The sequence below is a fragment of the Lactobacillus sp. VURO6/B1 (VP7) genome, assembly GCF_058139575.1.
This window is the reverse complement of the sequence record NZ_JBVOWJ010000004.1, coordinates 1-115,343: the sequence shown is the minus strand read 5'-3', so window position 1 is coordinate 115,343 and position 115,343 is coordinate 1. Positions and strand designations below refer to the sequence as shown.

The window sequence follows — 115,343 nt, the reverse complement described above, 5'->3', positions numbered from 1 at the left end:
ATTTGATTAATAATTTCCTTCCCGGAACTGTAGCTAAAGTAGTATGCAAGCCATTACTGTCGGCAGCAATGTCATTCATGATATCGATTTCGCTGACGCTTGCATCACTATAAGCATTTTTTAGCTGAGTCCAATTTGTTACTTGTCTAACAGCACCAGTAGTGGCATCCCTCTTGGCATCTTTATCGACTAATGCGGGAGTCTGAGAATCAGTTTTTTCTGTACTATTTGTTTTTGAATTATCCTGATCTGTTGCACCATCAGCTTTAGCTGGATCCTTTGTAGCACTTTGATCCTGATCTGTTGCACCATCTGCTTTAGCTGGATCCTTTGTAGCACTTTTATCCTGATCAGGAGTCTTTGCACTGTTATCAGCGACAGTTTCCTTGTCTTTTTGATCATCAGTCTTGGAATCAGTAGTTTTAGCTGTAGAATCCTTTGTAGTAGACGTTGTATTCTCAGTATCCGTACTCTTTAAAAAAGAACTCAGACCGGAAAATGTACTTAAATTAGTATCTTGCTTCTTCGGACTTGCTTGCTTATTTGCGTTTGCAGTATCTGCTTTGTCTGCAGTCTGATCAGATTCAGTTTGGGACTTATTCGTTTCAGAACTAATTTCTTCCTTTGCAGGATCAATAGTGTCAGCCTTGGCAGTCTGGCTATTCAGGCCAAAGAATGTAAAACCAAGCAAAACAGAAGCAGCACCAATTGTCAATTTTCTAATTGAGAAGTGGTCCTGCTTTGCCTGCATTTCCATTTTACGAATTCTTTCCTTATTGTTGTTTTTACCTAACATAAATTAATCCTTTCTCAAAAATCATATTTACAGCAATATTCTAGTTCCAGGCATTTTTATTGTCAATATAGTATTGGACATTTACTTGTTGCAAATAACTTATATTTAAAAAATAAACTATTTAATTTATAAAATAACGTTTTTTATTAAAAAATACATTCACATCATAATTAATTGGGATATAAAATAACATTAATAAGTTTAAAAAAAACAATAATCTTTTAAATATTTATGTATATAAGAAATATTTCCAATAATTAATCTTTTCATATATTTTTATATACTATACAGTAGTTAAAACACTATTTACTATATATGAATATTTTTATAAACCTTATACTAACTTGATTTGTGGGATTAATTTTAATATTTGAAAAAATACTATATAAAAGAATAGTTATATACTATTAGTTTTAAAAAACTACAAAAAAGCGCAAAAAAAAGTGCCGGAAAATGTTATTTCTAACATTTTCCGACACTTTATTTAAGCTATTTCAATTTAAAAGTTAGCTTTTTTAACAAAACGTCCTTTTGAAATAATGAAATATCTCTTGCCGTTTATCTTGACTGAATTACCATAAGTCTTAACTGACTTACGTTTCTTCAATACTTTCTTGTTTGCACGATGACCATATTGGTTGTAAACATAGGCATTGTGCTTTAACTTCAACTTCTTGGCATCGATATTGCCGGCTGCAATAAACATACCATCTGGAAGTTCGTAGCAAACCTTACCGTTGACTGTCTTCTTACCAACAGTTCCAACTTGAGAACCTGCTTGGAAGATCAACTTGTTAGCACGGTTACCATTCTTATCATAGAGGTAAGCATTGTGCATCAAAGTCTTTTCAACAGTAACTTGAGGCTTTTCAGCAACTGCACTAGTTGGAACTACTTCAGCCTTTGCAGTACTTACAGCTACAACACCTTTAGCAAAGTTAGCAGCTTTAACAAAGCGATTCTTGCCAATGATGAAGTACTTCTTGCCACGAATCTTGACAGCTGCACCAAAGGTCTTAATTAGTTTGCCCTTCTTGTATACACCAGTCTTCTTTACCCGTTTGCCAAATTGATTGTAAATATATGCATTATGCTTCAGCTTACGAGTTGAATGATCAATGTTACCAGCAGCAACGTAGTAGACCTTGTTCTTAGCACCTTTATCAACAAGGACGTAGTAGTCTTTACCATTAATGGTCTTAGTACCATAAGTAGTTAGGACTGAACCAGCTCCAAGAGTTATCTTGTTAGCACGTTTACCAGTTTCATCATAGAGGTAAGCATTGTGCATCAAAGTTACATCTGAAGAGTGGCTCATATCAACTTTCGTACCATCATCCTTATTCGTGTCAGAAGTATTGTCTGCAGTTGGATTCTTTGCTGGTATTACTGGTTGAATTGGAGTAGCTATTCCACCACCATTATTGTTGTTATCACCATGCAGAATCTTATCGATTGTAGATGTGTCAGAACAATCTTGATGGATTTGGTGGATACCATTACCACGAATATTATCAATATCAGTTACATTGTCAGCTTTATCGATCTTATCCTTGGCATCTTTAGCGTCCTTATCAATCTGCTCATTAATCTTATTCTTATCAGCATCAGTGTAATCAGTGCCATCCTCATGCTTTAGATGGTTAACTTTATCTTTAGCAATATCAACTGCATCATCAATTGCGCCTTTAGAAATTTCCTTATCAGCGTTGGTCTTATCAGAGTTGATACCATTTTGTGATGAACTATGAACATGCTTGTTCTTTTCATAAGCATCATCAGTCTTAGGCGTCTTGCTGTCATCACCAAACTCATTGTGAATCGTATCTACCGCATCACTATGGTTCTGGGAAATTTCGCTGTTAGCGTGAGAAACATTCGGATCACCTTCGGCTTCAGCATCATTAATTACAACATTAATATCATTATGAGCATCATTTTTAATCTGATCAATCTTATCTTTGTTAGATGCGGCCGTACCATTAGAAGAATCGATCTGGTTGATCTTGTCCTTGGTGTCTTCAACAACCTTATCAACATCACCCTTTAGACGATCCTTGGTATTGTCATCCAACTTATCATTATTATCAATATCAGTCTTAGCTTTATTAGCTTCGTTCTTAACTTCTTGAAGAGCATTCAACTTATTAAGAGAAGTCATACCCTTATCGTAAGCTGAACTTGCATCCTTAATGTTCTCAGCTTTATTAATTGCTGCAATAGCATTATTAATATCGTCGAGGTAGTCTTTGTAATCAGGATCAGCCTTTTGACCAGAGGTTAATTTATTTAGACCAGCTTGTAAACCAGCTACACCGTCCGTACCGGTCAAAGCATTCTTTTGTTCATCAGCGAACCAATCACTAGGTTTAGTCCAAATAGCATCGATTGCTTTACCAATCTCGTCCTTATTAGTTGGAACATCCTTAATGTCAGTCTTACCATCAATATCAGACTTTTCATCGCTAAAGGCCTTATCAATTGCATCAGTAGCCCTTTGCTTTTGATCCGCAGTTAACTGTGAGCCCTTAATAATGTCATGCGCTTGAGCACGTTTATCATTAAGTATGGTTTCAGCAGTTGTCTTAGCACCTGCAAGTTTAGCCTGATCAACGATATCTTTGATTCCAGTTACTTTATTACCATTTTCATCTAAGCCATCAACAGTATTTTGAATAATTGTATTTGCTTCAGATGTTACCTGTTCAGGAGTCTTATCTTTACCATTTTCATCTTTGTCAGGTATATTAATGATCTGGTCCTTAGCTTGTTCAACGAGCTTGTCGACTTTATCCTTCAAAGGCTTTTGATCAGCAGCAGACATACCTGAGTTTTCGATGGCATTGATCTCTTCTTGATGTTTCTGCTCAAGTCTAGCAATCGCGTCATTCTTAGCCTTAACAATATCGGCTTTTTGTTGAGCAAGTTTCTTAACTTTATCAATTCCAGCTTCACCAAAGTCAACTGTTTCGCTACTTTCAGCAACACCTTTTTCAGCTTTATCAACCTTATCCTTAGCTTTGTCAAAGTCATCTTGGCTTGCGCCTTCTGCTAAAGCAATATCATTGATTTTAGAAATAGCCTTATTCTTGGCAGCTTCAACTTGCGCCTTAAGTTCTGCGATAGTGTCAGCTGGTAGACCAGCCTTATTCTTATCGGTTTGAGCAAAACCATCAATTGTCTTTTCAGCATCAGCAGCATACTGGTTGATAGCAGCAATCTGTTTGTTCTTTTCTGCAAGGAGCTTAGTTGGTAATTTAGCTAATTCAACAGCGTGTTCGGCATCCTTTTCAATTTTATCTAAATCATCGTCAGCAGATGCTTGATAAATATTGCTGATTCCATTTTGAACTGCATTGTCGATATCAGTTTCACCTTGTGCAAGTTCGTTTTCATCAAGGACATCATTACCATTTTCATCTGTCTTAAGTTTGTTAAGGTCATCCTTAGCTTTATTAGCAGCATCCTTCAAAGTCTTGATGTGGTCAACCTTATTGCCGTAATTATCAGTCAGACCGGTAATAGCGTTGACACCGTCTTGCGCAGCATTTTCAATTGCTTCTATTGGATTTTTAGCATCATTTTGAGCATTTTGAATGTTCTTAGCTGCTTTAGCACGCTCTTTTTCGATTGCGTCCTTCATTTGTTTAGCAAGATCTTTATCATTCTTGCCTAGTTCGTCAGCTTTTCCATTAGCCACGTTAACTGCATCTGTTAGCTTGCCCAAAGCCTTGTTAACGGCTTCCGTCTTTTCTACATCTGAAGTGATTTGGCTTAAAGCATTATTACCATCATTTTGGGCTTTGTTAATAGTAGTTGAATCTCCAGCTTGGGAAATAGCTCCTTTGGCTTTATCAACAGCCTCTGTTACCTTATCCTTAAGAGCTTTGGCTTGATCGTGATTTAACTTACCATCTTTTTCATCTTTATCTATACGATCGTTGATCTTATCGGCAGCAGTCTGAATTTTGTCTTTAGCAGTTTGCTTATCTTTAGCTATCTGTGCTGTATCAGTACCATCACCATTATCACCTTGATGATTGATTTCTTTATTGATATCATCTTTACCATTTTGTTGAGCATTGTTGATATCGTCAGGCGTTTCGGCATGATCAATCTTGTCTTTAGCCTTGTCACGATCATTGTTGATATTAATGATGATTTTGTCTTTATCGTCTTTACTAATGGTATTGTCTTTATTAACTTGATCAATGGCATTATCGGCAGTCTTGTCAACATCTGCTTTAGCAACATTCTTAGCAACTTGGAATTTCGCATCTGACAGGGCTTTATCAATCTTGTCCTTGCCAAGGCCTTTTTCAGTTTCGATATCTGTTTCAGCAGCACCTTCAATTCTGATATGTGCTCTATCGTGAGCAGCTTGAGCCTGATCTTTAAATTGCTTCTTTTGATCAGCAGTCAGGTCAGTCAGCTTGTCAATAGCAGAATCGATATCAGCAAGTTCTTGGGCAAGTTCAGCATTAGCCTTATTCTTTTTAGCCCAAAGAGCGTCATCAGCACTTGCATCACCAGTACCAGAATCTTTAATGTTTTTAATACTGTTAAGAGCATTATCTTTAATTTGAAGTACTGTCGAACTAGTAGTAGCGGCATTAATATCTGCAATTCCCAGTTTAGCAACGTCATCGACACCGTCTTTGTCTCTCTTGTTGGTCAACTTATCCTTAGCGGCTTGTGCGGCATCCTTGACAGTTTGAACAGCGACAACCTTAGTCATTGCTACGTTAGCTGTATCACCTGCAGTATTGATAGAATTGATGGCATCATTAGTTAAGCCACTAATAGTGTCTTTATCGAAGGCTTTATCAATTGCGGCCTCAGCTTGTTCAGCAAGTGCTGGAATATCTTTGACAGCCTTATCGTATGCAGCCTGAGCTTGCTTCTTTTCCTCGTCAGTTAAAGCGTCATATGCATCCTTTAAGTTCTGTAAAGCTGTCTTTTGAGCACCATCAATTTTAGACTTGGCTTCGTTCTTGGCCTTATCCATATCAGCTTTATTAGCCTTAGCTTCAGCTTGTAAGATGCCAGTTTCACCGTCTTTTTCAGCTTTATTAGCATCTTCAACTGTAAGTTGCTTACCAACTAATGCTTCAGCATCATCACGAGCTTTTTGAATATTGGTAGTGGCTGCACCCTTGTCAGCATCTGACATAGTTGAGCTGTTAATCCGGTTAATTGCTTGTTGAGCATAGTCATTTAACTTTTGCTTATCATCTGATATTGTCTTATCTAAGCCCTTTGCTTTGCCCAGGATATTCTCCATATTGGTAATCCCGGCATCACTTTGAGAATTAATCTTAGCAACAGTATTAGAAGTTGGGTCTTTAACCTTCTTGACAGCATCGTTATACGCATTTTGCAGGTCAGTCTTAATACCAGCTTTACCAGCGGTACTGATATTGGTTAAACCGTCAACAGCTGCATTATCTGTATTGAATTCATGTTGTAAATCAGTTAGAGCTTTGTCTCTAGCAGATTGCAAGTCAGCATTATTTCTAATGTCGTTTAAGTCTTCAATACCTGCATTGTGAGCTGAGTTAACGGTATTCTTATCAGCAGCGCTAACAGCTTGCTTAGCATTATTTAAGGTAGAAGAAATCTGGTCAAAGTAGTTATTCTTTTCAGTGTTAGACAAGTTAGGATCTGCTTGAATATGGTCATGCAGTGCTTGAGCTTGATCTTCCAAATCTGCGATCGCGTTATTCTTAGCTTTTGCTAAGTCGACTTTGTCTTGATCTTGAGAAACGCTGTCAGCAACTGCCTTCATAGCATTGATACCAGTGTTCTTGTCAGTAACAACGTCTGCTGGAGTATGGTCATTAGATACAGCAGTTATCGCAGTTGTATAGGCATTGTCAATATCATCAAGGTCTTTTACCCAGTCATCATCAGAAAGTGTCCCATTCTTATGAGCATCATTAACAATTCCCTTGTCAGTATCCTTTTCAGCATTCAATTCTGCAATTGCTTGTGCTTTAGCAGCTGTAACTTGGCCTAAAACAAGATCACCATTAATGTTGCTTTCACCGTCTTTTTCAGCAGTATCCATAGCATCTTTGTTACTTGCTGAGTTGATGGCATTAGTTGCTGAAGCAGCATGCTTATCAATCAAATCTTTGTAGTATTGCTTGTTACTTGGGCTGAGGTACTTGTCAGGAATCTTATCAATAGTATCCTTAGCGTTTGTAGCTGCATCTTGCAATGCTTTAAGTTGAGAGCTCTTCTCCTTGTTAAGACCTGCTAAATCTTTGCTTGCAGCAGTGGCCTTAACACTATTAATCTTGTCAATTGCTGCCTGTTTATCAGCTGTGATCTTAGCAGGGTCAGTATCTTTATTGACATTGTCAACACCCTCAGTGGCATCGGCTTTAATAGTGTTAATTAATGAATTTCTATCTCCATCAGATAAGTTAGGATATTTGGCTTTATCATTAATTTCTTTAATAGCATTATCTCTTGCTTGATTAATGGCGTTGATAGCATCGTTCTTGTTACCAAGTGAGGATTTATTTATTAGTAAGTTGTTTAAAGCGTCGATACCATCTTTAGTGGCAGTATTGACATCTTCAAGAGTGTTAGTCTTAGGATCATCAATCTGGTCCTCGTAGCCAGTCTTGTTGCTATTAGCTAATAAATCCTTAGCTGCTTGCTTAGCATTTTCAATATCATTAGCAGTCAAGCCCTTAACTTTTTCAAGTTTACTTTCAACATCTTTTTCAGCTTGATCAAGTTGCTTCTTAGCAGATTCCTTGTAGGCTGCTAAAATAGCTTTCTTACCGTTAGTAATATCACTACCAATGTCACTGGCTGCGGTGTGACCAGCTATAGCATCTTCAGCCTTCTTAGCAGCAGCATCAATACCAGCATCTGTGTCAACACCGAGGTTGCTCTTAGCTTCATCTGCATAATCTTGAACTTGCTTCTTAGCAGATTCCTTGAAACTATTCCCAACATTTGTCTTACCTTTACTTAAGTTGCCAGTAACCATTGCAACGGAACTTGACTGACCAATTAAAGTATTGGCGTTATTAACAGCTTGATCAATATTATCGTCTGATTCTACGCCAAGTGCACCTTTATCGGTCTTAGCCATATTAGTAAGCTGGGCCTTAGCCGCTGTCTTATAGTTGTTTAGGACGTTGGTCTGACCTGTAGTCATATCATTCTTGATATCATTAAAATCAGTGTGACCTTTCATAGCAGCTTCAGCATCACTAACTGCCTGATCAATGTTTGTGTCGGACTCAACTCCAAGACCATCTTTGGCAGCTTTAGCATCTTTTTGAACTTTAGCTTTAGCTGAAGCCTTTAGTTTGCCTAATATATCATCCTTAGCATTATTTTCAGCCGTAGCTATGTCAGTAGCATGTTCAATATTATCCAGTTCTTTCTTTAAAGCTGGATCAATAACTGAATCAGGTGAAGGAATATCTAAAGCAGTCTTGCCCTTTTCAGTATAACCAGCAACTTCGGCTTTTGCTGCTTCCTTATTAATCTTGTCATTAACTGCTTTTTGGATTCTTGTAATGTCATCAGTAGTGTTAGCAGGATTATAAATTGAATTCTTATCATTCGAAGGATTTGCTAAAGCGGCATTTTTAGCTGTGTTAATGGCATCAATGTATGGCGCCTGTTCATTTTCAGATAAGCCTGAGTTCTTCACACGAATAATTGCCTCTTGTGCAGCTTCACTAATGGTTTTCTCTGCAGTTGTTTGAGTAGTTTTAATAGCATTAGCCTTATCTGAAGCCGCTTTTGCTTTTTCATAAGCTTGCTTAAGTGCATCTAAAGCATTATTTTTACGATCGTTAACTGTCTTGATCGCCTTAACATCATTTGCATAAATAGAAGTTCCATTTTGTCCGGGATTATCGATTGCTGCTTTAGCAGCTGCTATAGCACCATTCAAATCTCTTTCTTGATCATGTGTTAAGTTAAGATGTTCATCAGTAATTTTATCTAACTCATCTTGAATTTCTTGTGCAGCAGTTTCCTGAGCAGCTACAAACACATCTTTAATTATTGGACGATCTTTAGCCAACGGGTTATATTGAACGAAGTTAGCATCAGGATATAATGCAATCTTATAACCCTTCGTTAGATGATCTGTTTCATCCTTTGGAATGGTTAGTTCAAAAGTACCATCCGAATTAACTTTTGCAGAAAATTCATGCTCTAAAGGCTTTAAAGACTTATTCTTAGGGTCTTTAAAAGTATCATTTGTATCTGCATATGGGTCATCTTTTTTAGGATTCCAAGTTTCCGGTTTCCAAACCGTTTCTTTTCCGTTTGGATCTGTTATGACTGCCTGAACGTGAGCTTTAGTACCACCAGGAAGGAGCAAACTAAATATTCTATCACTAGTTTCTCCATCTACATTTTCTTTGTAATGTAGTACATGACCACTAATTGTACTGGTACCATCAGAATTATATGTTACATGAACCGTATTAGGATCTATATCCAAGAAACCACTTGGGTTGGCTGGGCCAAAGGCAATGTCATTGTAACCTGGATAGTCTGAATTAGAGAAAGCTGTTTTAATGACTTCTTTGAAAATATCATCATAAGTACTACCATTTATAAGCCATGTTTTTATCTTCTTTTGAACATCGGGGTATCTACTTAATATGTATTGAATATCAGCATAATTTGGAATGGCATTACCGTTTTCGTCTTTTCCAGTAAGTAGCTTGTTTACTGTTTTTAGATCTAAAGTTCTCTTTCCATTCAGAAGTTCAAGGGCAAGAACGTTCATGTCAACGCCTGTTTGAGTTTTACCCTTGTTTTGAACTTGCAAAACATGGAAAGGAGGTAACGTAAGTTTCACATCAGGATGTGATTCATCAGGAGTTAAAACCTGACGAACGTTGGTAATAGTAATCTGACTTTTACCTACAATACTTGTGTTATCTGAATGATTTAAATGACAATCCAAGATTAATGATGTAGGGTTATTAACAATTAAGTTTCCCGGTGCATCTACTAAAATAATATCTTTTGTACCGGCACCTGTTTTGGCGCCAACAGTTTTATCATCAGTTAATTTAATATTGAACGCACCGTTTTCAACATCTGCGTTACCTTTAATATAAACAAGCGTACCTGAATAATTACCCATATCATTCCCAACAACATTTAATTGAGAATTGGGATTAATAGTGAACGAACCTCCATCATAAATTAGGTATCTATTACCACTATAATTAGCTATATCACCATTGGTTTTGACATTAACTATACCTTGATAATCCGTACCTTTTGAATCAGTGCCACTATTAATATTGAACGAAGAAGAATTACTGTCATTGATGTAAATACCTGTAGCCTGCTTATTATCATAAACACCAGTGTATGCAGAATTACCTGAGTTATCAATGCCAACATTGATATTCAGTGTTCCTTTAACATCAACTGTATTACTACTGCCTCTCATAACAACTGCGAAAATTGTACCAGTATTTTCAGCATTATTCGTTGAAGTGTATTTGCTCTCATCATAATTTCCCGCAGGGTTAAGAGTTACATTTGCATTTGGCTCGACAGTAACCGTATTATTTGAACCAGCCATTTCTATGACATTTCCACCAAATGTAGTTCCTGTGAAAGTACAGCCACTTTCAAAATCAATACTGTTATTAGAGCCAGTGAATTCAAAAAGCTGTTGTCTATTGTCCGCATAAGCGCTGTTTGTTCCATCATGTCTTACATATGGAACGTAGATTGTTTCCGCAATAACATTGTCTTTTATGTGGATTCTTGCACCAGATGTACTATGAACCAATTGTGTTCCGTGATATTCAACATTCTTAAATGTTACATCACAACCTTTTGTATAGTTGTCAGTTCTGATAACACCATAATCATCACCACTATACAAATTCAAATTTTCATAGGTCAAATCCAATGCTTCACTACTAGAAGCTCTTACACACGGATCATATCCATTGAAATCTATTTTTCTACGCTCATCCCCATATGATTTTACCAAGAGCTTTCTGCCGTATATATATTGATATGAACTATTACTAGATCTATTGTCAGCGTAAATGTCTTGCATAATATCAATCTCAGATATACGTTTAGTCTCATCAGGCTGATTTACATTCTTAAAACATTCATCATTTTTAAAAGCATTGAGAAACTGATTCCAATTATATGCGTGTGCTACGCCATTTACCACAGTTGCATAATCACCAGTCTTATCATCAAGAATCGTATCATCAAGGGCGAATTTCTTAGCTTCATTAGTTTTTGAATCTTGAGTAGTATCAGTATCCTTAGCTGAATTAGTAGTATCGCCAGTCACATCAGCCGGCAACTTACTACTATCAGAATTTTGATCATCTGAATCAGTTATGTCAGTTGGGGTTTTATCAGTAGTGGTATCTTGTTTGCCTTCATCTGAACCTGTTGCAGGAGTAGTTGCACTATTATTTGAATCAGCTGTAGTGGCTTCCTGCTTATCTTTATCTGCAGTGTCCTTATCAGCTTTATCTATAGTAGTATCAGCCTTATCCTTAGCTGTAGTATCTTTCACCTCACTAGTCTTTGAGTCTTTTAAGAATGAACTCAAGCCTGAAAAAGTTGACAAGTCAGTACCTGTCTTCTTTTTAGAAACTGTGGCTTCAGCCTTAGTTGCATCTTTAGTACTTGTTTCCTTAGTTTCAGTAGTAGAGTTATCCTTATTCGACTCCTCGCTTACTTGTTGTGCAGGTTCAACAGTGTCGGCTTTTACGCTTTGGCTATTCAAGCCAAAGAAGGTGAAACCTAACAAAACAGAAGCAGCACCAATACTCAATTTACGTATTGAGAAATGATCCTGCTTGTCCTGCATCTCCATCTTTCTTAATCTTTCATTGTAATTATTTTTACCTAGCATATTTATCCTTCCTAAAAAGTATGTATGATTAGTATGTTCGAATACTATTTTAGGATTGAAAATAGCTATTGTCAATATAATATCTAAGTCAAATATAGTATTTATAAATAACCATACTATAAAAATTGATAAAATTTAAAAATTAAAAAACGTTATAAACATTAAATATTTTATTAAGCTGTGACCTTTTATGTAAAAAATAACATTATAAGGAACATAAAAATTGACATTTACTTCCTTTTCTGAAGCAAATAATTAGTATAAATAATTTAGTGAAATTAATAACTATGTTTTTTTGAATAAACAAAAATGCCAAAAAGCACTTTGCAACAACCGCAATTTCTTTTATTCAAATGGGGTCTGGAAAATAATAAAATAATTTTCTTTTCCTAACTGGGAAAAACATTAAAAACGCTTGAGTCTGATAACAAATTCAGTTTTTTGACTTGAAAAATTTGTAATAAAAAACTTGCTTTTGTAACATATTTGTACAATTTTTCACGCCTATAACAAATAGTTAGTAAAAGAGTATCATCAAATAAATACCTACAATTTTTGAAAAATTAAAAAATTATTTTGCTGAAACAGATATTTAGTTTTCTATCTTGACAAAAGTTATGATGCTTAGTACTATAATAATTGATCTGAGTCGATCGAATAGCTTAATTGTATAAGGTTGACCGGTCAAACATAAGACATGCGAGATAGTAAATAACTTTCGAATCGGAAGACTATCTTTTGCGATAGGATCCACATTCGTTGCGATACATCTCATTTTTTGAACACTGCGGGTTCAACAAGCATTGTTTTGCTATGTTTCGATGACTCGGATTTCTTGAGAATATTAGGAAACGGTCTGCGGACCGTTTTTTGTTTGGAGATTTTATGGCTATAAAAGTTGTTATCACTATATATCTTGCAATATTACTTTTGACTGCCTTTTATTTATGGCATAATCGCCACAGTCATTTTTTAATCTATGATAGTAAAAACATTTCTAACTTCAGTTCTATAATGTCCTGGACTGCGATTATCTTGGGTTTAGAAACTTTATTGGGTCTAGTTTTAGTATTTCAGGCAAATAAGTACCTTAATTTAATTACCCTGGCTCTCAGCAGCATCACGATTTTAATTTTTAGTCTTTTACTTAATCAAAAGGGTGATTAATTGCACTAAAATTTGGTAAAATAATGGTAAGAGAGGTGTTTTAAATGATGAAACAATATCACCGTATTCAAGTCGCAGTTGACGGCTCCAAGGAAGCCGACTTAGCTTTTAAGAAGGCTATCTCTGCTGCTAAACGGAATGATGCTGCATTGGAAATTCTGCATGTCATTGATACCAGATCTTTCCAAAATGTTTCTAGCTTTGATTCAGAGATGGTTGAGCAAGTATCAAACGATGCTAAGGAAAAATTGCAGAATTACTACAAGCAAGCTACGGAAGCTGGCGTCAAGGAAGTTCACTACTCAATTGAATTTGGAGCTCCCAAGGCAATCATTGCCCACCAGTTTCCTAAAAAGCACCAAGTTGATTTAATTGTGTTAGGAGCTACTGGTCTGAACGCTGTTGAGCGCATATTAATCGGCAGCGTAACAGAATATGTTACCAGAACTGCTGATTGTGACGTCTTAGTCTGTCGTTCAAACGAAAACTTAACCAAGTAAAAAAGAGCATTTCATTTTTGACGTGAAATGCTCTTTTTGTTTGTTATTAAATTTTTAGAAATCGCCTGCTTGGCTGAACATGTAGTCTTTATTATGAAACTTCATGGACAAAATCATCCCAATACCAATCATATTTCCAATTAGGGCTGAACCACCTTGAGAAATAAACGGCAACGGAATACCTGTGAGCGGCAAGAGATCAATACTCATGCCTATGTTTTCAAACACATGGAAAAGTATCATCATAATTACACCGGTTGAAACGTAAGAATAAAATGCGTTCTTAGTATCAAATGTAATGCGTACCATCTGCACTATCAAGTATAAGTAAAGCAAAATGACGGCTACACTACCAACAAAACCGAATGATTCACCAATTACTGAATAAACCATGTCAGAGCCCCGCACTGGTACGTAAACACTCAGCTTGCCAAAGCCATTGCCAAAAATTTGTCCAGAACCAATCGACTGCATACTTTGCCACAATTGATAGGCAGCTTTGGAAGTATCAGTAGATGGATTCAGCCAAGACATAATACGTCTGAACTGGTATGGCTGGAAAAAGTGACTTAAAATTGATTGTCCTCCGGGCGTGGTAACCATGTAAATGACCACAACTCCCAAGACAAAAACTGCCGCAAACATTGGTGCAATTATCTTCCAGGAAATACCGGAAACCAGCACCACGCCACCAACAATTGCAATGAAGACCAGCATCGTACCGAAGTCATTTTGCAGTTTTAACAGTATGGCAATCGGTAACAGCCAAGCTAGCATTTTACCGATTAAAATCCAGTCATTTTTGATAGTATGAGCAAACTTATCGTTATGTTCACGCACGACCCGCGCCAGCATTAATATAAAGGCTGGTTTCATGACTTCAGATGGCTGAAAAGAAATTGGCCCGAGCTTAAACCAGCTTTTGGCACCGGCATCTGCAGCAATACTACGATTATAAAAGAACAAAACCGCAATCAAGAGCAAGATGCCAAGTCCATAAACATACGGCGCGATGCGGAAAAGTTGCTCAGCATCAAACTGAATTACAAACACAACGATGGCCACCGAAATAATATACCAAAGTCCCTGCATTGCCACAGCTTTAACCGGGCTACCCATGTGACTGGGATCGTCAACCGCCGCAAAATAAATGGAATAAAGGCCCACTGCTGCCAGCAGCAACACAGGGACAACAATATTCCAAGCAATGCGATCAAAAAGACTAGATTTATTTTGTACTTTGACCATTAATTATCACAACCTATTATTTTTCATGTAAAGCAAAGTATGAAAGCAAATCGTTAATGCTGCTTTCTAAGCTTTTGGCATACAAGATGCTATTGGTTTTGCCAGTTGTAGCCCGGTAACGACCAGCAATTTTTTCAATCACTCCAATAGATTTTTTCTGAGGAATTACTACTTCCCAGGTAGGGTTTTCTTTACCCTTTACTTCATTAATTTCAACGTTAATATTTTCAGGTTTTTTTGACATAAATTCTCCTACTTTATATTTGGATGAAACTTTTTCGCTATGATTTCATCTTCATATCGTTCTGGATGAGGATTGCGAAAAATTGTAAATTTATCTGGTACCGGATCAACTCCACCGCGTACAAAAGGATTGCAACGCAATATCCGGCAAATTCCCATTATTAGTCCTAAAAATGGCCCAAATTTGGTCAGTGCATCAACCATATAAGTTGAGCAGGTCGGATAATAACGGCAAGACTTTGGCAAAGCCGGAGAAATAAATCTCTGGTAGATTCTAACTAAATAAATCAGTATTTTTCGCAACTCGAGCCTCCAAAAATTAGTGGCGCTGATGCTTTTCAATATTCTTGAGCAAAATCCCAGTACCAAGTGCTACAGCTTCAAGTGGATGATCGGCTGTAAGTACCGGCACTTTAAGGTAATATGAAATCAGCTTGTCAATATTTTTCAAAAGTGCCCCGCCACCAGTCAGCATAATGCCACGATCAATGATATCCGCCGAAAGCTCAGGTGGTGTTTTTTCCAAAACTTCTTTAGTAGACGCGATAATAGTCATCAAGCCATCGTGAAGTGCTTCCTGAATTTCAGGCGCAGTCACAGTGGCCTGCTTCGGCAAGCCATCAACCACATCACGACCGCGAACAGTGATTGTTTCATCCTTATCTGGTTCAAAAGCACTACCAATTTCAATTTTAATTTGTTCAGCGGTCCGAGAACCAATCAGCAAGTTATGCTTATTTTTGATATAAGAAACAACAGCCTGATTCATATGATCACCAGCATAGCGCAGTGATTGACTGGTAACAATTTCACCCATTGATAAAACAGCAATATCAGTAGTACCACCACCAATATCGATTACAATGTTGCCTTGAGGTTTAAAAATATCAAGACCAGCACCGACAGCAGCAACTTTAGGCTCAAAATCAAGGTAGACTTTCCCACCACCAGATTTTTCAGCAGCCTGAATAATCGCTTTCTGTTCAATTGATGTTACTCCTGTAGGAGCACAAATCAAAATATTTGGCTTGGACATAAAGCCCTTGACGTTCAGCTTTTCAATAAAGTAGGACAGCATCGCTTCAGTGATGTCGAAGTCAGCAATAACACCATTTTTTAAAGGACGAATTACGCGGATATTGCCCGGAGTTCTTCCTACCATCTTGTATGCTTCAGTTCCGACAGCTACTACTTTATTTGTACTTGTATTAACGGCAACAACTGAGGGCTCATTTAAGACAATTCCCTTGCCGGAAACATTAATGAGCACGTTTGCTGTTCCTAAATCTATTCCTATATCTCTTGCCACGATAATCCTCCATCATATTCAATGTATATTTTACCATAAAGATTTCAAGTTTGTTTGCGACTTTATCCGCTTTACCAAGTCTTAAAAGAAATTACTTAATTGCAAAGAAGTATCAATTAATGTGATTAAAAAATTACCAACAAGAAAACCTAGAGCAATCGCAGCAAAAATCAGCAGCAGTTGTGCTTCAAAGACCCTGTTTTTACGAATTATTTTTTCAATGCGGACACTTTTCATAATCTGAAAGGACAAGCCGATCGTAATTAAATAAATTACTATACTAATTAAGGCATGGACGCCAAGTTGAAACATATTCTTTCTCACTTTTCTTAAGTCACAATAAAAGCGGACGCACAAAGCAGTGCATCCGCTTAAAACTTTAATTCTAATTGTCTGAATTGTAAACACTTATTCGATTGATGGCTCTTCTGAGTGCAACCTGTGCCCTCTCAAGTGATCGCTGGTCATGAGCAGCTTGAGCCTTTTTCAGTGCATTTTGCGCACGTTCTCTAGCTGCCTTAGCCCGAGATACATCAATATTGCCAGCTCGTTCAGCACTGTCAGCAATTATTGTAGCTACGTTATTGGAAAATTCAAAGTAGCCACCGCTAACAGCAATGTGATTGACAACATTATTCATTTCACGGCTTCTTTTAACCTTAATCTCACCTATCGCCAGTGGAGTTAAAATCGGCAAGTGATTATACATCACTGAACGTTGACCATCAATTGCCCGCATTTCCACAATACTGGAATGATGAGAAAAAATCAGTCCATCTGGAGTTACAACATTTACCATAAAAAGTTTTTCTGGATCTGCCATTTGACATCACCTTACTTTTCTAATAATGCTTTAGCTTCTGGATCACTAGGAGTTACACCCATTTGCTCAGCCTTCTTTAAAACATCTTCAATTCGGCCTACACTACGGAATGCATCTTCAGGAAGATCATCTAAGTGACCATCCAAAATCATCTTAAAGCCTTTAATTGTTTCCTTAATTGGAACATAAGAACCAGGCACACCAGTAAATTGCTCTGCCACAAAGAAGTTTTGTGATAAGAAAAACTGTACTTTACGAGCACGGCTAACAATCACCTTTTCCTCGTCGGATAACTCATCCATTCCCAAAACTGAAATGATATCTTGCAATTCATGGTAACGTTGCAAAATATGCTGTACGCCTGTAGCCACTTCATAATGTTCTTGACCGACAATTTCTGGGTCCAAAGCACTGGAAGTTGACTGCAACGGATCAACAGCCGGATAAATTCCTTGCTCAACTAGGCTACGTTCCAAGTTGGTAGTAGCGTCAAGGTGGGCAAAAGTAGTAGCTGGAGCTGGGTCAGTATAGTCATCGGCCGGCACATAAACCGCCTGAATCGAAGTAATAGAACCCTTCTTAGTTGAAGTAATTCTTTCCTGCAATTGTCCCATTTCAGTAGCTAAAGTTGGCTGATAACCAACGGCACTAGGCATACGTCCTAACAGAGCGGAAACCTCGGAACCTGCCTGAGTAAACCGGAAAATGTTATCAATAAAGAGCAACACGTCTTGGCCTTCAACGTCTCTGAAGTATTCAGCCAAAGTTAAACCAGTCAGAGCTACACGCATTCTGGCACCAGGCGGCTCATTCATTTGACCAAAGACCATGGCTGTTTTGCTTAAAACGCCAGATGCTTTCATTTCAAAGTAAAGGTCATTACCTTCACGTGTTCTTTCACCAACACCGGTAAAGACTGAGATACCACCATGTTCTTGGGCAATGTTGTGAATCAGTTCCTGAATAATCGTGGTCTTACCGACCCCGGCACCTCCGAACAATCCAACTTTTCCGCCTCGAACATAAGGTTCAAGCAAATCAATAACTTTAATACCAGTTTCAAGAATTTCCTGACTAGTAGTTAGTTCATCATATTTAGGAGCATTCTTATGAATACTGTCACGAGCATGATCTTTGTCAAATTTAGGGCCATTATCGATAGGTTCCCCTAAAACGTTAAAGACGCGGCCTAAAGTGTCATCACCAACAGGTACAGAAATAGGTCCACCTGTGTCTTCAACTTTCATGCCCCGTCTAAGACCATTGGTAGATTCCATGGCAATTGTTCTTAAAACGCCATCGCCAAGTTCCAAGGTAACTTCAAGAACAACAGATTCATCGTCCGACTTAACGACGCGCAAAGCATTGTCAATATCAGGCAGATTTTTGTCAAGCGGAAATCTGACATCGACAACTGGGCCGATTACTTGAACAACTTCACCTTCACTCAAAACATCTACCTCCTTTTCTTAATTATTTCAAAGCATTAGCACCACTGACAATTTCAGTAATTTCAGTAGTGATTTCTGCTTGTCTTGCACGGTTTAATTTAGTAGTTAAACTCGAAACCAAATCATCAACGTTGTCCGTAGCACTCTGCATTGCTGTCATTGAACTGGCATGTTCTGCAGTTTTTGCATCCAGAATAGCTCCGTATATTGTAGAACGGGCATATTGAGGAATTAGTGTCGTTAAAACGGCATTAACATCAGGTTCGATATCGTATTCTAAGTCTTTATGAGCTTCAGCTTCTTTGACACCAATATCAATGTCAACGATCGGCAGCATTTTTTCAACCCGAAATGCAGATGATAACGAGTTAATGTGGTGGGTGTAACAAACATACAGCTCATCATAAACTCCGTTTAAATACATTTTGATCGCAGTTGAAACAATAGGCAAAACTTCATCGAATGTTGGTACATCGCTAATGCTATCATTTTCATACACGACATTGAGATTGTTTTTCTTGAAAAAGTCTGCACCAACCGAACCAACGGCTAAGACTTTAACGTCTTTATGTTCAACTTTTGAATCCTCAAACAGACCCATCATGTTTTTAATGACGGCACTGTTATATGATCCGACTAGACCACGATCACCGGTAATAACCAAATAACCGGTAGAATTGATCTTTTTACGTGCCTGAACCATATCAGAAACAATCCCTAAACCAAAGACATTTTCATAATCAATCTTGCCAATGCTGTCTTCGTCAATTGCTACATGCTCTTTACGCAAGTGATTGACTACCTCTGCACTCATCAAACGTGATAAAGTTTGTCGCACATGATCATTATAAATCGTGTAACCTTTATCCCGTTTTTCTGTTTGGTTTAATTTCGATGCCGAAACCATTCTCATGGCTTCGGTAATTTTACCAGTTTGCTTAACTGAAGCTATTTTTTTCTTCAACGCAAGTAAAGATGCAGGCATATAACTACCTCCTATTTATTACTTGGTGAAAAACTATCCGCAAATTTAGAAATTGCTTCCTGCAATTTCTTTTCATCTGGCAGGTCACCAGTCTTACGAATATGTTCTAGTAAATCTGCGTGATTAGTATCGAAGTTGTCGTATAACTCTTTTTCAAACTTGGCTATATCATCAACTGGAACAGAATCAAGATAGCCATGAGTTAAAGCGTAAAGAATGACAACTTGCTTTTCAACCGCAATTGGCGTATGTAAAGGCTGTTTCAAAACTTCAACAACTCTTCGTCCACGATTCAGCTTGGCTTGGGTTGCCTGATCCAAATCACTGCCAAATTGAGCAAAGCTTTCAAGTTCATGATAAGCTGCCAAGTCCGTACGAAGCGTACCAGCAACTTTCTTCATAGCCTTAATTTGAGCACTACCACCAACACGAGAAACTGAATTACCAGCATCAATAGCCGGACGAGTACCAGCGAAGAACAAATCACTTTGCAGGAAAATTTGTCCGTCAGTAATTGAAATTACGTTAGTTGGAATATATGCCGAAATATCTCCCGCTTCAGTTTGAATAAACGGAATAGCAGTCATTGAGCCACCACCAAGTTTATCACTCAATTTTGCACTACGTTCTAGTAAACGAGAATGCAGATAGAAGACATCACCAGGATAAGCTTCACGACCAGGCGGACGACGGAGAAGCAAAGAAAGTTCACGGTAAGCAACGGCTTGTTTTGACAGGTCATCGAAGACCACCAAGACATCCTTGCCATTGTACATGAATTCCTCGCCCATAGCCGTTCCGGCATATGGTGCTATATACAGCATCGGTGCCGGTTCACTTGGACCGGCTTCAACTACAATTGTATAATCCATTGCGCCAAAGCGCTTTAACGTTTCTACTTGTGATCTGACAGTTGATTCCTTTTGACCAATAAAGACATAAATACAAATAACATCTTGTCCTTTTTGACTCAAAATTGTATCAATTGCCAAACTTGTTTTACCAGTCTTACGGTCACCAATAATTAACTCACGTTGACCTCGACCGATTGGCACCAAAGCATCAATGGCTTTGATACCCGTTTGCAGCGGCTGATTAACTGACTGGCGTTCCATAACACCCGGTGCCGAAGACTCGATTGGACGAGTCTTTGACGTTTTAATTTCGCCAAGTCCATCAACTGGCTGACCTAATGGGTTTACAACGCGACCAATTAGTGCATCTCCAACCGGCACACGCATAATTTCACCGGTTCTTTTGACTTGGTCACCTTCACGAATATCATCAAAATTGCCCAAAATAATGATACCAACATCATTTGATTCAAGGTTTTGTGCAATACCATAAGAACCATTGTCAAATTCCAATAGCTCGTTGGCCAAAACATTGTTCAATCCGTGAGCCCGGGCGATACCATCACCTATGTATGTAACAACTCCAACTTCATTAATGTCGAGCTTATCATCATAGTGTTCAAGCTGCTGCTTGATTAAAGAGCTAATCTCTTCTGCTTTTATGCTCAATGGTTTCACCTCTTTTAATTTTTATTAACTAACTGAGCACGAATCTTTTTCAGTTTGTTTTTGACTGACCCATCGATCACGCAATCGCCAACTTTTAAAATTACACCGCCAATAATACTTTGGTCAACCACATTAGTGAGAATGACTTTTTGCAAATTATATTTTTGGGCGTAACCAACACCTAATTTTTGCAATTGTTCTTGATCTAGCGGCACTGCTGAAACAGCAACGCCGGTTTCGATCTTTTGACTTTGATTATATAAGTCATTGAAACATTTTATAATATCAGGCAATTCCAAAAAATGATCATAGTCTAACAATAAATTCAAAAAATTCTGAACCTCTTTAGTCAGACCCTGCTCAATCGCAGAAAGCGACTTTGCTTTTTCAGCACTGTTAAAAATTGGATCGCTAAAAGCTTGCAAAATTTGCGGATATTCTGAGATGGCTTGTGCCAGTTCCTGCAAATCTGCATGAACTGAAGCCAAGGCATCCATATCTTCTGCATAATCAAATAGTGCAGTACCATAGCGTGCAGCAATTTCTGCTTTACTTAAGGCCATTATTTATTCAGCCCCTTAATAAATTGATCGACCAAATCTTTTTGGTCATCAGCAGATAAATTCTTAGAAATCACTTTTTCCGCAATCGTTACAGAAATATCTGCAACTTGTGCACGAGCTTCATCTAAGGCATCAGCTTTTGCCTGAGCAGCATCAGCTTTTGCTTTTTCATGAATAGAAGCCGCATTATCATTTGCTTCTGCCACAATTTGCGTACTGGTTTTCTCAGCATTCGCCTTTGCATCAGTAAGAATTTGCGTTGCTTCTTGTCTTGAGTTCTTCAAGGCAGCTTCACGCTCATTAGCCAAAACTTCGGCCTTTTTGCGATTGTCTGCAGCCGAATCAAGATCACTGATTACCTTTTGGCGTCTTTTTTCCATCATGTCGGAGACAGGGCCCCAAGCATAATGCTTAACCAAAAGAAGCAAAATTGCGAAAACAATTAAATACCAGATGGTATTTCCCAGGTAAATATGACCTGCTGAGGCCGCAAATAAAATTTGAAATGTCATTTACTGCCCTTCTCTCTTTTACCTAAATTATTTTAAATAAAATTAAACGAAGAGAATCAGGAAAGCAACAACAATCGCCAAAATAGGAACGGCTTCAATCAAACCAACACCGATGAACATTGTTGATCTCAAGTTACCAGCGCTTTCTGGTTGACGGGCCATGCTCTCAACGGTCTTAGTGATAACTTTACCATTACCCCAAGAAGCTGCTAAAGCAGCAATACCAGCTACGATAGCTGCTGAGATATATTTAAAAGCTTGTGACATATTTAAACCTCCAATAAATTATTCTTTTGTAACCTTTTTTCCAACATAAACCATGGATAAGGTTACGAAAACATATGCCTGGATAGAGCCAATGAAGACAGAGAATCCTTGCCATATCATAGCAAGCGGTGCTGCTAAAACCAAAGTGACAACACCAAAGCTAGGAGCAAAGCTGTTACCTATTAAAGTTAGCAACACTTCACCTGCATAGATATTACCATATAAACGCAAAGATAATGTCAAGAAGTTAGTGACCTCTTCAATCATATTAATGGGAAACAGGAAACTAACAGGTTCGGCATAATTGCGCCAATAGCCACCAGTACCGAATTTTTGCATTCCAAATGTAAATGAAAGAAGCAAGGTCATCATTGCAAACGACATTGTCGTCACCGGGTCTGCAGTAGGAGATTTAACAAAGATGTTATCTCCCGCTTTAACCTCTAGGAAGAGGCCTAACTGGTTCATAAACCAAATATAGATGAATAGAACAAAAGCATACAAGGAAAGGTGCTTTCTAGCATCGACATCACTGACATTGTCTTTAACAATACCATCAGTGAAGTCTATGAGGTATTCCATGATATTTTGCTTTTTATTCGGCTTCATCTCAACTTTGCGCGATAGCCAGATGCAGACAAACAATACTACAGCTGCCATTAACGTTGAGCCTATGATCCCAGACAGATCAAATGTTAAACCCAGAAATTTAAAAACAAATGATTGCTCCAATTCTTCGTGACCTCCCTTCTCGTGTCCAAATTATCGAACACTCATACAATATTAACACCATTCAATAATTTTGTGAAAAATGTAAGCGAATTTTGCGACTATTTTACCTAAAAACAGTTATTTAGTACCAAATAGCCTGTCGCCGGCATCCCCCAGACCTGGTGTAATATAGCCGTTTGGCAGCAATTTTTCATCTTCTGCAGCAGCATAAATATCAACGTCTGGATTTTCTTCTTGAATAGCTTTGACGCCTTCAGGAGCAGCTACTAGTACAGCTAGTTTGATAACTTTGACGCCACGCTTTTTAAGCGCACCAATCGCCATATTAGCAGAACCACCAGTAGCAAGCATTGGATCTACAACCAAACATTCACGTTCGGCAACATCTTTTGGCATTTTACAGAAGTATTCATGTGGCGTAAGGGTTTCTTCATCCCGGTACATGCCAATTACTCCAACTTTAGCCGAAGGAATCATTTCCATAACACCATTAAGCATACCAATACCGGCACGTAAAATTGGCACAATCGTCATCTTTTTGCCGGCAATCTCTTTTTGGGTGGTCTTGCCAATTGGTGTTTCAATTTCAACATCTTTGAGCGGCAAATCTCTGGTAATTTCATAAGTCATCAGTCCCCCGATTTCACCGACTATCCGCCGAAACTCGTTGGAACTTGTTTCCTTACGCCTAATAATTGTTAACTTGTGTTGAATTAACGGATGATTCAAAACCGTAAATTTGCCCATCTTTTTCCTCCTATAAACATAATTACGTTTACGAGTATTTTAATAAAAAAAACAAAGGGTTTAAAGTCCTTTGCTAGTAAATTTTTATTTTGTCTGATAATGGTGGCCTGCAGCTGCCTTATTAAGCCGATTCATGTAGGCTAAGGTGTCCTCGCTGCCGTTAAATCCCTGCACAAAAATTTGTTTAATTTCGGGCTTATCGTCAAAATAACGCAAGCCTCCGAATAAATTATGATCGGCATCCGCTAAATTTTGACCTAGATTAAATTTATTAACTGCTGGCAACTTGATTTTTTTAAGCACAGTGGCTAAAGCCATCACTCCTGTCGCACTCGTCAATTCTATATTGGCAAAATCCTGCGGATCATCAACTACGACTACGGGAGCACTGGGAGCATAATGGCGGTATTTCATCCCTGGAGCTTTTGGCACATCTTTATCGGAAACTTTGCCGCTGTTAATTAAAACTTTTTCACCCAGGGCATTACCCAACTCTTCTGGTGTAATTGCACCCGGACGTAAAACCACTGGAGTAGCAACAGAAAGGTCTATAATGGTCGATTCTAATCCCACCTCAGTTGGTCCGCCGTCAATAATTCCCGCAATTTTACCCTTTAAATCATGATAAACATGCTGGGCTGTAGTCGGACTAGGCTTAGTTGATGTGTTTGCGGAAGGACCCACAATAGGATAGCCTAATTTACTGATTAATTCATGGGTCAGTTTATCATTAGGACAGCGAAAAGCGACAGTGTCAAGACCACCAGTGACAGCTTTAGGCAAACTGTTTGGCTTAACATAAAGTAAAAGAGTCAGAGGACCTGGCCAAAATTTTTTAATTAATTTTTGAGCACGTTCTGGCACTTCTTTAGCATATTTAGACATCATTTGAGCATCAGAAACGGTCACAATTAACGGATTGTCACTGGGACGACCTTTTGCTGCATAAACATTTTTAACGGCTTGCTCATTTGTAGCAAGCGCACCTAAGCCATAAACGGTTTCAGTGGGAAAAGCAACTAACTCCCCTTCAGCAAGCAACTTTACTGCATCATCTATTTGATCCTGTGAAAAAATTTTTGTTTCCATCATTTATTCCACTTTCCCTTAACCATACGCGGTTTTCCGGCTAAATCTTTTCTAAATTCTATGGTAAAGTCAGGCAGTTCTTGAGCAAATAACTCTGCCAGCTGGTCTTTTTCACTAAAACCAAACTCTAAGAAAAATTCGCCGCCACTATTTAAATGATCGCGTACCTGTTTAACAAATTTCTGATAAAATTCAATGCCATTTTTACCACCAAAGAGTGCTTCTTTTGGTTCATTTGCCAGAACATTTTGGTCCATCACGTCTTTTTCTGTTTCCTTAATATAGGGAGGATTAGAAATTATTTTATCGAATTTTTCCAGTCCGATTAAGATATTGGCTTTACGGACTGTCACATCCACTTTATGAATCAAAAAGTTTTCTTCACTTGTTCTTAAGGCAGCATCAGTGACATCAGAAGCATATAAATCAAGGTCTGTAATTTGCTTTTTGGCAGCTTCTTTAGCTAGAGCTACGGTAATGCAGCCAGAACCAGTGCCCAAATCAAGTACTTTGTCGCCACTAGCTAGATCCTGCAGAGCCCATTCAACCAATTCCTCTGTTTCAAAACGGGGAATTAAAACGCCGCGCTGCACTAAAATCTTGTAGCCAAAAAACCAGGAATAACCCAAAATATACTGAGGCGATATCCCTTTAGCCAACTGGCGCACATCTTTTTGTGCCTGTTTAACCTGCTGCGGTGTTAGCTCCATATCTTGTTTTAACTGAAACTCACTTGGACTCAGCTGCAGTCTTTCAGCTAGTAAAAAAGCAATATCTTCCGGTCTTTGTTCAGGTGCAGTCTCAGCAGCCCAGATTCTCAGACTCTTTAAAGTGTCAATCTTAGACATTTTGTTCAGCCAGCTCCTCTAGTTGCTTAGTTTGGTTATACAAAATCAAAGCATCAATGATTTCATCAAGTTCACCGTTCATTACCCGGTCAAGTTTATTAAGCGTCAAGCCGATACGATGATCAGTCACACGGTTTTGCGGGTAGTTATAAGTTCTGATACGCTCTGACCTGTCACCAGTCCCGACAGCGTTTTTACGTTTAGCATCATATTGATCCCGATTTTGGCTTTCATAATAATCATAGACACGAGATTTTAAAATTTGCATCGCTTTTTCCCGGTTTTGCTGCTGACTACGTTGATCCTGCATTGCGACAACGATCCCTGTCGGCAAGTGCGTCATACGCACAGCACTCGATGTTTTGTTAATATGCTGACCACCGGCACCACTAGAACGGTAGACATCAACTCTAATATCTTTGGGATCTAAATCAAGGTCAACCTGCTCATATTCAGGCATGACGGCAACAGTTGCCGTTGAAGTATGAACACGGCCCTGAGATTCAGTTACCGGAACACGCTGCACGCGATGAGCGCCATTTTCATATTTAAGTTTTGAATAAACCTTGTTGCCAGTAATCATAATGGCAACCCGTTTGTAACCGCCAACTTCGGTTGGTTCACTGTCGACAATAGAAACTTGCCAGTTTTGTCTTTCTGCATATTTTTCATACATTCTGAGCAAATCACCGGCAAATAAGGAAGCTTCGTCCCCACCAGCTGCTCCCCTGATTTCCATAATGATATCCTTGTCATCATTAGGATCCTTTGGCAGCATTAAAATCTTGATTTCATCTTCCAGTTTATCAATATCCTGCTCTAAATCTTCATTTTCTTCTTTGGCCATTTCTACCAAATCAGAATCATTTTCATTAGCAATAATATCCTTGTTATCAGAAATCTCTTTTTTATCAGCCTTATATTTGCGGTATTTTTCAACTACATCTCGCAAATCTGCTTCTTCTTTAGAAACCTCCATGTACCTTTTAGTATCATTGATAACTTCTGGGTCAGCCATCATTTCTTGTAATTCATCATAATGAGCAACAAGACTTTCAAGCTGTGCCATAATCTTATCCATGTTGTTCTAATCCCTTCCTATCTTTCTTGCTCCGGGTGAAAATAATGAAACCGACAAACCGGGTAATAACTTTCATCCCCGCCAATTTGAACCTGTTCACCTTCATAAACCGGTTTACCATTGTGTATCCGCTGATTCATTGTAGCCTTTCTACCGCAGTAGTGGCAAATCGTTTTGATCTCTTTTATTTTATCAGCAAAAATCAATAAATTCTTGGTTCCTTCAAATAAATTATTTTGAAAGTCGTTTTTTAAGCCGAAAGTCATTACCGGAATACCCAAATCGTCCACTATTTGTGCGCATTCTACGACATGATGACGCTCCAAAAACTGAGCTTCATCAACAAACACGCAGGCAATCGCGCCATCTCCACGTGCTTTTTCCTGCTCATTCAACTTTTTTATATAAGCAAAAATATCAAAATCATGGTCAATTGGAACTGCATTTCTGTGAAGTCCAATTCTTGAGGCCACAGTTCCTACTCCACTGCGATCATCAATCTTACTGGTTAACAATGCAATTTTACGACCTTGAGCTTCATAGTTATGAGCATCCTTTAGTATCTCTAAAGTTTTGCCACTGCTCATCGTGCCATACTCAAAAAATAATTGTGCCATTTTTGCTCCTTTGTTTCATTTAAATTCACCTAACTCATCTAGTATAATGTAAAAATAAAATATGTGTAGTTAAATGGTTAAAAACTCGTTTTCAGTTTATGGCTATGCTATAGTTGATAATGATTTTAAAGCGAGGGAAGAAAATGAGTTTTAAGTCTGTAATAGCAAAAAGCGCGGGTAAATCAAGTTACTGGTTTTTACATAATGTTTTAAAAGGCGGTACCAGTTTTCCCGGCAAGTTGGCAATGGAACTGGATCCTGAAATTTTAAAAACACTGGCTGAAGGATATGAAACTGTTATTGTTACCGGTACAAACGGCAAAACCATGACTACAGCTTTAATTGTTGCTGCACTAAGAGAAAAATACGGCGACGTTTTGACCAATCCATCGGGTTCCAACATGCAACAAGGAATCGTGACCGCTTTTTTGGCACATAAAAAGAAAAAGTCTTCGAGACCAATTGCAGTGTTAGAAGTTGACGAAGCAAATGTCAAAATGGTGACGGAACTGCTTCATCCCAGCGTTTTTGTTTTAACCAATATTTTTCGTGACCAAATGGATCGCTACGGTGAAATCTACACTACATACGATAAAATTGTTGAAGGAATCAAACTGGCACCCAACGCTATTATTATTGCCAATGGTGATGCCAGTATCTTTTCTTCAGTCGACTTACCTAATCCTAAAATTTTTTATGGCTTCAAACTGCCTAGCGATGAGCCGCAAAATGACAGCAAGGCTCCTGTCAACACGGATGGCATCTTATGCCCTAAGTGCGATCATATCTTACATTATCATGAACGTATTTATGCCAACTTGGGAGATTTCTTCTGTCCTAACTGCAATTATCACAGACCCGAACTAACCTATTCTGTTAACAAAATTATTGAGCAGTCACCAAATAAACTCAAATTTCAAATGGGCAAAAAAGACTACAGCATCAACATTGGCGGAACTTACAATATTTATAATGCTCTAGCTGCTTATTCTGTGGCACGCTATTTTGACCTGAGTGAAGAAGAAATTGCTCAGGCTTTTGCAAAAAACAAGCGGATTTTTGGCAGACAAGAATTAATTAAATATGAAGGAAAAGAGATTGACCTGATCTTAGTTAAAAATCCGGTTGGTCTAGATGAGGTGCTGCACATGCTTAACACCGAAAAAGATGATTATTCTTTGGTAGCCTTGCTTAATGCCAACCACGCTGACGGAATCGACACTTCCTGGATTTGGGATGGTCAGTTTGAAGATCTCAACCATAAGCAAATCAAAAAAATTCTGGTTGGTGGAGAGCGCTGGCACGACATGGGCTTTCGTCTGGAAGTTGCCGGTTTTGATCCGGGTAGAATGGTTACCTGCACCGACAATGAGGAAGTAATTGCCAATATTGCTAATTTACCAACGAAAAAGGTTTACATTTTGTCTACCTATACTGCTATGCTCTCTTTACGCAAGACTATGGCTGAGAAAAAGATGATTAAGGCTGGGATGTAAAAAGTAGCAATAATATAAATTGAAAACCCGCAAAGTGTGTAATGAAGCATTTTGCGGGTTATTTTTATTTTGTATTTTGTGCTAAGTTAAAGATCTTGACGTTGTTTTCTTGTGCTATTTTTTCATTAAAGTTGTGAGCCACTTCAATAACTATTGAAGGCAGTTGGTAAATTAAGCGGTGTACTTCATCAGCATTTTGATGATCCAGGCTAGAGGTAATTTCATCTAGTAAAAAGATCTTCTTATGACGCAGAAGTCCTCTGGCAACAGCCAGTCTCTGTGCTTGTCCACCGGAAAGATTGCTGCCTTGTTCTTTAATTTCAAAATCCAGTGCCTTGCTCCCTAATTCTTTGTCTAAACCTACCTTTTTCAGAGAAGCAACTAATTCTTCGTCTGTGAAATTTTGCAAAAGAGAAAGATTTTCCCGAATCGTTCCTGCAAATAACCAGATATTCTGTGAAATAAACACAAAATCTGAATATTTCAATTTGTGCCCGCCAAATTTTACATCACCCATTTCAATTGGAATGTATCCTGCTATTGCATTTAGCAAAGTCGATTTGCCAATACCTGAGGGTCCAGTAATAATCATTTTGTCGTTTTCATTTAGGCTTAAAGACAGGTTTTTAAAAATTTCTCGACCGCCACGTTTAACCGACAGGTTTTCAACAACCAGTTTATTGTCAGCGACTGGCTGAGCAATTTTTTGATCTGTTTTTGTTTCAGTCCAAGAAATCTTTCTAATTCCTTCTGTACTTTGAATTTGAGTTTCAAAATTAGTTAGCTGCCGAAAGCCACCAACCACGTGATCCGCAGTAAGAGTCAAGGTAAGAATCGTACTTACTGTGACCCCTAAGATGCTGTTTTTGGCCATCCAAAGTCCTATGAAAATCGGAGTTAAAGTTATTAATATGGCAAATAACCAGGAAATAAATTGCAGAACATATTGGAAAGCATTCAATTGGTAATATCTATGTTCCTCATCGTGCAAAGAATGATCAAATTTCTGCATAAATAGTTTTTTAACGCCAAAATTCGTAATTTCAAAACGCCCTGCAAATAAGTCACGCGTAATCGCTAAAAAATTGGAATTAGAATGGCTCCACATGTCTGTCTTAATTTTCATCTTTTCTTTACCCATATAACTGGGAAGAAGCGACATGAAGGAAAGAGCCAAATAAATCAGACCTAAAACTGGATTAGTCATTAATACTACAACTGTAGAAGATATGACTGTCATCAAACTTTGAAAAAGCAATAAAAGCGGTTCAAAATACTTTTCTTCTATCTGTTTGGAAATACTAGTCATGTTGTTCAAAACTTCAGATGAATCCAAGTTAGGATTGTTAAATGAACTGGCAAAATTTGCCCTAAAATAAATGCCTTTTATCTTTTCATTTAAAGTCTGAATTGCTTTTTGCATTAACAGGCTAAATAAGAAAAGAGAAACATAAACGGTTAAATATGATAAAACTGCGACTATGCCAAATACGATCAAACTGTGACCATCTTTGACGTTAAGCCTGGGAATATAACCTAAAATATAACCATTTAATACTCCTTCAAAAGAACTGGTAACACCAAAGATAATTAAACAAAGCATCATCCAGGGATTAAGATTGCTCAAAACCCATTTTAGTGTGACATTTACCTCTTTTTTGTTCATGCTTTTACCTCATCTTAGCTTAAGTTATTTAGTTTTTAATTATAGCAAGATTAAAAACAAATGACTATCAGATGTGAGTATGAGTTCGATTTTTTCAGCTAAGTGGTTAATAACTATTGTATGTGAAAAATTAAAATTAGTTAATAAATTCTTCGTTCCTCAAAATTTACTAGTGCAGTTTTTAATTGTATAGCTAAATGTCCTCTGATTGATATATGGTAAAACTACTAAGCCATAAACCGTGTAATTTTATTGAACCAACTTAATCTATATGTCACTCTATGTTTTTTCTTTCGAACAAGCTAAAGTTTGTTCAATTGTCATACTCTTAATTCCTTACCCTGCTAAAATTGTAAATAATTTCTCAGCAAATCACTTAAAACGCTTTGACTCATATTAGTAAATATACTAATATGCAGTCATAGTAATAAGAGATTGGATGGGTTTGTTTACTAAAAACATAAGTAATTCAATTTGGAAACACTACTATGACAATGTTAGAAAGAATTAAAGAATATACTAAAAAGAGACATTTTACTCTTACCAAGATTAACGAAATGATCGAAATTGGAACAAATTCCATATATGCGTTGAAAATAAGTATACCCAGTGTAAACAAGTTAAAAAAGTTGCTAATGTTCTACATACTTCCACTGACTACTTATTAGGAAATACTGATTAACCGACATCTGCTTCTAAGGATAAGGATCGTGGTTTGAAAGACTTAAACCATGACCAAGTATCCTCTTACCGAAGTTGTATTTTCTAAGAATAGAAATTCTCAGTCAATTATGACATAAAGATTTCTAGTGAATCTAACTTTTTCTTGGCATGAAATTTGCCATATTTTGCCATATAATGAATGGTGAATACAATAGTAAAGTTGCTCAATATTGTAGCGATCTACTGACTTCAAAAGAACGTAAAACGGATTTATATTCTCTTGAACTGGTTTACGACTAAGCAAGCCATCAACTAGGTACTTTAAAAAGTGAGGGTTTTATGGAACAATACGGCATCCCTTACTAGGTGTTTGATATTACGGTGAAGATGTATGAGAGAAGATCAATATCTTCTTTTTTAATATCAATGTAATCGTTATTTTAATTTGAAAAATAAGGAGTATTTTATGAATCATTCAGTCAATTTTAAAAACCCTAACACAGGAGAAATCAAAAAAATAGGTCGAGGACCTAATTGGGCGGCTTTATTATTTAACATTTTTTACTTAATTTATAAAAAAGACTGGAAATGGTTTGTGATTTTTTTTCTTATCGATTCATTAATAATTTTCACGCCATGGAATAGTGCGTTTTTTTTAACTAATGTAATACTCTGCGTTTTTTACAACAAAATCGAGTATAAAGAACTTAAAGCTCAAGGATGGATCATAGTCGATAACGAATCTAAAGAAGAGGTAGCATCTAGTCAGCAAAAAGAAGTTACAAAATCTCTATCTAAAAAAATAGTTGAGAAACCCAACAGCAATCCTTCTCATAAAGAAAAGAAGTCTAATTACAAAAAACTGCTCTCAAAAAGTATTTCATTTTTTGATTTTTTTCATATTAAAGAATTAAAAAATGATTTAGAAGTCGCAAAAACAGAAAATTTTAGTTTAAAAAAAGATTTAGAAGAATTAAAAATAAAGAATAATAGTTTAAAAAAGAAAGCTGATTTAAAATTAAGCATCAGCCAAATGAAACCTAAAGAACTAGATAATCTTATTGAAAAAAAGACATGTGAAATAAATAATCTTGATAAAATACTGCTAAACAAGAAAAATGAAAAAAATGATCTTACAACCAAGATAGGTTCACTAAATGACAAAATTACTGAACTAAATAGCCAAATTGTAGATCTATCAGATGAAATACTTTATGAAAATTATGGACTTTATAAACCTCGCTATGAATTTTCAAACTCAAGTACATATAAGGGCAAGCTATCTGAAGTTCGTTCTGATCAAAAAGATATGATTCGAAATAATATAGCTGGTGAAATTTTTAGACCCATGACCTTGGATGGCTCTATAGCTAAAGGTAGATCTTTGCAAAAGAAAAATATTAAACAGCTGGTTAGGTCATTTAATGGGGAATCTGAAGCTGCAATCAATAAAGTGACTAAAGCAAATATTGAAACTATAGAAAAGAAAATAAACACCTCATTTACCCAATTAAACAAATTAAATGAACCTAACGGAGTTCGGTTAACTACAAATTATCTTGATAGCAAATTAGATGAAGCACACATTGCAATTGAATATGAATTAAAGAAAGAAGAAGAAAAAGAAAAATTACGTGAGCAAAGAGAAAGAGAAAGAGAAGAAAGAAAACTGCAAAGAGAAATTGCATCTGAACGTGCTAAATATGAAAAAGATGAAACGCATTATTCTCAAGCAAAAGAACGTGTAGTCGATAAACTAAGGAATACTAAAGAGACAGCTGAAATTTTAGCTCTCAAACGTGAATTGAAGGAATTGCAAGAAAAGCTTAATGACGTTCGCGAGCGAAAAGAGAAATTAAACGATAGAGCATCAAATCCTACAGCTGGATATGTTTATATAATTTCTAACATCGGCTCCTTTGGTAAAGATATTTATAAGATTGGCGTGACTCGAAGATTGGATCCTATGGAAAGAATTAAAGAACTTGGAAGTGCTTCGGTACCCTTTAATTTTGATGTTAATGCAATAGTATTTAGCGATAATGCATTTAAATTAGAAGCTGAGTTACACAAGCGATTTGATGCTGAACGAGTAAATAGAGTTAACAAGCGAAAAGAATATTTTAAAATTTCAATGGATAAAATTAAGAAAATGCTTGCTGAACATAAGGAGTTGACCTTTAATTTTAACGAATATCCTGATGCTTATGAGTACCGTGACACTCTATATATTGAGAAGCATGAAAAAATTAAACAAGATAAATAGATTTATGTCCACATAGTCACATGCTTAGGAGGTAATAATGAATTAACGGTCCATTGTCAAGAGCTGCGCACTTAATTCTTTTAATTTGCGATTAAAGTTCTATAAGCATCTGATAGAGTACTCCTATGTTATCTCGTTGATTACCGCTTTAAGATTATTCCTCAAAGTTTGCGTGTTTAATACATTTGACTCCTAACATTTTCTTTAACATAAATGACTTTTTTGATTTCCTGAGGATCTTTGGGTTCAGGAGTTGGAATTATTCCAATCAGTGATTTGATAGTTTCACCAGTAAATGGAAGGATCACAGTCGCATATAAAACAGGTCATGCCTTTGGAATTACCACCCCTCTTAGCAATGAATATCTAATTCACATTGGCATAAATACTGTTAACCTTAAAGGAAAGCACTTCAAAGTTCTTACTAAAGAAGGACAAGAAGTCAAAAAAGGTGATCCTCTAGTTCAAGTTGATTTTGAAGCTATCAAAAAAGAGGGCTATGATCCAACAGTAATGGTCATTGCTTTAGACAAAAAGATTGATCAATTAACCTTCTTTTCTAAAGATAATGTCACAATTGACAATGAAATTTTCAAAATCAATTAAAATGTAATTTAACGAACACAGAAAAAGCATAATTCCTAGAAGTGAATTATGCTTTTTGATTATCTTAAAAGTTTGCTTTCTTAACAAATCTATTTTTATCTACAATGTAATATTTCTTATTCTTAATTATGACGGGATCACCATATGTTTTTACAGTTGAACCTTTTTTCAAAACTTTCTTATTCTTGCGATCACCATACTGATTATAAAGGTAGGCATTATACTTTAATTTACGGACAACAGGATCAACATTACCGGCAGCAATGTAATATTTTATGTTGCTATTGTCCTTATCAATATCATTTAGAACGTAAAAATCGCGTCCGCTGATAGTCGTTTTACCACAGGTCATTAGTTTCGAACCAATTTTTAAAACAATTTGGTTTGCACGAGTACCAGTATTGTCATAAAGATAAGCATTGTGCATCAACACTACAGTCTTTTCGCTGCTTGAACCGTTATTATTGTTTTCCTCTTTGTCCTTATTTTCCACTGGATTTGTCGGTTCAACCGGAACGGGATTAGGAGCAGGATAATTATTGTCGGTATCATCTGGTGGTGTTACAAGTTTTTTCCAAGTATAAGCACCCGGCTTGAGAGATCCATCTTGACTTTTTTGAATTAATTCAGCAGTAGTTAGTTGAGGCTCGTTATTATTATTGGTTAATCGCCATTTGTTGATAAAATTTTCTTTATTTGGTGTTTTTTCAGGATTTGGTTGCCCCAAAGCCACATCGGTACTTAATTTTGTTTTTGAGCCTAAAACTAAAGTAGTTATACCTGGTGCGTATTGGTATACTATCTTGCCGTTCACAATAGCCCCCACTGGTAGAGTCAAATCATTTGCCAGCATATTTTTCATATTGGGACTTTGGGTAGCATCAAACGAACTCAAATCCAAGTAGTTGAGGCTGATCAAATAACTAAGCATATCTGCCATGTCAGTCACTTTTTCAGTATTGAAATTACTTAAATCAAGTTCAGTTAAATTATAATCACCATGAAACATATTTTTCATTGAAGTTACAGAACTGGTATTAAGATTTTTGACTCCATCAATTTTAGTAAGATTTGCACAGCCATTAAACAAAAAAGTCATATCTTTGACATTTTTTGCATTGGAAGCAAAATTACCGCCAATATTTTATGATCCGTCATCACCATCTATGAACATATCCGTAAACATGTAACTCATATCAGTAACTGCAGAAGTGTCCCAGCTTGATAAACCAAGAGACTTAATTTTACTGGCATAAAACATCCCTTTCATGCTAGTCACTTCTGAAGTATCAATGTTACTTAGACCACTAATCTCTGTGAGATTTATTAAACGCTCATCCTTTACAAATCGAAACCAATAGCCAAAGTCGCCTACTAGTTTTAAATGTTGGTCAAATTGGATTTTCTTTACGTTTTTTAATATATCTGGGTTCGCAAATGCGCCCGCGCCATTATCTGCACCCTTAATTGTACCGGCACCCACTTTTAATGTGTTATTTGAAGGATCATAACTCCATTCAGGACCGTCAGCACCCCATTTGCCAGACTTGACAACGGTTGATTCATCTTGAGTTTGTACAGAATTTTTTTGTTTCTGAGAATCATCATCTACTCTCGTATCCAGTTCTTGATAACCAATTTTAGTAGATCCAAATGTGCTTTTATTGCCGGCTGACTGCATTTTAATTGCAAGAGTTTGGTTTGCACTTCCCGCTAAATCATTAGCTTTGACAACATTATTGTTAGCATAAAGAAAAATACTTAAGCCTGCAAAAGCCATACTGCAACTGATAAAAATTTTCTTGTATTTGCTTGTAATCATATTTATATTCAATTTTAAATATATCACAAGAACTATAAAAAGCACTGAATCTGCTTAATTATGCATTTAACCAAACAACATATAGATATTCACAATATTATATAACCTTAAAAACTATAAAAAATAGTTACTATAAACTTAAATATTAACTGTAGTTATAAAAGTAGTATTGTTTTTTATTTAATATTTATAATTTGCTTATTCATAAGTTAAGTTTTTAGAAACATATCATTTCTATGTTGACTAAAATACTATGACAACTGGAATTTAAGCATTAAAACATCTTCAATTTAGCTTTAAATAATATTAGTAAATATTATTTACGGCATAAAAAAGGTACGATAAAATTAAAGTATACTTGATTAGAAATTAATTATAAATTTAAAAACTGTCACTAATTTTTTGCGATCAGGTATTTCTGTCCACCACGCCAATGACAACAAACCTACGGCAATATAGCTTGAGGAGGAAGTAATGATTAAATTTAAGAAGGCCTTTTCGATTGGCGCCACAATTTTAGCGGCACTGACAATTGCAGGCTGTTCTAACAATAAGACTACTAGTAAGGGAAGTGCTAATAAATCTGTTAAAACCACTCACCAGCAAAAGAAACCTAAGCCAAAAGTCGCAGACTATCCCAATATTAAAGACGCGGAAGCTGACCTCAGTAAAGGTAAAAATTTAAAAGGCAAAACGGTACAATTCAAAATTAAAAAATTTGAACCTCAAAGTTCCTTTGGTTACAACATGGAAACCGGCAAACATCTTAATTTTGTTAGTCCAGAAAATCCCAACGCTAAAAAGGGAGATACTGTTTTTCTAAAAATCAAAAAAGTAAAATCGGTACTTGGGTCCTTTGTCATCACATATTCTGATCTATCTAAAGTAAATTAATGATTACAATCAAAGCTTCGTAAAATTTTAAAGACCTGAAAAATATAGGAGGAAGTAATAAAAAAGCGTAAGAATGTTTTGTCAATAGCTGCTATTTGCTTAGCCTGCTAAGCTTAAAATTCTCAGTGCTTTAACAGTAGATCGCTCAACGAACAGCATTGTCCGGAAAAACAATGTCTCTGTCAATACGGTGCAAGAAGTGCTAGATTCATGCTGACATAAATTTTGTAGCAGCTATGATTATTTGCTGGAACATTAGTCCTTTGACGAGTTTAAAGGCATTGACCGCACCTTGCATTTTATTTGTCTTGATGCCGACAAGCACGAGGTGGTGCAGATTCTTCGAACACGCTATAAAAAAGCAATTATTGCCTACTTCAAAAAGTTTGCGCCAGCGGCTTTGCAAGGCGTCAAAACAGTTTCTCTGGACCTAAATTTTCACTATCAGGACATTGTGCGAGCATGTTTCCCCAACTCTCTGCGCGTGCCGGTCATGAAGAAATTCAAAAGGACCAGCAGAGAATACAAACTGCTTAAATCACCATGGAAACTGTATCTCAAGAAGTACCAGGCACTCGACAAAATTCATCCGCATTACAATTGGCATTACAAAGGCTTTTTGACACACGGTCAGGTAGTTAACGAAGGTATCGCTTGCAGCGCGGAGCTCACTAATGCCAACAACCTGCTGCAATCATTTTATGATGCTTTGGCTGCCAAAAATCCGTAGGCAATTAAAAAAGTCATTCATGCTAAAGAAGATGTTAGCTGGCAATGCATCAAACATTGTTACCTTTTAAGCATAATATAAAAGCAGTAATCAACGGGATAACATCGAATTATTCCAACAGTTGCTTAGAAGGCTTCAATCGCAAGATTAAACAAATTGAGCGCAAAGCTTTTGACTACGCCAATTTCCACAACCTCCTAGCCAGGAATATATTGGCAAAACTACTTTTATTAATTACTTTACTATATGTCAACAATTGTTCTGAATATTCATTAAAATATTATGTCTATTAATGTATAATTGTTTTTGAGGTGAGAAAAATGGGTAAAAAACCAAATGCAAAGGAAAATACTGAAAAAAATGCTAAACAGATTAAAGAACAAGATAAAGAAGAAAATACAGATACAGATGTTGAACAAGAAGCCTGGGATTTTGTTGATCTTGTATTTACAGGTAAAAATTGTACATCCGAACAGAACGCTAATCTAGGGGAACTTGCTAACAAACTTAAAAATAATAAAATCGCTTTCCAGTACATTGATCTAGATATTAAAAATCTTATTTATAGCGTTGCTATTGGTAATGATAAAAAATTAAATAAAATATTTAATAAATGCTATGATGCACTTGAAACACTTGATACACTTGACAAACTATATCCACAACACAAACAAGATCTAGAGCAAGATATTGAAAAGAACTTACCTCTTTACTTAAAAAAATTAAAAGGTTATACAGATCATGAAATTAAAGACCTTTATAAAAACGTAGTTACTTCATATAAATGGTATTATGGTATTATAACTAACAAAGGGGATTGGACTAATGTTAAGGAACGACTCGATGACATGGATCGAAAAATCGAAGATAATAGAATTAAGGCAGAAAACAATATTAAAAAAGACATTTACCCAGATTTTATTACAATTCTAGGCATCTTCACTGCTATTACTTTTGCCATTTTTGGCGGGATGAACTTACTTAGCAACTTATTCCAAAATATGAAAAGTACACATACTTCATTAGGTCAAGCTCTGATTCTTGCTGCAATTTTTAGCATATGTTTGTGGTGGATTATTGAGTTACTGTTTAATTGGATTTCTAAAATTACAGAAAAAGAAGAAATGAACATTAGTAAGTATAAATATACTGCACTTACCATCTTATTAGGTTTATTAATTTTTGGGGTTGTGCTATTTTGCATTTAAAAAAATATTTTACATATAATAAAAAGCATTTTTCGGTAAATAGATAATAATTTTACACTTTGAGATAGCTTTTAAATTTGAAACAAATTTGAAAATTTTATTTTAGTTAAACACTAATAGATTAATCTACTTACTGATCAATTTAAAAATATTAAAGTTTTAGCCTATTTAAGCTAATTCATAAAACTAAAGAAAAAAGCTAGATGAATCATATTCATCTAGCTTTTCTTAACGCTCTGATGGACAAATGATGGGCATTTAGCTACCACCACGATTGCCGTTGAGCTGTTTTTATTGGGATATCCGGGCTCGAACCGAAACATGCAGGAACCAGAAACCTGTGCCTTACCATTTGGCTATATCCCAGTGTTAAATCACCCGCACGAGAATTGAACTCGTAACTCCACCTTGAGAGGGTGGCGTCTTAACCATTTGACCAGCGGGCAAAATCAACAGTAATTATTATGCTTGAAGTGACAATTATTGTCAAGTACTTTCAGTCCAAAAACTAAATTTAACTAATGAGTATTTTTAACACAAAGAAAAACTTCCAGAATGCTATTCAATCTGAAAGTTTTTTATTATTGATCATATTTTTTACCAACTACACTTTTTTGCAGTTTTCTTCAACTACTTTGTGCAAATGAACAATTAGGTATATTTTCTCCTGTTTAGTAATTCTCAAGTTAATTTTTTTCCTAATAAACTCATCGAAAGCATTAATAATTTCAACTTCCTTAGGCATTTTTGCAGCCAGGTCTTGGTAAAGCCCCTCTTGATCTTCATCTGAAAACAGTTTGTTTTCATAAACTCTTTCACAAAAATAATTTAGATGAGTCAAAAAACGTGAATAAGTGAAAGTATTTTGGTCAATCTTGCCTCCGATAATCCTTTGAGCTATTTTTTCGAGACTACTTACCAAATCAGCTATTTCCCTGTTTTTCTGTTGGTCACCAACGTCAACTTCCGCATCCACAAAATGTAAACCAATGCCTGTTGCTTCGCTATTTGGTAACGAAACATGCATTTTTTTATTAATCAAATTAACTGCAAATAATCCTATCTGATATTCATTTCTATGGTGAAGTAAGACGTCAGAATAGTTGAAATTTTCACCAATATTTCCCTCTTTAACTCGCTTTACCACAAAAGAAATATGATCAGCTAACGATAAATAAAGGTAATCTTTAACTTTGATTTGATATTTTCTGGCGGCAAAATCTATTATCTCCCTAACCATATTTAGATAAGTTTCGTCTATTGCACCGGCTAGCTGAATAAAGTTTTTTAGCATTTTATTATCGGTTAAGACAAAAATCTTTTGAATTTCCTCTTTTTTAACAGGATAACCAATTGCTTTATGGTAGCCTAGACCCTTGCCCATTAGGATACACTCTGCACCTGATTTATCTAATGCCAAAATAAGCGAATTATTCAAAACTTTTAGCACTTTCATCAGCTCACCACCTAGTTGCATACAATTGCTTAGTTGACCAACCCATTATTTGCAATAACTTTTTGGTACCAGTAAAAACTGTCCTTGGGGATTCGACGTAAATCTTTTAAATCACTATCAGTTCTATTGACGTAAATAAAACCATAACGTTTTTTAAATCCTTGATGTGAACTTAACAGATCCATAACCGACCAAGGACAATAGCCAATTAGTTTTACCCCATCCTGAATTGCATCATAACAAGCCTTGATATGATCTGCAAGATATTTTATACGGTATTGATCATGAATCTTGCCATCCTTTGCCATAGTGTCTGGAGTACCTAAACCATTTTCGGTAATAATCATTGGCAAACGAAACTGACGATAATATTCATTTAGGACAATTCTCAACCCCATAGGATCGATTTGAGCACCATATTTCGTTGCGGACAAGTTAGTATTTTTTTCGATCTTAAAATAACCATAGAGATCAAAATCCACATCATTTTTCCTTGTACCAAATGGGTGCCTGGCATCACTCGGTAAGTAACTGGCAACGAGAGTACGATAATAATTGACTGCTATGAAGTCAGGCCGAGCATCGCGCAATACTTGTTCATCTTGATCTTGCATTGATGGCAAAATGCCCACTCTTTTAAGGTAATTGCTATAGTACCCTGGATATTGTCCGTAACAATACATTTCCAGGGCATAATTAGTCTTAAAATTATCATTCATTTTAGCAGCCCAAACATCTAGTGGCTTGGTAGATGCTGGATAAGTCATGGTGGATGATATTGCAGGTCCTATTTTACCGTTTGGCACCATCTTATGACAATCTTTCATAACGTAGGCACTTGCTACAAACATATTGTAATCCATTTGAGCTCTGACACGTTCTTTATTCTTAGCTTCAACATGATACATGTTTAAGCGCTCGTCTACACGAACCATTAGGTTTTGTTCATTGATCACCTGCCAGTGCTTGACCCTGTCACCAAATTCCTTAAGACATATTTGGGCGTATCTTCTAAAAGCCGAAATGCAAGACCTGTTTTCCCAGCCGTTGTATTTTTCTACCAGGGCTAGGGGCAAATCAAAATGATATAGAGTTACAAACGGCTCAATCCCATTTGCAATCAGGCAATCAATCACTTTATTGTAAAAGTCGATCCCCTTTTGGTTAACCTGACCATCACCGTCCGGAATAATTCTCGACCAGGCAATGGAGAAACGGTATACTTTAAGACCTAATTCTTTCATAAGAGAAATATCTTCTCGATAATGATGATAAAAATCACTGGCCACTTTTGTATCAGCTTGTTCAGGACCAGCATGAACAAAAGAATTATAATCTGCTACTGATTCTCCCTTACCATCTTCGTTCCAGCCGCCTTCAATTTGAAAGGCTGATGAGGACGCACCCCATAAAAAGTCTGAGTCAAATTTTTCCATATTTTACTCCTCTATTTAATCATTTTTTAGACTTAGATATTATGAATTTGATAACAAGTATAACAACTGGTCGTTATTAGTGACGTTATCCTTGTTCGTCGAACCAATGGCTGCATAGTTTTTCGAATTAGTCACTACAACGGTCGTGGTTAAGTCATAACCTGCCTGCTCAATCTTTTGCATGTCAAATGAAACTAGCAGTTGCCCCTTCTTGACATGATCTCCATCTTGAACGTGTTTTTCAAAATACTTTCCATTTAGTTTAACAGTGTCGATGCCAATATGGATCATCATTTCAATTCCGCTGTCTAATATTAAACCAATTGCATGTAAAGTCGGATATATCATGCTGACTGTGGCATCTGCAGGAGCTAAAATTTTTCCTGAAGCAGGTTGAACTGCAATACCTTTACCCAAAACTCCGGATGCAAAAACTTCATCTGAAACCTGAGTTAGAGGTATCGTTTTACCTTCAACAGGAGAATTTACAGATAAGTCACAGTCATCTGCAACTAAATCTTCATCAATGGTTTTAGCAGGATTTTCTTCCTGATTATCCTCAATCTGGTCAGTTTTTGAACTATTTTTTTCTGCAGGAGCTGCATCACTAGGTAAATCATTAAAACCTAATATAACTGTTAAAATGCAGGCGCCACCAAAGGAAATTAAACAACCCAAAATGTAACAAACGAAAGCCTTAGTCCCAGCAGAAGCATAAACAGGAATAGTTAAAACACCTTGATTGGCGAAAGCATTTCCGTAAGAGCCACCCCAGCCCATCAAAGCGCCACCTAAAGCACCACTAATTACCGCATAAACCATGGGCTTTTTCAAACGCAAGTTAGCACCATAAATAGCTGGCTCGGTAATACCAAACAATGCTGTCACTGTGGCTGAAGCTGCAACAGTTTTCAGATTTTTATTTTTAGTTTTGAGAAAAACTCCCAAAGCAGCACCAGCTTGTGAAAAGTTTGCTGCACCAGCAAAGGCAAGCAGGTTTTGCCGTCCCGTTTTAGCAACATCGTTTATACCAATCGGAATGATTGCTCTGTGAGCACCAAAAATAACAAGTACACACCAAATACCACCTACAAAGGCACCTAATAAAATCGGACTCAAATTCATGATATAGTGATATGCCCAGTTAACAGCGTTACCAATATAAATACCAATTGGGCCGAAAATCATTAAAGTTGCCGGTACCATAATAAGTAAAGACAAAGTTGGTACCATGATAATTTTGAGCACATCCGGCATTATTTTTTTAACAAATTTTTCAACGTAGGCCAGTACAAAAACAGCTATGATGATGGGAACAACCGAGGAAACATAATTTGCCTTGGTAATTCCGATCCCAAACAAAGTTACTGCTTTATTTCCGGTCATCAACTCTACCAAAGTGGGATAGCATAGCGTTGCCCCCAGAGTCATAGCTATGTATTCATTGGTTTTAAAAACTTTTGCAGCTGATCTAGCCAAAATTACTGGCATAAAATAAAATAGAGCGTCTGAAGCGGCATTCAAAATAATATAAGTATTAAATGTCTTTATATCAACGTGATAGACATTCAAGCCAATTAATGCTGCAACAGCCAGGATACCCTTTAACATTCCCGAAGCAGCAATGGCCGGAATAGTTGGCGTAAAAATAGCAGTTACAACATTTAAAATCTTTGTACCAATACCAACTTTTTTGTCTTGCTCATAATTTTCGGTCTCAGTAGTTCCGAGCAGAGGCATGATTTCATCATAGATTGCTTCAACTTTATTACCTAAAACAACTTGAAATTGACCGCTGGCCTCTACGACCTGAATCACTCCCTCTATACTGGAAACTTTATCTGTACTAGCTTTACTTTCATCTTTTAAAACAAATCTCAATCTGGTAAAACAATGAGTTAAACCAGAGACATTTTCTTTTCCACCTACACCATCTAAGATTCGTAGCGCGATTTTATGATTATCCATAATTTTCCTCTTTTATTTCAATAAAAAAGACCAAACATACGTAAATAAAACCGTTAATCTCGGTTATTAATTACATACATTTGATCTTGCCTGCATTACCAGTAACACGTCAAATAAAAGTTCTTCTATTTTACAAACTTAAATCTAACATTAGAATTCCATTTATGCAAGCGATTACATCAAATTTACCATTAAATCTGTTTTTTAACATTTAAAATTTCATTTGCACTTATTTGCAAAAATAAATCAATGAATTGTATATAATAGAGTAAGAAACTTTGAACAAAGGATAGTTTATATGATTGACTACTCAAACACCCAAAATTTAATTGAATCAATGGTTACGGAACGCATTGTACCGGGCGTTAACTATGCTTTTTTTAAAAATGACCAAGTTTTCACTTCAACTGTCGGCTTTGCAAGTACCTATCCGACAGTTACGCAACTTAGCCCTTTTGCTATTTATGATTTAGCCAGTCTGACCAAAGTACTTATTACTGAAAATATTTTGCTTAAATTATATCAAGAGGGACAGCTCAATTTTACTGAACCACTGCACGACTTTATTCCTGAATTTAAAGATGAACGTGTCCGCCTTTTTCATCTGCTTACCCATACCAGTGGAATCCGTGGCTGGATTGAAAAGCGCGATCAGTTATCTCGCGACGAATTAATCAATGCCATCATTCATTTACCTGTCACAGACGAATTTGAACACAAAATGCGCTATGCCGATACGAATTTTATCTTGTTGGGTTTGGTTGTTAAAAAAATATTTGAGCAACCAGTTCAAGAAGTTGGTCAAAAATTAATAATTGAGCCTTCTGGTTTGGAAAATACGACATTCAATCCCCCTAAGGACTTATGTGTGCCCACCGCTGTTTACCAAGGAAAAGTTTTACAAGGCGAACCGCACGATCCTAAAGCACGCCAGCTTGGCAGTGATTGCGGTTCAGCAGGACTCTTCTCCACAATGAATGACTTGGTTAAATTAAGTAAAGGATACTTGGGTCTAGATAAGCACATCCTGCCCTTCAGTCAAGAACTTGTCGCAATGTTATTCGATAATAAAAATCCGGTGGGTGTCAAGCCACGCTCATGGGGCTGGGACTTGCGCTTTGACCCTCAGTTGCATTATCCCATAATTCTGCATACTGGCTTCACTGGTGTTCTTATGCTTCTTGACCGTGTAAAAAAGTCGGGTCTAATTCTTTTAACCAATCGTATTCACCCTACTGGTCATAATCAGGTCTTTCTAACTATGAGAGAAAGAATTATTCAGAGCTTTTTAAAAGAAAATGACGAGTAAAAAGAGTCTGGGAAAAAGCGCTCTTTGAAGTTAAATCAAAAAATTTTACAATATAAAAAGACCGACAAATCAACGTTTTATTAACGTGATTTGTCAGCCTTTTCAGTTAGGTTAGATTTTTTTCTCAGACTCTTTCTAACACTTTTTACGATTTGGCCAAAAATGGTAGACAAGGTCAACTACTGCTTGGGCCAGCATACCGCCTGCCATCCAGTACATCCCCATCATCATATTACCAGTAAAAGTAAAATAAGCGGTAATAGCGTAAACAACTACCCACAAAATTTTGAAAAACAAATTATCACACATCATTTGTAAAAAAACTCCCTTCAATTCAATTCAAATTATACCTTGTTTTAGACAAAAATTGGGGCTTTTTTTAGTTATTTAATCACTTAAAAGCCGTTTTGCTAAAATTATTTACAATTATTGTTATTATATAAAAATGTTTACATCCGTAAGCGTTAATAAACTTTTTTGAAAATAATTTTTTTGATAAAAGCATTTTAATGCTTTTTATTCGTTATGTAATTTAATTGCTTTTCAAACTGAAAAAAAGGACTTTAATTTCATCATTTTAAAGTCCTTTTATTGTTATTAAAAATAATTAGATTGCTGTAGCTCTCTTTGACGCGATTTAAATATTGTTTTAAAAAGCTCCTTATCAAATTATAATCTATTTCTACTCATCAATTTCTATTTTAGTCACATTTTTACCATTTGTAGCAATTACTTTTTGATAAAAGTAAAAACTATCCTTAGGATATCTCTTCATATCAAGCACTGAGTGATTATTTCTGTTGACATAAACCAACCCGTAGCGCTTGTCCATCCCATCGTTAACACTTAACAAATCTAAAAATGACCATGGATTAAAAGAAATAACATTAACTCCGTCTTTAATAGCTTCACGTAGTTCAAAAATGTGCCCATTGAGATACTTGATCCGTTTTGGGTCATGCACCTGACCGTTTTCAAGTTGATCACGTTCAGGCCAGCCACATTCGGTAATAATAATGGGAATATTGGGATAACGATCATTGACTTTTTGCAGAGCAAAACGCAGACCAACAGGGTCATAAGAAAAGTCCCATTCTGAATTCATCAGACGGTCATCTGTTACTTTTTCCACATTGGAAATGACACCGGCAAGCATCTTGGGGCTTTCTTCATTGCTCAACCTAAATACTGACGTTGAGTACCAATTTAATCCCAAAAAATTAGCGCGACCGTTTTTTAAAATATCTGCATCCCCTTCATGGTAATTAAGAGTGATTTTGCTGTCTTCCAGGTAACGTAAATAATAGCTAGGCAGTTCTCCCCTAAGAGCCACATCCATATCAATAAATGAGATTAAGTCTTCCATGTTCTTACTTTTGAGAGCATTTTTAGAAGTATGATCATAAGGAAAATTAGTCATATAAGAAACAGCTGGCCCAATCATTGAGTTAGGAAACAGATCGTGACAAAGTCGATATACTTTTGCCTGAGCTAAAAACATATTGTAATTAGAATTTTCACCCTTTTCCCTTAAACGGCGCAAATCCTCATCTTTAATACCATTCATCTCAGGGACATTTGCTAGCAGAGATTGTTCATTAATGGTTAACCAATATTTAACTCTATCTCCAAATTCATTAAAGAGCGTTTTGGCATAATTATAAAAATCACTAATGGCCTTGCGACTAGCCCAACCACCATACTGCTTCACTAAAGAAACGGGGCAATCAAAATGAAACATTGTTACAATGGGCTCAATTTGATTTTTGACTAGTAAATTGATCAGTTTATTATAAAAAGCAATTCCTTCTTGATTAGGTTCTTCATCATTGCCGTGAGGAAAAATCCGCGACCATGAGATTGAAAAACGATAACTTTTCAATCCCAATTTTGCCATTAAAGCGACGTCTTCTTCAACATGATGATAATGATCAACAGAAACTGAAGTATCCAAAAATTTACTTTTTTTAGATCTCAAATCAGCAACCGATTCGCCCTTGCCGTCTTCATTTGCGGCGCCTTCAACCTGGAAAGCCGAAGTACTGGCTCCCCAGAGAAAATTTTTAGGAAAATCATCTTGAAGATGAAATTGATTGTCCATATTTACTTATTCTCCTCTTCAAATGCCTGCTTATCTGCAACCCTAAAGAATGGCAGATAAATCACAAACATCAGTAAAAAGTTAATTAACCAAACTACTGCCCCTTGCCAACCCATAATCATTGTATCAGCAATTATTTTCGGCATTGTCCATGGCATTCCCATTCCTAAGCTGGGATTGTAATTGGTAATAAAACCGATCTTTACGGCTAACAAACCGATACAACCGGAAACAAAGGTTGATAAAACAAAGGGTACAAACATCAGTGGGTTTAAAACAATTGGCATCCCAAAGATAATAGGTTCATTTATATTGAATAGATTTGGCAAAGCAGAAACCTTAAAGAATTCCTTGTACCGCTTGGACTTACTCAAAAATAAGCCCATTATAACTAAACTAAGAGTAGCACCTGCTGCGTCATTATTTGAAAATGCAAAAACTACCAGATTACTCAAGTATGGAATAGTCTTCCCAGCTTGAAAAGCGGGTGTACTGCTAACCATCATTGAGATAACTAATGGTATAACCACAGATTCGATAGCAGCTGGATGAATTCCAAATGTAAATAAAACATTGGACAGAGCAAAAATCAGGATTAAAGTTAATGGTGAACCACCGATGTGCATTAACGGTGCAGTTATTAGTTTATTAACAAAATCGAAAACATTCTTGAATTGAGAAAAATCAAAAATTGCTCTAATGATAAATACTGTAATAAATATAATTATACCAATTATCAGTGGCTCAATTGACGAACTGACCATACTAGGGACTGAATCTGGCAATTTAATAGTCAGTTTCTTATTTTTGCTTAATTTAACGTAAAATACACCGATTAAAATTGACAAAATAATTGCCACAATTATGCCTTCGCTACCCATATAGGTCATTTGAAAAGCATTAACAGGCTTTTTACCGGGAACAGTTTGCGGCATTAGCACGAAAAAGCTGGCCAAGCCGAATAAACCAGCAACAATTCCGTTTTGCTTGCAGCTTTTGGCATAATTATAAGCAATGGTAAAAGCTATAAAAACAGCCAAAATGTTCATCGTACCATTAACAATAGCAGACATTGACGGGGTTATTCCCACCTTGGCAAACCAATCTGCAACAGGTTTGATTGGAAAACTGGCAAATATTGAGAACACCGAAGCACCAATAGTAACTGGTAATGTCATTACCATGCCGGAAGATATACTTTGCAGGACCTTATTTTGTCCTAATTTATTTGAAAACGGGACCAGATATTTTTCCAGCCATTTTTGAAAATTTTTCATTTTCTACGCTCCTATCCTATTAATTCGCTTTCATTTCTTAAAGTATATGTTCATTGAAATAAGCGAACAATATGCAAAAGCTAGACAATTTATGTTGATTTCACAGATTTTAGCAAAAAAAGAAGGCAAAAAAAGAGGGCATCATCTGGTATTAGAACGGTATTTTGCTGGAGAAATGCCAAAGTAATGTCTGAATATTTTATAAAAATAGGACGCATTTTCATATCCTACTCTGTTAGCAATCTTTTCGATTGGTGCCTTAGTGTAAGTCAAGTATTCTGCAGCTATGTTTATTCTTTGTAACTGAACTAATTTAATAAAGGACAATCCCGTTTCACTCTTTAAGTAATCTGATAAATAATTTGGATTAAAGCCAAAATGCTGTGCCATTTGTTCCAATGTGATATCAGAATAATTTTTTTCAATATAAAGTAACAAAGAAAGCAAATTATTGTTTTTCTTTTTCGAGTCAGTTACTTGAGCCTCACGATAATAAGTTTTTCTGATTAGCAAGGAAAACATAGTCAGCATTTCTAATTTAATGATCTGATCAGACTGAATTTTGTCATCATAATATTCGTCAATGATATCGTAAATAATAGCAATAATTTTGGAATCATGGTCAATTTCAAACAGACTATATCGCCCTTCACCATGATCTTCGTCTGATAATAAAGAAAAAAGTAAGTTAGAAATTGAAATACCCTTACCCTTTGATTGCAAAAAATTAAGTTCATTTAGAGAAAAAGCAGAAGTGCGTAATTCAATATTTAAAACCACACCATTCTTACCAATTGGTTCTACTTTGTGCGGAGTTTTGATACCGATAAAAATCATGTTATCCTGATTAACTTTAATACGCTCATGCTCAGTTACTACAACACAATTACCTACCAAAGGAATGTTGATTTCTACGTAATCATGGATATGAAATGGTATATATGATTTTACAGGCTGAACAGAAATTGTAATTGAACTACTGTTTAATACAAAGTTATCAGAATAGGTATTGAAGAATTCATAAACAGGTTCACTATTGATATGACCAGCAACTTTTAATTTAAACTCATTTGACTTAAAATCTTGCAACATCGTGTTCCAATCACGAAAGCTATTATTTTGACGTAACATTTGTATTATTTTTTCGTGCATTTTAATACCTTTAATTTATGAAAGAAATTCTGTGAAATAAACAGTTTTATTATGTAATTTAACAATAGTTTGCTTTTTTACATTAAGTTAAAATGAAGAACAAAGCAAGACTTTTCAAAATTTGGGAGGAAAATATGACTGATTTAACTCAAAGTCCATACAACTTATCTATTACAGAGATTAATTTTGTGAAAAATAAAGTAACTAATATGTCACTTGCTGCTAAAATCGGACAGCTTTTCTTTGTAATTGGTGAGGATGAAGATAACACTGACTTAACAGAGTTTGTTAAAAAATATCAACCAGGTGGTATTATGTACCGTCCCGATAAAGCCCGCAAATTGCAACGTGAAATAACAGTTTCGCAGAAAGCAAGCCAAACTCCCCTTTTTGTTGCTGCCAACTTGGAAGCTGGCGGGAATGGATTATTAAGCGAAGGAACATGGTTCGGCAGACCTTTGCAAATTGCTGCTACCGATGACGAAAAGAATGCATATAATTTGGGTTATGTATCGGGCTATGAGGCTAAACAAGTCGGTGGCAACATGGCTTTTGCACCAATTGTAGATCTTGATTTAAACTTTCGTAACCCCATCATGAATGTGCGCACATTCGGCAGCAATAAAGAGCGTGTGATTAGAATGTCAGATGCACAAATCAAAGGTTTTAATGCTAATCATATTATTCCAGTAGCAAAGCACTTCCCTGGTGATGGCGTTGATGAGCGAGACCAGCATCTTTTGAGTTCAATTAACTCGTTATCCGCTGACAAATGGATGGAATCATACGGACAAATCTATCGTCACTTAATTCAAAATGGTTTACCAGCTGTCATGATTGCTCACATTATGCAACCGGCTTGGGAACGACATTTGCAACCAGGTATTGAAAATAAGGATTTACGCCCTGCCTCTACTTCCAAACTATTAGCTGATAAACTTTTACGGACTGTTTTGCATTTTAACGGTCTCACCATTACTGATGCCACGCCAATGATTGGGTACAATGCAATTTTGCGACGTTCAGAAGCATTACCAGCCACCATTAATGCAGGTATCGACATGATCTTATTCAACAAGGATATCGATGAAGACTATCAATTTGTGACTGATGCAGTCAAAAGTGGCAAGATTTCAATGACGCGACTCGACGAAGCTGTTACCAGAATAATTGCCACTAAAGTTGCACAAGGCGTGATGGACACGGAAAATAATCTTTGTGAACCAGCATCGCAAGAAATTGATTTAAAATTGGCAGAACATGAAAAATTGGCTGCTAAAGTAGCACAAGAATCTGTTACTTTAGTTAAAGACCGCGACAAACTGCTACCGATTACACCAGAAAAATATCCCCGTGTTCGTTTAGTTGTTTTAGGTGATACAGACGATGGTGGCTTTAAAGAAGGCGGTAAGGTAACCGCAAAATTTAAGGAAAAACTTGAAGGAAAAGGATTTAAAGTTACAGTTTTTGATCGGAAAAATCTAGATTTTAAAGAAGTTTTCGCAGGTGGAGTGCAATATGAAAAGGATCAATTTGACCTGGCATTTTATGTTGCTAACGTTGAAACGGCAAGCAATCAAACGACAACTAGACTTGATTGGATTCATCTAATGGCAGCGGACGCTCCCTGGTTTATGAAGGACATCCCTACTGTTTTTGTTTCCACCTGCAATCCCTACCACCTTTTCGATATTCCAATGATTTCAACTTATATTAACGCTTATACAGGCAATGAGGTCACAATTGATGCTCTTCTGGAAAAAATGATGGGACAGGACAAATTTATCGGGCAAAGCCCTGTAGATCCATTCTGTGGCCATTTTGAGACTCACTTATAAGGAGGCAGATCAATGTTAAAAATTAAAGACATTTTAGTCAATCATTATACTGAACCTCTTGGTTATGACTTAGAAAATCATTTAAGAATAGAATTCAGCGCTGAAGCCGATCATGATTCAAGCAATATGCAAAAAAGAATAACAATTGATGTAAATGAACCAATTTTCGACAGTCAGTGGCAACAATATGATAACAATTATTTTGACTTCGAACTGAAGATTAAACCACGGACAAGATATGACGTCACTGTTTGGTTAAAAAACGATGATACCCAAACAAGTGCAAATACTTTCTTTGAAACTGGTAAGATGAATGAACCTTTCACTGCAGAATGGATTGGTAATCAAGATAAAAACATTCAAAATACTCTTTTAAAGAAAGAATTTGTTTTAAGCAAAAAGGTAGTAAAAGCTCGCCTTTATATTAGCGGTTTAGGGGTTTACGAGGCCTATTTGAACAAGCAAAAAATCGGAGATGAGTTTCTTGCCCCTGGTGTCACTGCCTATGACAAACTAGTACAGATTCAAACTTATGATGTAACTAAAAAGCTGAAGGAAAAATCTCGGCAAGAGCTTTTGATTTCCCTTGGAGATAGTTGGTACAAAGGTAACTTTGGCTTTGATGGTGGTAAAGATTGCATCTATGGCGACCAACAAATGGCTATCGCTGAACTGCATATCGATTATGATGATGGCAGCAGTCAAGTGATAAACACAGACTCTTCTTGGAAAACTACTGCTGGAAAAATTACCAAATCAGCCATTTATTATGGTGAAGACTTTGACACTACCAAGAAAATAATTGATTGGCAACCGGCAATTATATTGCAGCATTCTAAAGATATATTGCATGACCGTCTAAGCCTGCCATTAAAAGTAAAGGAATATTTGCCTGTTAAAGAAATTATTCACACTCCTAAAGGTGAAACAGTTCTTGATTTCGGTCAAAACCAAGCTGGCTGGCCCGAATTTTACAATCACGAATCAGCTGGCAAGGAAATTGACTTACAAATGGGAGAAATCCTTCAAGACGGCAATTTTTACCGGGATAATCTGCGGGAGGCTCGTGCTGCCTTTCACTATGTTTCAAATGGTGAAAAAGAATGGGTTAGACCACATTTCACTTACTATGGTTACCGTTATGTCAAAGTTTCCGGTAATTCTCACCCATTAAGAAAAAAAGATTTCAGAGCAGCGGTAATTTATTCTGATCTTGAAATTACTGGCGGTATCAAAACAACTAATGCCAAAGTTAATCGCCTGCTTCAAAACGTTTTATGGAGTCAAAAAAGCAATTTCTTTGATGTTCCAACAGACTGTCCCCAACGAGACGAGCGTTTAGGCTGGTCCGGGGATGCTGCCATTTTTGCCAGCACTGCCATTTTAAATATGAATGCTTACCCTTTTTTCAAAAAATATGCTAAAGATATGAAAATTGAACAGGCTGCACATAAGGGTATGCTAACAATGTATGCTCCTGCAATGGGCAATAATAGTGGTGGTGCGGCAATTTGGGGAGATGCCGCGACTGTTATCCCGTGGACTGCCTATCAAGCAACAGCTGATCCGGCTATCTTAAGACAAAATTACTTTAGTATGAAGTCCTGGGTAAATTGGATCAGTCAAGCAACCACTACCAAGAACCTTTGGACTGGTTGCTTTCAATTTGGTGACTGGCTGTCTTTAGACGGTGAAAACCCGGCCATGCCAAATGGTAAAACTAACGAAGATTATATTGCCTCAATTTATTATGCCTATTCCAGTTGGATTGTTGCTCAAGCAGCTCGCATTTTAGGTAATACCTCTGATGCAAAGAAATATGAACAACAAGCTCAAGCCATTAGAGAAGCTGTTAGAGATGAATTTATTACTAAAAATGGCCGTCTAGCAATTGATACACAAACTGCATATGCCCTAGCCCTTCATTTTAATCTGGTACCAAAAGAACAGAAAAAACGTGTTGTTAAGGATCTCGTTCAGAGGCTAAAAAAGGATCACAACCATTTGCAAACTGGTTTTATTGGAACGCCTTTTATTTGTCAGGTTTTATCTGAAAATGGCGAACATAAATTAGCGACACAAATTTTTCTAAACGAAGATTTTCCAAGCTGGCTCTATGAAGTTAATTTAGGTGCTACTACTATTTGGGAACGCTGGAACTCAGTCTTGCCAGATGGCTCAATGAATCCCGAAGGAATGAACTCGCTGAACCATTATTCAATCGGTGCAATCATGCAGTGGGTCTATCAACAAGTTTTGGGCTTAAGGAAACAGAGTAATGGCTACCAAGAAGTGCTTTTTGCGCCTCAATTTGATTATCGCTTTAAAAATATTTCAGGTCACTTCCACAGTTCATACGGTGATCTCAAAATGGCTTACCAACTTGAAACTGATGCCCAACACACTATCAAGATCAACCTTAGCATTCCTTTGGGTCAAAAAGTAACCGTAAAATTACCTAGAGTGAAGGATAAAGTAGAAATTAATGGCAAGCGGGCAACTTTGCCATTGGAATTAACTAATGGTGACTTTACAATCTCTTATGTACCTGAAACCAGCTATATCGAATACTACAATATTAATATGCCCGTAAAAGAACTAATGAGCGATGCGGAACTTGTTAAACAGCTAAGACCAATCAATACTGTTTTTGACTTTTTGCAAGATCCCGATAATCTCAAAAAATTTGGTGAAAATTCTATGGTAGAATTGAATAGTCTGTTGCCATTTATTAATATTTCAGACGAAGATTTTAACCAAATTAAGAAAATACTTGATACTACGCCAGTAACAAGTGAAAGGAAGTTTTTAAATGAAAGGCGTTCTCTTTGATCTAGATGGAGTCATTGCAGATACATCCGTATACCATTTCCAAGCTTGGAGAAAATTAATCAAAAATCATTTTAACCGCGAATTGCCGGATGAACTTGAAAAGCAAACAAAAGGTGTAAGTCGAACAGATTCTTTAAATGCAATCTTAAAATTTTTAAATATTTCCGTTTCACAAGAACAATTTAATGAAATGACCACTGAAAAAAATAATATTTTCCGCAATTTGTTGGCCAGTTTAACTCCTGCAAATATCTTACCTGGAATTAGTGAATTAATTTCATCCCTAAAGAAAAACAACGTTAAACTATCTTTGGCTTCTGCTAGCTTAAATGGTCCATTCATACTAGAAAAATTACAACTGACAAAGGCATTTGATGCAATTGCAGATCCAAGTAAAGTTGCCGCTGGTAAGCCAGCACCCGACATCTTTATTGCTGCAGCTGAAGCAATTAATCTCAAGCCACGAGATTGCGTGGGTATTGAAGATTCAATTGCAGGTATCGCTGCTATCAACAAGTCAGGTGCTTTATCGGTTGGCGTTGGCTCTAAAACGGATCTAAAAGATGCCAATGTACTTTTTGCTAAAACAGCAGCATTAAATTATGACCAAATCGAAACTGCCTGGGAAAAATTTAATTTAAATTAGTAACCTGTTTACAAATAAAAACTCGTGAATAAAACAAAATTTGTTTTTCACGAGTTTTTTGATGCTTAAAATAAATTGGTGTAAATAAGGATTGGTTTTTTATGACAGATTTAAGTAATTACATTTATTCACCTAGATAGGCAAAGGCTACCTTTTCATCATAAACATGAAAGACCTTTTCAAAGAGAAAACGGCAAACCATTGCTACTACAACTGGGAATACTATCCAGACAATTAGCGCCATTACAATATTAATACTTGCTTTGCCAGCATCTAGGGAAGCAAGAGGCCCTACCAAGCCAACAAGACCGAAGCCTGCAGAAGCTGGCGTGCCACTAACGTGAAATAAAGCTACCGGAATAGCGGAAAGCGCTGCTGTAATTAATGTTGGTAAAACAATAATTGGATGCCTGAAAAGATTGGGCATCATCATTTTCATTGCCCCTAATGCAATTGCAATAGTAACTCCTGATTTATTAGTTCGCCAAGAATGAACGACCAATACCAGCGTCGTTGCCGCGACTCCCATTGCTGCTGCACCTGCAGAGATACCATTTAATTGGATAGCCATTCCAATTGCCACAGTTGATATTGGTGAAATGATTAGAATTGCAAACATACAGGAAATTAAAATACACATTAATATTGGCTGTAAATTAGTAAAGGAATTAATTACCGACCCGAGCCATGTAGTAATTTTGCTTACATACGGCAAAATCAGCATGCCAATCCAACCTGCTCCTCCACCAACAACGATCGGTGCGGCAACAATTTTGACAGAGCCAAAATGTTGACCGACTAATAATAAAAGTCCCACAGCTAAACCTGCTGTAATCATGGTATTAATAAGATCGCCTGTCCCTGCTGAAACAAATACTCCTTGAGCTTTAGTAGCAGGGTTCACAATTTGTGGTACGAATTTTGTAACACCAGAGCCAACATAAGCAGCGGCTCCTACAATGGCAACGTCCAGTGGAACCATTTTAAATTGAATGGCAATTAAGGCCCCAATTAGCAAAGGCGTAGCACACTGAAAAATCAATAATGCTTGATTAATAGATGCCGTCACCGGATTTTGACCAAATAACTTTAAAATCGCACTGACAACTGCATTTGGAATCAAGCCTACGATAATTCCAGTTGCAGTCCCAGCTAAAATGTTGTTAAGAAAAGTTTTTACTGTTAGTTTGTTAGTTTTGGTTGTATCAGCCATATTTGTACTCCTTTAATATAATAGTGCTTAGGTATACATTGTCGGCAAAATGATTTGTGACAAAATCGAAATATGCTGATTGCTAATTCGCCTCATTGCTTTTTCCTCCTTAAAATTAATTATTAAGTATTTTATCATCTTATTTAAAAAAGTACACAAAAAAGTTAAAAATAATTTATTTTTTTATTTAAATATCATTTAAAACTCGCACTTATCACCGCATAAAAAGTCTAATCTCAATATTGTGAGATTAGACTTTTTTTACTATTTAAACTGATTTAATTTGAACTATACCATCAACTACCGCAAAAGATATGCCATAACATGTATTTTTCTGGATTCGACAGCTCAATACAACACCAGCAATTTCAAAAATAGCAATAGTATCGTCAATCAATAAAGAAATATCATATTCTTTATTAGAAACCAAGTTAACTTGCCTGGACAAACCAATATTTAACATTTGGTACCATCTTAAATTTGGTGTTCGTCTAACACTTAGTTGCTGTTTATTGAGATCAATATTGAATTCATAGCCCTCTTTGGTATCAGAATTTTCAAAGAATATCAAGGAGAAACTTTTGGTGCCAGGTTCATACACAATTTTATTTTTCAGTAAATAATGTTTTTTAGGCTGATTACCTTGAAGTTGAGTTTCTGTCCTTTTATATTTTGATTTTATTTTTTGAGATTCAAAACTATATCTTTCTGAAACAGTATTAATTAAAGTGTCTGGAATTGACGTTTTTAATGATCCATCATTATTCTGAGTAATTTTTAAAGGTAAAAAGGTACCACCCCATAAATAATTATTTTCGTCCTTTCCAGCTTCTTTAGAAGGTACCCAACCAAAAAGATATCTATTTTTTTCATCACTAGCAGTCCTTGCGGCATAATAAGCCCTGCCATTAAAGGTATCTTGTTTAGGAAATAGCCAAGGCCCCATAATATTTTTACTCATTGCATAATGAGTAGTCTTATTAAGATCGTATTCAGAATAGACCAAGTACCACCAATCTTTTATTTTAAAAATTTGTGGCATCTCAATCATGGTATATAAATTTGGTGCCCAAAAATCTCCTTTAAAAGTCCAGTCCTGACTATTTTTTGATGTGTAATAAACCAATCTTCCTGTTTTTGCTTTTAAATCAGAAACCAAACGTGTGCCTAATATTAAAATGTATTCTTGATTATCAGGGTTCCAGACAATACTAGGATCTCGCCAATTATTTGAATCATAACCAGTTTGTGGCGAAAGTTCTTTAGCAAGTCCCTCTTTGCACCAATGTATTCCGTCTTTGCTTGCAGCTTTCATTAAAACTTGTGATGAACAATTTTTATTTACAAAATTACGATTATACCCGGTATAAAAAGCTCTTATATTGTTCTTTTGTTCAAACACACTGCCAGCATAAACAAATTGGTCATGATCTTCTTCGGAGCCTTTTTTTAAAACTTCACCATATTCTTTATAATGAACAAAATCGCTCGTTGTAACTAATTCCCATCCAAAAGGTTCACCAAAGGGCACGGGGTTTCTAGTATCTTTTTGAAAGTATAAATAAAATAATTTGTCATGCCTGTTATAAAATGGCATACAATCACCAAAAAAGCAGTTTTTAGGTCTATATAAATATTTTTCCATGTCAGTCCTTTCAAAAATTAAAGAATTTTCAAAGCACTTAGTGCAAATGACAAAATAACCATTAGTACAATGATCTTATTTGCACTTACCTTTTTTCTAATCAACCAAAAAGTAATTAAAGTAACCGTTAAAGGTATGATTCCAAGCATAATTTGATCTAAAATCTTCTGAAGATCAAAACTCATGCTACCCATTTTAAATTTTAAAATAGTTTTCAGAGTAACAGTGCTAAAAGTCATTGCACCAACCATTATCATACCTAAAATACCAGCCGCTTTAGTAATGATTTTCATATAACCATTTTTATATGCTTTTTGTATAAAATCTCCGCCTAATTCATAACCGTACTTTAAGCCATAATATCTTGCAATGAAATTTGGAATATTATAGATAACCAAAAATAAAATAGGTCCAAGAATATTCCCTGCTTTTGCTAAACTAATACCAATTCCGGCAGCGATTACTCTAATTGTTCCCCAAAATAGAGAATCACCAATTCCGGAAAGTGGTCCCATCAGACTTGCCTTCACGGCATTAATTGAACTAGGATCAAAATCGGCTATATTTTTGTTCTGCTCTTCCATACTTGAAGCAATTCCCATAGGGAAGGGTGCTAAAGCAGGTGTAATATTAAAATATGCTAATCCCCTTTTTAAGGCTGAAATTCTTGCAGGCTTGTCTTCAGGCTTAGGATATAGTTTTCTTATAAATGGCAAAATCATATATAAGGCTCCGACACCAGCACCGTTAATATAGTTCCATGTGCCCTGGAGTAGAAAAGAACGCCAAAATATTTTTCTAAAAGTTGTTTTATCCATTATTTCAGCTTTAGTTGTTTTATCAGTCATTGAAAAAATCCTCCTCAAGTGAATTATTTGTGCTATTTTCTGATACTGTTTTTGCCTTCGGAGATTTCATATTTTTGACTTCCAAAATATTCTTATCTATTGATGCAAGAATAAACGCTAATATGATTCCTATTAAGGCAACTGCTATAATAGGTAACTTTAAATAGCTTGAAAGTACAAATCCTAGAAGTAAATACAACATATTTCCTTTTTCATAAATCATATTTAACAGTAACGCAATACCTAATGCTGGAAGCATTTGTCCCAAAACTGTAAGCCCATTCATAACTACAGGGGGAATGGCTTTTACTAAAGCCGATATTGAACCCGAACCCAAGTAAATTCCTAAAAAACCAATAAGTGCATAAACAAGCGGTCCTCCAAATATGCTTAGGTAATGCAACCTTTCAATTGATTTACTCTTATCCTCCTCGGCATACTTTTCAAAAGTACTAAGTAAAAGACCACGGATAAAAATAACTAATTGATTGACAAAAACGGCTAAAAGGCTAATTGGAACTGCAAGAGAAAGTGCAACAGCAACTCCTTGATGGTTTAAAATTGCAAATGCTGTCCCAAATATAGAACCTGTCATAGAATCAGAAGGCATTGCACCACCAATGCCACTGATCCCAAGAAAAATCACTTCTAGTGAGGCTCCCATAATAATACCCGTTTTTAAATCGCCTAAAGCTAGTCCAACAAGCATTGACATAACAAGTGGACGTCTAATCATTGGATCGGACATGCCACAATCGGAAAAATTTCCCACAAACATTATTAACGCTACCCATAAAGCCGGTACTAACATTTTTTTACCTCCTCTTTATAACAAACTTGATAATTGCACATCTGGATCTGTAGGTACTGGTTGGACGTTTATCTTTATATTTGTCTCTAGAAGCTTTTTCAAGTCTTTTTCATCATCAGGTGTAATGAAAATATTTTTACTTAACTGCTTTTTGCCCTTCATATCTTCTGATCCGACTCTTCCGTAATTGCCCAAATTAATCATTGGAATATTGGAAACTTTTTTGGCAATTTTTAACGCGTCCTTTGGTTTATTGACAACTACCAAAATCTTCAATTTATCTGATTTAGGATTATTTAATAATTGAATCGCCTTGTCTACACTAACAAAAAACGGCTTAATTCCTTCTGGTACAGACATTTTTAATGCCATAATCTGTACTTTATTATCCAAAATTTCATCATTGGCAACAACAATGCGGTTCACGTTCAAATATCGACTCCAAACCACTGCCACTTGGCCATGAATTAATCTGTCATCAACTCTTAATAGACTAATCAAAAAAATCATCCTCCTCGTTTTCTTCTTCTAATTCAATTCTCTTTATGGTATTTTTCCCGGCATTAATCGCATTCTTAAGGCATGAATCAATAGGTTCTTTACTTAAAAGAAGATTCAATACCAACATTGAATTCATTCCTGAAACCAGATAAATATTATTTTGGGTCAAAAAACTCATTAACAATGTATTCACGCTGCCACCTGGAAAATCTGAAACCAACACGATCTCATCTTTTTTATCACTATCAAATATAATCTTTTCAATTCTTTCTTTTAAAACTGCTGGACTCTCCCCTTCTTTCATGCAAAACGCATACAAATTATTCTGCTTTCCGCTAATCATTTCCACTGAATTTTTTATTCCTTCTGCCAAACTACCATGACTAGCTAAAACGAATTTTCTCATTCTTTTTTTCACCTCCAAGTTGTCACTAATTACTGAGCAAATATCATGCCAACTTATAATAAATACTGTTATAACCAGGTTTTTAAAAATTAAAACGAAAAAGGAAGAGCATTTTTGAGCACTTCCTTAAGCACATATTTTATTCACTGTTTGTTTTAAATAATTCATAAATAAGAGACAATTCATAATTGTTTATTTTTAAGTTATACTTTTGTTCAATATTGTGAAAGATCTTCTCTGCAACATGGTAGAAGTCTTTCTCTTCCTTGCTTTTTTCTTGAGTATCTTTGCCTTCTTGGTTAATAGTTTGATTAAGCATTAACCGTTCCAGCATCAAAGCTAGATGCATGTATAAGCTCAATTTAAACTTATTCGTCAAGGTTACATGATAATAGTTTTCAAACTTTGCTACAATTTCTTGAATTTCAGGTATAACTACATCAGGATTTAGAAAGCGTAGCCTTCCTTTAATACCACCAATAGTGAAGAATTTAAGCAGTTCGCCAGTTAATTTATCAATATTTTTTTTAGTTTCCCCCATCTCTTTTAACAATTGCCGTAGTCTTTTATCCCCATCTTCGTCCATTATGTCATATAAGTTAAGTACATCTAATTCTTTTTGATGATCAACATTATTTGTTGTCAATATGAAATTAGTATTCTTAAAATATGACAAATCATGTCTTTGAAGTGTTGATTTTAGCTCATGATAATCCATAGTAATAATTTCAACGTCTGTCTGCAAAACTTTTTGCAAAATCCTTTTTATTTCCTCCGCAAGTCCTTCACCAGACATACAAGAAACAATAATATTTGCTTTTTGTGAAATTCCTTCAAAATATTTCACACTCATTGTGTTCGGATAAGTTTCAGCTTTTTCTGCAATTTTTTTGAAACTTTTATTTTGCTGGATTTGCAAACCTAAATCGAGAGCAATTTCCGTAGTTAAATTATTGATTACTAGTAAATCATTATTTAATAACTCCTTTACTTCTTTATATAAATTACTTAAGGATCCCATATCAAACAATAAAATTGTCCCATCATATTTTCGTCCTTGTTTTCTAATATAAAGCTCAATTTTTTGGGCAATTTCGTGATTAGATACATTAAGTGGCATATCAAATGCTTCAAATATATAGTTGCCACACAATTCATTTACGATTGCACAAATGTCAGAAGCAACATTACCACCATGGCAAACCATAATTGCCAAAAGGTTTTGAGATTCAATTTTCCCAGCAATTTCATCAAAAACTGTATATAAAAAGATAGGTATAAACCAGTCAGTATTAATATCTATTTTGAAACAGCCGCTGATTTGTTTACACAAATAAACCGTTCGTGGATAATGCTTACTTATTAGAGTTAATAAATTAGATATATCAGGCAAATCAGGACATTCCTGAATTACAGATAAAACTTTAGCCGCTTCACTTATTTTTTGGCCATTAAGGTATTTGCGTATTCCATATTTTTTACCAATTTCTTTAGCAGCAGTTGCTAACTGTTGAATGAGAAATTTTTCAAAATTTTGGTCATATATTAATAAGAAAGTATTCTTTTTAATGTCATGTACAAACTGGTTTAAAACAAGATTTTGCTCAGAAATTTCTCTATTTTTATTTTCATTGTCATACAAAGTGCTTAGTAATGTGCTTAAATATTTTTGTAAGTTTTTCTTTGCTAAATTTACTAATAGGCCTTGAGAATTTGGCTTAATAACAAGCCAATCACAATTAGACTCACTTAAATTTTTATTATTAGGAATCTTAATGGTCTTCATATCAGAAGAATTAAAATTTTCAGCACACAACAATTTAATTTTATTTGCTAATGAACCTATGTTGCCCTTCTGCTTTTGATTAACTAAAACTTGGATAGTATTACGCGAAATTTTTATTGCCCTACATATTCTGTTTGATTCGTGTTTAAAAAAGAATTCAATTAGCTGATATTTTTCAATAAGTGGTCTTTCAGAAAATCCAGGTAAAGTAATTTTAAGGGGAACTCTTCTTAAAAATGTATTTAATAGTTTATCTTCTAACTTTTCCGTTGTTGCAAAAATAAAACGAACATTAACTTGCTTAAAATGTTTATTTTCGCCTAACGGATAAAACTTACCAGAATCCAGTAAAACAAATAACTTTTCTTGACTTTCTCTGGGTAATCGATGCACCTCATCCAAAAACAAATAGCCATTATCTGCTTGATCAACCAATCCGGTTTTATCAAAGTCTGCACCCGTAAAAGCACCTTTCTTATAGCCAAAAAGGACAGATGATAAAAGTTCTGGATTATTAGCATAATCCGCACAATTCAAAACAACAAAATGTGCACCTTTATTAATGACTCCTTCTTGTTGCGCATATTTAAAAATTAATGATGCCAAATAGCTTTTTCCAGAACCAGATGGTCCAGTAATAATTAAAGGAAAACCATTAGGAGGGTAGTTAACAGATGCTTTACATTGACTAACAATATTTTTCAAGCTATCATTTGCCCCAATCAATTGCGCAAAAGCGTCTTGCCTTTTAGATATCAGTTGCCAATAAACAGGTTTGGTACCCTTTTTAAACAGTAGTCCTTCATGATATAGTTGTGCTAAATATGAACTAGTTACACCTCGAGAAAGGTTCATTGCTTTTGCAACCTCTTTTGTGGTTACCGCTGATTTATCATTTAATAGTTGTTTCAACTTTTCAAATACACGATACTTTGCTTTTTTCAAAAAATCATTTCTTTCTTGTGTAAGCCATTACTTTATCTGTATTTAAACACTTTTTCGCTTTTTGACCAATAAGTTTTAATAACGAAAAAATGCGGTGGAGCTTGAAATTACTAATTCTCAAGCTTTTCCGCATTTATCTTATTTTTTCTATAACATTTCTACCAAGTTAATGATAAATTCACCATAATTTTGAGAATTTATTAGTTTAACCACATTATCAATATTAGTAATAATATCAGACAATTCATCAAATACGCTGCGAAATAATTGCTTATTATTGGGATCAATTGCTAAAGCTATTACCAAATAAACCCTATTATTATCACTCCACTCAATTCCTTTGGGATTAATAACAATAAAACCACGACTTTTTCTAGCAGTCATATTCAAAGAATGTGGTATTGCTACTTTATCAAAAGCAGTAGAAGACAAGTTTTCACGTTGTTTAAGCAACTTTTTAAAGTCTTTTTCAACTATCCCTTGTTCAAAGAACTTATCATTTACAATTTCAAAAACTTGATCTATATTTTTTATTTTTTTGCTCTTAATAAAGTTATCACTATTAAAAAATTTTAACAGCTCTTCTTGAAAATGATCCCTCTTGATTTGGCGCCTTCTCGATGTGATTGCAACTTGTAGAGTTTGAATATCATTTGACAATAAAAACTGTGAAATATTGACCGTACTAATTTTAGAATCAACATAATTTGAACCAACAGAAATCAATAAGTCTATAACATTAGGAGTATTCCTAATATTTGCAGGATCGTGAATTATTTTTTTAATATCAATCTCAGCAGAGAACTTTTTCTGCAATCTTTTTAATAATACAAGAGAATTGTCATAATATTCAGGCATTATTATCACAACTGAAATTTTTTGCTTGTCGGTTATTTGTTCAGCCATTGCATTTCCAATATGCATAGCTATATAGCCAATTTCACTATCAGTAAGCGTAATTTTAGCTTTTTCAGATATTCTATTGGCCATAATAACTGCGCACTCATAAATTGTTGGTGAAGAATATTTAATATTAGTAGCAAGAGGGTTATGTTCAATATTTTTTGTTCTTGAACGCATAATTAATCTGTCTAAATGAAGAGCAAACCTTTTTTTAAAGGAATAAGTATCAAGATTAATTTCATAAATTTGCCAAACATAGGAAATTAAATCAGCAACTAGTTTTTGTGTTTCTTTTGAAACTATATTTTTAGTTGTTTTTTCATTACCTAAATCAGTTTCAATTACAAGAGCAAGTTCTTGGCAATCAGCATTTGTCAATAGTAGATGTAAATCGTCAACAATACTGTTAACCAAATCCATACCAAATTCCTGCTTTTTAACTGAACCTGAAGAATTATTATTTTTTATTCTATGACCATTGCTACAACGATCAATTGCAATGGCAAAATGAAGTATCAGATTATTTAATTCAAACGTGTTTAGATAAATGTTTTGATTATGAAAGATTTTCAATATCGATTTCTCTAATTGATGAATATTTATTTGAGGAAAGTTCTTTTGAATAATATTTCTATTCATAAATACTCCAGAAGTTTCCTCATAAATGAGCGAGCTAAGCAAACTTCTTTTTTGACGTTCATTCCCATCTAAACTCCAAAAATCGCCTTTTCTAATCAATTTGATTCCAAATCTTTTTAATTCACGATCCGCATGTTTTAAATTCTGTAAAATTGTTGATTCACTGACAAAAAGATTATTTGCTAAATCATACAAATTTATTGGCGAAGAACTATTAACTAGCAGGTTTATTATATAATTTACCCTTTCTTCATTATTGTCGGGTAATTTATGAACTTTAAATTTAGTTTTATCTTGTTTTTTCTCTAAACTAGATTGTTCAATGCGATAACCTTTAACACTTGATGATATCAAAATTCCTTGATCTCTAAATTGTTGAACATAGTTTTTTATTGTTCTTTTTGATAGTTCTAATTGAATGGCTAATTCTTGAGAAGTATGCCATCCAGGAAAGTTTTGTAAATATGACAATAATTTATTTTTCTTTGACATGTCGTATTTGCTTTTTCATTTTTATATTTCCTTACCATTTGAGGCAATAACTTGTTTATACCAAAAATAACTATCTTTTAAGTAACGTTTTTTACTTCCCTGACCATTATCATCAATATCTACATAAACAAAGCCATAACGTTTTGACATTTGTTGAGAAGAACACGAAACGATATCAATCGGTCCCCAAGCGCAATAAGCTATTACCTCTGCTCCATCATGTATTGCTCTTCCTACTTGTTCAATATGCATACTCAGATAGTCCGAACGATAAGGATCATGTATTTTTTTGTCATCTTCTAATTTGTCATATGCACCTAAGCCATTTTCAGCTATAATAATAGGTTTTTGATAGCGATCATAATATTGAGATAAAGTATTATATAGCCCTTGAGGATCAATAGCCCAGCCCCAATTACTTTGTTTCAGATTCGGGTTTTGCAGATTATCTGCTGGCTGCATTTTATTCTTCGTGGAATCAACTATACGAGAGTAATAATATGAAATACCTAAAAAGTCCATATGATTTTCGTTAATTAACTTCAATTCATTTTGCGTAATATCAAGTTCAATTTCTCTGCTCTTAAAATAATTTAGGGCGAATTGGGGATATTTACCTCTAAACTGAACATCTGTCACAAAATATTGCATACGATTTTGCTGCATTGCAAGGATAACATCGTCCGGCTTACTACTTGCAGGATAAACAGTACCATCAGCAACCATTGTTCCAATGTGTATATTAGGATTATTCAAGGAACGTGCATATTTTTTTATTTCTGCTGCTGCCACAATTTGATTATGCATTGCTTGATAAAGAGCTTGTTCCTGATTTGGATATTGATCGCTTGCTACACCAACTGAAAGCCAAGGTTCTATCTGAACCATATTAATTTGATTAACTACAATCCAATATTTTACACGATCGCCAAACCAATCTAATAAAACTTTGCCAAATTTTACAAAAAGCGGAATAACCTTCTTATTTGGCCAGCCCCCATATTTAAGTGTAATATTTACAGGAGTTTCATAATGATTCATGGTGATAATTGGTTCAATTCCTAATTGCACCATACAATCGATCATATCTGAGTAGTGCCTTAGTGCCTTTTCATTAGGTTTTTCATCGTCTCCATTAGGAAAAATTCTTGACCAATCTAGAGAAGTTCTAAAAGTTGAAAAACCTGCATCAGCTAAAAGCTGTAAATCTTCTTTATAAGTACGATAAAAGTCAATACCAAAACGTTTAGGAAAATAATTTTCAGTATCTTGACTGTTTTTCTTAACTTCTTTTAACGTCATCCCTTCTGACTCCGCAGCTTGCAACTCTTCATTTGATAATCCTTGAAGATAGGGTTGCACATCTGAGGAATTTAATCCTTTTCCATCTGCCTGAAAAGCACCATCTGCTTGACTCGCAGCTTGAGCACCTCCCCACAAAAAATTATTAGGGAAGAATGGAAAATTATTTTTTCTCATTTTGACCACCTCCACATTTACAATTACGCTTTTCAAATAAATTTATTAAATGCTTTACCAAATTATATTCACTATTAATTGTCATCAATGTATCTTGAGCATGGGTAAATAATACAGAATATTCTATAGGTTTACCTTCAGCTTCTTCCTGAATTTTCTTGGTTTGCAGACGATGAGCTATTATTAATTTTTCATTTGCTTTCTTCATATTCATTTTTGCATTGTCATATTTATAATCTGCGACATCATCAAGGGCTTTACTAATGAAATCGCGGGCATCGCCAGCGTTTAGAATAATGTTCATTGTGTTTTTGATGTTTTCTTCACTAAACTGTTTACTATCTTCCACCTCTAAGCCTCACTTCCAATTTCTTGTTTAACCAAATTCCTGTCATAAACTTTGAAAAATGGATAATAAATTAAACCGCCAACGACAAAGAGAAGTAATAATAAAATTATTGAACTGATTGCGGGACTGACGATCCAAGTGACAAAAGGAAATGGGATATACCACATTTGCATTAACGAATGGGGTATTGGAGAAAGTCCTGCTTTAAACCATAAAGCAGTGATTAAGGGAAGGGCAAAGCCATTAATCCACAACGGAATCATTAAATAAGGATTCCAAACTATTGTGCCAAACACAACTGGTTCATTGATATTAAAAATAGTTGGCAAAACGCTGGCTTTGCCAAGAGCTTTTAGACGATTTGATTTCGCTAAAAATAACATCATTAATACTAGTGGCATGGTACAACCAATACCACCAATCCAAGGAAAACTATAAATAAGTTCACTGGTAAAGATATGTGTAACTGCATGTCCAGAACTAAATGCTTTAGCATTAGCGGCTATACCAGCAAGCATTACAGGCTGATCAATTGCAGCTAACACCCATCCTGAAATACCCATTGAATAGATAAAGCACGTGAAAAAAAGAAATAAGGAGAAACCCCACCAAGTATCTAGTGAAGTAGTTAAAGGGGCAAAAATATTAACAATTAATTGATAAAAATTAAAATGTAATATATTTGTTAGTAACCATCCTGTTGCAATCACGACCGTGATTGGCAACATGGAATCAAACCATGCGGTCACAAAGTCTGGCATCGAGGTATCATCACTAAAAAAACTAAATTTACCAAACAGTTCCATAATTAAAGAAACGTAAATTCCTTCAATTAAAGCTACAAACATGCCTCCTGCACCCAGTTCGGAAAATTGATATGATATCATACTGCCTGTTTTATCCCATGACGGGTTAGCTAACATCAAAAAAAGTGCAACTGAAGATAAGCCCGCAATTATTCTTTGCTTATTAATCTTTTTAAATTCCATAAAATTAAACGGTACTAAAAAAGCAACGAAGATTGAAGTTAAGCCAAAAGTAAAACTATTGATTGGTGACAAGTCTGGCCACCATTTCCAAAAATTAGTTGGAATATTTAATAGAGTTATCAGTGAACCAACAAAAATAAATGGCAGCACTTCCAATATTGAATTTTTAATTGTCACAATCCACTGATTATTTGCAATTTTTTGCGCTCTGGGAGCAAACTTATCATTTAAAAAATTCATGAAACTATTCATTTTTAAGACTCCTTTCTTATCCTACTGTTCTAATTCTTTTTCCAAATGTTCTATTGCACCCTTACCATCTAGGATTGAATAGTAATCTGGCTTCATCAAAATAACTTTTACATTCTCAGGTACCCTACTTTTTATTGCATTAAATTCAGCTTTCAAGTGAGGTCCAACCATTAATGCATCAATATCGTTAGCATAATCAGATAATTCTGCTTCACTCCTAGCTTGAATTTTAATGTCTAAACCAGCTTTTTTCGCGGCTTTGCGCATATTTGCGGCCATAAAACCAGAAGATGCACCTGAACCACAAATCAATAAAACTTTCTTACTCATAACGTTTTTCCTTTCTAAACAACATTTTCTACACCTCTATCATGACAAATTTTTGAAAATGCTTAAATTAAAGATTTGCACTAGAGAGGTGAAAAAAAGAGTCTGGGGAAAACAGTGCTCTTTGAAGTTAAATTAAAAAATTTCACAATTTAAAAAGGCTGACAAATCAACGTTTTATTGACGTGATTTGTCAGCCTTTTTAGTTAGGTTAGAGTTTTTTCCCAGACTCTTTCGATATTTATTTTTGATTTTATTTCAATTTCTTCTCAAGTCTGAATAAGTTTAAATAACTGAGCAAAATTATCACACTGACAAAAGTCAAAAATAAGAATGCTTCCTGACTCCCCTGGGCTGTAAGTGCTGCGTAATTACCAGGTCTTTTTTGCCAAGATGAAATAATAGCTGCCATTACTGTAGTTCCCATTGATCCAGCATACTGTTGACCCGTTTGAAAGACTGCAGTCGCATCGGTATGCAATTCTTCTGGTTGCAATTTTGAGGCTTCAGCCATAGTGTTATTAAACGCCATCTGGCGACCAATAATCATAATGCCATAAAAAACACCGACCATTAGCGTACTAATTTTCAAACTAAACAAAGAAAAAAGCAAACAAGCCGTTAAGCAGAATACTGTTCCAGTAAGTAGGGGCAATGGTGCACCCTTTTTATCATAAATATGACCAAACCAAGGGTTTAAAATGCCACTGATAATACAACCGGGAAGTAAAACCAAGCCACCGATTAAAGAACTGGCATGATTAACAATTTGCACATAATTAGGTACCGCAAAGCTGGTGCCAATATTGATAAACTGTAATAAGAGATAGGAAATCATGGCAAAAATAAAGGGTTTATTTTTGAAAATACTCAAGTTTATCAGTTTCTTTTTACTTGAGCGTGACAATTTTATAAACGTATATACTAAAATTGTCACGATAATCATGCTGAACCAAAAACCAAGATCTGTAAAACCATTGCTGATGCGGTTAAAACCCAAGTTGAAAATTACCATTGCACTGGCTATAACAATGTAACTTAACCAGTCAAAACTAGGATGCTTTTTCTCATGATATTGTTCTACAACAAATAAACCTAAAATCATAATAACCACAGCAATTACTGCTACAATTTCAAAAATTAATGGCCAGCCAAAATAGTAAACAACCGTGCCACCAAATGTGGGGCCTAGAGATGGTGCAAGGATAATGACTAAGCCTGTTAGTCCCATATAAAAACCCCATTTTTCTTGCGGCATTAGTTCTACAACCATATTAAACATTAATGGTATTGACAATCCTGCTCCAATTGAAGAAATTATCCGACCTGCAAGTAAGATCCAGAAATTAAAGGCAAAAGCAGCTACAATTGAACCGGCAATGAATGCAATTGCAGCAGTTAAAAACAGTTGTCTTGCTGAAAAACGGTCGTTTAAATACGAGCTTGCAACCATAATCACAGAAATTGTTAGTAAATACCCTGTTGTCGTCCACTGGACTAATCCTAAACCAATGTGAAATTGTTTCATCAATGTGGGAAAAGTAACGTTTAAACTTGTTTCTGTCAAAATGGAAACAAAAGCCATTAAAGCACAACTGATAATTGCCAAAACCCGCTTGGGTGTTTCTTTCTTTTCTGCCATAAAATTAAATCTCCTTAATAAAAAAGGCTAAAAGCCAAAAACTTTTACCCTTTCCATAATGGTTAATATGAATAAATACAATGTACAGGATGATATGTCTTTTTCTAATATAAACATATCTCATGTAAAGTAAGCACATATTTATCTTAATCTTATTTTAAAATAGTTTCAATAATTAAAAATTATTTTTCCTGCTTAAATCTATTTGCTAGGTCATCGTGTAATTCTTCGTAACCTGGTTTATTAAGTAAACCAAACATGTTCCGTTTATATTCTTCAACACCAGGTTGGTTAAACGGATTAATGCCATTAACGTAGCCAGAAACAGCAATTGCCAGTTCGAAGAAGTAAATTAAGTAACCTAAAGTGTGTTCTGTTTGATCAGGAATATTAACTGTCATAACAGGAACACCACCATCAGTATGAGCAAGAACAACGCCTTCATAGGCACGCTCGTTTACAAAGTTTAAGCTTTTGCCAGATAAGAAATTTAACTGGTCTAAATTACGATCATCAGAAGGAATTTTGACATCATTTGCCGGATTTTCAACTCTAATAACTGTTTCAAAAAGATTTCTGCGGCCTTCTTGAATATATTGGCCCAAAGAGTGCAAGTCAGTCGTAAAGTTGGCACTTGCCGGCCAAATACCTTTATTATCCTTTCCTTCTGACTCTCCCATTAGTTGTTTGCACCATTCACTAAACATTCTTAAAGTTGGTTCATAGTTTTCAACAATTTCAGTGGTATAACCTTTGCGATAAAGAATATTACGCAAAGCAGCGTATTGATAAGGGGTCGCGTTATTTAAATCCGTATTGGTATACTCTGCTCTGGCATCAGCAGCACCTTTCATTAACTGGTCAATATCGGCTCCAGAAACTGCAATTGGCAACAAACCAACAGCTGACAAAACGCTGTAGCGACCACCAATATCATCCGGCACAACAAATTCTTCATAACCTTCGGCATCTGCTTCAGTTTTTAAAGCGCCTTTAGCACGATCTGTTGTAGCAAAAATTCTATTCTTAGCCTCATCTGCGCCATACTTTTCAATTAATTTATCTTTAAAAATACGAAAAGCAACGGCTGGTTCAGTAGTAGTACCAGATTTAGAAATAACATTAACACTAAAGTCCTTTTCACCAAGCCATTCAATCAAATCATGTAAATACGAACCAGATAATGAGTTGCCACAGAATACAACAGTAGGATATTTTTCTTTACCCCTGCCATAGAAGGCTCCATTTAAAAACTCAATAGCTGCTTGAGCGCCTAAATATGAACCGCCAATACCAATACAAACTAAAACTTCAGAGTCACTTTGAATCTTTTGGGCTGCTTTTTTGATTCTGGCAAATTCCTCTTTGTCATAATTAACTGGCAAATCAACCCAACCCAGAAAATCATTGCCTGCACCTGAACCATCTCTAAGTTCCTTGTCGGCAACGTTAACTAAAGCTTGCATCTCGCCTAGTTCATTATCATGAACAAATGGTGTTAGTTTTGTGCCATCAAATTTAATTAAACTCATAAACACGCTCTCCTTACTGAATTAAATATTTATTTCACAAGAATATTTTAGCAATCTTAATTTACAAATACCAGTGCTTTTAGTTAGTTTTACGCGTCTTTCTCCTGATTATCATTACAAGCCAGTAGCAGAAATATCCAATTACCGTTCCACAACTGTTAAAGAACACATCATCAATATCGGTCACGCCAGTTTCCAGTAAAAACTGCATCCCTTCAATAAATACTGAAAAAATGATGCCGGCCAAAACAACACGCCAGAAAGTTTGTTTTTTTGAAAAAACAAAGGGTGACAAAAAGCCAAATGGAATAAAGCACAAGATATTGCCTAAAGAATTGTATACAAAGTCTAGCCTGCTCGGAGCATGATACATTTTCCAAGTTTCCCTTAAGAAGACAAAATTTATTTCGTTTAAAGGCCTGTGCAGATTAAGCGTCAGGTTCCAGGGAAAATAAGTATTACGAAAAGTAGTTAACATCAGTACTAAAATTAAATAAAAAGCAAATAACCATACTGACGCCTCGGACTTAATTGTACGCCGACTTCTAATAGTCATTAGCCAGATTAAGCGTATTACCATAAAAAACAGAAAATAAAAGATAGTTTTATCAAGTGCTAGTACAATTAGCTTAATCAAAGCAAAATGATTAATTTTAGTAGCATAAAGTTGCGAAAGCAGGTTATATAGTGGTCCTAAAAATATCATTCTGATTCAATTCCTAAAATATAGTTCATTTAAATTATACTCAAGTTTCCGCAATTAATTATTAAAAAAGGTCTAACAAAACGGAAAAGATTGTCTAAAAGCACAGAAACTTTTAAAATAGTCTGATAAGGGAGAGTTCATATTGAATAAAAAAAATCTGACCAACTTCATTCAGACTCGCATAGGCTTTTTCTGCCTTCTGCTTGTGTTATTTGCGCTCAAATACATTTTTGCAGCCTATCATGATTTCAATTTGGGTATTTCAGATCCTTATCAACATATTATCATGTGGCTAAGCCCTGTTGGTAGTGCAATTTTACTCATGAGCATTGGATTATATTTTTCCAAGCCTCTTGTTTCATATTGTGCAATGATCCTGCTTGATGTAGCAAATTCTGGACTGTTATTTGCTAATGTTCTTTACTATCGCCAATTTTCCGATTTTATTACGGTGAAGACCATTACTAATGCTGGTAAAGTTGCCCCTGGCTTAGGAAAAAGCGCAGTCGCATTGCTTCAACCTTCTGACTTATTATTGTGGCTTGACCTTATCATCATAATCATATTACTGCTTGCTCATAAAATCAGAATTGATCAAAAATCCTTTGGCCTTCTTACACCATTTGCTGTTACATCAGTTGGCGCTCTGATTTTAGTGCTGAATGTCTTTTTGGCTGAATCTTCTAGGCCACGATTGTTAGGTACCACTTTTGATCGTTCATACATTGTTAAATATCTTGGTATTGATACCTACACAGTTTATGACGCCGTAAAAAATGAACAAACTGAGCAGGTAAATAAGAATGCCAATACAGCTGATTTAAATAAAATTTTAGCTTATACCAAAAAAAATAAATTACCAGTAAATACAGAATATTTTGGTAAAGAAAAAGGTAAAAATGTAATAATAATCCATTTGGAAAGCTTTCAGCAGTTTTTAATTGATTTAAAAATTAATGGTAAGGAAGTTACGCCCTATCTCAATTCACTTTATCACAACAAACATACATTAAGTTTTGCCAATTTTTACCACCAAGTAGGCATTGGCCGCACCAGTGATGCAGAAAACATGCTGGAAACCAGCACTTATGGTATTTCTGACGGGTCTTTGTTCACTGCCATGGGCAGCTCAAATACTTTTCAGGCTGCACCGCAAATTTTGCGTCAACATGGCAACTACACTTCTGCTGTATTTCATGGCAATGTCGGCACATTTTGGAACCGTGATGATGTTTATAAAAACATGGGCTATAACTATTTCTTTGATCAAAATTATTTTAGTCATGATAAAAATGATCATATTGGCTATGGCATCAAAGATAAAATTATGTTTGCTGAAAGCATCAAATATTTAGAAAGGATGCAGCAGCCTTTTTATACTAAATTTATTACCGTCACAAACCATACTCCCTTTGACATGGATGAAGAAGATTTGGATCCGAGTTTTAAAACTAGTGATACATCAGACAAATCAATTAACAATTATTTTGAAACTGCTCATTATCTGGATCAATCTATCCGCGAATTTTTCAAGTACCTGAAGAAATCGGGTTTGATTAAAAATACTATGGTTGTGATCTATGGAGATCATTATGGATTAACTAATTCTGAAAATGAAACCTTGGCACCAATTGTAGGTGAAAGCTCTGATACTTGGAATGCCTATAATAATGTCCAAATGCAGCGTGTACCTTTTATGATACATGCTCCGAATTTAAAGGGAAAAATCAAACAGGAAGTTTCAGGTGAAATAGATGTATTGCCGACTTTGCTCCATCTTCTGGGAATTTCAAATCGTAACTATATTCAATTTGGCAGTGATCTGCTAGCTCCAAAATATCGCCCCTGGCTTACTTTTAGGAACGGCACTATTGTTAGTCAGAAATACGTTATTATTGGCGGCAAAGGCTTAAAGGGCGTTGTTTACGACCGCAAAAGCGGCAAGCAGATCATTAATTTTACTGAACAAGAAAAATATGAAATTACAAAACTGGCAAAAGAAGGCAAAAAGTCACTTAAATACTCCGACTTATTAAATAATCATAATTTATTGCGTTTTTACACTCCTAGTGGTTTTAAACCCGTTGACCCCACACAGTTTGACTATTTAACCAATTATATACAAATAGAAGACCTCCGGCAGCAATTAAAAAATAAATCCACTGCACTTATAAGCAAACAGCGCAAATCTACTACCAGATTATACAAAACGGATGCTACAGAACTTAAAGGTCGTGAAGAAGAAATTACAACAATTCCAGAATCTGTTTCTGGCAATCATTTAACTGAAAAGCAGACTAAACCTAGTAAAAATCACAAAAAGTCATATAATTAAGAAATAAACATAATTTTTTAATTTTGGAGGATAAAATGAAATTTTTTATAATTTTAGTGCTGCTTGTGTTTTTTTTACTCTCTTGCTGCCGAGTCGTCCCGCAAAATAATGAAGGTTTAATAGAAACATTAGGCAAATATTCCAGAACCGTAAAAGCTGGTTTAGTGCTAATCATCCCCGTAATACAGAGGTTGCGTAAAGTTTCCTTGGCAATGTTTCCGGCAGAAATTTCAAAATATTCAATTATTACTAAAGACAATGCAGAAATTACTACCAGCTTAACCTTAAATTACTTAGTAACTGATTCCTATAAGTATTTTTACAATAATACAGATTCAGTTAAATCAATGGTTGAGCTTATCCGTGGCCATTTAAGGGACATTATTGGACGGATGGATCTAAATGATGCTTTAGGCTCAACAAGTAGTATTAACAGTCAGCTCTCAGATGCTATTGGTGATTTAACGGACATTTATGGCATTCGTGTAGTCAGAGTCAACATTGATGAACTTTTACCTAGCACCGAAATTCAAAAGGCCATGGACAAACAGCTAACTGCCGATCGTGAAAAAATAGCTGCTATTGAAAAAGCTGAAGGTGAAGCTAAAAATATTGAACTGACTACAAAGGCTAAAAATGATGCTTTAATTGCAACGGCTAAGGCTAAAGCTGAAGCTGTCAAAACAGAAGCTGAAGCTGAAGCATATCGGATAGATCAATTGCAAGCCAGCCTGGCTAAAGCAAGTGACGGCTACTTTAAAAATCAGAGTTTGGACAGTTTCAATAATTTAGCTAAGGGACCTAACAATCTAATTGTAGTTAATAAAGATGACCTTACGAATTTGGGAAGCATTCCTGCGACTGCAAAGATCTGGCATGAGGCAACAAAAGAAAGCGAATAAATTCTGCAAAACAAAAATCATTTCCGAACTTGGAAATGATTTTTTTAATTTTCGAGGTATTGTTCATATCCACGATCAAATAAAATAATTGTAAATTCAGCCCCCTGATTTATTTCTGACTGCACACTTATTTTGCCACCATGTTGTTTGATCAAAGAAGAAACTATTGACAAGCCTAAGCCATATTCTCCTTTGCCAGAGCGGCTACGAGAAGGATCAGCTTTAAAATATCTTTCAAAAACATATTTGATTTGTTGTTGATTCATCCCAATACCATTATCCTCAACAACAATAGTTGTTGCATGAGCAACGCGGTAGCCACTTATTTGAATTTCGCCATCAGAAGTAAACTGAATTGCATTCTGAACCAAATTAACCATTATTTGAGTAAAACGATCTTTATCAGCATAGATAGGCAAATCTCTTGGTGCATTGATAGTAATTGTGTCATTAACCTTGGCAGCATTTTGTTTAAGCTGCATTGTCACATCGTCTAGCGTTTTTCTAGCATTAAAAGTGGTTTTAACTAGGTTTATTTGATTATTACGAATTTTTTCATAATCCAAATTTTCGTTAACTAACCTGATCAGACGCTTAGTTTCCCTATTCATTAAGGCAATAGATTTAGGCTTTGCTTTATCAGGAATGGCATCATATTGCAAGCCCTCTAAAATACCATTAATAGTAGTCAGAGGGGTTCGCATTTCATGAGCCGCATCAGCCATAAATTGATCACGCCTTTTTTCTTGCTCCTTAAGCTCTTGGTTTGATTTTTTTAAAGCGCGAACCATTTGATTGAAATTATCAGCAAGCTGAGTTATCTCATCATTTCCGCTATAGCTTGTTTGGACATCAAAATCACCAGCAGCAACTTTTTTAGTGGCAAGTGATAGCTTTTTTATTCTGTCAGTTGCATAAAAAGAAAGAATAAAGCTAAGCATCAAACCCACAATTATTGCCGAGACAAGAGCACTAAACAAATTTTGCTTGGCTATTGTCACCGGTCTTTCAACCTTGGCCACCCGGACTCCTAACCAAATTGCCCCAATAAATTTGCCTTTGTCTTTCCACGGTAAAAGGACACCAGTACAGGCATCCTTTTTATGCCCCAAGCTGGAAAGTGCTTCATTATTATTTTTGATGTGAAGTTTCTTTCCCTGCTTTAATTGCAGAACCCTCTTTGAAGTTAGGTGGATGTCGTCATTTTTCTCAGGATAAATCTGAGCACCTTGCTTATCAAAAACACTAAGATACACCCTATCACTATGGAGGACGAATTCTAATTTATGCAAAAATTTGAGGTTTAACATGGCCGAGCCCTTTTTTTCATCGCTTGCGGCTAGTGTGCCTAAAGCTGAAGCAAAATCTTCCATTCTCTGATAATTATATTCATATGATTGTTTAGTTGTATTATTTATTTCAGAAAAACCGATTATTGATACCGTAGTAAGAATGATTAGTAAAAAACTAAGCATATGCTGATAAATTAACTTCATGTTAAAACCTACGAATCATCAAACTTATAGCCGACGCCCCAAACGGTTTGGATAACATTTGCACCTACTTTTTCCAATTTTTGGCGCAATTTTTTAATATGTGCATCCACGGTGCGATCTTCACCATAATAATCATAACCCCAGACAGACTCTAACAATTGTTCACGAGAAAATACTTGTTTGGGCTTCTGTGCCATGGTATAGAGTAAATCAAACTCTTTAGGTGTAATATTTTCAACATATTGACCATCATAAAGCACCTCACGCCGGCTTTTAGAAATTTTTATGTGATCAGTTTCGACATCAAATTTTTCAGTATTTTTTACCGCTTTCGTTTGTTCCTGCTTATCATCAATTCTAATCCTACGTTGTAAAGCCTTGATGCGGGCTATTAAAGCTAGTGGACTAAATGGTTTAGACACATAGTCATCAGCACCAGCATTAAATCCTTGGATTTGCTCTTCTTCACTGCTTCTAGCAGTCAACATGATAATTGGTATGGTAGGTGAAATTGCACAAACTTCTTTAGCAACTTCTATGCCATCTTTTTTTGGCAAGTTAAGATCTAATGTTATTAAATCATACTGATCTGGATTTTTAGCAAACATTTTAACGGCTTGTTCTCCATCAGTTGCAATATCCGTGGTCCATCCTTCTTTTTCGAAGAACATCTCCATCATTTCTGCAACTGACTGATCATCCTCGACCATTAAAATTTTCAGTTTCATTTTCGGTCCCTAAATCCTTTTGTTCTCTCCTTTTTTACTTTGTCAGGATCTATGTAATCTGCTGGCAATTCATGACGTTTTTGCAAAAAGCTTTTTAAACTTTTTTCCGTAGCCATGATTGGAAAGATAATGAAAAGATAAAATGTCAGTAGCCAAAGTAAAAAATATCGATCCCATTTAAGTAAATGGATTCCAATCCCTAATACTAATTGGATTAAACCAAATATAATAAAATAGCAACTTGCCTTATGCTGAGCAAATTTAAAACTAGCTTTATTAACTTGGGCCAAGTAGGAATAATAACTATAAAATGGACGTGGTCTTTTGGGAGGCGATATCAGCCATAACAGTCCAACTACCATAATAATCGAACCGCATGCAATATAAATCATTCTCTTTTCCTTTCCATCTTAAGACTTAAGAATTAATCCTGATTGCCAGGAGTAGAAATAACCATTTTCATATTTCCTGAAAATTTAAATTCCTTAATATTATTCGGAATTATCATATTTGTGCCAATAGATAAATTAAAAATTTTATTTTCACACTCAATTGTACCTGAACCATTAATAATTGTTACTAATAAGAAAGGATGCTTATTTAAGCCGGTATGCCACTGGCCGTTTAAATCTATTTGCCACAAATAAAAATGAGGAGACAGTGGCGGCTTAACCAAGGTCTTAATGATGGCATCTTCTTTTTCACTAGTTGTTATTTTAAGTTTAGGATCAACATGAGGTACTTGAGTGACGTCAATAGACTTCTGTGTATGCAACTCCCTTTTTTTGCCAGTTTTTTGATCTACACGATCGTAATCATATAAACGGTAGGTAACATCACTTGACTGTTGCGTTTCAATGACTAAGATTCCTTTAGTCAAAGCGTGAATTGTTCCTGAAGGAACATAGAAAAAGTCTCCGGCTTTAACGGGAACCTTGAGCAATAATTTGTCCCATTCGCCCTTGTGAATCATATCAGCAAGTTCTGAGCGTGTTTTAGCAGTATGACCATATATTAGATATGATCCTGGATCCGCTTGTAACACATACCAGCTTTCGGTTTTTCCACTGTCATTTTCTACTTTACGAGCATATTCATCATTGGGATGGACTTGCACAGATAGATTATCATTGGCATCCAAAAACTTAACGAGAAGTGGAAATTCCTCACTCTTGGGGTTACCAAATAGTTCCGGGTTTTCATGATATACTTTACGTAAACTTTGTCCTTCGAAGTCGCCGTTTGTAATAGTTGAAGCATCATCCTTATAGCCGGAAATAACCCAAGCTTCTCCTACTTTACCATCAGGTACGTCGTAATTAAAAATAGTTTTTAATTTGCGCCCGCCCCAAATTTTGGGTCTAAAATACGGGGTAAGAAAAAATGGCTCCATTATGATCACCTCACTATTAGTTTAATCTTTTAAAGTATAAATTTAAAACTATTTTTTCAAATATGAAAACAATTGTTATTATTTTAAGAGCTGGTTTCCGAATAAAATACTTATATTTAATAATTTCATTTATTTTAATATATTGCTTAGAAAACACCAAAGAAAAAACCTGTCATATTGTTTTGACAGGTTTTTAGATGGGGAATAATTTACTACTATTTTTATTGTTATCTGCTACTTTCTTTTACTCTTCAATCCCTCCAGTCTTGATTCTGCAATCTCATGCTCCAACTCGTTTTCATATTGTTCTCTTTGAGCATTATCCCAGCCATAATAATCAGACATGCGCTTAATCACGCCATTCTTTACTTGGTCTAAAGTATCACTCTTGAATAAAATATGATAAGTACGTCTTAATAGATAGTCAACTGGTGTTAATGTCATTTCCTCTGCCAGCGAGTAATCAAGAGCTGCAGTTTCACCAATACTCAATCCTTTTTCTGGTTTGATTGTTTGGGCATAATCATAAATTTGCTCCGCCTGAGAACCAAATAAGTTTGCAATCTCTTTTGCATCATCAGCTGCAAGACCGGCAGCCACACCATCTTTAGCAATGCGAGCAAGTTCTGCTTCTGCATTGTCAGAATCGAAATCACCACCAGCAACTTTAATTTCAGCTGAATCTTGCAAGGTAAAGTTTTTAGAAAACTCGTCATGAAATTTTTGCTGGATTTTCTTCATTGCACCATTAGCCATGATCCGGTAATCTGTCAACTTACCGCCGGCCAAAGTGATCAACCCATCTTCTGCTTCAGTTAACGAACTACCACGTGATACGGCAGATGGCGCTGAAGTACTGTCAGAAACGCTGGCACCAGTTGCTGCATCTGCAGCTTCGTTACCTTCAACTTCTACTTCGATTAAAGGACGTACACCAGCCCAGCTGGCTTCGATATCATTAATTGTTAAATGAGCAGCAGGATACTTTTTATTGATGATATTTAACAAGTAGTCTACATCGCTTTGTTCAACAGTAGGATGAGCATAATCACCCGTAAAGTCAGTATCCGTTGTGCCGAAATAGGTTTTACCTTCCCGAGGAATAGTGAAAATCATTCGGCCATCAGCAGTACCTGAACCAAAATATGTTGGCTGTGGCACAGTCAAGCGGGACTGGTCAACTACCAAGTGGACACCTTTTGTAGGACGCAAACGCGGTTTTTTGTAAACTTCTTTATCTTCTTGTCTTACCAAATCTGACCAAGGCCCAGAAGTGTTAATAACAACATCGGCATGAATTTCAAATTCTTCACCAGTTAAATTGTCATGAACACGAACACCATTAACTTGTTTTTGATCATTATGTAAAATTTCGATGCTCTTCAGGCGACTAACAGCTAGACACCCTAATTCATGGGCCTTTTTAACATTTTCTACTACCAAGCGGGAATCGTTATTTTGATAATCCAAGTAAACACCTGCACCCTGCAAGTTCTCACTATTTAATTGTGGTTCTCGTTTTAAGGTTTCTTCCTTATCCATCATGTAGTTGGCATATCTAATTAAAGGTGAATCTCCTTCAATACCTGCTAAATGATCATAAAGATCCATCGCTACTTTTACCGAGAACATAGTAAACGTTGTCCCTGGTTCGTCATAAATTGGCAAAATCATAGGATCGGGTTGGGTCATATGTGGAGCGATATGCTGGATAACAGCACGTTCCTTGACTGTATCAGAAACGACTTGGACATCAAAAGTCTTCAGATAGCGAATACCACCATGTACAAGTCTGGTAGACCTTGATGAAGTGCCTCCACCAAAGTCTTGCATATCAATCAAGCCTGTCTTCATTTTGGCTGCACTGGCCTGAAGAGCAACGCCTGCTCCGGTAATACCGCCTCCGATAACCAGCAAATCTAATTTTTCATTTTTTAAACGTTCAATTTCTTCTTTTCTGGTTTCAATTGAAAACGCCATGATTTGGCCTCTTTCTTTTTAATAAAAATTTCTAATTGTTTTTCTGGTATGGCTTATATGAAAAGCTCTGAGCAGCTTTAACAGCTGATTTCCAGCCTTCATAAAGGTGATCTCTTTCTGCACTGCTCATTTGCGGTTTAAAGGTTTTACCTACTTTTTGAATTTTCTTGATTTCATCAAAATCCTTCCAAAAGCCAATTGCTAAACCAGCAAGAAAAGCTGCACCTAATGCCGTTGTCTCGAGGTTGGCAGCACGCTCAATTTCGATACCCAAGATATCAGCTTGGAACTGCATTAAATAGTCATTATTAGCAGCACCACCATCAACCTTTAATTTTGGAATTTGAATTTTAGTATCTTCGTGCATCGTATCAATAACATCACGACTCTCATAAGCCAAAGACTGTAACGTGGCTTTGGTAAAGTCATCACTGGTTGTTCCCCGAGTCAGACCGAAAACAGCACCTCGGACATTAGAATCCCAGTACGGAGCACCTAGACCGGTAAAAGCAGGAACAACGAAAACTTCATTATTATCTTTTGAGCGCTTGGCAGCTTCTTCTGATTGAGGAGCGTCATCAATAATGCCCAGTTGATCACGCAGCCACTGAATAGCTGAACCAGCTACGTAAATACTACCTTCTAAAGCATAATTTACTTTGCCGTTTATGCCATAAGCCACAGTAGTTAACAAATTATTAGCTGAAAATTTAGGTTTTTCGCCAGTATTCATAACGGTGAATGCACCGGTGCCATAGGTGTTTTTAACCATTCCCGGCTCAAATGCTAACTGCCCAAACAAAGCTGATTGCTGGTCACCTGCCATGCCGGCAATTGGTACTTGACTACCATAAAAGTGAAATTCAGCCGTAGTACCGTATATTTCAGAATTAGACCGAATTTCAGGCAGAATTTTCCTTGGAATGTTTAATAACTTAAGTATTTCATCATCCCAATCCAGTTTGGTAATGTTAAAAAGCATTGTCCGGCTGGCATTAGTGTAATCAGTGACATGGACTTTGCCACCAGTTAATTTCCATACTAACCATGAATCAATAGTACCAAACAATAATTCACCGTTTTCTGCACGTTCTTGAGCTCCTGGAACATGATCAAGAATCCAGCGAATTTTGGTAGCTGAAAAGTAGGCGTCAGGAATTAGTCCCGTTTTTTCATGGATCATATCTGTATAGCCATCAGCAATAATTTTATCGGCAATATCTGAAGTCTGCCGTGATTGCCATACAATTGCATGGTAAATAGGCAAGCCGGTCTTCTTATCCCAAATAACAGTCGTTTCACGCTGATTGGTGATACCGATAGCCGCAATTTGGTTGGGCTTAATCCCTGAGTTAATAAATGAATTGGCAATTGTGGATAAAACTGAGTTCCAAATTTCATTGGCATCATGTTCTACCCAGCCAGGTTTAGGAAAATACTGATTAAACTCTTTCCGTGAGTCAATTACTTTTTTACCAGAATGGTCCAAAATAATTGCCCTTGTACTAGTAGTACCTTCATCAATCGCTAAAATATATTTTTCAGCCATTATACTTTCTCCTTTTTAGTCTTAAAACTAATTTAGTAAAGGTAACTGTCGTTACAATTCAATTTTACCCTCGCTTTTTGGGAAGCGCTAACATATAATGATAATAACTTATTAGTTAAAGTTATAAGCAAAAGGACATAGTGCGATGAAATACAGTTTATTAACATATAAGTACTTTATTGACGTAGTTGAAACTCAAGGATTTACCCCTGCTGCAAAACGAAATTTTGTCTCTCAAACCGCAATTAGCAATGCGATTAAAAATTTAGAAAAAGACTTAGGCGTTCAGCTAATTGATCGGTCAACTTCCCATTTTAAGGTCACTTTAGCCGGAATTAATTTGTACCATTGTGCAGTGCCCGTGCTAAACAAATATTACGAATTTAGCGAAAAAATCAGTCAGTTGAACAATTCTTTTCAAACGTTAAGAATACATTATTTGCACGCTTTTGATTATTGGGCTGTTGAACTGGCACATTCTCTTGCAAAAAACAATCCTGATTTACAATTACAACTTGATACTGAAAATTTTGCCGCTAGCATCCCTAAACTTGATGCAGGCGATTATGACGTATTGATTGGGTTTTCCACTGCCGTCAGTAAAATTAAAAATATCCATGTTAGAAAAGTTGGCACTGCCAATTTCGGCATTTTGTTGAATAAAAAGGCTATTGACCAAAAAGGCATTCTGAAGAAAGAGGCTATAAAAAAGCAGCCCCTTTTCTTACAAAAATGGACTGCTACTGATAATAATGACGTACAAACAAAAATTAAAAATATTCTGGATAAAATGAATATCAGTTATGACCAAATAATTTACCTAGATAGTTTCGACGCTGCTCTAGCAAACGTTGTGTTGAATCATGGCATGGCAATTTATCCGGAAGAACTGCCACTGCCGAAAATGTATGATAATCATGTTACTTTTTTGCCCAACTTGCCTAAACTAAAATACGATGTTGTTGCGATATATAAAAATCCAGCTATTTGTAATATTTTAAATCGTTCTTTATCAGTAGATTAATAATTTATTTTAAATCATATGATTATTATTGTTGTTAACAAGGTTTAAAATAATGTTATTTATTACAGAATTATTTTCTTTCTTTGTAAAAATGCCTGAGCTTGAAATAAATGTATATAAAATTAGAACATCTTATTTATAAAAAACAAAAAGCAACTTGCTGAAGTTTTTGCAGGTTGCCAGTGTTATAACTTTACTCGCTAAAAAGTATTTGACCAACGTCTTGTTCAAAATTGTTAACTGAAAAGTTTTTATTTTTAACTTTTTTGTTTTTTTGAGTTAAAACAACAATAACTATTGGATCTTTTCCTTTCGCCTTAATCATATTCAAATTCATATCAACAAGAATATCTCCATGCTTTACTTGCTGTCCTTTTTTTACTTTTACTTTGAAAGGTTCACCATTTAAATCAACAGTATCAATTCCCAGATGAAGTAAAATTTCAGTACCATCTTGGGTTTTTAATCCTAAAGCGTGCTTACTTTTTGCAATCATTGTTACCTCGCCAGTTACAGGACTATAAATCTCCTCACTTTCTGGTATAACAGCAAAACCATCTCCAAGCATACCCTTTGAAAACATGTCATCTTTTACGTTACTTAAAGGGATAATTTTTCCTTTAACTGGTAAATATATATTATTTGTAGCTTTTCGTTGGTCTTTTTTGCCAAAAAATAAAGTTAAGCCAAAAGACAATAAAGCTGATAAACAAAGAACTAATATTGCAATCCATAGATTCATATCCATTTGTCCATTATTTGCGTGTATAAAAGTTGGTAAAGCTGCAATTCCAGGTGAAACAATTGCATATTGTTTTAATCCCAAAAATCCTGCTAAAATTCCAACTAAACCTGAAGTAGCCATTGTGCTTAAAAATGCAATTTTATTTTTAATTAAGATACCAAATAATGCTGGTTCCGTTATACCCATTAAACCTGTCAGGCCAGAAGAGAGGCCTAACTGTTTTTCTTTACTATTATTACTATATACAGCTACAGCCAAAGCTGATGCACCTACTGCCACATTAGCAGCTAACATACCAGGAAGAATGAAGGCATCATATCCAGTAGTTGAAACGGCTGCAATACAAATTGGAAATAAGGCCTGATTGGTACCAGTCATAACAAGGAATGGAGTGATCGCTGCAATGATTCCGACAGAAAACCAGCCAAATTTTAAATTGATAAATTTTAAAATATTAGCAATAATAGAACCAATTTGAAACCCCAGAGGACCTAACCATAATAAAGTTATTGGAACAACAATTAGCATTGTAACTAAAGGGTTTACGAAAAATTTAATGCTTTTCGGAACCACCCTTTCCAAAACTAGGTCAACCAATTTCATAAAGATAATGCCCAACAAAACAGGAATTACAGAGGTATTATATTGTATTTGTGGAATAGGTAATCCAAAAAAGCTCAAACCTTTTGCCGAATCAATAGTTTTATATACTAAAACAGCACCTAAAAATCCACCCATCATAGGATTCAGATTTAATTTTCGGGCTGCACTGTACCCCAAATAAAGAGGTAAAAAGAAATAGCCTGCTTGATAAATAGCAAATAAAACTGTGTAAGTCCCACTCTTGGTACTTAATCCAAAAAATGATGTTCCAATATTTAAAACTGCGGAAATCAATCCAGCAGCAACTAAAACTCCTAGTATTGGTACAAAAGTACCTGATATAAAGTCAATTATAGTATGCCCAAGATTTGACCAAGAAAAATTAGTATTTTTTATATTATCTGTTTTTTCATGGCTTTGGTGATCTGTTTTATCGATAGTACCATTAATCTTAATAATTTCGTTATAAACGTTTGCTACATCTGTTCCGATAACTACTTGATATTCTTTTCCGTGATTTACAGTGCCTGCCACCTGTTCTATATTTTTAATTGCTATATCATTTATATTTTGAACATTATGAACACGTACACGTAGTCTCGTAGCACAATGATTTATATTTTCAATATTTTTACTTCCTCCAACATTGTCATAAATTTGTTTCGCCAAACTTTTATAGCTGAGCATGTTATTCACCCCAATCTTCTCCATTTGACTTAATTAACTTTGAATACCAGTAATATGAATCCTTAGGTATTCTTCTAAAATCAAGTTTCTTTTCATCGGTAGTGTTAACATAAACAAAGCCATATCGTTTTGACATGCCATTACCTGTACTTAGCACATCTAAAAAAGTCCAAGGGTTATATCCCAACACTTTACAGCCATCTTGTATTGCTAAACCAACTTGTTTAATTTGTTCGCGCAAAAAGGTTATTCTTTCTGGATCATGAACTTTTCCATCATCACTTACTTTTTCATGTTCTCCATAACCGTTTTCAGTAATAATCATTGGCAATTGATAATGATCCCAAACATAACGCAACATATATCTTAAAGAAACAGGATCTTTTTCCCAATCCCAATCCGTGTACTCAACATAAGGATTTCTTACCAATTGATATAGGCCAGGAACTTTAGGGAATATTAATCCACCCTTTTTACCAGTCTTATTGAGTATGTATGCTTGAGATGTATCATTTTGAGAACAATATTTTGCTGTATTTGACCTGTAACAATTTAAACCAAAAAAGTCAATTTTAGCTTGTTTTATTAAGTCCATGTCTCCAGGACGAATATCTGGATTAATTTGATATTGTTTCCAATAGTTTTTTATAAAACCATTGTATTCTCTATGCGCATAAAGATCATCCCACACTTTTTCTGTTAGTTCTTCGGCATTCATAGCAGCAATTTGATCTTGCGGATTACATGAATAAGGATAAATAGGAACATATCCAGGAACAGGCCCAATTTTGCCACCAGGAACTAATTCATGACAAGCAATAACTGCTTTAGCATGGCACAAATTCATAACATGGTTAACTTTCCATTTGTCCTTAAACCATGTATTCGGATGCTTGTCTATGCCCAACCAATCACCGTAGCAAATTTGCATATTTTGTTCATTAATTGAAAGCCAATATTTGACACGATCGCCAAATTCAGAGAAAAGCGTTCTGGCATATTTATCAAATTCTTTTATTATCCCTCTGCCATACCAGCCGTCATATTCTTGGTCTATCCATACCGGCATATCATAGTGGTAAATGGTAACAATTGGCGTAATATTATATCTCAATAACTCATTAATTAAATCATTATAGAAATCTATTCCTTGCTGATTCAATTTACCATCTTCAGTTGGATAAATTCTAGACCAAGATACTGAGAATCTATAGGATGTTAGACCTGCTTTGGCCATCAAACGTATATCTTCCTTATAGTGGTGATAATGATCAGAAGCATATGTGTCATCGGCATAGGGCTTTTTCTTTCTTGAGTTTAAATCCATTAAAGATAAAGTCTTTCCGTCTTCTTCAACTGCTCCTTCAATTTGCCATGAGGATGATGACCCTCCCCATAAAAATCCTTTTGGAAATATCGGTTTTTCAATGTACTTTTTCATATCTATCTTCCTCTCTTCCTCATCTATCCAAATTATAGATTTGACTGGGAAGCAAGGCGCATCAGCATTTGAACCCTATTTATCCATAGGGTTCAAAAAAAGATTCCTGTAATTATTAGCCAAAATTGCAAGGAAGTAAGGGACACCAAATTCTCTATATATTTGAGCATTAGCGGTTTGATCAACATGACTCATAAAATATACGTACGTAAATCTATTTGTAAATTCTTTCAGTCTATTACAGGTTATTAAGATTGATTTTGAAGGGCAGCTTTTAACATAATCACCAATCTTTTCTGCGTATTTTCCTGTAATGGAAATAGAAAATATTAAATCTGTTTTTTGGAAATTTTCTTTTATTTGTAAAAATTGTGCTTTTGTTGTTATTGGAAAAACTATTTTTCCGCACCTTGCTAATTCGATTTGGAACTCCTTGGAAACATTATTTTCAGTATTTTCTGCGAGTATGTAAAAATTAGAAGAATTTTTTATTCTTTTACTTATCCTGCCTATTTCATCAGTATTCATTCGATTATCCAACTCTCGTATAATAGCAAGAATTTCTGAAGTTAAGTTTTTTCTGTAAGCAGAATCAGTAACTACGTCCCCCTTAGAATTATTTTCAATCATTGCCTTTTTTAAATTAAAAAAATTTTCAAAACCTATTCGCTGACAATATCTTCTGATGCTGGATCGAGATACGTTACATTTCTCAGCGATTGTATAGATATTAAATTCTTTTGCATCATAATAATGGCTAATAAAGTACTTAGCTAAAATTGTATCTACGTCACTTGAATCAACACTAATAGTTTTCGTCAAGTTTCCTAAAATATTCGCTTGGACTGGATTCATTTAATATCCCTTCTTATTCTCTGAATGAAAAACATATCAAAGTATACAAAAAACACAACCCTCTTACCTATAATACCAAATATTTAAAACTAAATTTATAGATTAATAAGCCGATCAAATCTTTATTTAGAATATGAAACTTTAGCCACTATTCTATGTGTGGATTTTTAAGAAAAAAATTCAGGGTAACATTAAAAGGACAATCTCTAATCTAAATTAGAGGTTAGTCCTTTACTGGAATTTAATAAAATATTTTTTAGTGACAAAATAATAATTTTCATAGCTTTCCTAATTTACCTAAACCAGTAACTACAGTTATAAGCATTGAAAAAAACATACAGACAGCGGCAACAATAAATATTGAATGGACTTCTGCTTTGATTAGAAAACCACTAATTAGTGACATAATTGGCCCTATAATCCTGGTTAACGAAGTTGAAATCGAAGTTATTGTTCCTTTAAATTTAGATGGAGTTTCTGCTTGAATAACAGTAAAGAAGTTGGCTTGCGACCAGACGCTACCAAACGAAACCATTGCGTAACCAAAAGTGACTAAAAAGTAAGATTGAACATTGAGCATGATCATGAAACCGATCATTATAAGTGAAGCAATCAGAATCATTTGCGTACCAAGTCTCATGTTTTTATTAATACGTAAATAAATAAAATTGCCTAGAATACTTGCAATCGCTGCTACCGTGAAAAAGATACTGACCAAATTAACAGAAACATTCATTTCTTGTTTTAACAAAAAAGTAAGCATGGGAACAACTGCTTGAAAGCCAATGTTTGCCACAAAAAAACTTGCGATTAGCCATTTAATATCATGATGTGCAAATAAAAAGGTGATTCCCTCTTTTGCACTTTTATTAAAAGACTTTTCACCCTTTACTGACTTTTTTTCTGTATGTAAAGGTTCATAATCTTTAATAACATAAGTTAAGTAACCAAAGCTTAAGGCATCCAGTAAAAAGCCACCAATATAATTAATTAAATTAATAATGACAGCTGCAATACCTGGACCAAAAGTTTTTTGAATCGATGAAATTAATCCCATTTGTCCTGAAACAGATGAAAGTTCTTCTTTTTTAACCGACTCGGCTATGAAAATTTGATATCCGGTCCAAGTAATTAAATCAAATGTACCAAGTATAAAGACTACCAATAAAAGCCAATATAATGAAATGTTTTTTATAACCATAAATGGTGCAATTATAATTAGCACCATTTGCATTATTAAAGAAAAGAGCATGATTTTCTTACGAGAGTATATATCAAAAATGGGCCCAATTGTTAGTCCAAACAATGCTGTGGGCAGATATTCAACTGCAGTCAACAGTCCCATTATGACTGATGAATGAGTTCTAGACAGCATCAGCAGTGGAATTGCAAAAGTGTAAAATTGATCACCCAGTCCTGAAATGGCATAGCCTAAAAGTAGTTTGTTTTTTTGTGTTAAATTTTTCATTGTCAATTCTTTTCAAATTTACGACAGACTATGTACTTAACTATTAAAACGCACATAATTTGCCTTTTTTAAGTTCAAATTAATTTAAGTAGTTTTATTGTTAGTAAAATAGTTTTTAAATCAGATCGTTTTTTGATTTATTTTTAGTATAATAAATATATATAAATAGAATAGCAGATTTTCTCAAGATTTGTCCATCTTGCTAGCGACCTAAAATCTAAGGTAAAAATTAAAGAGTGTAATAATGAAAGCAAATTTAAAAAGTGATAAAAAAGGAGTAATAAAACAGGTAAAAGTTGGGGCAAGTTGGACAGCCCTTTTCTTTGGTGCGTGGGTACCAATCTTCAGAGGAGACTAGAAGTTTGCCATTCTTTTTGGAATTATTCAATTACTTGAATTTTGTTCTTTTGGAATTATAGGACTAATTATAAGAATTGTAACCTGTGTCAAATATAATTCTTGGTATATATCAGAACTACTAAATAATAGTTATTCTCCTGCTGATAAAACATCTGAACAGGTATTAAGACAAAAAGGTCTTTACCTAATTTGATTGGATTTTAAATAAGTGGATTTATAATTACAAGTGGAATGGTAAACTTTAATACAACTAACTAAAATTAAACTATTCAATTAAAATACAATTATTTCAAAATGTGACCTCAAAATTCATAAAATATTTGGAGGTCATTTTTTTGATTAAAATTTTATTTCTTGATTTCACATGCAGTCACAATTTCTGAGATGCGAACTTCATTTTCTTCAGAACCTCTAATAAAAGTTAATTTCGGTTCATCATCTTCTTCATTCATAATATCTTGGACAAACATTGTTTTCGTTTTACCATTTTTTAACTTAAATTGAACAGTTCTACCGTAAAAATGTTTTCCTAACTCTTGCAATGTCATTTTATGTGGATCCATTTCATCAACTTCTTAGTCATCAAACAATTTTTATATAATTTTGATACGGTAATAGATAAGCTTGTAAATCATCATTTTTAAATACTCAGTGAATAACAAGTAACATTTATTTTCACTTTTTTCATTTTATAACACTTACTTATTGTTTTTTACTGCTTCCCCTTTATCATAAGACTCTATTGATTCCATTGTCTATATAGTTAATAAGCATTTTTGCTACACGATTAATTGCTTCATATTATTTTTACTGAATGATCTTTCACAGAAAATGTTTATCAAAAAATGAATTGTTATCTATTAACAAACACTTCACTTTGGTTTCCATATTCAAAGAATAAAATATTTAGATTATTTATTCTTTTATGCCGTGCGAAGACAAAATAAAGCCCTATGAATGCTTTATTCATAGGGCTTTATTTAAATATTTATGGAGGTGAGGGGAATTGAACCCCTGTCCAAACGCATTCCGTCACTGACATCTACGATCATAGTTACATTATTTGAACTTCACTAGTCCAAAACGCCATATAACAGGGCTAGTATGGACTAGCTAACCTGAAATGACTCTTTTTAACTATTCAGATGAGGTAGTTAAACGTAACTCACTAAGTTGATACTTGAATTCAGACGTGAGTAATCCGAAAACAAGCAACACATGCGCCTAAACTAGGCAGCTAATGCGTAAGAATTTTCTTTATTTGCAGTTATAAAACTGTGACGTTTTTACGTAGACGTGACCTACGAACCGCAGTCAATGCGAATCTACGCCTGTCGAATCCCAAAACACCCCCGCTTTTGGTAACAATAATTATAACATAATAGAGCAATCTTGCCTAATATTAACTCAAATACAGAACTATAACATTAATTTGATTAAAGATTATTTTTAAGCGTTTATTTGCACAAATAATTATACCTGATAAAAATTATTATAAAATATATAGTATTTTGTCTTAACTGCGCACTGAATTACTATGAAATATTGGTTATAGAAATACTAGGAAACTCTGCCTACCATAAAAAAGTCAAAACAAAAGAAAACCGCTAAGAAAGTTTCTTAACGGTTCATCCATTTGTCTACTATTATTAATTTAAATGTGCTAATCGAACTACATCACGTTCAATCATTAATTCCTCATCAGTTGGAATAATTAGAGCTTTAATCTTTGAATCTGGTTTAGTAATAAATTTCTCGCCATTGGATTTATTAGCTTCTAAATCAGGCTTTAAGCCAATGAATTCAAAAGATTTCATTACGTTCTCACGAATACCTGAATCATGCTCTCCCACACCTGCTGTGAAAATAATTGCATCTGCGCCCTTCATTTCCACCATATAAGAACCAATATATTGGATAACACGATTAACAAAAATTGCTCTTGCAAGATCAGCTTTTTTATCAGAATTATTCTCTAGATCACGCATATCAGAAGAAATTTCAGAAATTCCCAACAGGCCAGATTTATCATTCAAAATATCTATCATTTCATTGATATCAATATGGTCTTTATTCATGATATATTGCAAAACAGATGGGTCAACATCACCTGAACGTGTACCCATAGTGATACCAGCCAATGGGGTAAAGCCCATAGATGTATCAAAAGACTTACCATCTTTAACTGCAGTGATGGATGCACCTGAACCAAGGTGACAAACAATTAACCTTAAATCTTTAACATCTTTACCCAACATCTGAGCAGCGCGTCCTACAATATAACGAACAGAAGTACCATGAGCACCATACTTACGAACACCATATTTTTCATAATAATGATAAGGAATTGAGTACATATAGTGAACTGGGTCTAAAGTTTGATGGAATGAGGTATCGAAAACGCCTACTTCAGGAACACCAGGCAGCAATTTCATAAAAGCTTCAATTCCTTTACCTTCAGCTGGATTATGAAGTGGTGCATATTCCTTTAAATCATAAATTTTTTGTAGATTTTTCTTATCAATCAGAGCAGAATCTTTAAAGTCTTCTCCTCCTGCAACTATTCTATGTCCAACACCTACAATTTCACTCAAATCGCTAATCACATGGTATTCTTTTAAAGCCTTAAGCAGCAAATTAACAGCAGTTTCCTGATCTGGAATTGCTACATCCTCAGCGTGTTTTTCACCATTAGCCAATTCAATTTCAAAGGAAGAGCCATCAATACCAACTCTGTCAGCAAGTCCGCTTGCTAAAACCTTTTCTTCAGGTAAAGCAAACAACTTATATTTAAATGAAGAACTGCCTGAGTTGATTGCTAAAACTTTTTTCATAAATCTAATTCCTCCATAAACATGACTTTATAAATTTCACAAATCAATCAATGTTTTTAGTATACCACTCATTTAGTTTAACATTAAGCTTTATTAGGTCCTGTTCACTTTTAAATGAGTCTAACTTTGTGAGAAAAACTTCACTATTTCTGATATCTTTTCCATGATTTTGAAAGGCTATAATTGATTTTTGATTAAATTTATTTTGAAAGGCACTGTCCGGTAACTCAATTATTGCACGCAGAAAAACCTTATCAGTTAGCCATGGCATAAAGTCACTACCACCCTTGCCAGACAAAATATTTTGAGGCACAATTAGGAAAGCATAACCACCGGCTTTAAGATTTTTAATGATCTGTTCAATAAATAAAAGATGAGCAAGCGAATGACCATTTTCAGATTTGGTAGCAAAATTTTTGGCATTTTTATCAAGTGGATAATAGCCAACTGGCAAATCGCTTACTACAACATCAGGGCTTTTAAACATCCATGGAGTTAAAGCATCCTGACAAAACATTTCGATATCAATATCATTCAAATGAGCTTCGATATCAGCAAAGCTCAACATTTCTTCATCATTATCAATACCATAAAGTTCAAAATCAGACTTCGAATGATTTGCACTTTTCAACTGATTAATCACAGAAAATAATAAATTCCCAGTTCCAATTGCTGGATCAGTGATTATCAATTTTTCTTTTGGTAAAAGTTTTAACATAAACATTGCAATCACTGTTGAAATCGCTGGCGGTGTTGGCATTTGATTGACATCTAGTCCATCTTCATTAACCGCTTTTAAAGTTAAATAAGTAAAGATCTGCAACTTTAAATTATTGGAAAGTTCATTATAATTTAATTTTGCATATTTTTGACTCAATTTTTGAACCGTTTTTTTGTCGGGAGCTCCCAGCTCAACCTTAATTTGATTATTTTCGAGATTATCAAAAGTTTCTGTCAGAGCTTCACCAAATGAGACATTCAGTGCCTCTTGTAAACAGTTAACACAGTCTAAGAAATTATTAAACAGTTTTTCTATATTATCCATTGCTTATTCCCCTTATCTCTTAAACATTTTAATAGAAGAAAGGCAATTAGAGCAAGAGAATCAATCATTAATTAAATATTCAATTAATAAAAAATCATTTTCCATACTTTCTTGATAAATATCCAGATAAAATTGAATAAAAATTAAACAAGTGATTAATACCAGAATGCTGCTAAGAAACGCGTTAGCTTTTAGTCTTAGGCTTTTGTTTTTGTTTTTGCTCATTTAATTCCTTCTCTTTATTTTTTGGTCTAGTGCCAAATTTGAAATATAACTCTGATTTTCTGCCATCTGCTTCCGTAACATTTATTTGCAACATTTTATCTCTAGTGGTAAAACTGGACTTTTTTACATTTAATAATAGCGGCATGTGTCCACCTTCAGGAGTAGTCACACGTAACATCTTTTTATATTGTGCCAAACGATATATTGTATCGTTTCCTTGCGCATCAATTTTTTCAAAAACAGCCTTTTCAGAATTGGATCTCTCTGGTAAAGTAAATACTCTTTGGCTATCTTTACCCTTAATAAATCGGTTTAGCTGCACGTAAGAAAATACAATGTCGTCAGTGCGATGTTGAACTTTATTTGCTAATGTAAGACTTTTTAATAAATTCTGTAGAATCAGTACTACGATCAATGTTATAAAGACCGCAAACACAGCTTCTGCCAAAATAAAGCCTTTAGGTTTTAATTTTGTATATCTTTTCTTCTGTCTTATCATAAATGCTATTTTTACCATTAAGCTCATAAATGTGATCATGAACTAATATTCTTTTTATTTCATGCTCTTTTAAAACGCGCCAAGCATATGCTCGATCAGTTTTTTGCTCTATTCTGCGCTCGATTATTCTACTTTCTCTGACAGTTAATGCTAAGGTCGTGACACCCATTAGAGCAATCATTAGACTAATCATGCTCTCCATCATCAAAAAGCCGCTTTTTTTCCTATTTACCATCAATTGCTCGTCCCCAGGTCATTTGCAACTTCACTCTTCGAGTGTATTGATGGTTACAAACAGTGATTGTGTGAGGTGGTAATGAGCCACTAATTGAAATTTTCAATAGACTTAAGTTGCTTATACTTATTTGTGGTTTCATTTTTATTATCTGCGGCTTTTTTCCACCAATAATTATCAATTTTTTTGACGGAGGATAATATCTGACTATACTTGTGCGATTTTGTATTGCTGATCTTCTTGCTGCATGTTCAATAGAGCTCTTAATTTCTTCAACTGTATTTTCCAGTATAAGCTTTTCTCTATATTCATTTATTTTTATAGCACCTAAGCTGGCTAAACCAAGCGTAATAGTTAGGGTAACAACCATTTCAATTAGAGTAAAACCCTGCAGTTTGAACTTATTTAGCATTTCTTTCAACTACACCATCAGTAACCGTATAGTTTTTAGACTTTGTAAATTGTTTTTTAGTTAAATAGCCATCATCAAACATATTTTGAAAATTAATTTCTTTACCATTACGATCTTTGTCATCTTCGTAAAGTGTAGCTTGAGTTTGCAAGGTTGTTTTAAAAGCATCATTAGTCCTTTCTTTAGCACTATTTTTTTGCTTTGTTAAATTTGGTGCAATGATTATAAGCAGCATAACTATAATTGCAACCACTACTACCATTTCAATTAAAGTAAACCCTTTTACCTTGCGTTTCTTAGGTGTAAATTTTGTCAAAATGTTTTTCACTTTTTCCTCCTATATTTCTTGCATCATTGCATACATTGGCAATAAAAGTTTCAAATATAATCCAATAATGCATAAACCGATTAAAATAAAACAAATGGGTTGAACATTTACTATTAATTTCTCAATCTTTTGTGTTAAATCATTAAAAAAAGAACGTCCTAATAATAAAAACTTTTTACTCAAGTCATCTCTTGTTGCTCCGGCTTTTAACAGCAATAAAATTTCATTAGGTAAAAATTGTTCTTTTTCTATGATTTCTTCAGGATTCATCCCCTGAGCCAGCTGTCTACCGACTTTTTTCCCTACATATTGTTGTAAAGATCCCTTAACTTGCATGGCTGAATAGTCACAAATTTTTTGTAAGGAAAAACCACTAGCTAGTAGTAGTCCGGTATCATAGATCAGGATATATTTCACATAAATTTGAATTAACGGCCCGATAATTGGAAAGCCACTAAGTCTCTTCAAAGAGCGATAATCTTGTTTTCTTAGTAACAGAAGTATTCTGCTCATAAAATAAACTAAGCCTAAACTCAAAATTAATAAAAGCAATAGCAGATAGTCTCCAGTATGTTCACCTGTTTCAGCAAACTGCTTAGATACAAAAGTCTGCATAAATAATAGAAGAAAAATCATCATTAACACTAAAATAAAAGGGTATGTCATTTCAGATTTCAACTTTTTTATTTGCTCATGTTTCAAACGAGTAAGAGTTGCAATTTGGGTTAAACATTCAATTAGGTTTCCCTGTACCATCGATAGCTCAATCTGAGTAGCAATAGTCTTGGGAAAGCCCAAATTCAACATTTCAGAACTTAGTTTCTTTCCAGACTGAATTCTTTTACTCAAACTATTAAATAAAATTTTCTTTTGAGGCCATATTATTGGCATCATTTCCAAACTCGTATTTAATGAAAAGCCATTTGACAAACTATTTTGTAAATATTCAAGAAATTCTAAGCGCTCTTTATTTGATAATTTATCCTGCCTGAAATTTTTCAAAGACCTGTTCACTAATTTGATTCCTCTCCTTTAGCTTGACCAAATTTTGGTGCCAATTAACATAATCACCTCGCTTATGCTTGCTTATGTCCGCTTGTAATTGGCTTCCACTATCAATGTCTATTAAGCAGGCAAAACCTTTATCAGTTGGCAATAGTCGCTGATAACTGACCGCGGTTAAACAGTTATAGAGATCCGCCGTGTTAATCTGCAGACTTTCTAATCTCGAAATGGTCTGCAAAGTACTTTTAGCATGGACAGTTGCTAAAACAAGATGACCACTTAAAGCAGCATCTACTGCAAGCCTTGCCGTTATCGCATTTCTAATTTCACCAATTATTAAAATATCTGGTCTATGACGCAAAGCTGCTTCAAGCAACCTGGAATATGTAATTTCTGCCGTGAGATTAACCTGCGTTTGCAAAAAATTTATTTCATGTATTTCCACTGGATCTTCAATTGTCATGACCATCTGATTCTGACCAATCATTTTGGCCAAGTTATACATAGTTGTAGTCTTACCAGAGCCAGTTGGACCACTAGTGACTATTAATCCTCTTTGATGCGCCAAAGTTTTCAGAATTTCTATTTGCTCATCAAAAAAATATTCACCTGTGTTTATTTGATAAATAATTCTAATTACCAGTGATTCACAGTCATTAAAGTCTCCAATACTGGATAAACGCAGATAATATATTTGATCATGAAAATGATACTCAAAAGCTCCTACCTGTGGCCTGCGATGTTCGGCAATATCCATTTGTGCAGCAAATTTCAAAAAATTGATCATTTCTTTGCCTTCATTTATGGAATATTCAGCTTGATTTTCTAAGCCAGTTATTGTGCGAAATTTAACAACTAAATTATCACCAACTATTAAAAAGAAAATGTCGCTCGCATGCTCATTTATCGCATCTTCAATTAAAGAATTAACAGCTGCTTTGATTTTCATAAAAACCTCCTTTCCTTGCTACCATAATTAATTACGCAAAAAAGCAAATTTTTTTCAGATATATTTAAAAAAGACTGGGAATCTTCACAATTAAATTTATAAAATAGATATCAGAAATTATTCAGGCTTTGATTAAATTTTATTTACTCAAACAAAAAAGCCGTACGTTAGTGCTGCTTTTACTCATTAAATACTCATTCATAATACGATTTAAAAACATACTTATTAAAGAAGACAAAGCAGAGAAGTTGAAAAATAATTTTAGACATAAAAAAATTCTCTAAAACCGAATTTTCGATTCTAGAGAACCCATTAAATTAAATGAATATTTTCTTATTCTTCGTCAGCTGCAGCCGTATAAACATTCTGAACATCATCATCATCTTCCAGAGCATCAACTAAATGGTCAAATTGCTCTTTTTTATCCTCTGGAACAGGTGTTGTGTTTTCAGGTATCATTGTCAATTCTGCGTTGGCTAACTTATAGCCATCTTTTTCAAGTGCATCACGAACTTGCGCAAATTGTTTTGGATCTGTATAAATTTCATAAGCATCATCACTGGTTTGCAAGTCATCTCCACCAGCATCCATAACGTCAAGTAACATCTGATCTTCATCAGCATCAGTAGTTGTGCGGTCAATGACAATATAACCTTTACGATTGAACATATAAGCAACAGAACCAGTTGCTCCTAAAGAACCACCATTACGAGTAAACGCTACTCTGACTGCAGAAGCTGTCCGATTTTTATTATCAGTTAAAGCTTCGACAAAGATAGCCACACCACCTGGTGCATAACCTTCATAGGTAATTTCATCATAATGTTCTTCTGAATTGCCTTCTGCCTTTTTAATAGCACGGTCAATATTTGACTTAGGCATATTGTTAGCATGGGCCTTGTCCATTACCATGCGCAAGTTAGGATTTCCGGAAGGGTCAGGACCACCATTCTTTGCAGCCATGTAAATTTCACGAGATAATTTTTGGAAAATCTTACCCCTCTTTGCGTCTTGTGCATTCTTGCGGCCTTGAATATTGTGCCATTTTGAGTGTCCTGACATTTAAGAATCCTTCTTTCTTTTCTTATCATTAACGTTATTATCTTACCGCACAGGACCATAAATTTCAATACAAGCAACTATTTCTCCTGCTTTTTTAATTAAATATGAATGTGCTTTCATTAAAATAAGTTTCTCTAGCCTCTGGTCATCTTTTTATTTAATTAGTAAAATAAAAACATTAGTTGTTTTTCAAAGGAGAGAACTTTAGTGGAAGAAATAAATGCAAACAAAAAATATATTTCTTGGCCCGTTTTAACCTTGATGGCTTTTTGTACCGTTATTGGGTTAGACGATATAATGTACAACTTCCAAAACCAAGGAATGCCAGTTGTTACTTCATGGATTATCATGTGTTTATTCTATGTTATTCCTTATTCTTTAATGGTTGGGCAACTGGGATCTGTTTTCAACAGTGAAGGTGGCGGTTTATCTTCTTGGGTTCGTGGAACTAATGGCGAATTTCTGGGATATTTTACAGCCTGGACTTACTGGGCTGCTTCCATTCCCTATGCGGTTGATTCTGCTAATGAAATTATAGTTGACATTGGTTGGGCACTGACAGGTTCGGAAAAGTTTCAAAGCCAAATTTCTAACACAAAATTTGCGTTAATGACATTTGCCATGTTTATTATTTTCATTATTGTTGAACATTATTTTTCTCACTCAATGGAAGTCTTATCCACTATTGGTGGTGGACTCATGCTTATTATGACCTTGATGTTTGTTTTCCTGGCATTTCTAGGACTGGCAAAATCAGGAGGTCATATGGCTACCCAACCATTTACCTGGCGGACATTAATTCCCAAATTTGACATGCATTATTGGACAACTATCGCAATGCTCATTTATGCCTTAAATGGCTGTGAACTGGTTGCTCCTTATGTGACCAAAATGAAAAAGCCTAAGTCTGATTTTCCTAAAGCAATGATTGCACTTGCTTTAATGACTATTTTTTTAACAGTTTTTGGTTCATTTGCACTGGGAATATATTTTAACAGTTATCATATTCCCAACGATTTAAAAATGAACGGAGCTTATTACGTATTTGACATGGTCGGACACCAATACGGCTTAGGCAAAACTTTGCTTTATGTCTGGGCTTGGACTTCTGTTTTCTACAACGCTGCTTTATTAGCAGTGCTACTCGACGCGATGACCAGAATGCTCATTTCTGATACTGGTGATAAGTACATGCCTAAATTTTTACAGAAAAAAGATAAAAATGGTCTGCCGATCAATGGTTACGTATTAACCGTTTCTTTATCGGCATTTATCATGCTCTTAGGTATCTTTTTACCAGACATGAACGACATTTTCAATTGGCTGCTAAACCTGAATGGCATTATCTCACCGGGAGTAACTTGCTGGATATTTTTCTCCTTCATGCAAATTAGGAAAAACTCTAAAAAGTTTACTTCAGACTATGTCTTTATTAAAAACGATAAATTAGGATATCTTGCAGGACTATTTTTATTAATAGTTACTGCTGCAGCTACTATCTTAGGCATTGCCCCACAAGATATTAAAAAATTCAGCGGTTATTGGTGGTATGAACTAATTATCAACATCGTTGCCATTATTGTCTTAATCGGCTTGGGAGTGATATTACCAAGTATTAGGCGTCGTGAAGAAGAATACGGCATCGCATTTAATCGCAGACAATGGATCACTATGTTCATCCTGATCATTGGTTCCATTATCTTTGACCTTTATTTAGGTGAAAAAAATGCTTTATTCAATAATGCGGTTATTAATTTTGGCCAGGTAAAAATTGGTATCAATATCTTTTTGATTATTATTGAAACGATATGTGCAATTTTAATTTGCTGGTTAGTTGGTAAAAGAAAACCCATTACAACTAAATAAATATAGACAAAAGCAGAAACGTTGCCAGTAACATTTCTGCTTTTCCTTTTAAATTAATGAATATCTAGAGTTAAACCTAACGCTAATTACTATATAATATAACTAGTAACACTAATTAAGGAGATTAAAATGATACATATTCCCTTTAAAGCGGTAGCAGTCGACATGGACGGTACTTTTGAAAATGATGACAAACAATATGATCATCAACGCTTTGAAAAAATTTTAACCAAGTTGAGACAACACCACGTGCACTTTATAGTTTCCAGTGGTAGACCTTTATCACGTTTGCGCCAAGATTTCTACGATTTTTTGGACAGAATTGATATTGTAGCTGATAATGGTTCAATTCTCACTCAAGACAATAAAATAATTGTCCGTCACGTTTTTACCTATAAAACGGGTATTAAACTGATCAGTTTTATTGAAAATAATTATCCACAAGTACATATTGCTGCCAGTGGCTTAGAACATTCTTATATTAGTAAAAAAGCTCCTAATCATTTTAAAAATATGATGCATTTCTTTTATCCCAATGTAGTCGAAATTGCCAAATTAGTTGATATCCCTACAAGTGACAGTTTAACTAAGCTAACTCTAAACTGTTCATCCAAGCTCGCTGGCGAACTAGAAAAAAAGTTCAATCAAACAAACCCTGAACATATTCACTGTACTACTAGTGGTTTCGATAATATTGATGTTATGCCTAATAATGTTAATAAAGGGCAAGGTATTAAATATTTTTTGCGTTATTTTAATGTTAAACCTGAAGAACTCATCGCTTTTGGCGATGGTATGAATGACCGTGAAATGATTGAATTGGCCGGGTACAGTTATGCGATGAAAAACGGTCATGAAAAACTTAAAAAGATTGCCAAATATGAAGCACCATCAAATAATGACATGGGCGTTTTACAAGTATTAGAAAGTTTTCTAGATTAAAATAAGTTTATATCAATTATTTTAAAAATCAGTAAGGACAGATTTTCATGAGTTATATTGACGTAAGACACAATTATAAACGCTATCAAACTGGAGATACTGAAATATTGGCTAATAATGATGTCAGTTTTACCGTGGAGAAAGGTGAATTGGCTATTATTTTAGGCGCATCAGGAGCAGGTAAGTCTACAATTTTAAATATTTTAGGTGGAATGGATAACAATAGTTCTGGTGATGTTATTATCGATGGTAAAAATATTGCCAAATATAATAAAAGACAACTAACCAGCTATCGTCGTACTGACATCGGTTTTGTTTTCCAATTTTATAATTTAATTCAAAACCTAACAGCAAGAGAAAACGTAGAATTGGCTTCGGAAATAGTGCAAGATGCACTCGATCCGGTCAAAACTTTGATAGATGTTGGTCTTAAAAATCGCATTAATAATTTTCCTGCAGAACTTTCAGGTGGTGAACAACAAAGAGTGGCAATTGCTCGGGCAATTGCCAAGAACCCCAAAATTTTACTTTGTGATGAACCAACAGGTGCACTTGATTATCAAACTGGAAAAAGCGTTTTGCAAACCATTATCAACATGAGTCGTGACAATGGTACTACAGTAGTGATAGTTACTCATAATAGTGCTTTAGCTCCTCTTGCTAACCGTGTGATTCACTTTCATGACGGCAAAGTTACTCAAATTGAAGAGAACACGAATCCAGCAGATGTTGCCAGTGTTAAATGGTAGAAAAGGCTAATCATGAATAAAGTTATTCTGAAAGATTTTTGGCGCTCAATTAAACATACCAAGGGACAATTTGTTTCTATCATGGGGTTAATGATGATTGGTGCATTTGCCTTAGTTGGTTTAATGGTTACAGGACCTGACATGCGTGATACCGGCAATCACTATGCGCAAAAGCTCAATACGGCTGACCTGACTGTTATCTGCAATTATGGTCTAGACCAAAAAGATACCCACAAAATTAAACAGACTAAAGGTTTGCAATCCGTTGAATTTGGCTACATGACAGATACCGTCATTAAAAACAGTCAGGAAAGTTTTCGTATTTTTTCAAAACCAAAATTAGTGGGCAAATTTGAACTGCGTAAAGGTCATTTACCAGTAAAAACAAATGAAATTGCTTTAGCAGACTACTATTCAGATAAATATAAAATTGGTCAAAATATCAGTTTTACAGAAAAGAAAAATGTTTTAGGAAGTACTCTGCTAAAACGTAAAAACTTCAAAATTACAGGTTTCGTTCGGTCCAGTCAGATTTTATCAAATGTAAACTTAGGGCAAAGTAACAGTGGTACTGGAGAGCTTAAAGGTTATGCAGTAGTCAGTCCTAATGCTTTTAATCATACGGTTTATACAGTGGCCAACCTAAGATACAAGGACTTACGTGGCCTCGACTCTTATGGCAAAGTCTACACTAGTAAAGTTAAGCACTATAAAAAAGTTTTACAGGATACTCTGAAAAACAGCGCCAGTCAAAGACAAAAAAGAATATTGTCTGCTGCTAACAAAAAAATTGCACCGCAAGAAAAGAAAATTCACCAAGCAGAGCAGAAATTAGAGACTGCAAGTGAGCAAATTAGTTCCGCAGAAAAACAACTAGCCCGCCAAAAAAGTAAATTAGATGCGCAAATATCGCAGGCCAAAAATGTAGGAGCTAATTTACCACAAGCGGCAAGAATACAACTACAACAAGCTCAACAAGAAATTGCTGCAGGTGAGCAAAAATTGCAGCAAGAAAAAAAGATTTTTGCCCGTAAATCTGCCGGCGCCAATAATAAAATTAAAAGTGGCAAAGAAGAAATTGGAAAAGCTAAAAAGCAATTGCGGAAATTGGCTCTGCCAAGCTATAGCGTATACAATAGGCGCGAGCTACCAGGCGGTGAAGGCAATTTAGTTTACACAACAGTTGCGCAAGTAGTGGAAGATTTAGCTAAAGTATTCCCTATTTTTCTATACTTCGTTGCGGCATTAGTTACCTTTACTACAATGAACCGCTTTATTGATGAGGAAAGAATCAATTCCGGTACAATGAAAGCCCTAGGCTATAATGATCAGGTCATAATTAATAAATTCATCGCTTATGGCTTTATTTCAGGTACAATCGGCACAATTTTGGGCATTTATTTGGGACACACTTTGATGCCACAAATTGTTTATCATGCCTATTACAAATCCATCACGATCCCACCCATTGAATTACACTTTCATTGGCAAATCAGTCTGATCGCTTTATTATTATCTTGGATCAGCTCCGTTTTGCCTGCATACTTAACTGCTAAAAATGAATTTAGAGAAAAGCCGGCCGCATTACTATTGCCTAAGCCTCCTGCAGCAGGCTCTAAAATCTTACTGGAAAGAATTCCTTTTATTTGGAATCATCTCAGCTTTACTCATAAAGTTACTGCTCGTAATATTTTTCGTTATAAAAAGCGCATGCTGATGACTATTTTTGGTGTTTGTGGTGCCGCTACTATGCTCTTTGCCGGCTTTGCTGTAAAAAATTCGATTACTAATATGAATAACAGGCAATTTAATGATCTCATTCACTACAACATGATCGTCGCCCAGAAGCCTGGTATTTCAAGCAATCAGCACAAAGCTTTAAATAGCAAATTAAAAGAAGACAGTATTAAGTCAGAAACACCAATTTACTATGAGTCAATGTCTAAAACTGCTGGTAAAACTGGTGATACACAAGATATTACCTTAATTGCTCCTTCTTCTAGCAAGGTACTGAAGAACTATGTTCATTTAAATAATCGTAAAACCAAGCAGACGTTGCACTTATCAAACAACGGGGTTATTATTTCAGAACGCTTGTCAACATTGCTCAAGGTAAACAAAGGTGACTATATATCTCTAACGGATAAGAATAACCGTCCTCGGAAAATGAAAGTAGCTGGCATCACTGAAATGTACATGGGACATTTCGTCTTCATGAACAAAACGCAATACCAGAAAGTTTTTAACAAACGGTTCACATCAAATGCATACCTGGTTAACTTAAAAAATTCCACTCGTAAAAACACGAGAAAAATTGCTGCGCAATTTATGGCTCTTAATGGTGTAGCAGGTGTGGTGCAAAACACTGCAATTAGCCAAGAATTGGACGTAGTGGTAAAATCTCTGAACTTGATTATGGTTGTTTTGATTGTAGTTGCCGGACTTTTAGCAATTGTAATTCAATATAATTTGACCAACATCAATATTGCCGAAAGAATTCGCGAACTCTCAACCATCAAAGTTTTAGGTTTCTACGATAATGAAGTAACGATGTACATTTATCGCGAAACTATTCTTTTAACAGGTATTGGCATTTTAGTCGGTTACCTCACAGGAGATTTGCTTTACCGCTATATTCTTTACGTGGTGCCACCAGACAATGTCATGTTTAATCCGGCGTTATCTGTCTCAAGTTTTCTGTGGCCATTAGGAGTTATCGGTATCATTACGATAGTTCTAGGATTTATTGTTAACAAAAAATTAAAAGACCTTGATATGCTTGAAGCTTTAAAATCAGTTGATTAAATAAATAGAACTGCTCTAATAAGAACAGTTCTATTTATTTCTGCAAAAATTAAAAACTAAATAAAAATATGTTATACTTTACTCATTAGATTTAATGCTCACAACAAGATCTTCAAATTAACGTGTATAAAGAACTTGATCATCCTTCCTTTTTAATTGATGAAGTTCCAACAAATTAATTTTGGAGATAAAATTGAATAATATTTTACAAGTTAAACATTTAATAGAAACATATAAAGATAAAAACCAAAAATTTCAAGCTTTAGACGATGTTTCTTTTACAATTGATCAAGGAGAAATATTAGCTCTATTAGGACCTAATGGAGCAGGAAAAACTACCACAGTCTCAATTATAGGTGGCTATTTGCTCCCAACTTCAGGTCAAGTAATTTTAAACGGACAGGATATTACTACTGCTCGTAAAAGACCCAACATAGGCGTTTCTTTTGGTGGAGATCTAGGGTTTTACCGTAACGCCACAGCAAAGCAAAATTTACAATTTTTTGCGGATCTGGCCAAAGTACCCTTTCGTAAGAAAAAAACAGAAATACAGCGAGTTCTGTCTATTGTTGAGCTGGATAATGTCGCAAATAAAAAGGTAGGGAAATTTTCTAAAGGAATGACGCAGAGACTGCATATCGCTCGTTCCTTGTTAAATAATCCAAGTTTATTACTTTTAGATGAACCTACTAGTGGTTTAGATGTTGAAATAGCGCAGAGCGTTCAGAAGACTATTAAAAAATTAGCAGATTCCGGCATTAGTATTTTATTAACAAGTCACACCATGTCAGAAGTTGAAAAGCTAGCTAAAAATGTAGTTATTCTAGGTGCAGGAAAAGTTTTTTTCACTGGCACCGTTTCTGCTGTTTTGGGTTTGGCTGAAAAAGAAATCAACCAAAAACCTAAAAATTTGGAAGAAGCTTATTTGGCAATAGCTCCTAAACTAAGGAGGAATTAGATATGCGTTTTATTCGTCTTTTCCTCTTTCATATAAAAGATTATCTTTCCGATCAGTACTTTGTCTGGTTAACAATCACTAGTACTGTTTCCATTTTTTTGATGCAATATATTATGGCCTATGCTTCTCACGATTTGAATAATCCACAATTGTGGCTGCAAAGTGGTATTTTTGGCATGTGGACTTCGTGTACAACCGTTGCCGGTTGTATCGGTTTTGAACGTTACAAAGGAACGCTGCCATATTTGTTAAACAGTCAATATGACGAGCGAGCTTCTTTAATTACTTTACTTTTACCTGCTTCGAGCTATGGTTTATTTTCATTTCCTATTGCTTATATTCTGGCCAAAATTTTAGGAGTAGCTACTGGTAAAATTTCTCTGTACCAGATTTTGCTAATTTTTCTACTGTGGATCGGATGCTCAGTAATGGGAATTTTAATTTCTTCATTTCTTACTCTTTCACCTAATGCAATGGTTTATGAGGGCTTAATTGGCACTCCTATATTGTTATTAGCAGGATTATTTGGCAATGAGACCATTTTGAATCCCTTAACCATCTTTTCTCAGTGGTTTATTCCTATAACTGGACCAATTGCTTCTTTGTCCCATAATAAAAGTCTCAACTGGACTGCTTATTTTTGCAGTTTACTTCTTTGGCTTTTGTTAATTGTGATTATAGTGAGAAAAATTAACGATCTTGTCAGAAAGAAAGGAGCTCTGAAAATTATCTAATGTTTGCTACACAATTCTCTGGCCTTTCTTTTCTCAATAATTGGCGTACCAAACTAACTTATTTCTTTATCACACCAATGATAAATCTGGCCCTGTTAGTATTAATCAATATGCAGTATTCTAATCAATTTAACTGGGATGTTGCCATCAGTTCAATTGCAATAGATGCTGCAGTACTGGCTCTTGAAACATTTTGTTCTGCTGTAATTAATGATGCCGACTTAAAAATTGACTTTGAATTAATTGCCAAAAGACCCTTTAGTATCAGGTATTGGCTTTCTAAATGCATTGTGGCCATTATTATAGGTTGCACTTTAGCATTAATTAACCTATTTTTATTGTACTTAGCCGGCTCTCCCATAGTCATTATTGAACGAGCTTTACTCATGCTACCGCTTTTATGTATTTATGGCTGCGTTTTAGGTTTTGTATCTTGGGCCATCTCATGGCAAATGAATGATCCCTACTTTTTGGAGAATATTTTTAGCAGTTTAGCCCAATTAGTATCAGGAGTACTAGTTGTAATTTCAGCTTATCCTGAATGGTTAAAAGCAATTGCTTTATTATTCCCTTTTGCAGAACCTGTTACTTACATCAAAACTGGTAGCGCCAACTTAATGTACAGTGCATTAATTACATTTATTTGGTTCATTGTTGGAATTTTAGCTTATATTAGCCAAATCAAGCCAGTTCTGGCTAAAGGTAAACACCATTATTAAAGCTTACACAGTAAAATAGCAGTCGCAAGATTTGCGACTGCTATTTTTTATATCTATATTTTTGTTTTTCCTAATAAAACTGAACTGATTACAACCGATAATGAACTAAAGGCCATTGCTAATCCTGCTATTTCCGGACTAAGTGTGAGACCCACACCCGCAAAAACGCCAGCGGCAACTGGAATACCCAGTACATTATAAATGAAAGCCCAAAACAGATTTAGCTTTATCCTATTAAAAGTCTTGCGACTAAGTTTCAAAGCGCGAACAACATCTTCCAGGTCATTTTTGATAAGCACGATACCGCCTGCATCGATGGCAACATCCGTACCCGAACCCATGGCAATTCCAACATCTGCTTGGGTTAGAGCTGGCGCATCGTTGATCCCATCACCAACAAAGGCGACATGGTGCTTCTCTTGCAATTTTTTAATAACTGCTGCTTTATCAACCGGCAAAACCTCAGCAATTACCTGATCGATATCCACCTGTTTTGCAATAGCGTCGGCTACTTGTTGATTATCTCCAGTTAACATGACAGTTTTCAAGCCTAAACGATGTAAGTTGTTTATCGCATTTTTGGCATTCACTTTAGGAGCATCCTGAATTGCAATTAGACCCAGCACTTGATTATCTTGAACAACAGACACTACTGTTTTTGCCTCATTTTGCAATGCCACTATTTGCTCTTCTAATTCTGGAGCAATATTAATTTCTTCTTGTTTTTTAGGGCTGCCAACCGCAACATTTGTACCAGAAATTTTACCAGTGACACCCCATCCCTCAATTACAGTAAAATTTTCTACCGTTTTTAACTGCAGCTTTTCCTTTTTAGCCGCAGCTAATATAGCTGGAGCAAGGGGATGTTCGGATAATTTTTCTAAACTGGCAGCATATTGTAGGACATTTTCTTTATCTCCAACAATATCTGTTACTTGTGGTTGACCTTTGGTAATCGTTCCCGTTTTATCAAAAACTATAGTATCAATGCTGTTTGCAGCCTCTAAAATTTCTCCATTTTTAATTAGGATTCCCATTTTGGCACCACGACCAGTTCCAACCATTAATGCAGTTGGTGTTGCCAGACCTAAAGCACAAGGACAGGCAATCACCATCACTGCAACGGCAAAAACCAAAGCAGTTGCTATGCTTTTACCAAGGAAAATATACCAAACTAAAAATGTTACAATTGCAATAATCAAAACTGTGGGAACAAAAATATTTGCAACCTTATCAGTTAATTTTTGAATCGGTGCATGACTGTTCTGTGCCTTTTTAACGATCTCAATAATTTGCGCCAGCATCGTTTCATTACCAACTTTTTGGGCTTGCATTACAAATGATCCCGTTTGATTGATTGTAGCTCCTATTACCTGATCGCCTGTCACTTTTTTAACTGGCATACTTTCGCCAGTTACCATAGATTCATCAATGCTTGAATTGCCAGAAACAATTTTGCCATCAACTGGAACTTTTTGCCCAGGCTTTACTTGTATGTAGTCGTCCTTCACAACTTCAGTGATAGGAATACTGACAAATTGATCATCGCGCTTTACTAAGGCATTTTTTGCACCTAAATTAAGCAATTTCCCCATAGCATCAGAAGCAGTTGCGCGCATTTTTTCTTCTAAAACCTGCCCTAATAAGACGAAAGTAATAACAAAAGCAGCACTTTCAAAGAAAACAGGTCTTTTAGTAAACATCGCATAAATACTGTAAATATAAGTTATCGATGTTCCTAAAGCAACGAGGGTATCCATATTTGAATGGTGCTTTTTAAAGGCAGACCAGGCACTAGTAATAAATGGACCTGCTGAAATCAACATAATTATTGTTGTAAAAATAAGCATGGTCCATTCGCCACCTGGCAACATCCATCCAGTAAAAGGATGAATAATCATTTCCAGAAGCATTGGCAGTGATAATATTAGCGACGTCCAAAAACGTGTTGTAATTTTCATTCTTTTTCCTTAGCTATTTGACAATTACCTTACCATGAAACATGTTCATACTGCATTCCCATTGATATTCACCTGGTTTTGAAGTATCAATTTTAACCCTTTCTACTTTGCCTTCAGGTAATTTCTGATTTATGCCAAAATCTGAAAATACAACATGATCTAAACAATTGGATGAGTCTGTTCTCTTAAAGTTTAAAGTAGCGGGTACTCCCCTTTTAAGAACAACTCTTTCTGGTGAATAACCACCTTTAACTTCAATATCAACACTCTGTTTGTTTGACTTCATAGTGGCTTTCTCCTCTTCTACGTGATGGCTACCAAAGAACCACCATGCAATAAAAGCTATTAGTGCAAGACCTAAACCTAAGATAATAATTTTATTCATGATAATTCCTCCCAGTTGAAGCTTATTATTAATGTCTACATTTGTAAACTAAGTTTAGTATAAATTATGTATCTACAAATGTAAACATAAATGCTCAAAAAAAACTTACTGATTTTTTTCAGTAAGTTTTACCTTATTAATCTGCATCTAATCGCTTTAACCATTGAGTCAGATCATTTTTGTCCACCATTATTTGCTTAAGTTCGGCCTTATTATCTGCGGCCAAAAACAGCATTAACTGCAGATACTTTGCTACAGAAAGTCCATAATTTTCCAAGTTAGCTTTAGCTGCTTTTACTACTGTATCATCTAAACTAATTGTAAGAAGTTCGTCTTTCAAAGTCTATCCCATTTCCTATATTCTAAATAAAAACTAACAGGATTATTTTAGAAAAACCTCTAATGCTATGCAAGTATTTAATTCAAAATCATAATTCTTTTTATCTACCAGCTCCATTATATTTTCTCAAGCCTAAATTCCATACCCAATGGTCTAAAAGTAAGAATACTAAAGCTATCAAAAGTTGCAATAACATTATTTGCCATTGCCGTGGCCTTATTAAAATAATTGTTGCAGGACAAGCAATTAGTCCAAAAGGCAAGATGAAATTAAAAATAATATTACCCAGTCCCCGATAAATACTTGCAGGGTAACGACTCATTTGTATCATACTTAAAAATAAATCATTTCTGCCAAAATTTGTTGAAAACCAAAATGCCGAAATTGTCCATAAATACCAAAGAGAATAGTATAAAATGCAGCCAAAAACGCAAGAAAGCAAAAATAACAACACCTGGCCTATATTAATACTTATACCCTGACATGCATAAATAATTACAAATAGTCCCAGCACTGAATTAATTAATTGTGTAAATTCAATTGCACTAAAAAAGTAATATACATTAGCGTTAATTGGTTTTAATAAAATTGAATCTAAGGTTCCTTCTCTAATGTCTTTTTCCATTTTAGGCATTGATTTGACCAAGAAAGCCATTAAGAAGCCGTCAAGCATAGTATAAACGCCAACCAACAACAGACATTCTTTGTAAGTCCAACCACCGATAGTATCAACATTTAAATAAATTACCTTAAAAAAAGCTATAGGAATGCCTAACCACAATATAGAAGAGATTATCCCAAACAATGTGTCTAACCTGAAACTAATAGTTTGCAATAAGGCAATTTTAATTAACGATTTGACTACTTTAAGTTTACTTTTCATAATCAACCCATTACATCAGAGTATCTCTGAAGCCCTTCTTTATTAACTATTTTTACTATTAAATAAAAAACTATCATCCAAACAATTTCAATGATTGTGTTTTTAAGCCATATATTTAATGGTAATGCTTTAACAAGCGTATCAATTGGAAAAGAGCTGAAATATTGAAATGGCAGTAGTTTAATTATTTTTACCAAAAAAGACGGCAAAATTTCTAAAGGAAAGTAAAAGCCTGCCAGCAGATTGACTACAACTTCTTTTACCAGTAAAACAAAGAAAAGATTGTCAAACCAGTACGCTACACTACCAATAATATAAGAAAAAAGAAACCATAATATGGCTGCCATAATTAAACTAAATGCAAATTCAAGTAGCACGAGTAAAGAAATATGAATTAAATTACGCGCAACTATATAGACAAATCCAATAATTAAAATCGGAGCAAGCAAAATTAAATTTGCCAGTCTATCGCCCAGCATTTTAGCAAAATAATATTTTTCAATTGTAATTGGTCTATGGATGATATTAGACAATTCTCCTGAATGGATATCATCATTCAATTCCCAGTCAACTGCATACCATACAAAAGAATTAATAAAATTAACCCCAATATAATAAATTACCATTTGATTTTTGCTAAAACCACCAATAGTTTGACCATGATTCAATATTAATGACCATAAATAAAACATCACTAAACTTGGTACCAGTGCCTGCAAAAGCAAAATTATGACGCTGCTCTTATTGGCTAATACAGACTTCAATGAGATCTTGCTTACTGAAAAATAGGTTTTTATCATTTTTCTTTCTCCTCAGCAAATAGCTCTAAGATAATATCTTCAAGCTTCAGGTCATTTATTTGATAGTCAGAGCCTTGATTATCCCGTGCCAACTGAGCGATCTGGTCATCTACCTTTTCTACAGGAACTTTAATTGTCACGGACAAATCATCCTGATCAATAATCTTGGTGCCCAGTTTACTTTCGTTGAAGTTCTCCGATTTAATAAAAGTAATATATTTATTCTGATTAAACCTCTCTAATAAATCTGTTTTTGGTCCATCCCACATTATCTGACCGCTATTTACAATGATCAGGTGATCACAGATAGTTGCAATATCTTCCATATCATGAGAGGTAAGAAAGACAGTCAATTTTTCTTCCTTGTTCAGCCTTAACAAAAACTTGCGTATATCCCTTTTTGCCAAAACGTCCAAACCAATAGTTGGTTCATCTAAAAAGAGTATTTTTGGTCTAGTTGCTACACCGGCCAGAAATTCTACTTTCATTCGTTCTCCCAGTGATAATTTGCGGGTTTGTACATCTAATTTTGAAGTTACATTTAGTATCTGAGCCAGGTCATTGACCGTTTTTTGAAAAATTTCTTCCGGTATATCATACATTGACTGCAATAATTTCAAATAATCTCTAGGAGTTAAATCAGGAAAAAGTTGCGATCTATTTCCCATAACGACTGAGATTGACTTTTTGAAATCATTTATCCTTTTTGTAGGATCATAGCCATTTACCCTGCAAGTTCCGGCTGATGGAAACAAGGTCCCAGTCAGCATCTTAATGGTCGTGGTCTTACCTGCCCCATTTTTGCCAATAAAGCCAACTTTTTCACCGTTCTTGATAGTAAAATTGAGCGATTTTACTGCTTGCACTGCCGTCTTTTCAGGCTTAAAAATATTTTTAACAACTGCACGCCAGTTTTCACCCCTGCTGCTAATAAAATAATCCTTAGAAAGATTATGAACTTCAATCGCATTTTCGTTCATTTTTGACCTCATTTAGTTATCTAGCCAGCACAAAAAAGCAATTTTTAAAAGGACAATCCTTTTTACAAAATTGCTTTAAGTTTTGAACAATAATCATCATACATTTAGAAACTGTCATTGGTTTAACCTTATTACTTATAGTTTTTAAATCAGCAACAATTAGATAAATTCTACCACATTTTTAACAGTTTTTAAATATAATTTAATTTTTGGCGCAAAATATATTTTCTATTTAGAAATATCACCTTTTACTTGAGATATATTCATCTATTTGGGCAAGATAGCTTTCTTTTTCCTGCTGACTGATCCAAGAGGTTTTAAATGAATTTTGTGCTATTCGGATCAGTTCTTTTTCACTCCAATCGCACTTTTGGGCAAATTTATAGTAAACATCATTAATATAATTACTACCCTTATAAGCCGGATCATCGGAATTAAAACTAATCAGTGCACCGTTATTAAAAAGCTTATTAATGGCCTCTTGTTCCATAACTTTGCGGGTGTAAAAATAAGCCATGGGACATGCTGTAATACCAATTTTTTGGTCTACTAAAAATGCCATTAAATCCTCATTTTCAACTATATTTAAGCCATGATCCAAACGATCCACCGTGATAATTTCTAAAGCTTGTTTAATATGATCAACTGTATCAACTTGGTGCAGATCACAATGCATTGTTAAATAGTAACCTTGGTTTCTGGCCTTAGCAAAAACCAGCATAAACTTCAACGGTGGGTTATGATGTTCATCTGAATCAAGACCAACACCTAATATCCAGCCTTTTTTATGATATGGCTCAGCTTCTTTTAAAGTTTGCATTGCTGATTCTTGTGAATACTCTCTTAAAAAGCACATTATTAATTGTACATCAATGTCTAATGGTGCTGCATCAACAATCGCTTCATGAATGCCCTCAATTACTGTAGCAAAAGGGATTCCTCGACTAGTGTGCGCTTGAGGATCAAAAAACAATTCAAGGTGCTTAACATTGCTGTCAGTTTCTTTGCGCAAAAAAGCTGCAGTTAAATCATAGAAATCTTGTTTAGTCCGCAAGACCTGCATCCCTTTATAGTACGCCTTTAAAAATTCCGGCAATCCTACACCATAATTCCTGTCAATATCCGCTGGAGTCTTAGCACCAATATCAATCTGATTTCTCTTAGCGATGGCAAATTCCATTTCGGCCTCTAGTGTTCCCTCTATATGAACATGCAGTTCAGCCTTAGGCAATCCGTCAACAAACTTACGAGATAATTTTTGGGTCATCTTTTTCTCCTAAACCGATTCACTTTAAATGCGAACATTATAAGCAAATCTAATCACCCGCTTTATAAATAAAGCTTTAATGTAGCAATCCATCAATATTAAAAATCATAACATTTTCTGTTATTACTTACAATATCTATTTATATTATATTTTTGTTCGACTTTTGTATTGAAATGAATCAGCAGTAATATTATAATTTTAACAATACCTTCTATAATTTTATCTTGACCAAGATTAAAATCACTAGTAAAGTGTAATCAATTTAACTTTAATATTTTTGAAAAGGAGAGTGCATTAAATGTCAAATTGGACAACAAAATTTGTTAAAGAGGGCTTAACGTTTGACGATGTGTTATTGATTCCAGCGGAAAGCCATGTATTGCCAAATGAAGTGGATCTTCATACTCAATTAGCGCCTAATCTGAAACTCAATATTCCTATTATCAGCGCCGGAATGGATACAGTGACTGAAGGTGCAATGGCAATAGCAATCGCTTTGCAAGGTGGTTTAGGCGTGATCCATAAAAACATGTCCATCACTGCTCAAGCCGGCGAAGTCGCCAACGTCAAAAATGTTGTTGTTCCATCTAACATTACCAAAGCAGCTGTCGATGACAACAATCATCTGCTCGTCGCTGCTGCGATTGGCGTGACCAGTGATACTTTTGAGCGGGCTGAAGCACTTATTGAAAAAGGTGCTGATGCAATCGTCATTGATACTGCACATGGTCATTCAGCAGGAGTCTTGCGTAAAGTCAAAGAAATTAGGAAACATTTCCCTCATGTTACTTTGATTGCAGGCAACATTGCGACTGGCGATGCAGCAAGAGCTCTTTTTGATTCTGGGGTTGATATTGTTAAAGTGGGTATTGGACCCGGCTCTATTTGTACGACCCGAGTTATTGCTGGTGTTGGAGTTCCGCAAATTACAGCAATTTATGATGCTGCTACTGCTGCCAAAGAATACCACAAGCCAATAATTGCAGATGGTGGAATGAAGTATTCAGGTGACGTTGTTAAGGCACTCGCTGCTGGTGGAAATGCCGTCATGCTTGGAAGTATGTTGTCAGGTACAACAGAAGCACCTGGTGAAGTGTTTGAAAGCGATGGCCAAAAATATAAGACCTATCGTGGTATGGGATCTGTCGGAGCAATGGCTCAAGCCCATGGATCTTCAGACAGATACTTTCAAGGCGGCGTCAACGAAGCTAATAAATTGGTTCCTGAAGGTGTTGAAGCACGTGTGGAATATAAAGGTGATGTTTCTGATATTATTTTCCAGATTATAGGTGGTCTGCGTTCAGGCATGGGCTATGTAGGTGCAGCCACTATCGCTGATTTACGTGAAAATTCTCAATTTGTAAAAATTACTAATGCCGGTTTAAGAGAATCTCATCCCCACGATGTCCAAATTACTAAAAAGGCCCCTAATTACGAGAGATAAATAAAGTAAATTAAAGTGTCTGGGAAAAAACTAGTTCCCAGACCACGAAAAAAGAACGATGATTTCCTTACGGATTTCATCGTTCTTTTGCTATACTTTTAGCTTCTGCCTTGA

The 115,343-nt window shown here is 35.2% G+C and carries 94 protein-coding genes, 2 tRNA genes, 1 other RNA gene and 1 pseudogene (1 of these 98 running past the window's edge); 23 read left to right on the top strand and 75 right to left on the bottom strand.

Going from position 1 to position 115,343, the window contains the following annotated elements; translation table 11 throughout:
- Both ACZ2M0_RS03470 and ACZ2M0_RS03465 read right to left on the bottom strand, forming a co-directional pair.
- Window positions 1-796, bottom strand: the 5' portion of a protein-coding gene (locus tag ACZ2M0_RS03470) for an SLAP domain-containing protein (protein ID WP_490058530.1). 9,422 nt of this gene lie to the left of the window's left edge; only the first 796 of its 10,218 coding nucleotides appear in the window; its start codon is at window positions 794-796; its stop codon lies beyond the left edge, outside the window.
- A gap of 499 nt (window positions 797-1,295) precedes the next feature.
- On the bottom strand, window positions 1,296-11,699 hold the full coding sequence (locus ACZ2M0_RS03465; RefSeq protein ID WP_490058529.1) for an SLAP domain-containing protein: 10,404 nt from the start codon (window positions 11,697-11,699) through the stop codon (window positions 1,296-1,298).
- 885 nt (window positions 11,700-12,584) lie between these two features.
- On the opposite strand from ACZ2M0_RS03465, the gene ACZ2M0_RS03460 reads away from it, so the two are divergent.
- Together ACZ2M0_RS03460 and ACZ2M0_RS03455 are read left to right on the top strand one after the other, a co-directional pair.
- Complete coding sequence (locus ACZ2M0_RS03460) at window positions 12,585-12,866, top strand: hypothetical protein (protein WP_046331989.1); 282 nt, start codon at window positions 12,585-12,587, stop codon at window positions 12,864-12,866.
- Window positions 12,867-12,910: 44 nt separating this feature from the next.
- Window positions 12,911-13,366 (top strand): universal stress protein, encoded by a 456-nt coding sequence (locus tag ACZ2M0_RS03455; protein ID WP_338206522.1) that lies wholly within the window; start codon window positions 12,911-12,913, stop codon window positions 13,364-13,366.
- Window positions 13,367-13,420: 54 nt separating this feature from the next.
- Here the strand turns inward: ACZ2M0_RS03455 and ACZ2M0_RS03450 are convergent, their stop codons facing one another.
- The 18 genes from ACZ2M0_RS03450 to ACZ2M0_RS03365 all read right to left on the bottom strand — a co-directional run bounded on the left by ACZ2M0_RS03450 (window position 13,421) and on the right by ACZ2M0_RS03365 (window position 27,404).
- Entirely contained in the window at window positions 13,421-14,614 is a 1,194-nt protein-coding gene (locus ACZ2M0_RS03450) for an FtsW/RodA/SpoVE family cell cycle protein (RefSeq protein ID WP_046331983.1), read from the bottom strand.
- 16 nt (window positions 14,615-14,630) lie between these two features.
- Window positions 14,631-14,858: a DUF2969 domain-containing protein gene (locus tag ACZ2M0_RS03445; protein WP_046331982.1), complete on the bottom strand. Its 228-nt coding sequence runs from the start codon at window positions 14,856-14,858 to the stop codon at window positions 14,631-14,633.
- Between the two features lie 8 nt (window positions 14,859-14,866).
- Complete coding sequence (yidD, locus tag ACZ2M0_RS03440; RefSeq protein ID WP_046331981.1) at window positions 14,867-15,160, bottom strand: membrane protein insertion efficiency factor YidD; 294 nt, start codon at window positions 15,158-15,160, stop codon at window positions 14,867-14,869.
- Between the two features lie 16 nt (window positions 15,161-15,176).
- Window positions 15,177-16,166: a rod shape-determining protein gene (locus tag ACZ2M0_RS03435; RefSeq protein ID WP_045927967.1), complete on the bottom strand. Its 990-nt coding sequence runs from the start codon at window positions 16,164-16,166 to the stop codon at window positions 15,177-15,179.
- 81 nt (window positions 16,167-16,247) lie between these two features.
- Window positions 16,248-16,478 (bottom strand): DUF1146 family protein, encoded by a 231-nt coding sequence (locus ACZ2M0_RS03430; RefSeq protein WP_046331980.1) that lies wholly within the window; start codon window positions 16,476-16,478, stop codon window positions 16,248-16,250.
- A gap of 73 nt (window positions 16,479-16,551) precedes the next feature.
- Window positions 16,552-16,989 carry a F0F1 ATP synthase subunit epsilon gene (locus ACZ2M0_RS03425; RefSeq protein WP_046331979.1) on the bottom strand — a complete coding sequence of 146 codons (438 nt, stop codon included), beginning with the start codon at window positions 16,987-16,989 and terminating at the stop codon, window positions 16,552-16,554.
- 11 nt (window positions 16,990-17,000) lie between these two features.
- Window positions 17,001-18,440: a F0F1 ATP synthase subunit beta gene (gene atpD, locus ACZ2M0_RS03420; protein ID WP_490058528.1), complete on the bottom strand. Its 1,440-nt coding sequence runs from the start codon at window positions 18,438-18,440 to the stop codon at window positions 17,001-17,003.
- 22 nt (window positions 18,441-18,462) lie between these two features.
- On the bottom strand, window positions 18,463-19,425 hold the full coding sequence (locus ACZ2M0_RS03415) for a F0F1 ATP synthase subunit gamma (protein WP_034981191.1): 963 nt from the start codon (window positions 19,423-19,425) through the stop codon (window positions 18,463-18,465).
- Window positions 19,426-19,436: 11 nt separating this feature from the next.
- A complete protein-coding gene (gene atpA / locus ACZ2M0_RS03410; RefSeq protein ID WP_034981193.1) occupies window positions 19,437-20,948 on the bottom strand; it encodes a F0F1 ATP synthase subunit alpha in 1,512 nt (503 codons plus the stop codon).
- Between the two features lie 14 nt (window positions 20,949-20,962).
- Window positions 20,963-21,511 (bottom strand): ATP synthase F1 subunit delta, encoded by a 549-nt coding sequence (gene atpH, locus ACZ2M0_RS03405; protein WP_490058527.1) that lies wholly within the window; start codon window positions 21,509-21,511, stop codon window positions 20,963-20,965.
- The gene (gene atpF / locus ACZ2M0_RS03400) at window positions 21,511-22,023 is read right to left on the bottom strand and encodes a F0F1 ATP synthase subunit B (RefSeq protein WP_490058526.1); all 513 of its coding nucleotides are present in this window, start codon (window positions 22,021-22,023) and stop codon (window positions 21,511-21,513) included. Before atpF ends, atpH begins: the two co-directional genes overlap by 1 nt.
- Window positions 22,024-22,065: 42 nt before the next feature.
- The gene (atpE, locus tag ACZ2M0_RS03395; protein WP_034981200.1) at window positions 22,066-22,290 is read right to left on the bottom strand and encodes a F0F1 ATP synthase subunit C; all 225 of its coding nucleotides are present in this window, start codon (window positions 22,288-22,290) and stop codon (window positions 22,066-22,068) included.
- A gap of 18 nt (window positions 22,291-22,308) precedes the next feature.
- Entirely contained in the window at window positions 22,309-23,022 is a 714-nt protein-coding gene (gene atpB, locus ACZ2M0_RS03390) for a F0F1 ATP synthase subunit A (RefSeq protein ID WP_046331973.1), read from the bottom strand.
- A gap of 117 nt (window positions 23,023-23,139) precedes the next feature.
- On the bottom strand, window positions 23,140-23,769 hold the full coding sequence (gene upp, locus ACZ2M0_RS03385; RefSeq protein WP_046331972.1) for a uracil phosphoribosyltransferase: 630 nt from the start codon (window positions 23,767-23,769) through the stop codon (window positions 23,140-23,142).
- 84 nt (window positions 23,770-23,853) lie between these two features.
- Complete coding sequence (locus ACZ2M0_RS03380) at window positions 23,854-24,858, bottom strand: L-threonylcarbamoyladenylate synthase (RefSeq protein WP_490058540.1); 1,005 nt, start codon at window positions 24,856-24,858, stop codon at window positions 23,854-23,856.
- Window positions 24,858-25,706, bottom strand: coding sequence for a peptide chain release factor N(5)-glutamine methyltransferase (gene prmC / locus ACZ2M0_RS03375; RefSeq protein ID WP_490058525.1), 849 nt, complete (start codon window positions 25,704-25,706; stop codon window positions 24,858-24,860). Before prmC ends, ACZ2M0_RS03380 begins: the two co-directional genes overlap by 1 nt.
- Window positions 25,699-26,787 (bottom strand): peptide chain release factor 1, encoded by a 1,089-nt coding sequence (prfA, locus tag ACZ2M0_RS03370; protein ID WP_034981210.1) that lies wholly within the window; start codon window positions 26,785-26,787, stop codon window positions 25,699-25,701. Before prfA ends, prmC begins: the two co-directional genes overlap by 8 nt.
- A gap of 17 nt (window positions 26,788-26,804) precedes the next feature.
- Window positions 26,805-27,404, bottom strand: a complete 600-nt coding sequence (locus ACZ2M0_RS03365; protein ID WP_187160276.1) for a thymidine kinase — start codon at window positions 27,402-27,404, stop codon at window positions 26,805-26,807.
- Window positions 27,405-27,547: 143 nt separating this feature from the next.
- Between ACZ2M0_RS03365 and ACZ2M0_RS03360 the strand changes: the two genes are divergently transcribed.
- Window positions 27,548-28,900 carry a MurT ligase domain-containing protein gene (locus ACZ2M0_RS03360; RefSeq protein WP_490058524.1) on the top strand — a complete coding sequence of 451 codons (1,353 nt, stop codon included), beginning with the start codon at window positions 27,548-27,550 and terminating at the stop codon, window positions 28,898-28,900.
- 64 nt (window positions 28,901-28,964) lie between these two features.
- Here ACZ2M0_RS03360 and ACZ2M0_RS03355 read toward each other — a convergent pair whose 3' ends face one another.
- Window positions 28,965-30,566: an ATP-binding cassette domain-containing protein gene (locus tag ACZ2M0_RS03355; RefSeq protein ID WP_490058523.1), complete on the bottom strand. Its 1,602-nt coding sequence runs from the start codon at window positions 30,564-30,566 to the stop codon at window positions 28,965-28,967.
- A 1,129-nt stretch (window positions 30,567-31,695) separates the two neighbouring features.
- Here ACZ2M0_RS03355 and ACZ2M0_RS03350 point away from each other — a divergent pair.
- Entirely contained in the window at window positions 31,696-33,495 is a 1,800-nt protein-coding gene (locus tag ACZ2M0_RS03350) for an SNIPE associated domain-containing protein (protein ID WP_490058522.1), read from the top strand.
- A 240-nt stretch (window positions 33,496-33,735) separates the two neighbouring features.
- Window positions 33,736-34,101, top strand: coding sequence for a PTS sugar transporter subunit IIA (locus tag ACZ2M0_RS03345; RefSeq protein ID WP_490058521.1), 366 nt, complete (start codon window positions 33,736-33,738; stop codon window positions 34,099-34,101).
- A 64-nt stretch (window positions 34,102-34,165) separates the two neighbouring features.
- Here ACZ2M0_RS03345 and ACZ2M0_RS03340 read toward each other — a convergent pair whose 3' ends face one another.
- Together ACZ2M0_RS03340 and ACZ2M0_RS03335 are read right to left on the bottom strand one after the other, a co-directional pair.
- On the bottom strand, window positions 34,166-35,242 hold the full coding sequence (locus ACZ2M0_RS03340) for an SLAP domain-containing protein (protein WP_490058539.1): 1,077 nt from the start codon (window positions 35,240-35,242) through the stop codon (window positions 34,166-34,168).
- 3 nt (window positions 35,243-35,245) lie between these two features.
- Window positions 35,246-35,923, bottom strand: coding sequence for a BspA family leucine-rich repeat surface protein (locus ACZ2M0_RS03335; protein ID WP_490058520.1), 678 nt, complete (start codon window positions 35,921-35,923; stop codon window positions 35,246-35,248).
- Between the two features lie 474 nt (window positions 35,924-36,397).
- On the opposite strand from ACZ2M0_RS03335, the gene ACZ2M0_RS03330 reads away from it, so the two are divergent.
- The 3 genes and pseudogenes from ACZ2M0_RS03330 (at window position 36,398) to ACZ2M0_RS03320 (ending at window position 38,755) form a co-directional block, all read left to right on the top strand.
- Complete coding sequence (locus tag ACZ2M0_RS03330) at window positions 36,398-36,817, top strand: hypothetical protein (RefSeq protein ID WP_490058519.1); 420 nt, start codon at window positions 36,398-36,400, stop codon at window positions 36,815-36,817.
- Between the two features lie 106 nt (window positions 36,818-36,923).
- Window positions 36,924-37,840 (top strand): annotated as a pseudogene (locus tag ACZ2M0_RS03325) (transposase); the annotation flags it as partial.
- 27 nt (window positions 37,841-37,867) lie between these two features.
- The gene (locus tag ACZ2M0_RS03320; protein ID WP_490058518.1) at window positions 37,868-38,755 is read left to right on the top strand and encodes a Yip1 family protein; all 888 of its coding nucleotides are present in this window, start codon (window positions 37,868-37,870) and stop codon (window positions 38,753-38,755) included.
- 294 nt (window positions 38,756-39,049) lie between these two features.
- On the opposite strand, the gene ACZ2M0_RS03315 is transcribed toward ACZ2M0_RS03320, so the two are convergent.
- The 5 genes from ACZ2M0_RS03315 to ACZ2M0_RS03295 form a co-directional block, all read right to left on the bottom strand.
- A tRNA-Gln gene (locus ACZ2M0_RS03315) sits at window positions 39,050-39,121 on the bottom strand.
- 8 nt (window positions 39,122-39,129) lie between these two features.
- Window positions 39,130-39,201, bottom strand: a tRNA-Glu gene (locus tag ACZ2M0_RS03310).
- 158 nt (window positions 39,202-39,359) lie between these two features.
- Complete coding sequence (locus tag ACZ2M0_RS03305; RefSeq protein WP_490058517.1) at window positions 39,360-40,211, bottom strand: PRD domain-containing protein; 852 nt, start codon at window positions 40,209-40,211, stop codon at window positions 39,360-39,362.
- A gap of 29 nt (window positions 40,212-40,240) precedes the next feature.
- A complete protein-coding gene (locus tag ACZ2M0_RS03300; protein WP_490058516.1) occupies window positions 40,241-41,647 on the bottom strand; it encodes a glycoside hydrolase family 1 protein in 1,407 nt (468 codons plus the stop codon).
- Between the two features lie 39 nt (window positions 41,648-41,686).
- Window positions 41,687-43,615 carry a beta-glucoside-specific PTS transporter subunit IIABC gene (locus ACZ2M0_RS03295; protein ID WP_490058515.1) on the bottom strand — a complete coding sequence of 643 codons (1,929 nt, stop codon included), beginning with the start codon at window positions 43,613-43,615 and terminating at the stop codon, window positions 41,687-41,689.
- 298 nt (window positions 43,616-43,913) lie between these two features.
- Here ACZ2M0_RS03295 and ACZ2M0_RS03290 point away from each other — a divergent pair, with 298 nt between their 5' ends.
- Complete coding sequence (locus ACZ2M0_RS03290; RefSeq protein ID WP_490058514.1) at window positions 43,914-44,924, top strand: serine hydrolase domain-containing protein; 1,011 nt, start codon at window positions 43,914-43,916, stop codon at window positions 44,922-44,924.
- Window positions 44,925-45,059: 135 nt separating this feature from the next.
- Here ACZ2M0_RS03290 and ACZ2M0_RS03285 read toward each other — a convergent pair whose 3' ends face one another.
- The 4 genes from ACZ2M0_RS03285 to ACZ2M0_RS03270 form a co-directional block, all read right to left on the bottom strand.
- Window positions 45,060-45,236 (bottom strand): hypothetical protein, encoded by a 177-nt coding sequence (locus ACZ2M0_RS03285; RefSeq protein WP_489958353.1) that lies wholly within the window; start codon window positions 45,234-45,236, stop codon window positions 45,060-45,062.
- A 370-nt stretch (window positions 45,237-45,606) separates the two neighbouring features.
- Window positions 45,607-47,025, bottom strand: coding sequence for a glycoside hydrolase family 1 protein (locus ACZ2M0_RS03280; protein WP_490058513.1), 1,419 nt, complete (start codon window positions 47,023-47,025; stop codon window positions 45,607-45,609).
- A gap of 2 nt (window positions 47,026-47,027) precedes the next feature.
- Window positions 47,028-48,302 carry a PTS sugar transporter subunit IIC gene (locus tag ACZ2M0_RS03275; RefSeq protein WP_490058512.1) on the bottom strand — a complete coding sequence of 425 codons (1,275 nt, stop codon included), beginning with the start codon at window positions 48,300-48,302 and terminating at the stop codon, window positions 47,028-47,030.
- Between the two features lie 141 nt (window positions 48,303-48,443).
- Window positions 48,444-49,454, bottom strand: coding sequence for an AraC family transcriptional regulator (locus ACZ2M0_RS03270; RefSeq protein WP_490058511.1), 1,011 nt, complete (start codon window positions 49,452-49,454; stop codon window positions 48,444-48,446).
- Window positions 49,455-49,588: 134 nt separating this feature from the next.
- Between ACZ2M0_RS03270 and ACZ2M0_RS03265 the strand changes: the two genes are divergently transcribed.
- Genes ACZ2M0_RS03265 through pgmB form a run of 3 tightly spaced genes read left to right on the top strand, consistent with a single transcriptional unit; the run spans window position 49,589 to window position 54,770 of the window.
- Entirely contained in the window at window positions 49,589-51,292 is a 1,704-nt protein-coding gene (locus tag ACZ2M0_RS03265; RefSeq protein ID WP_490058510.1) for a glycoside hydrolase family 3 protein, read from the top strand.
- A 12-nt stretch (window positions 51,293-51,304) separates the two neighbouring features.
- Window positions 51,305-54,124: an alpha-L-rhamnosidase gene (locus ACZ2M0_RS03260; RefSeq protein WP_490058509.1), complete on the top strand. Its 2,820-nt coding sequence runs from the start codon at window positions 51,305-51,307 to the stop codon at window positions 54,122-54,124.
- Window positions 54,105-54,770, top strand: coding sequence for a beta-phosphoglucomutase (gene pgmB, locus ACZ2M0_RS03255; protein ID WP_490058508.1), 666 nt, complete (start codon window positions 54,105-54,107; stop codon window positions 54,768-54,770). Before ACZ2M0_RS03260 ends, pgmB begins: the two co-directional genes overlap by 20 nt.
- Before the next feature lie 124 nt (window positions 54,771-54,894).
- On the opposite strand, the gene ACZ2M0_RS03250 is transcribed toward pgmB, so the two are convergent.
- The 15 genes from ACZ2M0_RS03250 to ACZ2M0_RS03180 all read right to left on the bottom strand — a co-directional run bounded on the left by ACZ2M0_RS03250 (window position 54,895) and on the right by ACZ2M0_RS03180 (window position 72,235).
- Window positions 54,895-55,983 carry a PTS sugar transporter subunit IIC gene (locus ACZ2M0_RS03250; protein WP_490058507.1) on the bottom strand — a complete coding sequence of 363 codons (1,089 nt, stop codon included), beginning with the start codon at window positions 55,981-55,983 and terminating at the stop codon, window positions 54,895-54,897.
- A gap of 268 nt (window positions 55,984-56,251) precedes the next feature.
- Window positions 56,252-57,628 carry a family 43 glycosylhydrolase gene (locus ACZ2M0_RS03245; protein WP_490058506.1) on the bottom strand — a complete coding sequence of 459 codons (1,377 nt, stop codon included), beginning with the start codon at window positions 57,626-57,628 and terminating at the stop codon, window positions 56,252-56,254.
- Window positions 57,629-57,645: 17 nt separating this feature from the next.
- Window positions 57,646-58,476, bottom strand: a complete 831-nt coding sequence (locus ACZ2M0_RS03240) for a PTS system mannose/fructose/sorbose family transporter subunit IID (RefSeq protein WP_490058505.1) — start codon at window positions 58,474-58,476, stop codon at window positions 57,646-57,648.
- The gene (locus tag ACZ2M0_RS03235) at window positions 58,469-59,287 is read right to left on the bottom strand and encodes a PTS mannose/fructose/sorbose/N-acetylgalactosamine transporter subunit IIC (RefSeq protein ID WP_490058504.1); all 819 of its coding nucleotides are present in this window, start codon (window positions 59,285-59,287) and stop codon (window positions 58,469-58,471) included. The genes ACZ2M0_RS03240 and ACZ2M0_RS03235 overlap by 8 nt, the downstream gene beginning before the upstream one ends.
- A 15-nt stretch (window positions 59,288-59,302) precedes the next feature.
- The gene (locus ACZ2M0_RS03230) at window positions 59,303-59,788 is read right to left on the bottom strand and encodes a PTS sugar transporter subunit IIB (RefSeq protein ID WP_490058503.1); all 486 of its coding nucleotides are present in this window, start codon (window positions 59,786-59,788) and stop codon (window positions 59,303-59,305) included.
- A complete protein-coding gene (locus tag ACZ2M0_RS03225) occupies window positions 59,781-60,194 on the bottom strand; it encodes a PTS sugar transporter subunit IIA (protein ID WP_490058502.1) in 414 nt (137 codons plus the stop codon). The genes ACZ2M0_RS03230 and ACZ2M0_RS03225 overlap by 8 nt, the downstream gene beginning before the upstream one ends.
- Window positions 60,195-60,333: 139 nt before the next feature.
- Window positions 60,334-62,925: a sigma 54-interacting transcriptional regulator gene (locus ACZ2M0_RS03220; protein ID WP_490058501.1), complete on the bottom strand. Its 2,592-nt coding sequence runs from the start codon at window positions 62,923-62,925 to the stop codon at window positions 60,334-60,336.
- 147 nt (window positions 62,926-63,072) lie between these two features.
- A complete protein-coding gene (locus ACZ2M0_RS03215) occupies window positions 63,073-64,959 on the bottom strand; it encodes a BglG family transcription antiterminator (RefSeq protein ID WP_490058500.1) in 1,887 nt (628 codons plus the stop codon).
- A gap of 21 nt (window positions 64,960-64,980) precedes the next feature.
- The gene (locus ACZ2M0_RS03210; RefSeq protein ID WP_490058499.1) at window positions 64,981-66,438 is read right to left on the bottom strand and encodes a glycoside hydrolase family 1 protein; all 1,458 of its coding nucleotides are present in this window, start codon (window positions 66,436-66,438) and stop codon (window positions 64,981-64,983) included.
- Window positions 66,425-66,787 (bottom strand): PTS lactose/cellobiose transporter subunit IIA, encoded by a 363-nt coding sequence (locus tag ACZ2M0_RS03205; protein ID WP_490058498.1) that lies wholly within the window; start codon window positions 66,785-66,787, stop codon window positions 66,425-66,427. The genes ACZ2M0_RS03210 and ACZ2M0_RS03205 overlap by 14 nt, the downstream gene beginning before the upstream one ends.
- 2 nt (window positions 66,788-66,789) lie before the next feature.
- Complete coding sequence (locus tag ACZ2M0_RS03200; protein ID WP_490058497.1) at window positions 66,790-68,028, bottom strand: PTS sugar transporter subunit IIC; 1,239 nt, start codon at window positions 68,026-68,028, stop codon at window positions 66,790-66,792.
- A 21-nt stretch (window positions 68,029-68,049) separates the two neighbouring features.
- Window positions 68,050-68,358: a PTS sugar transporter subunit IIB gene (locus ACZ2M0_RS03195; RefSeq protein ID WP_490058496.1), complete on the bottom strand. Its 309-nt coding sequence runs from the start codon at window positions 68,356-68,358 to the stop codon at window positions 68,050-68,052.
- A gap of 250 nt (window positions 68,359-68,608) precedes the next feature.
- On the bottom strand, window positions 68,609-69,997 hold the full coding sequence (locus ACZ2M0_RS03190) for an MFS transporter (RefSeq protein WP_490058495.1): 1,389 nt from the start codon (window positions 69,995-69,997) through the stop codon (window positions 68,609-68,611).
- Window positions 69,998-70,179: 182 nt separating this feature from the next.
- Complete coding sequence (locus ACZ2M0_RS03185; protein WP_490058494.1) at window positions 70,180-71,529, bottom strand: glucose-6-phosphate isomerase; 1,350 nt, start codon at window positions 71,527-71,529, stop codon at window positions 70,180-70,182.
- A gap of 79 nt (window positions 71,530-71,608) precedes the next feature.
- Window positions 71,609-72,235 (bottom strand): VanZ family protein, encoded by a 627-nt coding sequence (locus ACZ2M0_RS03180; RefSeq protein ID WP_187154381.1) that lies wholly within the window; start codon window positions 72,233-72,235, stop codon window positions 71,609-71,611.
- Window positions 72,236-72,377: 142 nt separating this feature from the next.
- On the opposite strand from ACZ2M0_RS03180, the gene ACZ2M0_RS03175 reads away from it, so the two are divergent.
- Window positions 72,378-74,570, top strand: a complete 2,193-nt coding sequence (locus tag ACZ2M0_RS03175) for an LTA synthase family protein (RefSeq protein ID WP_490058493.1) — start codon at window positions 72,378-72,380, stop codon at window positions 74,568-74,570.
- Window positions 74,571-74,605: 35 nt separating this feature from the next.
- Window positions 74,606-75,472, top strand: coding sequence for an SPFH domain-containing protein (locus ACZ2M0_RS03170; protein ID WP_490058491.1), 867 nt, complete (start codon window positions 74,606-74,608; stop codon window positions 75,470-75,472).
- A 44-nt stretch (window positions 75,473-75,516) separates the two neighbouring features.
- Here the strand turns inward: ACZ2M0_RS03170 and ACZ2M0_RS03165 are convergent, their stop codons facing one another.
- The 6 genes from ACZ2M0_RS03165 to glpK form a co-directional block, all read right to left on the bottom strand.
- The gene (locus tag ACZ2M0_RS03165) at window positions 75,517-76,968 is read right to left on the bottom strand and encodes a sensor histidine kinase (protein WP_490058490.1); all 1,452 of its coding nucleotides are present in this window, start codon (window positions 76,966-76,968) and stop codon (window positions 75,517-75,519) included.
- 8 nt (window positions 76,969-76,976) lie between these two features.
- Entirely contained in the window at window positions 76,977-77,696 is a 720-nt protein-coding gene (locus ACZ2M0_RS03160) for a response regulator transcription factor (RefSeq protein ID WP_198179474.1), read from the bottom strand.
- Window positions 77,693-78,088 carry an SdpI family protein gene (locus tag ACZ2M0_RS03155; protein WP_223901930.1) on the bottom strand — a complete coding sequence of 132 codons (396 nt, stop codon included), beginning with the start codon at window positions 78,086-78,088 and terminating at the stop codon, window positions 77,693-77,695. Before ACZ2M0_RS03155 ends, ACZ2M0_RS03160 begins: the two co-directional genes overlap by 4 nt.
- A gap of 32 nt (window positions 78,089-78,120) precedes the next feature.
- Window positions 78,121-79,089 carry a mannose-6-phosphate isomerase, class I gene (gene manA / locus ACZ2M0_RS03150; RefSeq protein WP_490058489.1) on the bottom strand — a complete coding sequence of 323 codons (969 nt, stop codon included), beginning with the start codon at window positions 79,087-79,089 and terminating at the stop codon, window positions 78,121-78,123.
- A gap of 234 nt (window positions 79,090-79,323) precedes the next feature.
- Window positions 79,324-81,069, bottom strand: a complete 1,746-nt coding sequence (locus ACZ2M0_RS03145) for an FAD-dependent oxidoreductase (RefSeq protein ID WP_490058488.1) — start codon at window positions 81,067-81,069, stop codon at window positions 79,324-79,326.
- 31 nt (window positions 81,070-81,100) lie between these two features.
- The gene (glpK, locus tag ACZ2M0_RS03140) at window positions 81,101-82,618 is read right to left on the bottom strand and encodes a glycerol kinase GlpK (RefSeq protein WP_046331936.1); all 1,518 of its coding nucleotides are present in this window, start codon (window positions 82,616-82,618) and stop codon (window positions 81,101-81,103) included.
- Window positions 82,619-82,763: 145 nt separating this feature from the next.
- Here glpK and ACZ2M0_RS03135 point away from each other — a divergent pair, with 145 nt between their 5' ends.
- Window positions 82,764-83,642, top strand: a complete 879-nt coding sequence (locus tag ACZ2M0_RS03135; RefSeq protein WP_490058487.1) for a LysR family transcriptional regulator — start codon at window positions 82,764-82,766, stop codon at window positions 83,640-83,642.
- Window positions 83,643-83,835: 193 nt separating this feature from the next.
- Here the strand turns inward: ACZ2M0_RS03135 and ACZ2M0_RS03130 are convergent, their stop codons facing one another.
- The 15 genes from ACZ2M0_RS03130 to ACZ2M0_RS03060 form a co-directional block, all read right to left on the bottom strand.
- Window positions 83,836-85,677 carry a glucose PTS transporter subunit IIA gene (locus tag ACZ2M0_RS03130; RefSeq protein WP_490058538.1) on the bottom strand — a complete coding sequence of 614 codons (1,842 nt, stop codon included), beginning with the start codon at window positions 85,675-85,677 and terminating at the stop codon, window positions 83,836-83,838.
- 1 nt (window position 85,678) lies between these two features.
- Window positions 85,679-87,118: a glycoside hydrolase family 1 protein gene (locus ACZ2M0_RS03125; RefSeq protein ID WP_490058486.1), complete on the bottom strand. Its 1,440-nt coding sequence runs from the start codon at window positions 87,116-87,118 to the stop codon at window positions 85,679-85,681.
- A 75-nt stretch (window positions 87,119-87,193) separates the two neighbouring features.
- On the bottom strand, window positions 87,194-87,973 hold the full coding sequence (locus ACZ2M0_RS03120; RefSeq protein WP_490058485.1) for a MurR/RpiR family transcriptional regulator: 780 nt from the start codon (window positions 87,971-87,973) through the stop codon (window positions 87,194-87,196).
- 277 nt (window positions 87,974-88,250) lie between these two features.
- The gene (locus ACZ2M0_RS03115) at window positions 88,251-89,441 is read right to left on the bottom strand and encodes an MFS transporter (protein ID WP_490058484.1); all 1,191 of its coding nucleotides are present in this window, start codon (window positions 89,439-89,441) and stop codon (window positions 88,251-88,253) included.
- Between the two features lie 707 nt (window positions 89,442-90,148).
- Window positions 90,149-90,364, bottom strand: a complete 216-nt coding sequence (locus tag ACZ2M0_RS03110) for a hypothetical protein (RefSeq protein WP_223901936.1) — start codon at window positions 90,362-90,364, stop codon at window positions 90,149-90,151.
- 425 nt (window positions 90,365-90,789) lie between these two features.
- Window positions 90,790-91,155: a transfer-messenger RNA gene (gene ssrA / locus ACZ2M0_RS03105) on the bottom strand.
- A gap of 295 nt (window positions 91,156-91,450) precedes the next feature.
- On the bottom strand, window positions 91,451-92,635 hold the full coding sequence (locus ACZ2M0_RS03100) for an acetate/propionate family kinase (RefSeq protein WP_223902912.1): 1,185 nt from the start codon (window positions 92,633-92,635) through the stop codon (window positions 91,451-91,453).
- A gap of 43 nt (window positions 92,636-92,678) precedes the next feature.
- Window positions 92,679-93,680: a class I SAM-dependent methyltransferase gene (locus ACZ2M0_RS03095; protein WP_223902913.1), complete on the bottom strand. Its 1,002-nt coding sequence runs from the start codon at window positions 93,678-93,680 to the stop codon at window positions 92,679-92,681.
- A gap of 184 nt (window positions 93,681-93,864) precedes the next feature.
- A complete protein-coding gene (locus ACZ2M0_RS03090; protein WP_490058483.1) occupies window positions 93,865-94,353 on the bottom strand; it encodes a competence type IV pilus minor pilin ComGF in 489 nt (162 codons plus the stop codon).
- A gap of 10 nt (window positions 94,354-94,363) precedes the next feature.
- Window positions 94,364-94,639, bottom strand: a complete 276-nt coding sequence (locus ACZ2M0_RS03085; RefSeq protein WP_223902915.1) for a hypothetical protein — start codon at window positions 94,637-94,639, stop codon at window positions 94,364-94,366.
- Complete coding sequence (locus tag ACZ2M0_RS03080; RefSeq protein WP_490058482.1) at window positions 94,629-95,051, bottom strand: pilus assembly FimT family protein; 423 nt, start codon at window positions 95,049-95,051, stop codon at window positions 94,629-94,631. The genes ACZ2M0_RS03085 and ACZ2M0_RS03080 overlap by 11 nt, the downstream gene beginning before the upstream one ends.
- Complete coding sequence (gene comGC, locus ACZ2M0_RS03075) at window positions 95,041-95,379, bottom strand: competence type IV pilus major pilin ComGC (RefSeq protein ID WP_315984347.1); 339 nt, start codon at window positions 95,377-95,379, stop codon at window positions 95,041-95,043. Before comGC ends, ACZ2M0_RS03080 begins: the two co-directional genes overlap by 11 nt.
- A 9-nt stretch (window positions 95,380-95,388) precedes the next feature.
- On the bottom strand, window positions 95,389-96,393 hold the full coding sequence (locus ACZ2M0_RS03070; protein ID WP_462984469.1) for a type II secretion system F family protein: 1,005 nt from the start codon (window positions 96,391-96,393) through the stop codon (window positions 95,389-95,391).
- Window positions 96,359-97,333, bottom strand: coding sequence for a competence type IV pilus ATPase ComGA (gene comGA, locus ACZ2M0_RS03065; RefSeq protein WP_490058481.1), 975 nt, complete (start codon window positions 97,331-97,333; stop codon window positions 96,359-96,361). The genes ACZ2M0_RS03070 and comGA overlap by 35 nt, the downstream gene beginning before the upstream one ends.
- A 333-nt stretch (window positions 97,334-97,666) precedes the next feature.
- The gene (locus ACZ2M0_RS03060) at window positions 97,667-98,395 is read right to left on the bottom strand and encodes a YebC/PmpR family DNA-binding transcriptional regulator (protein WP_045927859.1); all 729 of its coding nucleotides are present in this window, start codon (window positions 98,393-98,395) and stop codon (window positions 97,667-97,669) included.
- Window positions 98,396-98,656: 261 nt separating this feature from the next.
- Here ACZ2M0_RS03060 and ACZ2M0_RS03055 point away from each other — a divergent pair, with 261 nt between their 5' ends.
- The 7 genes from ACZ2M0_RS03055 to ACZ2M0_RS03025 all read left to right on the top strand — a co-directional run bounded on the left by ACZ2M0_RS03055 (window position 98,657) and on the right by ACZ2M0_RS03025 (window position 107,168).
- The gene (locus tag ACZ2M0_RS03055; RefSeq protein ID WP_490058537.1) at window positions 98,657-100,261 is read left to right on the top strand and encodes an APC family permease; all 1,605 of its coding nucleotides are present in this window, start codon (window positions 98,657-98,659) and stop codon (window positions 100,259-100,261) included.
- A gap of 129 nt (window positions 100,262-100,390) precedes the next feature.
- Entirely contained in the window at window positions 100,391-101,203 is an 813-nt protein-coding gene (locus ACZ2M0_RS03050; RefSeq protein WP_462984471.1) for a Cof-type HAD-IIB family hydrolase, read from the top strand.
- Window positions 101,204-101,250: 47 nt separating this feature from the next.
- On the top strand, window positions 101,251-101,952 hold the full coding sequence (locus tag ACZ2M0_RS03045) for an ABC transporter ATP-binding protein (protein WP_490058480.1): 702 nt from the start codon (window positions 101,251-101,253) through the stop codon (window positions 101,950-101,952).
- 12 nt (window positions 101,953-101,964) lie between these two features.
- Window positions 101,965-104,757, top strand: a complete 2,793-nt coding sequence (locus tag ACZ2M0_RS03040; protein WP_490058479.1) for an FtsX-like permease family protein — start codon at window positions 101,965-101,967, stop codon at window positions 104,755-104,757.
- 193 nt (window positions 104,758-104,950) lie between these two features.
- On the top strand, window positions 104,951-105,715 hold the full coding sequence (locus ACZ2M0_RS03035) for an ABC transporter ATP-binding protein (RefSeq protein WP_490058478.1): 765 nt from the start codon (window positions 104,951-104,953) through the stop codon (window positions 105,713-105,715).
- Window positions 105,716-105,717: 2 nt separating this feature from the next.
- Window positions 105,718-106,449: a multidrug ABC transporter permease gene (locus ACZ2M0_RS03030; protein WP_490058477.1), complete on the top strand. Its 732-nt coding sequence runs from the start codon at window positions 105,718-105,720 to the stop codon at window positions 106,447-106,449.
- Complete coding sequence (locus tag ACZ2M0_RS03025; RefSeq protein WP_490058476.1) at window positions 106,449-107,168, top strand: antibiotic transporter permease; 720 nt, start codon at window positions 106,449-106,451, stop codon at window positions 107,166-107,168. Before ACZ2M0_RS03030 ends, ACZ2M0_RS03025 begins: the two co-directional genes overlap by 1 nt.
- Before the next feature lie 53 nt (window positions 107,169-107,221).
- Here ACZ2M0_RS03025 and ACZ2M0_RS03020 read toward each other — a convergent pair whose 3' ends face one another.
- The 7 genes from ACZ2M0_RS03020 to add all read right to left on the bottom strand — a co-directional run bounded on the left by ACZ2M0_RS03020 (window position 107,222) and on the right by add (window position 113,784).
- Window positions 107,222-109,129, bottom strand: coding sequence for a copper-translocating P-type ATPase (locus ACZ2M0_RS03020; RefSeq protein ID WP_490058475.1), 1,908 nt, complete (start codon window positions 109,127-109,129; stop codon window positions 107,222-107,224).
- Window positions 109,130-109,142: 13 nt separating this feature from the next.
- Entirely contained in the window at window positions 109,143-109,514 is a 372-nt protein-coding gene (locus ACZ2M0_RS03015; RefSeq protein WP_084600327.1) for a cupredoxin domain-containing protein, read from the bottom strand.
- Between the two features lie 136 nt (window positions 109,515-109,650).
- Window positions 109,651-109,854 carry a hypothetical protein gene (locus ACZ2M0_RS03010; protein WP_109586121.1) on the bottom strand — a complete coding sequence of 68 codons (204 nt, stop codon included), beginning with the start codon at window positions 109,852-109,854 and terminating at the stop codon, window positions 109,651-109,653.
- Window positions 109,855-109,954: 100 nt separating this feature from the next.
- Complete coding sequence (locus ACZ2M0_RS03005) at window positions 109,955-110,737, bottom strand: ABC transporter permease (protein WP_490058474.1); 783 nt, start codon at window positions 110,735-110,737, stop codon at window positions 109,955-109,957.
- A gap of 2 nt (window positions 110,738-110,739) precedes the next feature.
- Window positions 110,740-111,537, bottom strand: a complete 798-nt coding sequence (locus tag ACZ2M0_RS03000) for an ABC transporter permease (RefSeq protein WP_490058473.1) — start codon at window positions 111,535-111,537, stop codon at window positions 110,740-110,742.
- A complete protein-coding gene (locus tag ACZ2M0_RS02995) occupies window positions 111,534-112,517 on the bottom strand; it encodes an ABC transporter ATP-binding protein (protein ID WP_490058472.1) in 984 nt (327 codons plus the stop codon). The genes ACZ2M0_RS03000 and ACZ2M0_RS02995 overlap by 4 nt, the downstream gene beginning before the upstream one ends.
- Before the next feature lie 241 nt (window positions 112,518-112,758).
- Complete coding sequence (add, locus tag ACZ2M0_RS02990; protein WP_490058471.1) at window positions 112,759-113,784, bottom strand: adenosine deaminase; 1,026 nt, start codon at window positions 113,782-113,784, stop codon at window positions 112,759-112,761.
- A gap of 299 nt (window positions 113,785-114,083) precedes the next feature.
- Between add and guaB the strand changes: the two genes are divergently transcribed.
- Window positions 114,084-115,229, top strand: coding sequence for an IMP dehydrogenase (guaB, locus tag ACZ2M0_RS02985; protein ID WP_490058470.1), 1,146 nt, complete (start codon window positions 114,084-114,086; stop codon window positions 115,227-115,229).
- Window positions 115,230-115,343 lie beyond the last annotated feature (114 nt).

Excerpts from the sequence above, each read along its gene's own strand:
- atpH (WP_490058527.1), bottom strand. The coding sequence starts at position 21,511 with ATGGCCTTAAGTAAAGCAGAAATTGCTGCACGCTATGGTACTGCACTA.
- ACZ2M0_RS03190 (WP_490058495.1), bottom strand. The coding sequence starts at position 69,997 with ATGGCAGAAAAGAAAGAAACACCCAAGCGGGTTTTGGCAATTATCAGT.
- ACZ2M0_RS03285 (WP_489958353.1), bottom strand. The coding sequence starts at position 45,236 with ATGATGTGTGATAATTTGTTTTTCAAAATTTTGTGGGTAGTTGTTTAC.
- ACZ2M0_RS03450 (WP_046331983.1), bottom strand. The coding sequence starts at position 14,614 with ATGGTCAAAGTACAAAATAAATCTAGTCTTTTTGATCGCATTGCTTGG.
- ACZ2M0_RS03290 (WP_490058514.1), top strand. The coding sequence starts at position 43,914 with ATGATTGACTACTCAAACACCCAAAATTTAATTGAATCAATGGTTACG.
- ACZ2M0_RS03040 (WP_490058479.1), top strand. The coding sequence starts at position 101,965 with ATGAATAAAGTTATTCTGAAAGATTTTTGGCGCTCAATTAAACATACC.
- ACZ2M0_RS03055 (WP_490058537.1), top strand. The coding sequence starts at position 98,657 with ATGGCTTTTTGTACCGTTATTGGGTTAGACGATATAATGTACAACTTC.
- ACZ2M0_RS03085 (WP_223902915.1), bottom strand. The coding sequence starts at position 94,639 with ATGGTAAATAGGAAAAAAAGCGGCTTTTTGATGATGGAGAGCATGATT.
- ACZ2M0_RS03215 (WP_490058500.1), bottom strand. The coding sequence starts at position 64,959 with ATGTCAAAGAAAAATAAATTATTGTCATATTTACAAAACTTTCCTGGA.
- ACZ2M0_RS03180 (WP_187154381.1), bottom strand. The coding sequence starts at position 72,235 with ATGATATTTTTAGGACCACTATATAACCTGCTTTCGCAACTTTATGCT.
- ACZ2M0_RS03130 (WP_490058538.1), bottom strand. The coding sequence starts at position 85,677 with ATGCTCAGCTATAAAAGTTTGGCGAAACAAATTTATGACAATGTTGGA.
- ACZ2M0_RS03080 (WP_490058482.1), bottom strand. The coding sequence starts at position 95,051 with ATGCTAAATAAGTTCAAACTGCAGGGTTTTACTCTAATTGAAATGGTT.
- ACZ2M0_RS03000 (WP_490058473.1), bottom strand. The coding sequence starts at position 111,537 with ATGATAAAAACCTATTTTTCAGTAAGCAAGATCTCATTGAAGTCTGTA.
- ACZ2M0_RS03100 (WP_223902912.1), bottom strand. The coding sequence starts at position 92,635 with ATGAAAAAAGTTTTAGCAATCAACTCAGGCAGTTCTTCATTTAAATAT.
- ACZ2M0_RS03280 (WP_490058513.1), bottom strand. The coding sequence starts at position 47,025 with ATGGACAATCAATTTCATCTTCAAGATGATTTTCCTAAAAATTTTCTC.
- ACZ2M0_RS03295 (WP_490058515.1), bottom strand. The coding sequence starts at position 43,615 with ATGGATAATCATAAAATCGCGCTACGAATCTTAGATGGTGTAGGTGGA.
- ACZ2M0_RS03330 (WP_490058519.1), top strand. The coding sequence starts at position 36,398 with ATGATTAAATTTAAGAAGGCCTTTTCGATTGGCGCCACAATTTTAGCG.
- ACZ2M0_RS03235 (WP_490058504.1), bottom strand. The coding sequence starts at position 59,287 with ATGTTAGTACCGGCTTTATGGGTAGCGTTAATAATGTTTGTGGGAAAT.
- ACZ2M0_RS03005 (WP_490058474.1), bottom strand. The coding sequence starts at position 110,737 with ATGAAAAGTAAACTTAAAGTAGTCAAATCGTTAATTAAAATTGCCTTA.
- ACZ2M0_RS03430 (WP_046331980.1), bottom strand. The coding sequence starts at position 16,478 with ATGTTTCAACTTGGCGTCCATGCCTTAATTAGTATAGTAATTTATTTA.
- ACZ2M0_RS03305 (WP_490058517.1), bottom strand. The coding sequence starts at position 40,211 with ATGAAAGTGCTAAAAGTTTTGAATAATTCGCTTATTTTGGCATTAGAT.
- ACZ2M0_RS03350 (WP_490058522.1), top strand. The coding sequence starts at position 31,696 with ATGAATCATTCAGTCAATTTTAAAAACCCTAACACAGGAGAAATCAAA.
- ACZ2M0_RS03135 (WP_490058487.1), top strand. The coding sequence starts at position 82,764 with ATGAAATACAGTTTATTAACATATAAGTACTTTATTGACGTAGTTGAA.
- ACZ2M0_RS03275 (WP_490058512.1), bottom strand. The coding sequence starts at position 48,302 with ATGAAAAATTTTCAAAAATGGCTGGAAAAATATCTGGTCCCGTTTTCA.
- ACZ2M0_RS03335 (WP_490058520.1), bottom strand. The coding sequence starts at position 35,923 with ATGATTACAAGCAAATACAAGAAAATTTTTATCAGTTGCAGTATGGCT.
- ACZ2M0_RS03460 (WP_046331989.1), top strand. The coding sequence starts at position 12,585 with ATGGCTATAAAAGTTGTTATCACTATATATCTTGCAATATTACTTTTG.
- ACZ2M0_RS03115 (WP_490058484.1), bottom strand. The coding sequence starts at position 89,441 with ATGAAAAATTTAACACAAAAAAACAAACTACTTTTAGGCTATGCCATT.
- ACZ2M0_RS03455 (WP_338206522.1), top strand. The coding sequence starts at position 12,911 with ATGATGAAACAATATCACCGTATTCAAGTCGCAGTTGACGGCTCCAAG.
- ACZ2M0_RS03060 (WP_045927859.1), bottom strand. The coding sequence starts at position 98,395 with ATGTCAGGACACTCAAAATGGCACAATATTCAAGGCCGCAAGAATGCA.
- ACZ2M0_RS03195 (WP_490058496.1), bottom strand. The coding sequence starts at position 68,358 with ATGAGTAAGAAAGTTTTATTGATTTGTGGTTCAGGTGCATCTTCTGGT.
- add (WP_490058471.1), bottom strand. The coding sequence starts at position 113,784 with ATGACCCAAAAATTATCTCGTAAGTTTGTTGACGGATTGCCTAAGGCT.
- ACZ2M0_RS03365 (WP_187160276.1), bottom strand. The coding sequence starts at position 27,404 with ATGGCACAATTATTTTTTGAGTATGGCACGATGAGCAGTGGCAAAACT.
- atpF (WP_490058526.1), bottom strand. The coding sequence starts at position 22,023 with ATGACATTTCAAATTTTATTTGCGGCCTCAGCAGGTCATATTTACCTG.
- upp (WP_046331972.1), bottom strand. The coding sequence starts at position 23,769 with ATGGGCAAATTTACGGTTTTGAATCATCCGTTAATTCAACACAAGTTA.
- ACZ2M0_RS03125 (WP_490058486.1), bottom strand. The coding sequence starts at position 87,118 with ATGAAAAAGTACATTGAAAAACCGATATTTCCAAAAGGATTTTTATGG.
- ACZ2M0_RS03425 (WP_046331979.1), bottom strand. The coding sequence starts at position 16,989 with ATGGCAGATCCAGAAAAACTTTTTATGGTAAATGTTGTAACTCCAGAT.
- ACZ2M0_RS03155 (WP_223901930.1), bottom strand. The coding sequence starts at position 78,088 with ATGATTTATATTGCATGCGGTTCGATTATTATGGTAGTTGGACTGTTA.
- ACZ2M0_RS03320 (WP_490058518.1), top strand. The coding sequence starts at position 37,868 with ATGGGTAAAAAACCAAATGCAAAGGAAAATACTGAAAAAAATGCTAAA.
- ACZ2M0_RS03300 (WP_490058516.1), bottom strand. The coding sequence starts at position 41,647 with ATGGAAAAATTTGACTCAGACTTTTTATGGGGTGCGTCCTCATCAGCC.
- ACZ2M0_RS03380 (WP_490058540.1), bottom strand. The coding sequence starts at position 24,858 with ATGGAAACAAAAATTTTTTCACAGGATCAAATAGATGATGCAGTAAAG.
- ACZ2M0_RS03415 (WP_034981191.1), bottom strand. The coding sequence starts at position 19,425 with ATGCCTGCATCTTTACTTGCGTTGAAGAAAAAAATAGCTTCAGTTAAG.
- ACZ2M0_RS03465 (WP_490058529.1), bottom strand. The coding sequence starts at position 11,699 with ATGCTAGGTAAAAATAATTACAATGAAAGATTAAGAAAGATGGAGATG.
- ACZ2M0_RS03030 (WP_490058477.1), top strand. The coding sequence starts at position 105,718 with ATGCGTTTTATTCGTCTTTTCCTCTTTCATATAAAAGATTATCTTTCC.
- guaB (WP_490058470.1), top strand. The coding sequence starts at position 114,084 with ATGTCAAATTGGACAACAAAATTTGTTAAAGAGGGCTTAACGTTTGAC.
- ACZ2M0_RS03165 (WP_490058490.1), bottom strand. The coding sequence starts at position 76,968 with ATGAAGTTAATTTATCAGCATATGCTTAGTTTTTTACTAATCATTCTT.
- ACZ2M0_RS03015 (WP_084600327.1), bottom strand. The coding sequence starts at position 109,514 with ATGAATAAAATTATTATCTTAGGTTTAGGTCTTGCACTAATAGCTTTT.
- pgmB (WP_490058508.1), top strand. The coding sequence starts at position 54,105 with ATGAAAGGCGTTCTCTTTGATCTAGATGGAGTCATTGCAGATACATCC.
- ACZ2M0_RS03110 (WP_223901936.1), bottom strand. The coding sequence starts at position 90,364 with ATGGATCCACATAAAATGACATTGCAAGAGTTAGGAAAACATTTTTAC.
- ACZ2M0_RS03245 (WP_490058506.1), bottom strand. The coding sequence starts at position 57,628 with ATGGAAAAATATTTATATAGACCTAAAAACTGCTTTTTTGGTGATTGT.
- ACZ2M0_RS02995 (WP_490058472.1), bottom strand. The coding sequence starts at position 112,517 with ATGAACGAAAATGCGATTGAAGTTCATAATCTTTCTAAGGATTATTTT.
- ACZ2M0_RS03250 (WP_490058507.1), bottom strand. The coding sequence starts at position 55,983 with ATGGCTGATACAACCAAAACTAACAAACTAACAGTAAAAACTTTTCTT.
- ACZ2M0_RS03360 (WP_490058524.1), top strand. The coding sequence starts at position 27,548 with ATGAGTTTTAAGTCTGTAATAGCAAAAAGCGCGGGTAAATCAAGTTAC.
- comGA (WP_490058481.1), bottom strand. The coding sequence starts at position 97,333 with ATGAAAATCAAAGCAGCTGTTAATTCTTTAATTGAAGATGCGATAAAT.
- ACZ2M0_RS03445 (WP_046331982.1), bottom strand. The coding sequence starts at position 14,858 with ATGTCAAAAAAACCTGAAAATATTAACGTTGAAATTAATGAAGTAAAG.
- ACZ2M0_RS03050 (WP_462984471.1), top strand. The coding sequence starts at position 100,391 with ATGATACATATTCCCTTTAAAGCGGTAGCAGTCGACATGGACGGTACT.
- ACZ2M0_RS03025 (WP_490058476.1), top strand. The coding sequence starts at position 106,449 with ATGTTTGCTACACAATTCTCTGGCCTTTCTTTTCTCAATAATTGGCGT.
- ACZ2M0_RS03355 (WP_490058523.1), bottom strand. The coding sequence starts at position 30,566 with ATGAACAAAAAAGAGGTAAATGTCACACTAAAATGGGTTTTGAGCAAT.
- ACZ2M0_RS03240 (WP_490058505.1), bottom strand. The coding sequence starts at position 58,476 with ATGACTGATAAAACAACTAAAGCTGAAATAATGGATAAAACAACTTTT.
- ACZ2M0_RS03020 (WP_490058475.1), bottom strand. The coding sequence starts at position 109,129 with ATGAAAATTACAACACGTTTTTGGACGTCGCTAATATTATCACTGCCA.
- ACZ2M0_RS03095 (WP_223902913.1), bottom strand. The coding sequence starts at position 93,680 with ATGGATAATATAGAAAAACTGTTTAATAATTTCTTAGACTGTGTTAAC.
- ACZ2M0_RS03170 (WP_490058491.1), top strand. The coding sequence starts at position 74,606 with ATGAAATTTTTTATAATTTTAGTGCTGCTTGTGTTTTTTTTACTCTCT.
- prfA (WP_034981210.1), bottom strand. The coding sequence starts at position 26,787 with ATGGATAAGATTATGGCACAGCTTGAAAGTCTTGTTGCTCATTATGAT.
- ACZ2M0_RS03120 (WP_490058485.1), bottom strand. The coding sequence starts at position 87,973 with ATGAATCCAGTCCAAGCGAATATTTTAGGAAACTTGACGAAAACTATT.
- ACZ2M0_RS03265 (WP_490058510.1), top strand. The coding sequence starts at position 49,589 with ATGACTGATTTAACTCAAAGTCCATACAACTTATCTATTACAGAGATT.
- manA (WP_490058489.1), bottom strand. The coding sequence starts at position 79,089 with ATGGAGCCATTTTTTCTTACCCCGTATTTTAGACCCAAAATTTGGGGC.
- ACZ2M0_RS03200 (WP_490058497.1), bottom strand. The coding sequence starts at position 68,028 with ATGAATAGTTTCATGAATTTTTTAAATGATAAGTTTGCTCCCAGAGCG.
- ACZ2M0_RS03185 (WP_490058494.1), bottom strand. The coding sequence starts at position 71,529 with ATGAGTTTAATTAAATTTGATGGCACAAAACTAACACCATTTGTTCAT.
- ACZ2M0_RS03260 (WP_490058509.1), top strand. The coding sequence starts at position 51,305 with ATGTTAAAAATTAAAGACATTTTAGTCAATCATTATACTGAACCTCTT.
- atpE (WP_034981200.1), bottom strand. The coding sequence starts at position 22,290 with ATGTCACAAGCTTTTAAATATATCTCAGCAGCTATCGTAGCTGGTATT.
- ACZ2M0_RS03210 (WP_490058499.1), bottom strand. The coding sequence starts at position 66,438 with ATGAGAAAAAATAATTTTCCATTCTTCCCTAATAATTTTTTGTGGGGA.
- ACZ2M0_RS03045 (WP_490058480.1), top strand. The coding sequence starts at position 101,251 with ATGAGTTATATTGACGTAAGACACAATTATAAACGCTATCAAACTGGA.
- prmC (WP_490058525.1), bottom strand. The coding sequence starts at position 25,706 with ATGTCTAAGATTGACACTTTAAAGAGTCTGAGAATCTGGGCTGCTGAG.
- ACZ2M0_RS03145 (WP_490058488.1), bottom strand. The coding sequence starts at position 81,069 with ATGGCGTTTTCAATTGAAACCAGAAAAGAAGAAATTGAACGTTTAAAA.
- ACZ2M0_RS03225 (WP_490058502.1), bottom strand. The coding sequence starts at position 60,194 with ATGAGAAAATTCGTTTTAGCTAGTCATGGTAGTTTGGCAGAAGGAATA.
- glpK (WP_046331936.1), bottom strand. The coding sequence starts at position 82,618 with ATGGCTGAAAAATATATTTTAGCGATTGATGAAGGTACTACTAGTACA.
- ACZ2M0_RS03270 (WP_490058511.1), bottom strand. The coding sequence starts at position 49,454 with ATGCACGAAAAAATAATACAAATGTTACGTCAAAATAATAGCTTTCGT.
- ACZ2M0_RS03160 (WP_198179474.1), bottom strand. The coding sequence starts at position 77,696 with ATGAAACTGAAAATTTTAATGGTCGAGGATGATCAGTCAGTTGCAGAA.